This window comes from Roseovarius pelagicus (assembly GCF_025639885.1).
GTDB classification, from domain to species: Bacteria; Pseudomonadota; Alphaproteobacteria; order Rhodobacterales; family Rhodobacteraceae; genus Roseovarius; species Roseovarius pelagicus.
In genome coordinates, this window is the sequence record NZ_CP106738.1 from 862,361 (window position 1) to 977,703 (window position 115,343).

103 protein-coding genes, 3 tRNA genes and 2 pseudogenes (2 of these 108 running past the window's edge) are annotated in these 115,343 nt (G+C 59.7%); 52 read left to right on the top strand and 56 right to left on the bottom strand.

Annotated features, from left to right (window positions below):
- Window positions 1–598: the 3' portion of a hypothetical protein gene (locus N7U68_RS05225; protein ID WP_263048465.1), read on the top strand. 53 nt of this gene lie to the left of the window's left edge; the window shows 598 of its 651 coding nt (coding positions 54–651); its start codon lies beyond the left edge, outside the window; the stop codon is at window positions 596–598.
- 15 nt (window positions 599–613) lie between these two features.
- On the opposite strand, the gene N7U68_RS05230 is transcribed toward N7U68_RS05225, so the two are convergent.
- Window positions 614–2,905 carry a glycosyl hydrolase family 28-related protein gene (locus N7U68_RS05230; protein ID WP_263048466.1) on the bottom strand — a complete coding sequence of 764 codons (2,292 nt, stop codon included), beginning with the start codon at window positions 2,903–2,905 and terminating at the stop codon, window positions 614–616.
- A 171-nt stretch (window positions 2,906–3,076) separates the two neighbouring features.
- Window positions 3,077–3,484, bottom strand: coding sequence for a DUF4864 domain-containing protein (locus tag N7U68_RS05235; RefSeq protein WP_263048467.1), 408 nt, complete (start codon window positions 3,482–3,484; stop codon window positions 3,077–3,079).
- Between the two features lie 131 nt (window positions 3,485–3,615).
- On the opposite strand from N7U68_RS05235, the gene N7U68_RS05240 reads away from it, so the two are divergent.
- Window positions 3,616–4,059, top strand: a complete 444-nt coding sequence (locus tag N7U68_RS05240) for a DMT family transporter (protein WP_165191825.1) — start codon at window positions 3,616–3,618, stop codon at window positions 4,057–4,059.
- Here the strand turns inward: N7U68_RS05240 and N7U68_RS05245 are convergent.
- The 10 genes and pseudogenes from N7U68_RS05245 to proS all read right to left on the bottom strand — a co-directional run bounded on the left by N7U68_RS05245 (window position 4,056) and on the right by proS (window position 32,617).
- Window positions 4,056–5,039 (bottom strand): Ldh family oxidoreductase, encoded by a 984-nt coding sequence (locus tag N7U68_RS05245; RefSeq protein ID WP_263048468.1) that lies wholly within the window; start codon window positions 5,037–5,039, stop codon window positions 4,056–4,058. The genes N7U68_RS05240 and N7U68_RS05245 overlap by 4 nt on opposite strands.
- 66 nt (window positions 5,040–5,105) lie before the next feature.
- Window positions 5,106–5,792 (bottom strand): ABC transporter ATP-binding protein, encoded by a 687-nt coding sequence (locus N7U68_RS05250; RefSeq protein ID WP_165191823.1) that lies wholly within the window; start codon window positions 5,790–5,792, stop codon window positions 5,106–5,108.
- Window positions 5,785–7,074, bottom strand: coding sequence for a lipoprotein-releasing ABC transporter permease subunit (locus N7U68_RS05255; RefSeq protein WP_263048469.1), 1,290 nt, complete (start codon window positions 7,072–7,074; stop codon window positions 5,785–5,787). The genes N7U68_RS05250 and N7U68_RS05255 overlap by 8 nt, the downstream gene beginning before the upstream one ends.
- A gap of 54 nt (window positions 7,075–7,128) precedes the next feature.
- Entirely contained in the window at window positions 7,129–7,629 is a 501-nt protein-coding gene (locus N7U68_RS05260) for a DUF2937 family protein (RefSeq protein ID WP_165191821.1), read from the bottom strand.
- Window positions 7,630–7,938: 309 nt separating this feature from the next.
- Window positions 7,939–24,795 (bottom strand): beta strand repeat-containing protein, encoded by a 16,857-nt coding sequence (locus N7U68_RS05265; RefSeq protein WP_263048470.1) that lies wholly within the window; start codon window positions 24,793–24,795, stop codon window positions 7,939–7,941.
- Window positions 24,779–27,916, bottom strand: coding sequence for a leukotoxin LktA family filamentous adhesin (locus tag N7U68_RS05270; protein ID WP_263048471.1), 3,138 nt, complete (start codon window positions 27,914–27,916; stop codon window positions 24,779–24,781). The genes N7U68_RS05265 and N7U68_RS05270 overlap by 17 nt, the downstream gene beginning before the upstream one ends.
- Window positions 27,917–27,974: 58 nt before the next feature.
- Entirely contained in the window at window positions 27,975–28,589 is a 615-nt protein-coding gene (locus tag N7U68_RS05275) for an invasion associated locus B family protein (protein ID WP_263048472.1), read from the bottom strand.
- Window positions 28,590–28,655: 66 nt separating this feature from the next.
- Window positions 28,656–30,224 (bottom strand): ShlB/FhaC/HecB family hemolysin secretion/activation protein, encoded by a 1,569-nt coding sequence (locus N7U68_RS05280; protein ID WP_263048473.1) that lies wholly within the window; start codon window positions 30,222–30,224, stop codon window positions 28,656–28,658.
- Complete coding sequence (locus tag N7U68_RS05285; protein WP_308446168.1) at window positions 30,221–30,742, bottom strand: invasion associated locus B family protein; 522 nt, start codon at window positions 30,740–30,742, stop codon at window positions 30,221–30,223. The genes N7U68_RS05280 and N7U68_RS05285 overlap by 4 nt, the downstream gene beginning before the upstream one ends.
- A gap of 525 nt (window positions 30,743–31,267) precedes the next feature.
- A pseudogene (gene proS, locus N7U68_RS05290) lies at window positions 31,268–32,617 on the bottom strand (proline--tRNA ligase).
- A 197-nt stretch (window positions 32,618–32,814) separates the two neighbouring features.
- On the opposite strand from proS, the gene N7U68_RS05295 reads away from it, so the two are divergent.
- The 4 genes from N7U68_RS05295 to N7U68_RS05310 are packed head-to-tail and all read left to right on the top strand — an operon-like array spanning window position 32,815 to window position 38,388.
- Complete coding sequence (locus tag N7U68_RS05295; RefSeq protein WP_263048475.1) at window positions 32,815–33,873, top strand: AI-2E family transporter; 1,059 nt, start codon at window positions 32,815–32,817, stop codon at window positions 33,871–33,873.
- Window positions 33,873–34,547, top strand: coding sequence for a P-loop NTPase family protein (locus N7U68_RS05300; RefSeq protein ID WP_165197519.1), 675 nt, complete (start codon window positions 33,873–33,875; stop codon window positions 34,545–34,547). Before N7U68_RS05295 ends, N7U68_RS05300 begins: the two co-directional genes overlap by 1 nt.
- A 49-nt stretch (window positions 34,548–34,596) precedes the next feature.
- Window positions 34,597–36,771, top strand: coding sequence for an RNA degradosome polyphosphate kinase (locus N7U68_RS05305; protein ID WP_263048476.1), 2,175 nt, complete (start codon window positions 34,597–34,599; stop codon window positions 36,769–36,771).
- Between the two features lie 54 nt (window positions 36,772–36,825).
- Window positions 36,826–38,388 carry a Ppx/GppA family phosphatase gene (locus N7U68_RS05310; protein WP_165197515.1) on the top strand — a complete coding sequence of 521 codons (1,563 nt, stop codon included), beginning with the start codon at window positions 36,826–36,828 and terminating at the stop codon, window positions 38,386–38,388.
- Here N7U68_RS05310 and N7U68_RS05315 read toward each other — a convergent pair.
- The 6 genes from N7U68_RS05315 to N7U68_RS05340 all read right to left on the bottom strand — a co-directional run bounded on the left by N7U68_RS05315 (window position 38,385) and on the right by N7U68_RS05340 (window position 42,218).
- Window positions 38,385–38,750 (bottom strand): hypothetical protein, encoded by a 366-nt coding sequence (locus N7U68_RS05315; RefSeq protein ID WP_165197513.1) that lies wholly within the window; start codon window positions 38,748–38,750, stop codon window positions 38,385–38,387. The two genes, N7U68_RS05310 and N7U68_RS05315, sit on opposite strands and share 4 nt — an antisense overlap.
- 31 nt (window positions 38,751–38,781) lie before the next feature.
- Window positions 38,782–39,819, bottom strand: a complete 1,038-nt coding sequence (locus tag N7U68_RS05320; protein ID WP_263048477.1) for an endonuclease/exonuclease/phosphatase family protein — start codon at window positions 39,817–39,819, stop codon at window positions 38,782–38,784.
- Window positions 39,816–40,499 carry a molecular chaperone DjiA gene (locus N7U68_RS05325; RefSeq protein ID WP_263048478.1) on the bottom strand — a complete coding sequence of 228 codons (684 nt, stop codon included), beginning with the start codon at window positions 40,497–40,499 and terminating at the stop codon, window positions 39,816–39,818. The genes N7U68_RS05320 and N7U68_RS05325 overlap by 4 nt, the downstream gene beginning before the upstream one ends.
- 10 nt (window positions 40,500–40,509) lie before the next feature.
- Window positions 40,510–41,031: a GNAT family N-acetyltransferase gene (locus N7U68_RS05330; protein ID WP_263048479.1), complete on the bottom strand. Its 522-nt coding sequence runs from the start codon at window positions 41,029–41,031 to the stop codon at window positions 40,510–40,512.
- Window positions 41,028–41,639, bottom strand: coding sequence for a VOC family protein (locus tag N7U68_RS05335; RefSeq protein WP_263048480.1), 612 nt, complete (start codon window positions 41,637–41,639; stop codon window positions 41,028–41,030). Before N7U68_RS05335 ends, N7U68_RS05330 begins: the two co-directional genes overlap by 4 nt.
- Before the next feature lie 72 nt (window positions 41,640–41,711).
- The gene (locus N7U68_RS05340) at window positions 41,712–42,218 is read right to left on the bottom strand and encodes an MAPEG family protein (protein ID WP_263048481.1); all 507 of its coding nucleotides are present in this window, start codon (window positions 42,216–42,218) and stop codon (window positions 41,712–41,714) included.
- Between the two features lie 131 nt (window positions 42,219–42,349).
- Between N7U68_RS05340 and N7U68_RS05345 the strand changes: the two genes are divergently transcribed.
- Window positions 42,350–42,426: transfer RNA gene (locus N7U68_RS05345), tRNA-Met, on the top strand.
- Window positions 42,427–42,560: 134 nt separating this feature from the next.
- On the opposite strand, the gene scpA is transcribed toward N7U68_RS05345, so the two are convergent.
- The gene (gene scpA, locus N7U68_RS05350; protein WP_263048482.1) at window positions 42,561–44,690 is read right to left on the bottom strand and encodes a methylmalonyl-CoA mutase; all 2,130 of its coding nucleotides are present in this window, start codon (window positions 44,688–44,690) and stop codon (window positions 42,561–42,563) included.
- Window positions 44,662–45,600, bottom strand: a complete 939-nt coding sequence (locus N7U68_RS05355) for a hypothetical protein (RefSeq protein ID WP_263048483.1) — start codon at window positions 45,598–45,600, stop codon at window positions 44,662–44,664. The genes scpA and N7U68_RS05355 overlap by 29 nt, the downstream gene beginning before the upstream one ends.
- A 178-nt stretch (window positions 45,601–45,778) precedes the next feature.
- On the opposite strand from N7U68_RS05355, the gene N7U68_RS05360 reads away from it, so the two are divergent.
- The gene (locus N7U68_RS05360) at window positions 45,779–46,225 is read left to right on the top strand and encodes a DUF4174 domain-containing protein (RefSeq protein ID WP_165197500.1); all 447 of its coding nucleotides are present in this window, start codon (window positions 45,779–45,781) and stop codon (window positions 46,223–46,225) included.
- A 91-nt stretch (window positions 46,226–46,316) separates the two neighbouring features.
- Here the strand turns inward: N7U68_RS05360 and N7U68_RS05365 are convergent, their stop codons facing one another.
- From N7U68_RS05365 to N7U68_RS05400, 8 genes are all read right to left on the bottom strand, one after another.
- Window positions 46,317–48,317 carry an acetyl-CoA carboxylase biotin carboxylase subunit gene (locus N7U68_RS05365; RefSeq protein WP_263048484.1) on the bottom strand — a complete coding sequence of 667 codons (2,001 nt, stop codon included), beginning with the start codon at window positions 48,315–48,317 and terminating at the stop codon, window positions 46,317–46,319.
- Window positions 48,318–48,446: 129 nt separating this feature from the next.
- The gene (locus tag N7U68_RS05370; RefSeq protein WP_165197496.1) at window positions 48,447–48,656 is read right to left on the bottom strand and encodes a hypothetical protein; all 210 of its coding nucleotides are present in this window, start codon (window positions 48,654–48,656) and stop codon (window positions 48,447–48,449) included.
- 424 nt (window positions 48,657–49,080) lie between these two features.
- Window positions 49,081–49,437 carry a hypothetical protein gene (locus N7U68_RS05375; RefSeq protein WP_165197495.1) on the bottom strand — a complete coding sequence of 119 codons (357 nt, stop codon included), beginning with the start codon at window positions 49,435–49,437 and terminating at the stop codon, window positions 49,081–49,083.
- A gap of 90 nt (window positions 49,438–49,527) precedes the next feature.
- The gene (locus N7U68_RS05380; protein WP_165197494.1) at window positions 49,528–49,677 is read right to left on the bottom strand and encodes a hypothetical protein; all 150 of its coding nucleotides are present in this window, start codon (window positions 49,675–49,677) and stop codon (window positions 49,528–49,530) included.
- A 214-nt stretch (window positions 49,678–49,891) separates the two neighbouring features.
- Complete coding sequence (locus tag N7U68_RS05385; protein WP_241188147.1) at window positions 49,892–50,263, bottom strand: DUF6497 family protein; 372 nt, start codon at window positions 50,261–50,263, stop codon at window positions 49,892–49,894.
- 14 nt (window positions 50,264–50,277) lie between these two features.
- Window positions 50,278–50,613: a hypothetical protein gene (locus tag N7U68_RS05390; RefSeq protein ID WP_165197492.1), complete on the bottom strand. Its 336-nt coding sequence runs from the start codon at window positions 50,611–50,613 to the stop codon at window positions 50,278–50,280.
- Complete coding sequence (locus N7U68_RS05395; RefSeq protein ID WP_263048485.1) at window positions 50,610–51,434, bottom strand: cupin domain-containing protein; 825 nt, start codon at window positions 51,432–51,434, stop codon at window positions 50,610–50,612. The genes N7U68_RS05390 and N7U68_RS05395 overlap by 4 nt, the downstream gene beginning before the upstream one ends.
- 11 nt (window positions 51,435–51,445) lie before the next feature.
- Window positions 51,446–52,978 (bottom strand): acyl-CoA carboxylase subunit beta, encoded by a 1,533-nt coding sequence (locus N7U68_RS05400; RefSeq protein ID WP_263048486.1) that lies wholly within the window; start codon window positions 52,976–52,978, stop codon window positions 51,446–51,448.
- Window positions 52,979–53,146: 168 nt separating this feature from the next.
- On the opposite strand from N7U68_RS05400, the gene N7U68_RS05405 reads away from it, so the two are divergent.
- The 3 genes from N7U68_RS05405 to N7U68_RS05415 all read left to right on the top strand — a co-directional run bounded on the left by N7U68_RS05405 (window position 53,147) and on the right by N7U68_RS05415 (window position 56,728).
- Entirely contained in the window at window positions 53,147–54,364 is a 1,218-nt protein-coding gene (locus tag N7U68_RS05405; protein WP_263048487.1) for a multidrug effflux MFS transporter, read from the top strand.
- Between the two features lie 136 nt (window positions 54,365–54,500).
- Window positions 54,501–55,898, top strand: a complete 1,398-nt coding sequence (locus N7U68_RS05410; protein ID WP_165197487.1) for a helix-turn-helix domain-containing protein — start codon at window positions 54,501–54,503, stop codon at window positions 55,896–55,898.
- 5 nt (window positions 55,899–55,903) lie between these two features.
- Window positions 55,904–56,728, top strand: a complete 825-nt coding sequence (locus N7U68_RS05415) for an alpha/beta hydrolase (protein WP_263048488.1) — start codon at window positions 55,904–55,906, stop codon at window positions 56,726–56,728.
- Here the strand turns inward: N7U68_RS05415 and N7U68_RS05420 are convergent.
- From N7U68_RS05420 to betI, 3 genes are all read right to left on the bottom strand, one after another.
- The gene (locus N7U68_RS05420) at window positions 56,707–56,946 is read right to left on the bottom strand and encodes an HP1242/YdcH family protein (protein ID WP_263048489.1); all 240 of its coding nucleotides are present in this window, start codon (window positions 56,944–56,946) and stop codon (window positions 56,707–56,709) included. The two genes, N7U68_RS05415 and N7U68_RS05420, sit on opposite strands and share 22 nt — an antisense overlap.
- Before the next feature lie 132 nt (window positions 56,947–57,078).
- Window positions 57,079–58,587 (bottom strand): choline-sulfatase, encoded by a 1,509-nt coding sequence (betC, locus tag N7U68_RS05425; RefSeq protein ID WP_263048490.1) that lies wholly within the window; start codon window positions 58,585–58,587, stop codon window positions 57,079–57,081.
- Window positions 58,584–59,156 (bottom strand): choline-binding transcriptional repressor BetI, encoded by a 573-nt coding sequence (gene betI / locus N7U68_RS05430; RefSeq protein ID WP_263049113.1) that lies wholly within the window; start codon window positions 59,154–59,156, stop codon window positions 58,584–58,586. Before betI ends, betC begins: the two co-directional genes overlap by 4 nt.
- 321 nt (window positions 59,157–59,477) lie before the next feature.
- On the opposite strand from betI, the gene N7U68_RS05435 reads away from it, so the two are divergent.
- The gene (locus N7U68_RS05435) at window positions 59,478–61,031 is read left to right on the top strand and encodes an ABC transporter substrate-binding protein (protein ID WP_165197479.1); all 1,554 of its coding nucleotides are present in this window, start codon (window positions 59,478–59,480) and stop codon (window positions 61,029–61,031) included.
- Between the two features lie 79 nt (window positions 61,032–61,110).
- Here N7U68_RS05435 and N7U68_RS05440 read toward each other — a convergent pair whose 3' ends face one another.
- Entirely contained in the window at window positions 61,111–62,016 is a 906-nt protein-coding gene (locus N7U68_RS05440) for a DMT family transporter (RefSeq protein ID WP_241188146.1), read from the bottom strand.
- 91 nt (window positions 62,017–62,107) lie between these two features.
- Window positions 62,108–62,733, bottom strand: a pseudogene (locus N7U68_RS05445) (pirin family protein).
- Between the two features lie 145 nt (window positions 62,734–62,878).
- Here N7U68_RS05445 and N7U68_RS05450 point away from each other — a divergent pair.
- From N7U68_RS05450 to N7U68_RS05480, 7 genes are all read left to right on the top strand, one after another.
- On the top strand, window positions 62,879–64,024 hold the full coding sequence (locus N7U68_RS05450; protein WP_373322958.1) for an alpha-hydroxy acid oxidase: 1,146 nt from the start codon (window positions 62,879–62,881) through the stop codon (window positions 64,022–64,024).
- Between the two features lie 176 nt (window positions 64,025–64,200).
- Complete coding sequence (locus tag N7U68_RS05455; RefSeq protein WP_263048492.1) at window positions 64,201–67,641, top strand: pyruvate carboxylase; 3,441 nt, start codon at window positions 64,201–64,203, stop codon at window positions 67,639–67,641.
- Window positions 67,642–67,663: 22 nt separating this feature from the next.
- A complete protein-coding gene (locus N7U68_RS05460; protein ID WP_263048493.1) occupies window positions 67,664–68,464 on the top strand; it encodes a phosphodiesterase in 801 nt (266 codons plus the stop codon).
- 181 nt (window positions 68,465–68,645) lie between these two features.
- A tRNA-Gly gene (locus N7U68_RS05465) sits at window positions 68,646–68,720 on the top strand.
- A gap of 117 nt (window positions 68,721–68,837) precedes the next feature.
- Complete coding sequence (locus N7U68_RS05470; RefSeq protein WP_263048494.1) at window positions 68,838–69,026, top strand: PLDc N-terminal domain-containing protein; 189 nt, start codon at window positions 68,838–68,840, stop codon at window positions 69,024–69,026.
- Between the two features lie 19 nt (window positions 69,027–69,045).
- A complete protein-coding gene (locus N7U68_RS05475) occupies window positions 69,046–70,104 on the top strand; it encodes a YihY/virulence factor BrkB family protein (protein ID WP_263048495.1) in 1,059 nt (352 codons plus the stop codon).
- 407 nt (window positions 70,105–70,511) lie between these two features.
- On the top strand, window positions 70,512–72,080 hold the full coding sequence (locus N7U68_RS05480) for a phospholipase D family protein (protein WP_263048496.1): 1,569 nt from the start codon (window positions 70,512–70,514) through the stop codon (window positions 72,078–72,080).
- A 29-nt stretch (window positions 72,081–72,109) separates the two neighbouring features.
- Here N7U68_RS05480 and N7U68_RS05485 read toward each other — a convergent pair whose 3' ends face one another.
- Complete coding sequence (locus N7U68_RS05485; protein ID WP_263048497.1) at window positions 72,110–73,174, bottom strand: AI-2E family transporter; 1,065 nt, start codon at window positions 73,172–73,174, stop codon at window positions 72,110–72,112.
- 72 nt (window positions 73,175–73,246) lie between these two features.
- Window positions 73,247–73,978, bottom strand: coding sequence for a Crp/Fnr family transcriptional regulator (locus N7U68_RS05490; protein ID WP_165197463.1), 732 nt, complete (start codon window positions 73,976–73,978; stop codon window positions 73,247–73,249).
- Window positions 73,979–74,062: 84 nt separating this feature from the next.
- Here N7U68_RS05490 and N7U68_RS05495 point away from each other — a divergent pair, with 84 nt between their 5' ends.
- On the top strand, window positions 74,063–74,482 hold the full coding sequence (locus tag N7U68_RS05495; RefSeq protein ID WP_263048498.1) for a hypothetical protein: 420 nt from the start codon (window positions 74,063–74,065) through the stop codon (window positions 74,480–74,482).
- Window positions 74,483–74,498: 16 nt separating this feature from the next.
- On the opposite strand, the gene N7U68_RS05500 is transcribed toward N7U68_RS05495, so the two are convergent.
- Complete coding sequence (locus tag N7U68_RS05500; protein ID WP_165197459.1) at window positions 74,499–74,861, bottom strand: phage holin family protein; 363 nt, start codon at window positions 74,859–74,861, stop codon at window positions 74,499–74,501.
- A gap of 3 nt (window positions 74,862–74,864) precedes the next feature.
- Window positions 74,865–75,194, bottom strand: coding sequence for an ElaB/YgaM/YqjD family protein (locus tag N7U68_RS05505; protein WP_165197457.1), 330 nt, complete (start codon window positions 75,192–75,194; stop codon window positions 74,865–74,867).
- A gap of 193 nt (window positions 75,195–75,387) precedes the next feature.
- Here N7U68_RS05505 and N7U68_RS05510 point away from each other — a divergent pair, with 193 nt between their 5' ends.
- Entirely contained in the window at window positions 75,388–75,549 is a 162-nt protein-coding gene (locus N7U68_RS05510) for a DUF1328 domain-containing protein (RefSeq protein WP_165197455.1), read from the top strand.
- Between the two features lie 82 nt (window positions 75,550–75,631).
- Here N7U68_RS05510 and N7U68_RS05515 read toward each other — a convergent pair whose 3' ends face one another.
- Window positions 75,632–76,456 (bottom strand): response regulator, encoded by an 825-nt coding sequence (locus tag N7U68_RS05515; protein ID WP_165197453.1) that lies wholly within the window; start codon window positions 76,454–76,456, stop codon window positions 75,632–75,634.
- 129 nt (window positions 76,457–76,585) lie between these two features.
- On the opposite strand from N7U68_RS05515, the gene N7U68_RS05520 reads away from it, so the two are divergent.
- From N7U68_RS05520 to N7U68_RS05550, 7 genes are all read left to right on the top strand, one after another.
- A complete protein-coding gene (locus N7U68_RS05520; protein WP_165197451.1) occupies window positions 76,586–76,753 on the top strand; it encodes a NepR family anti-sigma factor in 168 nt (55 codons plus the stop codon).
- A gap of 8 nt (window positions 76,754–76,761) precedes the next feature.
- Window positions 76,762–77,304, top strand: a complete 543-nt coding sequence (locus N7U68_RS05525) for an RNA polymerase sigma factor (RefSeq protein WP_165198072.1) — start codon at window positions 76,762–76,764, stop codon at window positions 77,302–77,304.
- Window positions 77,301–79,046: a sensor histidine kinase gene (locus N7U68_RS05530; protein ID WP_263048499.1), complete on the top strand. Its 1,746-nt coding sequence runs from the start codon at window positions 77,301–77,303 to the stop codon at window positions 79,044–79,046. The genes N7U68_RS05525 and N7U68_RS05530 overlap by 4 nt, the downstream gene beginning before the upstream one ends.
- A gap of 82 nt (window positions 79,047–79,128) precedes the next feature.
- The gene (locus tag N7U68_RS05535; protein WP_165197447.1) at window positions 79,129–79,269 is read left to right on the top strand and encodes an entericidin A/B family lipoprotein; all 141 of its coding nucleotides are present in this window, start codon (window positions 79,129–79,131) and stop codon (window positions 79,267–79,269) included.
- A 97-nt stretch (window positions 79,270–79,366) separates the two neighbouring features.
- Window positions 79,367–79,954: an imidazoleglycerol-phosphate dehydratase HisB gene (gene hisB / locus N7U68_RS05540; RefSeq protein WP_263048500.1), complete on the top strand. Its 588-nt coding sequence runs from the start codon at window positions 79,367–79,369 to the stop codon at window positions 79,952–79,954.
- 5 nt (window positions 79,955–79,959) lie between these two features.
- On the top strand, window positions 79,960–80,598 hold the full coding sequence (hisH, locus tag N7U68_RS05545; protein ID WP_263048501.1) for an imidazole glycerol phosphate synthase subunit HisH: 639 nt from the start codon (window positions 79,960–79,962) through the stop codon (window positions 80,596–80,598).
- A 2-nt stretch (window positions 80,599–80,600) separates the two neighbouring features.
- Entirely contained in the window at window positions 80,601–81,533 is a 933-nt protein-coding gene (locus N7U68_RS05550) for a glutaminase (RefSeq protein WP_206295715.1), read from the top strand.
- A gap of 37 nt (window positions 81,534–81,570) precedes the next feature.
- On the opposite strand, the gene N7U68_RS05555 is transcribed toward N7U68_RS05550, so the two are convergent.
- Window positions 81,571–81,963, bottom strand: a complete 393-nt coding sequence (locus tag N7U68_RS05555; protein ID WP_263048502.1) for a DUF2147 domain-containing protein — start codon at window positions 81,961–81,963, stop codon at window positions 81,571–81,573.
- 165 nt (window positions 81,964–82,128) lie between these two features.
- On the bottom strand, window positions 82,129–82,518 hold the full coding sequence (locus N7U68_RS05560; RefSeq protein ID WP_165197439.1) for a DUF2147 domain-containing protein: 390 nt from the start codon (window positions 82,516–82,518) through the stop codon (window positions 82,129–82,131).
- 136 nt (window positions 82,519–82,654) lie between these two features.
- Between N7U68_RS05560 and hisA the strand changes: the two genes are divergently transcribed.
- Entirely contained in the window at window positions 82,655–83,377 is a 723-nt protein-coding gene (gene hisA, locus N7U68_RS05565; protein ID WP_263048503.1) for a 1-(5-phosphoribosyl)-5-[(5-phosphoribosylamino)methylideneamino]imidazole-4-carboxamide isomerase, read from the top strand.
- On the top strand, window positions 83,377–83,841 hold the full coding sequence (locus N7U68_RS05570; RefSeq protein ID WP_263048504.1) for a DUF2867 domain-containing protein: 465 nt from the start codon (window positions 83,377–83,379) through the stop codon (window positions 83,839–83,841). The genes hisA and N7U68_RS05570 overlap by 1 nt, the downstream gene beginning before the upstream one ends.
- 30 nt (window positions 83,842–83,871) lie before the next feature.
- Here the strand turns inward: N7U68_RS05570 and N7U68_RS05575 are convergent, their stop codons facing one another.
- A complete protein-coding gene (locus tag N7U68_RS05575) occupies window positions 83,872–84,327 on the bottom strand; it encodes a DUF302 domain-containing protein (RefSeq protein WP_373322961.1) in 456 nt (151 codons plus the stop codon).
- Window positions 84,328–84,421: 94 nt separating this feature from the next.
- On the opposite strand from N7U68_RS05575, the gene hisF reads away from it, so the two are divergent.
- Genes hisF through N7U68_RS05590 form a run of 3 tightly spaced genes read left to right on the top strand, consistent with a single transcriptional unit; the run spans window position 84,422 to window position 85,800 of the window.
- Window positions 84,422–85,186: an imidazole glycerol phosphate synthase subunit HisF gene (hisF, locus tag N7U68_RS05580; protein WP_263048505.1), complete on the top strand. Its 765-nt coding sequence runs from the start codon at window positions 84,422–84,424 to the stop codon at window positions 85,184–85,186.
- Window positions 85,183–85,497 (top strand): phosphoribosyl-ATP diphosphatase, encoded by a 315-nt coding sequence (locus tag N7U68_RS05585; RefSeq protein ID WP_263048506.1) that lies wholly within the window; start codon window positions 85,183–85,185, stop codon window positions 85,495–85,497. The genes hisF and N7U68_RS05585 overlap by 4 nt, the downstream gene beginning before the upstream one ends.
- Window positions 85,498–85,800, top strand: coding sequence for a Dabb family protein (locus N7U68_RS05590; RefSeq protein ID WP_165197427.1), 303 nt, complete (start codon window positions 85,498–85,500; stop codon window positions 85,798–85,800).
- Between the two features lie 6 nt (window positions 85,801–85,806).
- Here the strand turns inward: N7U68_RS05590 and N7U68_RS05595 are convergent, their stop codons facing one another.
- From N7U68_RS05595 to N7U68_RS05605, 3 genes are all read right to left on the bottom strand, one after another.
- Window positions 85,807–87,294 carry an inorganic phosphate transporter gene (locus tag N7U68_RS05595; RefSeq protein WP_263048507.1) on the bottom strand — a complete coding sequence of 496 codons (1,488 nt, stop codon included), beginning with the start codon at window positions 87,292–87,294 and terminating at the stop codon, window positions 85,807–85,809.
- 80 nt (window positions 87,295–87,374) lie between these two features.
- Entirely contained in the window at window positions 87,375–87,836 is a 462-nt protein-coding gene (locus N7U68_RS05600; RefSeq protein WP_263048508.1) for an NUDIX hydrolase, read from the bottom strand.
- A 102-nt stretch (window positions 87,837–87,938) separates the two neighbouring features.
- Entirely contained in the window at window positions 87,939–88,412 is a 474-nt protein-coding gene (locus N7U68_RS05605) for a CoA-binding protein (RefSeq protein WP_263048509.1), read from the bottom strand.
- Between the two features lie 114 nt (window positions 88,413–88,526).
- On the opposite strand from N7U68_RS05605, the gene N7U68_RS05610 reads away from it, so the two are divergent.
- Window positions 88,527–88,967: a YqfO family protein gene (locus N7U68_RS05610; protein WP_263048510.1), complete on the top strand. Its 441-nt coding sequence runs from the start codon at window positions 88,527–88,529 to the stop codon at window positions 88,965–88,967.
- A 226-nt stretch (window positions 88,968–89,193) separates the two neighbouring features.
- On the opposite strand, the gene N7U68_RS05615 is transcribed toward N7U68_RS05610, so the two are convergent.
- Together N7U68_RS05615 and rlmB are read right to left on the bottom strand one after the other, a co-directional pair.
- The gene (locus N7U68_RS05615) at window positions 89,194–89,523 is read right to left on the bottom strand and encodes a hypothetical protein (protein ID WP_263048511.1); all 330 of its coding nucleotides are present in this window, start codon (window positions 89,521–89,523) and stop codon (window positions 89,194–89,196) included.
- Between the two features lie 27 nt (window positions 89,524–89,550).
- Window positions 89,551–90,330, bottom strand: coding sequence for a 23S rRNA (guanosine(2251)-2'-O)-methyltransferase RlmB (rlmB, locus tag N7U68_RS05620; protein ID WP_263048512.1), 780 nt, complete (start codon window positions 90,328–90,330; stop codon window positions 89,551–89,553).
- A gap of 131 nt (window positions 90,331–90,461) precedes the next feature.
- Here rlmB and N7U68_RS05625 point away from each other — a divergent pair.
- The 3 genes from N7U68_RS05625 (at window position 90,462) to N7U68_RS05630 (ending at window position 92,292) form a co-directional block, all read left to right on the top strand.
- Window positions 90,462–90,545 (top strand) — tRNA-Tyr (locus N7U68_RS05625).
- 182 nt (window positions 90,546–90,727) lie between these two features.
- Window positions 90,728–91,150 (top strand): DUF3604 domain-containing protein, encoded by a 423-nt coding sequence (locus tag N7U68_RS21040; protein ID WP_373322962.1) that lies wholly within the window; start codon window positions 90,728–90,730, stop codon window positions 91,148–91,150.
- 179 nt (window positions 91,151–91,329) lie between these two features.
- Complete coding sequence (locus N7U68_RS05630; protein WP_263048513.1) at window positions 91,330–92,292, top strand: winged helix-turn-helix transcriptional regulator; 963 nt, start codon at window positions 91,330–91,332, stop codon at window positions 92,290–92,292.
- Window positions 92,293–92,295: 3 nt separating this feature from the next.
- On the opposite strand, the gene N7U68_RS05635 is transcribed toward N7U68_RS05630, so the two are convergent.
- The 4 genes from N7U68_RS05635 to N7U68_RS05650 are packed head-to-tail and all read right to left on the bottom strand — an operon-like array spanning window position 92,296 to window position 95,634.
- Window positions 92,296–93,276, bottom strand: coding sequence for a branched-chain amino acid ABC transporter permease (locus tag N7U68_RS05635; protein WP_263048514.1), 981 nt, complete (start codon window positions 93,274–93,276; stop codon window positions 92,296–92,298).
- Window positions 93,277–94,164, bottom strand: coding sequence for a branched-chain amino acid ABC transporter permease (locus N7U68_RS05640; RefSeq protein ID WP_263048515.1), 888 nt, complete (start codon window positions 94,162–94,164; stop codon window positions 93,277–93,279). It abuts the gene before it with no gap.
- A gap of 14 nt (window positions 94,165–94,178) precedes the next feature.
- Window positions 94,179–94,883: an ABC transporter ATP-binding protein gene (locus N7U68_RS05645; RefSeq protein ID WP_263048516.1), complete on the bottom strand. Its 705-nt coding sequence runs from the start codon at window positions 94,881–94,883 to the stop codon at window positions 94,179–94,181.
- On the bottom strand, window positions 94,876–95,634 hold the full coding sequence (locus N7U68_RS05650; protein ID WP_263048517.1) for an ABC transporter ATP-binding protein: 759 nt from the start codon (window positions 95,632–95,634) through the stop codon (window positions 94,876–94,878). Before N7U68_RS05650 ends, N7U68_RS05645 begins: the two co-directional genes overlap by 8 nt.
- 293 nt (window positions 95,635–95,927) lie before the next feature.
- Between N7U68_RS05650 and N7U68_RS05655 the strand changes: the two genes are divergently transcribed.
- The 13 genes from N7U68_RS05655 to N7U68_RS05715 all read left to right on the top strand — a co-directional run bounded on the left by N7U68_RS05655 (window position 95,928) and on the right by N7U68_RS05715 (window position 107,987).
- A complete protein-coding gene (locus tag N7U68_RS05655; protein ID WP_263048518.1) occupies window positions 95,928–97,145 on the top strand; it encodes an ABC transporter substrate-binding protein in 1,218 nt (405 codons plus the stop codon).
- Between the two features lie 52 nt (window positions 97,146–97,197).
- Complete coding sequence (locus N7U68_RS05660) at window positions 97,198–97,671, top strand: SRPBCC family protein (RefSeq protein ID WP_165197409.1); 474 nt, start codon at window positions 97,198–97,200, stop codon at window positions 97,669–97,671.
- Window positions 97,668–98,435, top strand: coding sequence for an enoyl-CoA hydratase/isomerase family protein (locus N7U68_RS05665; RefSeq protein ID WP_165197408.1), 768 nt, complete (start codon window positions 97,668–97,670; stop codon window positions 98,433–98,435). The genes N7U68_RS05660 and N7U68_RS05665 overlap by 4 nt, the downstream gene beginning before the upstream one ends.
- A gap of 1 nt (window position 98,436) precedes the next feature.
- On the top strand, window positions 98,437–99,297 hold the full coding sequence (locus N7U68_RS05670; RefSeq protein ID WP_263048519.1) for an FAD binding domain-containing protein: 861 nt from the start codon (window positions 98,437–98,439) through the stop codon (window positions 99,295–99,297).
- Window positions 99,294–99,770: a (2Fe-2S)-binding protein gene (locus tag N7U68_RS05675; protein ID WP_165197405.1), complete on the top strand. Its 477-nt coding sequence runs from the start codon at window positions 99,294–99,296 to the stop codon at window positions 99,768–99,770. Before N7U68_RS05670 ends, N7U68_RS05675 begins: the two co-directional genes overlap by 4 nt.
- Entirely contained in the window at window positions 99,767–100,528 is a 762-nt protein-coding gene (locus N7U68_RS05680; protein WP_263048520.1) for an N-acyl homoserine lactonase family protein, read from the top strand. Before N7U68_RS05675 ends, N7U68_RS05680 begins: the two co-directional genes overlap by 4 nt.
- On the top strand, window positions 100,521–102,905 hold the full coding sequence (locus N7U68_RS05685; protein ID WP_263048521.1) for a xanthine dehydrogenase family protein molybdopterin-binding subunit: 2,385 nt from the start codon (window positions 100,521–100,523) through the stop codon (window positions 102,903–102,905). The genes N7U68_RS05680 and N7U68_RS05685 overlap by 8 nt, the downstream gene beginning before the upstream one ends.
- Before the next feature lie 4 nt (window positions 102,906–102,909).
- Entirely contained in the window at window positions 102,910–103,665 is a 756-nt protein-coding gene (locus N7U68_RS05690) for an SDR family NAD(P)-dependent oxidoreductase (RefSeq protein WP_263048522.1), read from the top strand.
- A 27-nt stretch (window positions 103,666–103,692) separates the two neighbouring features.
- Entirely contained in the window at window positions 103,693–105,237 is a 1,545-nt protein-coding gene (locus tag N7U68_RS05695; protein ID WP_263048523.1) for a class I adenylate-forming enzyme family protein, read from the top strand.
- Window positions 105,238–105,244: 7 nt separating this feature from the next.
- Complete coding sequence (locus N7U68_RS05700; RefSeq protein WP_263048524.1) at window positions 105,245–106,405, top strand: iron-containing alcohol dehydrogenase; 1,161 nt, start codon at window positions 105,245–105,247, stop codon at window positions 106,403–106,405.
- Entirely contained in the window at window positions 106,405–106,836 is a 432-nt protein-coding gene (locus N7U68_RS05705) for an acyl-CoA thioesterase (RefSeq protein ID WP_263048525.1), read from the top strand. The genes N7U68_RS05700 and N7U68_RS05705 overlap by 1 nt, the downstream gene beginning before the upstream one ends.
- A gap of 247 nt (window positions 106,837–107,083) precedes the next feature.
- Window positions 107,084–107,428, top strand: a complete 345-nt coding sequence (locus tag N7U68_RS05710; protein WP_165197391.1) for a DMT family transporter — start codon at window positions 107,084–107,086, stop codon at window positions 107,426–107,428.
- Window position 107,429: 1 nt separating this feature from the next.
- Entirely contained in the window at window positions 107,430–107,987 is a 558-nt protein-coding gene (locus tag N7U68_RS05715; protein WP_263048526.1) for a TetR/AcrR family transcriptional regulator, read from the top strand.
- A 31-nt stretch (window positions 107,988–108,018) separates the two neighbouring features.
- Here the strand turns inward: N7U68_RS05715 and N7U68_RS05720 are convergent, their stop codons facing one another.
- The 6 genes from N7U68_RS05720 to N7U68_RS05745 all read right to left on the bottom strand — a co-directional run bounded on the left by N7U68_RS05720 (window position 108,019) and on the right by N7U68_RS05745 (window position 113,110).
- Entirely contained in the window at window positions 108,019–108,915 is an 897-nt protein-coding gene (locus N7U68_RS05720; RefSeq protein WP_263048527.1) for an HAD-IIA family hydrolase, read from the bottom strand.
- 27 nt (window positions 108,916–108,942) lie between these two features.
- Window positions 108,943–109,758 carry a phosphonate ABC transporter, permease protein PhnE gene (gene phnE, locus N7U68_RS05725; protein ID WP_263048528.1) on the bottom strand — a complete coding sequence of 272 codons (816 nt, stop codon included), beginning with the start codon at window positions 109,756–109,758 and terminating at the stop codon, window positions 108,943–108,945.
- Window positions 109,758–110,570, bottom strand: a complete 813-nt coding sequence (phnE, locus tag N7U68_RS05730) for a phosphonate ABC transporter, permease protein PhnE (protein WP_165197383.1) — start codon at window positions 110,568–110,570, stop codon at window positions 109,758–109,760. The genes phnE (N7U68_RS05725) and phnE (N7U68_RS05730) overlap by 1 nt, the downstream gene beginning before the upstream one ends.
- A complete protein-coding gene (gene phnC / locus N7U68_RS05735; protein WP_263048529.1) occupies window positions 110,567–111,367 on the bottom strand; it encodes a phosphonate ABC transporter ATP-binding protein in 801 nt (266 codons plus the stop codon). The genes phnE (N7U68_RS05730) and phnC overlap by 4 nt, the downstream gene beginning before the upstream one ends.
- Before the next feature lie 80 nt (window positions 111,368–111,447).
- Entirely contained in the window at window positions 111,448–112,416 is a 969-nt protein-coding gene (gene phnD / locus N7U68_RS05740; RefSeq protein WP_373322993.1) for a phosphate/phosphite/phosphonate ABC transporter substrate-binding protein, read from the bottom strand.
- A gap of 226 nt (window positions 112,417–112,642) precedes the next feature.
- A complete protein-coding gene (locus tag N7U68_RS05745; RefSeq protein WP_263048531.1) occupies window positions 112,643–113,110 on the bottom strand; it encodes a hypothetical protein in 468 nt (155 codons plus the stop codon).
- Window positions 113,111–113,227: 117 nt separating this feature from the next.
- Between N7U68_RS05745 and N7U68_RS05750 the strand changes: the two genes are divergently transcribed.
- On the top strand, window positions 113,228–114,232 hold the full coding sequence (locus N7U68_RS05750; protein ID WP_165197375.1) for a GT-B fold glycosyltransferase domain-containing protein: 1,005 nt from the start codon (window positions 113,228–113,230) through the stop codon (window positions 114,230–114,232).
- A 130-nt stretch (window positions 114,233–114,362) separates the two neighbouring features.
- On the top strand, window positions 114,363–115,343 hold the 5' portion of the coding sequence (locus N7U68_RS05755) for an O-acetylhomoserine aminocarboxypropyltransferase/cysteine synthase family protein (protein WP_263048532.1). The gene runs 297 nt beyond the window's last position; the window shows 981 of its 1,278 coding nt (coding positions 1–981); its start codon is at window positions 114,363–114,365; its stop codon lies off the right edge, out of view.

Consider the following 115,343-nt stretch of genomic DNA (forward strand, 5'->3'; position numbering starts at 1 on the left):
ACCGTGGTTGCGCGACACCGGCGCTGGCTATCTGTCCTATGCCCTGACGCTGGAGGATGTCGCAAGCACCGGTGCAGCAGACGGATATGGGTCTGTTTATGCTGAATATGGTGTGCGCCCCAAGCTGACCCTTGGGCTGGATATAGGGTCGGATGAGCAGGGTGCGTACAAGACGTTTGCCTTTGCAATCTTGCCGCTGGCACGCCAATCGAGGCGCACCAAGATCACCGGCGAGATCGGCCTCGGGACCATCGACGGTACTGCGGTTGCACGTCCCGGCATTGCCGTCGGGCGCAGCTTCGAATTTTTGGATCGGTTTGGCTGGGTGTCGATCGAGACGCGCGCTGAAATCGGCGTCGATCAGGGTGACATCGGCATCAGCACTGACCTGACGCTGGGCTACAACCCCGGACCGCGCAGCAAATGGATGGTACAGTTACAACAAGGCGGGCCGATGGCGGACCCCGACTATCTGCGCATCGTGCCGTCAGTCGTGATCGAAACAAAGCCCGGCCGCCACTATGAGTTTGGCGTGGCGGCCGGGATCAAGAATACAGCTACATTCGGTGTGAAACTGGGAGTCTGGCAGAATTTCTAGACGCCCTGTCCGGCCCTAAAGGGGGTCGTCGATCCGCACCCGCATCGTGACCGTCCCGCGCACCGGCGTGCCGAACCGCAGCCGAATCTGATCGCTGTCCGGCCCCTGTTTGGCCTGATAATAGGGCGCTGCATGCACGGTATCGCCCGCCCCGTTCAGCAATGGACCAGCGGGAATGACCGATTCAACCGTTTGCGCGAATGCGCCAAAAGGCAGCCGGTTCGCCAGATCAATCGTCCAGCTGGACGCGACGGTGGATTGATCGAACTCCAGCATCATCGGGCTGAGGACAGGGTGATAGATGTTGCCGAACGTATTGTCCTGAAACGAAATGTTCTTGACCCGGTTGTAATCAAGATCGGCAAAGCTGGTATCGACGGAATCAACCCGGTCAATCGGGTCATCAATGATGCGGAACGAATTGCCGGTAACATTCATCCCATTCAGAAAATGCCCCGCGCCATGGGGTTTGACCACCAAAAACGTGAACCATGGGGCGACGTTGCCCGCCAGAAACACGTTGCCAGTGATGTTCAGCGCGCTGAACGAAAACTCGCTGGAATACGCCGGCGCGCTGTCATGTTCGTTCGACCATTCGATAAAGCAGTTGTCGACGTAATTGGCGTCGACCGTCGTGCGGCAATTGGTGCGCGTCAACACCAGCCCGGCCGAACGCGTGCCGTCGTTCGATTCGTCTCCCTGAAACCAGTGGTTGCCTGAAACGATGTTGCTGGAGCCGGCCAGAATGGCGAAATGCCGAAACCGCGTCACGCGGTTGTCGCGCAGCTTAACGTCGTTCGCGTTGGCATTCAGGGCGATGGATGTCCGGTTCGCCACCAGTTCGGCATCCTCATCCGACAGGAACTGACAGCGATCCACGATCATGCCCTGATCGCCCTTGAACAGGCTGGAAATGCCGCGATCGCGGGGACGGGTAAAATAGCAGTCGCGAAACTGAAAACTGGTTGCGGTTTGCGGCAGCATCACGCAGCTGCATTTCCCGGCAGCCTGAAACTCGATATTCACCAGCGACAGCTTGCTCAATTTCTCGAAACCGCTGAAGTCGAGCATGTATTTGAAACGGCGAAAGGTGAAAACCTGCGTGCCCGCCGCGTCATAGAGCTGTTGGCTCAGCGTGATTTCCTGCGCCGCGAGATTGACGCCCGCAACATAGACTTCGCGCCCGACGCCGTTGCCTTCGACCACTGCGCCAAGTGGGATATTCGCAATGTTGCTGACCCCTGTCAGACGCAGGCTGTTGCTGGTCGAATAGGTGGCCTGCGAGGTGACCGCCTCGGTGTTCCACGCGGCGTTGTCCTCGGCATAGAACTGGCCGTTCTTGATGATGCGCCTTTGCGAATAAACCACCTTGTCCGGGATGGCTGCCTGCATGTCAATCGGCCCGCTCAGCGAGATGATCCGCCCTTTCATGTCCAAAGACTCGTGCCCGGTGTTGTTGAGCAACGCCTGAAATGCCTTGCGAAAGGCCAGCTCTTCGTCACCAAAAGCGTCGATATAGGCCGGCAGGTTGTAGTTATCAGTCAGCGACAGAACATGCTGGGTCGCCATCGTCACTGTGCCCTCGAACCGCACAGTGGATTGAAACGTGACACTGTTGCCCAGATGGAATGTGCCCTCGGGCACCAGCACCTGACGACCGCCCGCCGCCGCATCGGCGGCCTCGAACGCGGCCCAATCATCGGTCACGCCGTCACCCACGGCACCATAATCGCGGACATCGACCCAATCCATCAATTCGCGGTGAAAGGCAGATGTGATATCCTCGATCACGATATCATCAATCCGCACGATCCCGCCATTTGCGCCGGTCAGATCCAGCCCGAAATGGCCATAGGCCGGGCCTGCTCCCCAGACCATATCGACGCCACCGCGGTTGCCTGTGCCGACAATGGCGCTGAGCTCGACCACCTCACCGTAGTTCTCCAGCGTCGCGGCGGGGCCAACCTCTGCCAGTCCGCCAACATGATTGCCATTGGAGGCCGCAGCCCAGCCCGCAATCCGCACAGTGGGCAGGTTGCCCGCGATCGCCTTGATCCGGGCGGTGATTTTCAGATAGCAGCCGGGCAGCAGCGGGGTTTCGCCCATATAGCGCAGCTTTTGGACGGAACTGGTCTTTTGCAGCTCCATCGCGCCGCCAAAATCCTGATCGGCAGCGATGATCGCGGCATTCACTGCACCATCATACGTGTCTGATCCGGGTGTTCCGTTGCCACTGGACCAGACATCCAGCCCGTCCTCAAATGCCGGGGGCATAAAGACGATGCCATCGGTAACTGCCTTGTTCATGTCGTTCCCTTTCCGCATCCGGGTCGCTGTCCGGCCTGTGCTGGGCGGAACGGAAGCCGGACATCACGAGTTTCGCCAGCCGGGGCGCGCCCGGATGGTTCAGGGAAGTATCGACAAGGGGTTAATCAGCGCTGGAGAGACCGTACGGTGCCCTGCTTCAGACGCGTATGCTCAGACCGTTCCTGCCACAGGCGGGCGTAACTGCACACCATTGATTTTCCAGCCCATTTCATCCTTGATCATCTCATATTCGAGGATATGTATGCGCCCCTCTTGGTCGCGGATCATCACGTCCTGCCAAAGCGCCCCGGCGCGGCTCTGCAACCCGAGAAAGCGTATATCGGCGGGCCGCCAGACCATCGGATAGCCACCGCGAACCATGGCACCAAAATTTTCCGCCGAGCCGAACATGCCTTGGATCATCGGGCTGGCATGGGCAAAGGCCGCGTCAAAATCATCGGCCTGAAAGGCTGTGATCTGGTTCGTGATCACTTCCTTGATCGGGGCCTCTTGTGCCTTGGACATCAGAGCGAACGTGCAAAACACCATTGTCACGGCAGTCAGAATGAAATGCTTCATGGTGGACCTCCTGTGACCAAAGGTAATGCCTATGCGTCACAGGTCAAACATGATGGCCATGCAATGGCATCTGGCGCGCGGGCACCGGCCATGCCAGTTTACCCGAAATGCGCAATTGCGGAGCACGGTCTATGTCCCAAACATCCCTATATGCCCTCACGATGCTGGTCGCAGGCATCGGCGTACCGGTCCTCGCGGCGCTTAACGCCGCGCTTGGCGTCAGGCTGGCCTCGCCTGCGGCAGCCGCCGCTATCCTGTTTTCCGTGGCCCTGCTGGCCACGCTTGTGACACTGACGATCACCGGGCCGCGTGCCGTCCTGGGCGCATGGGTCGCGCCAAAACACCTGTTTCTTGCGGGCCTGCTGGTGGCGTTCTACGTGCTGTCCATCACCTATGTCGCGCCGAAATTCGGCATCGGCAACGCAGTTTTCCTCGTCCTGTTGGGGCAGTTGATCAGCGCGGCGGCGATCGACCATTTCGGCCTTTTTGGTGCGCAGGTGTCACCGCTGTCGATCACTCGTGCCTGCGGCATCGGTATCATGGCCGCAGGGGTCTTTGTCACGCAGCAGGCCTAGGCTTTGCCTGCCAGCGTCTGCAACTCTGCCCAAGCGGCCTCTTCCAGCTCTACTTCGGTCGCAGACGTTTTACCTTGGCCCGGCATCCGTGCACCGGGGTCCTGCGCGATACCGTCCGACACCCGTCCCAACCGGTCCGCAAAAGCACCCGACAGGCCCGGATCAATCAACGTATAGAACTGGCCCAGATCATGCGGCGGCCCGTCGGTGGCCTTGAGTGGCGGCACGTCCATCGCGTTGCGCGATCCTGTCATGCCTGCTGCCAGCAGCTCTGCCATCAGGCCAAGGCCCCAGCCCTTGTAGCCACCCATGCTGACCAGCGACCCCTTGATGGCTGCATCCGGGTCGGTGGTCGGCTGCCCGTCAGCATCGACGGCCCAGCCTTCGGGGATCGTTTCACCAGCAGCCTTGGCCATCGTAATCTTGCCCAGAGCCACAGTGGTGGTGGACTGGTCGAACTGCATCGCGACACCGCCCTGCCCGTCCGGCACTGCAAAGGCGATGGGATTGGTGCCGATCACCCGATGTCTGCCACCCGGTGGCGCTACGATGGGCGTCGCGTTGGTCGCCCCGAACCCGATGAATCCTGCTCGCGCGATCTGGTCCGTGAAATAGCCCAGCGACGTACAGGTATGCGAATGGCAGATCGCCAGACTGGCGATTCCGTTCTCACGCGCGGCACTGATCGCCTCGGGCAGGCCACGTTCGAACGCGGGTTGGGCGAATCCCAGCCGTGCATCGACATAGACCGTGCCGGGCCGCGGGCGCGTGACAACAGGTGCCGCATTGCCGCTGACCCGACCGCTCTGCAACTGGCGACAATAGCTGTCGAGGTAATACAGCCCGCAGATCTTGTTGCCCACCGCCTCGGATGCGGCCGTGGCACGCGCAACCGACGCGGCGATCCATTCGTCAGCGCCGTGGCGCATCAGCGCCGCCTTGCAGAGGGTTTCGATCTGATCGACTGAGATAGTGGGCATGACACCTCCTGAGACTAATGCCTGCGCAGTCTGCGCGCGCACGCGACGCCGGTCAACGTGCCGAATTCAGGTCGATGCCGTCACCAGCCCAGCCTCCAGCCGAACGATCCGGTCCATGCGCGCTGCCAGATCAAGGTTGTGGGTCGCGATAAGTGCCGCCAACCCCGTCCCGCGCACCAGATCTGTCAACGTGCGAAACACTTGGTCAGAGGTTTCGGGATCAAGATTGCCTGTCGGTTCATCCGCCAGCAGCAGTCGCGGCGCGTTGGCCAGCGCACGACAGAACGCAACGCGCTGTTGTTCGCCACCCGACATCGCCGAAGGCCGGTGATCGGCGCGTGCTGCAATCCCGACCTGATCCAGCAACTCGTGCGCGCGCGCCTCGGCGTCGCGGCGCGATGTGCCCGCTGCCAGTTGAGGCAGCACGATGTTCTCCAACGCGGTGAATTCCGGTAGCAGGTGATGGAATTGATAGACAAACCCTACATCACGCCGCCGCGCGATGGTGCGCCGCCGATCCCCGAGACCGGCCATCGCCACGCCGCCGATCTCGACCTCGCCCGCATCAGGCGTGTCGAGCAGGCCCGCGATATGCAGCAAGGTCGATTTACCCGCCCCCGAGGGCGCGACCAGCGCCACGATCTCTCCGGGTGCCAATGTCAGTTCGGCCCCCTTGAGCACCGCAACTTCACTTTGCAGACCTTTGTTATAGACCTTTTCCAAGCCACTCAGGCGCAGCACAGCTTCACTCATAGCGCAACGCCTCTACCGGGTTCATCCGCGCCGCGCGCCGCGCCGGAAAAATGGTGACGATAAACGACAGGCCCAGCGACAATGCCACGGCAGAGATCACATCCGTCAGCTCCAGCTTGGCTGGCAAATGATAGATACCCCGGATGGATGGGTCCCATACCTGCCCACCCATCAGATAATTCACCATGCTGAAAATCGGGTCGATATAGATCGCAAAGAGACAGCCCAGAATTACCCCGAACACGGTGCCGATGATCCCGGTGAACGCGCCACAGATGAAAAAGACGCGCAAAACCGATCCTTCGGTCAGACCCATGGTGCGCAGAATACCGATGTCGCGGCCCTTGTTCTTGACCAGCATGATCAGCCCGCTGGTGATGTTCATCGCCGCGATCAGCACGAGGATCGACAGGATGATGAACATGACGTTATCCTCGACCTCTAGCGCGCGCAGGAACCCACCGCTGGCGTCCTGCCACGTCCAGATCAGCGAGCGGTCGCCCGCCGCGCGGATCAGGTCCAGCCCCATATTGCCGACGGTCTCCGGGCGCTCCACCATGACTTCCAACTCGTCCGCCTGCCCCTCGCGGTTGAAAAACGACTGCGCTTCGGCAAAGGGCATGTAGATGCGCACGCGGTCAATGTCATAGCGCCCGGCGGTAAAGATATAGACCACATCATAGGCGTTCACCCTTGGGCTGGTGCCAAACGCCGTCTTGACCCCTCCGGGCGAGATAATCTTGATCCGGTCGCCGACGCTGACACCCAGTTCACGCGCCACTCCTGAACCGATCGCCAACCCTTCGCCAAATCGATCGATGTCACCTTGCCCGGTTTCGGGGTTGGCGATGCGCGGGATGGTTTTGAGGTTTTCCAGCGTGATGCCGAATATCTGCACACCGGCGTTGCGGTCGCGGGCATTGGCCATGACCTGCGCCTTGACCAGCGGGGCCACGCGCGTAACGCCGGGCACCGCACGCACCCGTTCGGCCATCGCATCGTAATCCTCCAGCATCCGGTCGACACGCCCGGTCACGGCATCGACCTCACCTGCGTTATAGATCGTCACATGAGCGTTCGAGCCCAGAATCGTATCCACAAACTCGGCGCGAAAACCAGAACGCACGGCGAGCGTCGCGATCAGCGCAAACACTGCCAGCGTGATCCCGATCAGCGATATCCACGTCATCACGCTCACGCCGCCCTCGGCGCGTTTGGCGCGCAAATAGCGCCACGCGATCATCCATTCAAATGGGGCGAAAGGGGCTGGAGAGCCTGCCAACTGCGATACCTCGATATTATTTTGCGCGCAGAGTGCGCCGGGGCTGCACAGACGTCAAGCGCGCACGCCCCTGCGCCCGAACAGCATTTTCAGCAGACCGAAAAGCCCAGTCAGCAAGCCCAGCCCACCGAAAAACCCCAAACCTGCAAAAACGGCCCCCTCGAAGGTCAGCGGCAACGCCGGCTTGAAATCCGACCATGCCGCCGTTGCGATTTCCGCGTCGGTCAGGCTGCCTGCGTTGTAGGCGCGGGTGAATGGTCCGGCCTCGCGCAGCGCGATCAGGTCCGCGCTGAGACGGTTGTAGCGCGCCAGCGTCTCGCCCATAGTCTGCGCCCGCGCAGCGCCCATCTGCCCACCTTGTTGCAGGTCGGCGAGCGCCTCATCGCGAGTGAAGCCTTGTTCGGTTGCGTCAGTGTCAAATTCAGCGACAAAGCGGCTTAGCTCATCCACCGCACCGGCCAGACGCTGGGTATACTGCTGCGAATATTCGGGGAACTGCGACAGACCCGCCGCACCCGCCAGCCCACCTGCGAATGTCACCGCCCTGAGAAACATCACCCCTCACCCGCTATCGTTGCACTGGCTACCACGAAGAACTTTCCCTCATCATTCAATGGATACTGGCTCATACAATGGTCCGAATTCGCCGAACAGATTCAGGCGCAGTATAAGCGAACCTTTGCCCGGGCTGATAGGTTGGAAACGTGTTCCGCAGCGTGATGCCGAATCTGAAAGAGGCGGTTATCGCGGAATATCGCTATTCCTTGGCCTTTCCGCCAATTCAAAGCTCAGCGACATTGGCGCCATAAAAGCCATGTAAGGCGCACACTACCATGTTGCTATCATCTGGTCTGTGCGGTGCCGTCACCCTGGCGCGCCGTTAGCCTGCGGCACTCCAGAGCTTGCCATGATCAACGGCAACCGCACGATACGATCGCCGCGCGGGCCACGTATCGTAACCGACCGCAATGTCAGCACCTTGCCTACCGTGCCCTCGACTTCATCCTCGACCACAAAATTATGTGCGACAATGGTCTCATCCGCCTGCAACACCACAAGTGCCTCCACAATCTCTGCAACTGTGCGTCCGGCGGTCAAGGATTGCGTCACGTCATTCAACACCGTGAGGTTTCGGGTGACGAGGTTACGACCATTGGTGACTTCGAAATCGACAGCACTCATGTCTTGGGTAACAACCTGAACAGTGTCCTTATCGCTGTTTGCAGTGAACACCCGTTGGGCCAACAAACTGAAATCACGCTGGATGAAACGTGTATCGCCGCCAATGCGGGTATCCGTGACAACCAGACGCGATGCGCCTGTCCGCAGTTCGGTAACGCCTGCAGCGGTCCCGACGCGCACACCATCCAGTCGCAGGGTTCCGTCCCAGTTATTGCCGAAACCACTTGTGTCACTGGCCGCCAGCGACAGCGGATCGCCCAACAGCACATCCGGCCCCGCACCGATAACGGTCAAAGCGGCGCTATCGGTGAACTTGCCCCCCGGCGCGGTCAGCCCGACCGTCAAGCCATCGGCTGGCGTCGCATCCGACAGCTTGGCCATCACATTGCGGCCAACCATGTTGACCTTATCGGATGCCGTCGCGATACCGACAGAGAGCCGGTTTTCGGTTACCAGATCCAGCATCGTCGGCGATTTGGCCAGCACGGTACGATAGAAATCGGGCCGGACAAGCCCCAGACCCACAGCATCCTCGATCTGAACAGATGCCCGGCCAACGCGATTCACCGTCAGGTTACGCCCGGACGTAACCGAGACCGCTTTACCGCTGCCGATCAGGCCGACGGTCAGATCCTCCGGCGCAAAGAGCGTCACGCCCAGATTGTCAGAGATCACTGACGCGATGGTCAGGCTCCCTGTCGCCTCGCGCACAGCGATCCGGTCCCTGGCAAACATGCGAACCACCGCACCATCGCGTGTCTCAAGCGTCATATCGGTGAACAGGTCCTGATCAATCGATCCACCAAAGCCGTATATGCCGACATCGTCCGCTTCGACGACGCCAGACTTGGCATGCACGCCGCCGCCTGCTGCCAGAATCAGCTTCTTGCCATCTGCGGCCTTGGCGAATTCAAAGTCGAGCGACCCGCCGGCGAAGATTTCCAACATGCCGGTCTCCGCGATGCCGCGCGCCAAATCCAGCGAGTTGAGGTTGTTCAGATGCAAATCACCCCGAGCCTGTACGATGTCGAGCCGTCTGAGCCGGGTCTCGAACCCCAGCGGGCCGGTTACGGTGCTGCGTCCAAGGCGAATACGCGCATCAGATCCCCGTGCATCGCCAATAAACCGCGCGCCTATGACCCCGGGCGCAAGGAACAGGTCACCAGCGACATCCACGTCGATGGAACGGCGCTCCGACGCATTGCCGGTTACGATCCCCACAGTGAGATCGGTGCCGACCTTCAATGTAGCAGCGCCCGCCATGGCAGTGATCGGTGTCGTGTTACTGCGCATCACCAACGCGCGTTGGGTTTCAACCGAAATATCACCCGTCTGGGAAACCACCCCGGCATCGAGTGTGAGGCTGGCCACGTCGATGTTGACGGACTGCCCCTCGCCCCGGACGCCACGGTCTCCGATCGTCAGGTCAGTGCCACGTCCTATCAGCTCTATCCGACCTGTTCCCGCAGTAAGTGCCGCATCAAGCCGCGCGGTTTTGGCCCCCGCGAATGACAGGCGCAGGTCGCCCGCAGTCGTGATTGCACGAACTGGCCCGCCATTGACTGTAACAAGCTTGTCACGACCGATGCCATTGGCGGCAGTGAGGCGGATCTCCGCGCCCGACACTTGCCCCGCCAGCAATGTGCCATCCTCTATGTCGAGCGCAACGTTACCTCCCGCCGCGACATTGCCGAACCGCACATCTCCACCCGTCAGAGCCACGTTGATGTTCTGCGCCGCCGCCATTTCAACTGTCGCAGTTGTGGGCACCTCCATCCGCAGCGCACCACCAGCACCATCCGAAATTGCCCCGTTCTGCGCGACGAGTGTCACTGTGCGGCCAACCGTAAAACCACCCTGACCGGTAATGGAGCGCGTTGCCGTCAACGTTAGAACCTGATCTTTGCCCGCAGTGACTCGCTCGCTCAGGATCAGATCGCGCGCAGCCGTGACATCAATGCCGCCCAGCCCGCTTTCGAGAACGCCCAGCCGCAGATCACCCACTGTATTGCGCAGACTCATGTCACCCGCGCTGCGCGCCGTGACAATCGTGCTGTCATCTGCGGCGAAGCGGAATGCGCCCCCTGCGGCGCCACCGATCGCGCCCTCGCGCGATTGCAGCTCAATACGCGCGCCGCCCAATTGCGTCTCATCTGTCGAGAACAGGTCGTTCGTCGCGACCAGTCTTGTGGTTCCGGTGGGTATCGGTGTGATTTCGCCCACCCGCAGGACACCCGCGCCGCTTACAGTGACGTTTCCGGTGCCGGACGACGCCTTTGTAATGCTCAGATCAGTCACCGCATTCACTGTGACATCAGAGCGCGCGCTGCTGATCGACAGGCGCGCAAGATCAACGTCAATTGCCCCTTCAACCGTGCCGACAGACACCACGGCGCCGCCATTCTGGGCAATCAACCGTGTCGGTCGACCTGCTATGGCGCGACGCAACGTGCCACCCGCGATCAGAGTCATCGCCGCATCATCATTGGCCGCGCTGGTCACGGTACCCAGTATCAGGTCGCTGCCTGCGTCAAAGCGCAATGTGCCAAAACCGCCATCGACCCGCGCATTCGGATCGCTAACGTCGATGTTATTCTGGCTCAACAATACAATGCTGCCGGTAGCGGTCTGCACCGTGCCGTCAATTTCGACGGATGCCGCAGTCAGTGTTACATCACCGCCAATGGATTTCACCGCCCCACCAGAGGCGACCCTTAGCAGGCCACCCGGCTGGCGCAATGCGATGTTGCCGTCTCGGCCCGCCTCGACCTGCGTCAGCACGACAACAGGCGTGGCTGCAAACTCCACATTAATATCACCTGCAAAGCTGCCCGCACTGAACGATCCGGTCTTAACCGCAAGCGGGCCAGTCAGCCCCTGAATATCGCCGAAAGCAGAAAGCGCGATGTCCGCCCCTGAGATGTTCGCCGCGCGCAGGTCACCAGCGCCTGCAATCAGTTGCACGCGACCCTTGGCAACCACGCCACGCAGCAGGAAATCGGCGCCCAGCTGTGCGACATGAATATCGGTCTCGGCAGACAGTGAAATCGCACCATCAGAAACGCGGAACCGACCGGTCAGACCATCGACACCGCCGATACTGCCCTTGGTGGTAGTCATCTTGAGCAATGTCGCGGTGATCGTCGTGTCGCCTTCTGCGATAGCATCAGCGGTGAGGTCGATGCGCCCACCCGTTTGCAATGTACCGAGGCGCAGAATGCCATCAACACCGATGGTGACGTCGCCTGTCGCGCTCATCCCGACCAAATCTAGATTGCCGGTATTCTGAACGTTCAGGTTCTTGTTGGTAATCGCAACGTCCAGCGCGCTGATTTGGGTTTGTAGAACGTCGCCCGGTATGTCGGTCGCCCGCAACCGGGTCACGGCTGCTGCCTGCGTGGTCACCAGCATTGGCCCTTCCAGTCCGGGCACACCTGTCAGCGTCTTGGCCACAGTCACGCCCAGCCCGCTACCCGCAGAAACCCGACCCAACGTGGCATTGCCACCGATCATAAGATCGACTCTGCCGTTGACCGACTGAACGCCAAAGGTGTTTTCAGAGAAGCTGAAATCCCCGCCGGTCGTCAGCTTCAGGTCGCCGCCAATCGTGGTAAGCGCCCCGCCGCGTGCGAGAAGAACCGGCGTATTGCCAGCAGTCAGCGTCAGACCATGATCGCCACCGGTGCGGATATCACCCAGCCCGATTGCCGGAGCTGAGAAACTGCTGTTCAAGGCCAGATTTATCGCCCCGCCAAAGCTGCGCGCCGTGATGAGATCTGTTTCGAGCGGAACCGGTGCCACGGTGCCGATGCCCCCCGGCGCGACCAGCGTCACTTCGGGTGCGCGGATGGAACCTGCCCCCAGTATGCGACCACTTGGCATGAAAATATCAACCGGTTGCGCCGAGGTGATCCGCCCGATGGCCAGATCGCCCGGCAGCGTGATCCGCGTCACCAGCCCCTCGCCCGCCGTTTGTGTCAACGACGAAATAGTGAGGTTGTCCGCCTCGGAAATGGACAGGCTGGTCGGTGCGTCTGCCGATCCGGTCGACGTGTAGCTGAACCCTGTCAGCGCAGTCGACAGCGGGCCAAATGCGCCGCCGACATCGCCACCTGTCGTCAGTTTCAGCGTGCCGCCCTGAACGTCTGGACCACCCAAACGCGTGCCCGTCAGGCCATCTGCCGCGACCACCGTAAGAGTGGATTGTGTGCCGAAATCGATCACACCAGTGCGTGCGCCATCCTCTACGACGCGGATTGCACCGGCCGAAACGATCCGACCGCCGCCACCTAGCGACGTGGCCAGAAGCGTCAGATCATCTTTGGTTTCGGCAAATGCATCTTGGCCCGTGGCCAATACGACACGCGCATCTCCGGGCAGTTCGAACCGGATCGGTGCATCACTTGCGCCGATGTTACGCGCAGTGAGGCTCAGCGTGCCACTGCCGATGATCCGCGGCGCACCGGTGGGCCGGGCATCGGTCAAATTTTCGAGAACGGTCAGGCGAATATCACCGCCAGAGAATACTGACGCCACCGGCAGATCACCTTCGGGTGCCGCGACAAAGATACCAGCACCCGCGCGGGCATCAAAGCTGCCGCCATCCGTGATCTCGACCTCGACCGAGGTGGTGACGGTCCCGATAGACCCATCGCGCCCGGCCTCCAGCACCACTTGTGCACCCGCGACGGCCACATTAAAGATACTGTCCGTCTGCGTCAGGTTGCCTTCGGCTTTGATCAGGGTCAGCCCCGAGGATGCGGCAGCGGCGATTTGCAATGGCGTCCGCGCGCCGAGCAACATGTTCTGCCCACCAGCAAGAGCGACAACACTCCCCACAGGCACATCCCCATCGAACGCCGTTGACGCCAGATTCAGGTCATCGCGGCGTGCGACAAAGGTATTCCCCTGATCAAAGAATATATCACCAACTTCGGCGGCCCCCAGCGCAGCGAGGTCGGCAGTGGACAACGCGTCGTCATCCGCCCCCAGAATGCGCAATGGTGCCAAGCCAGTGCCGATATCCTTAGTGGCAAAGAGGACGATATCGCCGGCAGCACGGATATTTGGGTCTTCATCACGGATCTGGGTCGCGGCACTGCGGCGTACCAATCCGGCATCGACGAAACGCTCTAGCTCGTTTTGCGTCCACGTCGCATCAGCCAGAACCTCGGCGCGCAGCACCTCTGGAATCCGAGCCTGAAAATTGGGATCGAAATCCGTCTGTGCGTCCCATTCCGCCCGCAATGTTGCAAGCTGCGCATCGAACGCCTCAAGCGTAGACGCGTCCCCTGCATTTGCTTGCAGTCTCTGGCGCACGGCCGCGCTGTCCGCGTCCAGCGAGGCTGTGTCAGTCGGCTTGCCCGCCTTGCGTGCACGCCAGAAGGCGACGTAGCGCGCCTGTTCGGCCGCTTGCAGCCCATCAATCTGGCGCGCGACACGCGCCGCCGCACTATCCGTGCCCTCGATCAAAGCCAGATCACCAGCCCACAGGTCAATCAATTCGCCTTGTGTCCGCAGGTCCTCGCGTTCGATCGGATTGGCATCCAGAATGGAGCCATCACTCACGGTAAGCTGTATGTTGCCTGTTCGCGACTGAACATCACGCAGGTTCAGATCACCTTGACGCGCCGTCAACGCAATATCGCCCTCGGCGGTCGCCGTGATTGCGCCGCCGGTGTTCACTACTGTGAGCCTTGTGACACCATTCGTCCCGCCAATGCGCCCGCCACCAGCAGCGAGGAAAATGTCACCGCCAATAATGACGTTTGCATCGTCCTTTTCGCCGAGAATGGAGCCCGCGGCAGTGAGTTCCAGCAGCGAGCCATCGCCTGTGTCCGAATCTAACGACACAGCACTTTCGAGCAGCATATCGCCTGCAATTTCGTGAATTTTGACAACATCCCGACCGAACACGCTCAAGGTTCCATCCGGCACCAGATTGGTTCTCAGGGCATTGTTGGATGCACCCAGAACGGTGCCGCGGCCGGCCCCAATCACCAATTCCTTGGCGACAATCGTCACCTTGTCATTTAGCGCGCTCAGACTGCCGAGATCGGATACGAGCAATGTGCGTCCGGTGCTATTGCGCACCAGATCGCTCAGCAGAAGATCGCCCTGCAGGTCGATATCCACGTCGCCCCGATCCAGCCCACGGAACAGAATGTCTATGGGCAAATCGGCCTTCAGGACGTGCCGGGTGAAAATTTCGTCGCCGATGATCTTTCCCGGAAAACCGTTAACGCCGGGCTGGGTCAAATCCAACAAGGCAAAGTTGCTGGTCAGAACCCCATAATCGCTCTCTGTCGTAAAGATCGGCTCTGAAATAAAGCTGGAATTCTCCGGTGCGCTTAGCTTGGCGTTGGCGATATTTTCGCCGAATTTCACTTCGCGCAGTTGGTTAAAGAAGAACGCCTGCTTGATCGGGGTATACGTCGCTTTTCGCGCCCCATCCGCGGTGATCTGCTGCACCAATCGCGACGGTTGCGCCAGCGAGTTGCCACTGGCATCCGTCACAACGGTCGTTTGTTCATTGTCAAAGACGCGCAAGACTTGGCTGCCGTCTGCATCTACACCTCGACGGTATTCCGTCGTCAGGAAGGCGCCCTTGGAGTTAGTCCGGTTCAGGTCAGTGATACGCACCAGACCTTCGACACCCTGCCCCGGTTCAGTCGAACCGCCCGTATCAACGCGGCCAAACATGACCGGAGTGCGAACATTGGAATCCACAGTGACCGCCCCGAAACCATCGAATGCTTCGATAGACCCGAACCCGGTCGACGCGATCTTGCCCACAATGGTGACCTGACCACCGCGTGTGATCATGTCATCGATTTCGATCCGGTCCTTGTCCAGGTTGTAGAAGACCGGCACGGTCGCCTGAATGAACGGACTGTTATCGGCAACCACGTCGCCCGGCAGCACCGGCGTAAAGAGCAGCTTGCGCCCGGTCGCACCAGAGGCTTCGAGCGCGGCAATGTCGGCGTCCAGACCCTCGGCGATGCGCGCAGCATGACCAACGACCCCGGCCTCGATTGCGCCGGCGATGTTGATCACATCAGCGGTGATAAAGACATTCGCCCCTTGAATACGTGCGCCCGGATCGACGGCATTCGCGGATGTCACCCGGTCGAACGCCCCCGCATCGTAGGCACGCGAGAAGGTAAAGTCATCATTATCATGGCTATCGAACGTCAGGCGTGATTCCCCGCCGATGATATTGAACCCGTTTTCATCGATGGCGATTTCCGCCGACTGCAGGGCAACCGAATTGAAGAAATCGCGATAGCGCGCCACCGGGTCCGGCCCGATATGTGCCAGCGTTTCCGTCGCGGTCAATGTAAAGTCACCGTTCGGTGCGGCCAGAATTGGGGTCAATGCCGAGACGCTGCCACGTATGTCGATATCCGACTGGTTTGATACCACCCGCGCTACACCACGCAGGTTCGAAATCTCGCCCTCGACGGTGACGAAACCAACGCTGTTCGTCGTCGACACATTGATGACCGGCGGATCAGTGTCGGTGGCACTTTCAACCTCATAGTTCGCAGGCAAAAGTGTGATCGGAATGTTGAACGGATTTGTCGCGCGCGCTTGGGCGACAATGTCCGCCGCACTTTCCACTCTCACGTCGTTGAATGTGATGATCCCGCCGTCCAAACCGGAAATGGTCAAATCCTTGACCACCAAGAATGATGCCTGAGCCGTGCGGATATCAATCAGCGCATCACCCGGTGCCACCAGCTTGCCGCCGGTGCTGCCCGACACCATATCAGCGCGCAGATCGATATTGCCTTCGCGGGCGGTCACATCCTCGACGGTGATCAGCGCGCCGCGCACGTTCTGCGCGCGTGCCTTGCGCTCAAGCAGGTTGGTCAATTCGGCTTTTTGCCGTGTCTCGATCCGGTTCAGCGAAGCGCCCGGAATACCAGCGATACGGGCTTCTGCAGCGCTCACGAGCGGGCGCAGTTCGTCGATACGCGTATCCAGACGGAACTTCAGAGATGTCTGCGCGCCAATTTCAAAATTGATACCGTCGGCCAGTTCGTCAGAATAACCGAACGATGCATTGTCCAACTTTCCGTTTTCATCGAGGATCAACGCCCGTTGATTTCGGTTACCCGCCCGGACAAGACCGTTGAGTTCAATCAGGTTCGTCGAAACGTCATTGCTGTCGTCGATCTCGACGTCGAGGCTGACGGGATCGCCTCCACCAATCGTGGAATTGAAGAATGTGCCAACCTCCGCGGCCGCTTCGCGGTAGAAATCCTTGCCCAAAGCGTAGCCACGTACTGTCCGGTCGCCAGCAACCGCAAAGATGTCCACATCACCCGCTGCCCGCAGGGATGAGTCCTCACCGATCACAACATCCGATCTTGTGTTCGCGGTGGCCGTTGCCGTCGGGTCCGTGCTGAACGGTACTGCCGTCCGGTTGAACGCGCGTCCCTCAGCGACAACGTTGATGATCTGTTCGCGCTCTCCAACAAACCCTGCGAGAAGGCTCAGGTTGCCTTCGGTCAGAATCTCTGCTTCGGGATCAATCAGGATCCCGTGGTTGATTTCATACTCAGCCAATGCAGTCGCGCTCGCCGCGCCCGCCAAACCATAGGTGTTCGAGAAGACTTCGGATCGAATATCCGCATCGCCGCCTGTTCTCAGCACCAGATCGCTAAGTGCTGTCAGCTTTGCCTTGCCAAGCTTGATATCCGCATCAGTAGACGTGACTTTGATCGACGAATTTCCGAATGGCAGCACGATGGCGCCACCGGAATCCAGCGACTGGCGGTCAATCAAGGTGATATCGCTCAAAGCCTCGATGACAAAGGTATCGTCAACCGTTGCCGTATCTATCTGCCTCAAAGCCGCGTTGTCACCAATATCCACCAGCGTGTCGATTGTCAGTGCCACGTCAGAATCCATCGCCGCAACATCAAGGGCGCCACCAGATCCTGAAACGACGTTAAAGCCATCTTCGGGACGTGCGATCTTGTTGATTGCGCCGATTTGCAGGCTGTTTGCGAAAAGCCCGGCGTTCGCGGCAATCTTTGTGTCGACCCGGCTGGTCACATCGGTGTCCATATTGGCACCCGACGCCCCCACAAGGCTGGCGTTGACACTATCGACCGTGCTGCCCAGTCCGATGTCACTTTCGCTCTGAATGCGCAGGCTGTCGGCAAAGTATGTACCCTTACCGATTGAAAGCAGAGTTTTGGACTTCACATCCAATGTTCCGCCGGCACCCGCCCCAGAGACCAGTCCGCCCGATCCCGATGTTGCCAATAGATCGAACATCGGCTGGTTCGTTGCCGTCAGGGCCATCTCGTCGGCAGCGACGAACAGTGCCCCATCGTTGGTATTGACAGTGACGTTGGCACGAGGGGCCGTGAGCTTGGTCAAAACCACCCCGATGGCGGCCAGCCCACCCTGTTTGCCTGTCGCATCGGCCACGGCCGTTGCGCCTGCCTCACCCGTGGCCACAATGGACTCGCCAACGAGCGTGCCGCCAACAGTCGTGGAAACATCGTAGTCCAGCACCGTCGCGGCATCCGCACCATTTCCGGCCAGCAGACCGCCGGCAGAAGACACGGCAAAGGCAGCTGCGTTCTCGACCAGCGTATTGGCACTCTCGCCTTCCGGCACTGCATCGGGTTGGAATTTCTTGACCTCGCTGGGCAGGAAGCGGCTTGTGATCTCGATATCACCCTGCGCGCTCGCGCCTGAACCGATGGTCGTGGCCAAATCTACCTTGGTCGTACTGCGCGCCACCGAAGCACCAACAGTCGCCAAACCACCGCTAATCCCCTTGGCCTTGGCATAGCTGCTCGCACGGCTTTGGTTGCGGACAGTCAGATCGTCAGCAACGATAGTGACCTTATCCAGAGCAATCGTACCGTTACCGGTATTGCTTGCCCGCACATCAACGCCGTTACCATTGAGGATACCGCCAGAACTGGATACCGCCTGCGCATCTGCGCGCGTGTCATCACTGGCCGCAAGGCTCACGTTGCCCTTGGTAAATATGACGGACGCGCTGCTATTGTTGAATTCGATCGCCGAGGTCCCGGCGATATCGGCGTGCGATACCGCTGTTCCGACAGTTAGTCCCGCACTCAGCGACAAATTGAACACATAAGCCCGCACCGCCCCGGACCGCGCAGCATCCAGATTGATACTTGGATTGGAGGCCGAAAGCGTATTATCAATAAGCGTGCGGTCGCCCATCAACACGCCTTGACCCAGCATTACCTTCGCATCACCGGTCATCCCCGCCACGACGACACCAGCACTCGCGGCAGCGATGCCAGCCGCGCCGCCTGTGTAGGCTTCCGCGTCGATGATTGCCTTGCCTTCTCCGACCGCTTTTTGTTTTTCATCAGGCTCGATCAGCCCGCCAATGGTCGCGCTCAGGCTGACTTGGTCCGCGCCCACCAGCGCCGTGTTGTCGCCAACTGTGATCAGTGCATCGGTTCCGACCGTTGCCTTCACCGTCCCCGTCGACGCTCCGGCCCCAAGCGACAGGCTACCAGCGCCGCCAATCTGAGACAGACCGGTATTCGCCAAGGCAAACACGGACAAGGACAGTCCGGAATTCAAAACGGCATCATCACCGATTTTGATTCTCGCGCCACTGATGTCGCCGGTGGTGCCCAGCGCAACTTTTTGCTGCGTGGCATTGGATTTTGCGCGGGTATCTGCACCGCCGCCCATCGCTGCGATATTCGCGGCGGAGTTCTGTTTTTCCTCGTCGGTCGCAGCGACCGGGTTGCCGTCCTCATCAGCCTCTTTCACGGTTTCGGACTGGTCTGCCTTTGCAGCATCCACGGCGGCTGTCGTCAGCTTTGCGGTATCGTCGTCAGATTCTGTTCTGCCACCAATATCGGCGATCGCCAATGCGCCAGCGAGGCTGAAACCGCCCGCTGCGACAGAAGCAGCATGGGCCGTAATCATGTCCGTGCTTGTCGCGTTCAATTGGACATTGCCCCCGGCGATCACCTGCGCGTCGTCAGCGATTTCAATCTTGGCCGCTTGGGCAAGCGCGATGTAATCAAGCGCACCGCCTGCCGCCGCGCCACCAATACCGCCCGCGCCGGAAATACTGTTCAGCGTCATCGCAACCGTAGCGAACAACCGAGCATCACCATTGACGTCCAGTTTGCTTCCCTCGCCGATGCGCAGTTCGACCTGCGTTTCACCCTTGGTCACGTTCGCAGACAGCGCCAGCCCGGCTTGTGCGCCCGCCGCGGCACCGATCGCCGTGGTCGTCAGTGTGTTGGCGGCGTCCGCAACAATCACAAGGTCGCTCTTGGACGTGATGCCGCTCGCGCGTGTGCCGGATTTGTCCAGCGTCACTTCGGTCTTACCACCTAGCGTCGTGACCACCACGACCCCCGCCCCGGCAAGGCTCCCGGCAGCGGCCCCGGTACCACCGACGCTCTTGAATACATTCGTACTGGTCGCATCAAGCCCAACGAAACCAGAGGTCCCCTTGGTTTCCAGTGTGCTCCCTTTGAGCGCGATAATGGCGTTCGAGGTCACTTCGGTCACGCCCACAGCCCCGGCAAGCGCGGCACCACCACCAGCAACACCGACAGCAGTCAAATCAATCTTGTTATCGACATCTGCCGCCAAGGTAATGCTGCCCGCGCCGGATTTCACATCCGTGCGACCCAGATTAACCAGCGCATCCGTCGCGATAAAGGTCGACGCCACAGTCAGCCCGCCTCCGACAGCACCGAGGCCGACACCGTAAGCTTGGTTATTGATTGTCGTGTTGGTGTAGGACGCGATGCGCGCAGACGCCGTTTTCGCGTTTTCATTCACCATAATGAAACTACGCGCACGCGCATCCGGCGCGGCCCCGATCTTGACCTCATCCGACGCCGTATCCGATCCAAGGTTGACCGACGCCTTATCCGCGACAGAGGTATAGACGTAATTGGCCCCGATGCCCGCCAGCAAGGCCGCGCCACCCGTCACGGTGATCATGTCGATATTGCTGAGGATATCCGCCTCGATCAACACGCCGTCATGGCGTGTCCCGTCGCCGCCGAATACACTGCCGGTATCCGCCCCCAATCCGAGCGCCGTGATATTAGACCCTTTGATCGTCACATCGACGGTACTGGCCGTATCATTCACCGTGACAGATGCGCCGATGCCCACCTTGCCACCAACGGCAAAGCTGCCATTGACCGCCCTGCCGTCACCTGCACCGCCATTGGCGTTAATCCGGCTAGAGGCGGCAGCCCCCAACCGTGCAATGTTGCCAGCGATGATCGTGCTGTCGCTGACATTGGAAAGCGTCTTTGCACTCAGCTTATTGGTTGCGGCAGAACCGGTAATTGCAACCTTGCCGCCGATGGCACCGGCAATGGCAACCGCGCCAAAACCGCTGCTGCGCAACAACAGCGTATCATAAGCACCGCGCGTGACGATCCGCGACCCGGTCACGTCCGATTGCAGGGTGTGGGTGTTCTTGTTCACCGCAATCCCAACACCGATCCCGGCCTTACCTGCCAGTGCCACGCCGCCTGCATCTACATCCTGTCGGGTAAACTCGAATCCGTTGACTCCGAAACCTTCCACTTCGGCGTCGACATTGTTCACCACAATGTTCGATTTACCACTCAGGATATTGATCCCGAAACTGCCCGCCAGGCCGATCTTCGCCGCGCCACCCAGAGACAGCGCCAGCGCATCCTGATTGACACCATGCTCCGCCGCAAGCGACACGAACGTAGCACCCGAAGGTGATACAGGCAGCAAATCGCCTGCAGCGTCCCGCTCGCGACCGTCGATCTTGAGATCGCGCAGCGTGGTCGTCATCCGGTCGCCGTTCCGGTTGACGGCAATCGCGGCGCCGCCACCGTTTTCGCCACCTGCACCGATCACGCCTGCGGTCGCATCCTGCGTGCGCATGCCGAAATAGCCAATGTTGGCGTCCCGGGTTGCCAGTTGCACCGCCGCGCGCTGGCCAAGAACAGCGGACCCGACGGTTACATCGGTCACTCGCTTGATGTCATTAAAGACAAGGCCGCCCGCCCCGCCATTATCGCCACCTAATGCACCGGCAATGGCTGTGCCGTTGATCGTGTCGAACTCATCGGCGCGCACCAGCATCTTGCGAACAAGATGCGTGTCCGTCCCCGTTGTGACCGGCAACAACAGCTCTGACGTGGTCGTGCCGTAGATAAAGTTCAGCCCAAGCCCAAGTCCGGCGCTGTTTTCACCGGTCAGCGACACGACACCCGCCACGGAATCTATGGTGGAAGAGCGGTTCGCGCGCACGCTGAAGCCCTGATTGTCGATTTCCCCGTTTGTCACTTTGACACGTGCGCGCAGGGTGTCATTGCGTGGTGTTGTCGGCTCGATCTGCACGGTTTTGGCCTCGGCCACACTGCTTTGCGCGATGACATTCAACGCCGCTGCAATAGCATCATTCTGCGCCTTGTCACCTGCCGCCCCTCCGGCTGCGATGGGTTTCGCGTCCCCTGGCTGTTCGCCCTCCAGTTCGGGCTGGGCATCAGCGTCGTCGGGTTTGGTGCCGATCTTGGCAACCACAATCGACGCGGCACCGCCATCATCCAGTGCTGCCGCTCCGCCAAGCGCCTTGGCTTCAATCGATCCGTCGTCACTTGCGAATACAGTGATTTCGCCCTTGTCGGTCAGCCGTCCCGCCTCCAGATCGGCAGTGACCGTGTTGTTGATGATCGCGGCCGTGACAGCCGCCCCCACAGCATTATCGCCGCCGATGGCCAGTGCGCCGGTTAACAGATCCAGATCGCTGGTCTGCTTGGCCCGCACTGTCACAATACCGGACACACCCAGTTCGCTCGGTTTCAGATCGACTTTGGTCGTGGCGCTGCTGTGGCCTACGACGATTGATCCGGCAAGGCTGTTTTCTCTCGCAAAGCCCAGACCCACGGCAAGCGCCTTGATCGTTGCGGTATTGTCGGCGGCAAAGGTCGCGGTACCGTCGGCAAAGAACCGACCGCCATTCGCCTCGATACTGGTGGTGTTACCAATGACGTTGACCGACAGCGCAGCCCCCGCGCCATCGGCGCTGAGGCTAAGCGCAGCGCCACCCGAAAACGCCTTGATGGTCGAGGTGTCGGTTGCCATCAGGGACAATGTGCCGGGCGCACCTTCGGCGTTGAGGATCGCGCCGGTGGCGTCAATGCCAGTCGTGCCTGTCGTCACGTTGGCCGCAGCAGAGATGCCGATCGCCGAGTCATCAGCCAGCGCGATGCCCGCCGCAAGCGATTGTATTTCGCCGGTAGCCGACGCGTTGATGGTAATCGGACCACGGCCCTGCAACAGGGCGTCTGTCAGGGTGATCTTGGCGTCGTTGCCCAACATCAGGTTCAGCGCCAGTGCAGCCCCGCCCGCGCCATTACCGGAGATGCCGACGCCACCGGACAGGCTCTGGATAAAGCGGTTATTGGTGGCGGACAGCGTGATCACACCGCCGCTAAAGAACGTGGCCCCCGCAAGCGACAGATTGATAGTGCTGTCGATAACGTTCGACGACGCGCCGAGCGCACCGGCGTATTTTTTCGTACTTCCCGCAGCAGCAACCGAGTAAGCGCGGATTTCAGTGTCTGCCGTCGCAGTGGCAGTCAGCGGAACAGCCGCGCCGGGACCAGCGGTTCTGGCGGAAATAGTCGTATCTTCCAGCTTCGCGTGGCTTGCGTTCTTGACGGTGTTGATAACGACCGCACCGCCCAACGCGTTGCCGCCGCTCCTAGCCACGGAGAGTGCACCACCAGCCGCAAGGATGCTCGTGCTTTCCTTAGCTGTGACATTAACGCTGTCCGTGGTGATCCGCATATTAGAGACACCGACGCCACGTTTGCCGATTTCGGTCTGCGCGCCACCGATCACTGTGTTGACAGTAATAGAGCCGGAGAATGCTGTTTTGCCCAGCCCGGCCGAGATGGCAAAGGCGTAGATACTGTCATCCGTCAGCGAATTGGCGACAAAGCTGCCCGCCGTCACCCTACTGGACGGATCGAGAATGACCTTGGCAGGTCGCATAACCGTGTTAACCGCGATGCCGATCCCCACACCACTGGCCGAAGATGCGTTCTTGGAAAAATTCAGGCCAGCCGCCCCCGCGATGGAGACTGTCAAAGAAGTGTCCGTCGCCTCAAACTTGGCCTCGCCGCCAATGGTCAGATCGGCATCTTCGATGAGCGCATTCGTCTCACCATCCAATGTGGCCACCGCGACAGAACCCGCGACAGCCTTGGAACCCCGCTTGTTCCCCGCACCACCTATCGCGATGTTGACAACAGTAGCATCATCCGTCGCCTTGATGGCCAGCACTCCAGCGTCGATGTCGGCCTTGGCGATGCGCGCCGTGACGTTACGGTCATCGACGAGGATCGAGAACGCCCCGGCAAGCGCGTTGACGTCCTGGCGGTTGCTCAGGCCCACGGCAACGGCACCGGTGGCCGCTGCCACGGTACTGGTATTGCGCGCGTTAATGATGACGCCGCCAATTGCCTCAACGGTTGCGGGCGTGTTGATCTCTGCCCGGACCTTGTTACCCAGCGCCAGATTTATCGCAGCCGCTCCCGCCACGGCCCAACCGGTCCGCGGCTTGCCGCTACCCGCGTCGGCTTGGGGGTCGCCCTCGCCGGGTGCTTCATTGTCGTCCTGGCTCAGTAGTTTGGCGAACTCATCATCGCTGAGCAGGAAATCGGCCAGCGCCGCGTCCTGATCATCCGATGCTGTGGTTTTCGCGCCGGCAACAGCAATGGCAATGTCCGCGGAGTTGTTGGTTGCGTTGATGTTCAGGGTTCTGGCGGACACCGCCGTGTTACCCGATGTGCCCGTCACTGGGGCACCTTCTTTTGCCCCCGGACCAACGCCTGCGTAAATATCGCGATCGGTAAAGTTGATCACGCCGGTCGCACCAACAGAAAGGTTTTCAGAAGCCGACAGTGCGCCACCAATGTTGAGCAGCATGGAATCGTCTACCGCATTCAGAGTGATCAGGCTGCCGGTCAAATCGGCCGCGCCGCCGACGCGCGCAGTCGTCGTCCCTTGTGATATCCCCAACGCAAGCGATCCGTTGATCGAACGGTTGTTGCCGCCACCGCCCGCATAAGTGAATAGGGATTGATTGACATTTGCCTGCGACGAAATGGTGACGACCCCATCGGCAGCGACCTTTGCGTCGTCCTCGATGATTGCATTGGTGGTCGCGGCCGCCCGGCTGAACGACACCGCCCCGCCGATCGCATCACTCACCGGATCTTCGGTTCCGGGAACCTCGGAGGGCAAGTTCACCAGATGAATAAAGTCACCAGAGATCTTTGCCAGTATGTTGGTCAACGACCCTGACGTGACATCGGCGCCAAAACGAATGATCGCGTCAACCTTGTCATCGGTATTGAAGGCATTCATCGACAGAGCCAGAGCAAAACCCTGCTCTTCGTCGTCTTCTTCGTCTTTGGTACCGGGCGTCGCCGCAATAGCGCGGCTCTGGGTATAGCTGGTGGCAAAGCTGCGTGGATCAACTGCGTCGATCACCTCGAACAACGAGATCCGCAGCCGGTTTATCCTGCCCAAACTGATCCGGCACGAACACGTTACCCGCACTGGCCAGAATATTGAGCACACCGCTCTTCACTTGATCAACCGAAGAGAAGAGCGGGTAGGTATTCTCGGCAACGACATTGAGAGTTGCGGATTGGGTGATCGCATTCGAGCCGATTTCGGCCAGCGTTTCGCCATGCATCAGCCCCACGGAGGCCGCAACCATCCCCACCTTGTCAAAGTCGCTGGCCAGCTTCTCTTCTTCCACGCCCGCGAATTTGGCTATATTCTTACGGATCAGGGTAAGCTTGGGTGCCTGCGCTGTTGTGCGCCGTGTTATGCCCTTACCACCCTCCGCGGCCGCGACAAATTTCTTGCCTGCTTTCACCGACAACGCTCCGGCAAGGGTCGTAGCCGTCACGGTACTCAGCTGGGTCAAAATAGTGTCGCGTTCTTCGCCCGGCGATCCGAGCTCATGGTAGGTGCCGCCCAATGTCGCGCGGTTCGTCACATCATCGATCTGCACATCAAAGGCGAGGCCGACGCCCGCATTTGGTTTCGGCTCTTCCTCGGGGCCGAACTTTGGTTTGATCAACTTGTCCTTGAAGGCCAGAGCCTGCGCTTTGAGCTCTTCCGTTTTGTTTCTGAACAGGATCGACGGCGTCTCAACATTCACAAGGCCCAGTCGCGCCTCTGTCACGCTGCGCTTCTGAAAATACTGGGTCGTGGCGTCCAACGTGATGTCGCCCGTGGCACCCAGAGAACCGCCATCGCCCACTGCCACTTCGGTCAGGGCATTTGAGACGCCCACATTTATCGCCAGCGCGAAGGTACCGGTTTCCTTGGCATCGGCAAAAATTTCCTGCGTGTGGTTCACGCCTGAAAGAGCCTCGATCAGCAGATCACCACTCTGCGCATTGGCAACGGTATCGGTGATCAGCGTCTGATTGGTAAGGTTGCGCACGGCAACGATGAATCCCAAGGCCACGTCTGCCAGACCGATGGGCTTGATTTTGATCGAATGATCCTCAAACGCCGTACTATGGATACTGATGTCAGTGCCCGAAATGAGCCCGCTCTCGTCTATGTTGACGCGGGAATCGGCGGTGGAATTCGCAACAGCGACGCCAAGCACGACACCAATGCCGCCCATGTTATAGCGGCTGGTCGCGTGCGACTGAATGTACAACCCGTCTGCCGATCCGTCAGTGCCGGCAAATTCCGTTGGAATATCCACGATTTTGCGCAGCGGGTTTCCCGCCGCAAAGAGCCAGCTATCGCGATTCTGTCCATTGTCGGAGAATTGGCCAGACTGGCGGTCCTCCGGCTTGGTCAGTGGCTTTGCCTGCCATTCACCAGTGGCCGTAAGTGATGAGCCAGAGATTTCAACCAGCGACGTTGCCTCGGAACCATTGAATTCAAAAATACCTTGCAAGGCGGTTAGCTGGCTCTCGATTTCGTCGGTGCCGCGGTCGTGCAGACGTCCGATCCGTTCCCCGAGGCTGGTCAGGTCTTTCAACAATTCCGATGTCGTGTTGTTCGCGCCGCCAACTGTCACGAGATCAGCAATTGCTGCCTCATCGTCATAGTTACCGCCAACCTGCCGCGACGTTTCGGCAAGGGAATTCACGACAATGGCACCGCCATTCAGCGTCGAATCCGTGATCTTGACGCTGGCCGTCACCGCGTCCGTCTCGACAAAGATTGCCGCGACCTCGTCAAAGTTGCTCGCCAAGAGCGCGATCAACCCATCTTTGTCTGTTCCCGCTGTTGCCGTGGCCGATAGATTGCTGCCGCTCTTGACCGACACGTTCTGGCCTTGCGCGATAAGATCACCGGCGCTCGTCTGAGCCGCGTTACTGGTCGTGATCTGACCGTCGATTGTCAGCGAACCGGGCATCAGACCGTCACGCGCGGCGGCAGCTTCGCTCGCCGTCGTAGGATCTGCCAACAGCATCATGTCACCGCCGTCGGTCACTGTGGTGCCCGAGACGGTGATCTGGGGTGCGCGAAGAACACTCGACCCGCGCTTGTCACGTGATGCGCCACCCGTGGCAAAACGCCCCTGCATGGTGATTGCGTCCTGCGCCGCGATCGACACCAGCCCACCATCGCCCCCTGTCGATGTCGCCTCTATCTTTAGCGCGGTCTCCAGCACCGCCGTCTTGCGGGTAAAGAGGATAACAGACCCGCTGTCGTTATCGGCACCGGGCGCTGCGGTGACATCGATGGTGCCCCCCGCGATCAGGGCACCTTCGGACCGGGCCGCCACGACACCACCGGTCGTTTTACGTTTGGCGGCGATACGGCCCTGCAATTTCATTTCGCCCTGAGACAGCAAGCGGACGACACCCCCCTGCACACTGATGCCCGCCGCCTCGGCGTAGCCATCCTTGTTCAACGCGGGTACAAGCCGTCCCTCTGCGTCAATAGAACTGTCCTCGACGGATATGGTGCCATCGACCAGCATTCGCGCACCAGCCCGAAGGTCCAGCCGCCGTGCATTGATTGTCCCGAAAATTTCGATATTCGCGCTGGAATTCAGCGGCTCAGTGCCCGCAAACAATCTGGCCGTGACGGACGTGCCGCCATTGGCCTGATCCGTCAGCTGCGACTGGTAGTCAGCCGTCGGGGTGCTCATCGTCAGCGCGCCGGCGTTGATCACCCCACTCGCCCCAACAACGAACCCGTCACGGTTCACGTAGTAATGATTGCCGCCGACCGTTACGCCGCCCGCCCCTGTGTCGATCTGGGCGTTCAGCGTGCCATCGATCCTCGACAGACCACCATCAATGATGTTGATCAGTTGTTGTGTTCCATCCGGCTGAACAACGTTCGCAGTCTGGCCTGTGCCGATGTTGAAATTGTCGAATTGATTGAACGCCGTCGCGCCCTGGATATTTGTCGTCGTAACCGTTGCCGTGCCGCCACCTTGGGTGATCGACGTCCCCGTACCCGCCCCTGTGGTGATATCAACGGCGGCCGATGTCGCGGCGGCCGGTGCGACCTGCCCCACCATCAGCGCGACACTCGCGACCCATGCCGTTGCCTCGCTCGCAATGCTTTTTAGCGTGCGGCGATGCCGGATTATCCGTGTCGTGCGGATCGGTTTCATGGCGTCATATCCCCTAGGATTTCCCCCGGCGCCTAAGATCAGGCACCGGGGGTCTTGGTCATTCGGTCGTCGTCTCCGCCGGTTCGGCTGTAGCGGCGCGTAGTGCAGTCAGAGCTTCGGCAAACCGCGAGATGTCCACGCTCAGAATGAGCGGATCAGCCTCGGCGGACATACGAAAGCCGAACAGCAGCGCGTCACGTTCCGCGAAAAGCGCCAGTTCGTCCTCGTCAAGCGGTGCGGCAGCCTCGCAGATATCGCCGAGGCAGCGTTGCCATATCATCTCTCGTTGCTCGGTGTCGTCATCCCCGGCAAACCTGTAAACGGCACCGCCGGGCAGATATGTCCCCATCGGCGTTTGCGCCAGCAGGATAGCACCATCTGAAACCGGCACCGCGACGAAGCGCGCGACCAGCTGGCCGTTTTCACGCAGCGATTGCTCTTGTACCAGACGACAGACTGTCCGGCGCACCGTCGCGGCCTCGCAGGCCACAATCCAGTCCCCGAACGATGCGTTATTGGCGAGGTCAACCGGTGCGGCATCTGTCGCCGCTGTGCTATCTTCTACCGCGGGCGCATCGTCACTCTGTGCAATAGCCTGCGCCACGCCTAGTCCAAACGTCATTGCGCCGACGAGCAACACAGACTGCAATTGGGTTGTCAGTTCTTTCATCATTCTATTGGGTCTTTCCTGATCGAAGTCGTCAAATTTCATGGTCGGTTGGTCGTCTGTGTCAGTGTCTCAAAACGAATAATCGAGTCCGACATAGATCGTCGGGTCCCCCTTATCCTTGTAGTTCGTAGTATTCGAAAGCGGCACACCAAAGAGCGCCACGCCTGACACGGCGGGGCCGTATTGAACCCGCAAACCTGCCCCGGCCGACGCTAGCGTTTCGTCGCGCGGAACATTGGCCCCTGCCGCGCGGAAGGGCACGATGTAGGCCGCATCAAAGAAGGCGAATGGAGTCACGCGCAGTTTGCGCCCGGCCGGTTGCCAAGCCTCTAATCCCGCCAGTTGCAACCGAACTGACACACCACTATCACCCGACTGCACATTCGTAGGATAGCCGCGAACCGTATCAACCCCACCCGCAGAAAAGAGGCGCGCAACCGGAATCGCGTCAGTCAACGCAACTTGCGCACGACCCAGCACATCAAACAACAGGCTATCCGAGAGCGCCTTGGCAAAACTGAAATTTGCATTGAGGATCGTATACCCGCCTTCGGTCGGGGTGTTGCCCAACGCACTGGCATCACCGACGCGCAGCCCAACATTAAGCGAGAATGTTCGGCCCGTTTCCTGAAGCAGATAGGACAGATTGCCATAAATCTCGTTGAGTGAAACATCCGAGAACTGCACACCTGCTACACGTGATTTAGATCTCTCCGACCCCACTCCGACCTCAAAAAACCAAGCGGTGCTGGCGGTGACCGCGATTGGATGACGGTATGCCAGAACGCCCGACAGCGTATCTGACAGGATCGTCACACCATTGACGGGGCTGGTGGTGACAGACGCATCTGAATAGCTCAGCGATCCGACAACGCGGCCGCCGTTTGTTCCCACGGGTCGCGAGTAGCCCAATACGAATGACTTGGATTTCTCCGCCGCCTGAATTCTGAACGATAGGGTATCGCGCACACCAGTGACGCTGGCCCACCGGGCAAACAGAGTTGCCCGCGCGCGGCCCGTCTCCCTTTGCCCGAAATTGTCCAACGATCCGGTAAAGGTAAATGGCTTGGGCTCTTCGCCGGAAATGATTGCAGTGGTGGTTCCGGGCGTTTCACCTGGTCTGAACGCGATCTTTGGGCTGATGTCATGCGACAATTGATAAATGCGCAGGTCGCGCTCAATCTGCTCAAAATCCGGTCGTTGACCGGGGACCAACGTGATGGTCCGTCGCAAGAAATCCGGATTTGTCCGGTCCAGCCCGTCGATCTCGACCTGATCAATCCGCGCCTCTACGAGCGATATCCGCAAAATGCCGTCATCCAGAGTTTGAGGCGGCAAAATAACTTGTGCAGTAATGATCCCCGCTGCTGAATACAGGCCCTGAATTGCCGCCACCATCTGCGTCAAATCCTCGAACCCGATCGGCCTGCCGATGTAGGGTGCCGCAGCGTCCTGTAGCGCCGCATCCTCCAGATACGCGCTGTCGTCAAAGGATACGCCTCTAAGCGTAAATGTCTGCGCGTGTGCCGGGGTCGTCAGCACCGCAGCGAATATCAACGAAAGGCAAGTAATCAGCGTAGTCGCAAAGAAACGAAACCGGTGTTGAAGCTGTTGGCAGGACCGGTTTGGAAACATCATTGGGCACTGCTTTCTGCATAGCGAAACGCGGCTGTCACACCCATGAGAGAAACATCAAAAACAATCGGGGCGGACACCGCACTGGGGCGATACCGCACTTCGGCACGTCGTCCGCGCTTCCATTTGGTCAGCTCATCTGAGTCCAGAATTCCTGCCGCCACGCACACAGTAGGGCTGCACCGTTGATAGGCCAGTTCCTTGTATGGGGGGGTGACGCCCACGAACAAGCCACTGCCCAAGTGCACTCCGGATGGTACAATCACCTGTACCTGCGCACCGCCCTTTACAGTCTGTCGTAACCGCAGGGTAGCCAACCAGAACCGATCATCCTTGGACGAGGCCGTCTGTGCCAATGTGCAGCGTGCGGACAACTCTTCGCATTCGACCGCCCAGGACTGGAATGTTTTCGTTCTGATTTCAGCAGGGGCCGGAGTTGCGCTGAAAATCGACAGCATAAGAAGGGCAGCAGTAAGAATACTGGTGAAACGTAGAAGACCAGCCGTGTCAGAACTACACATCCGCACCCAAGAACTTTCTAAAGTACTCAATCGAAATCAAAGAACGGGCGAAATGTCGCCCGCATCCATGGTAGAACGGTACTTTCTACATTCCTCTACGTCAATTTATTAAGGTTATCAGAAATAAGGGCTTAGGTGCGCTTTCAGCTATCTGGCCCCGCTGCAACGCCGCAAGATCACACGCGATCAGGGTAAACCTACATTTTATAGGTACTTTTCACGCCTGATCACTCGGGCACGACGGGCATACCTAGCACGGGCCTCGGACGTCGCCTCGCCTCGGAGTGCCCGCAAGTTTCCACTTATGCACAAGAAGCGGGCACTTAGGCGGTAGCCAACCACCCGAATCGTATGCGTTTTTTGCAGAGAACATGCGCAGCTATAGCCCCCTGAACACCCTACCGTGCCGTGGCCCGCGCCAGACAGACGCCAGACAGCACACGCGCGACCTCACCATGACGCTTCTTGCTTCTATCGCGGGCCAGTGTGAACGATGTTCAAATCAGAGGACAATAACGGCGCGCTTCACACGCCACCATTAGCCGTAAGGTAAATCGACGCCAGCTTCTGCACGGCCTGTTCGGGCGGCAGCTCTTCGCTGATCCCGGTGCGGCGGCTGGTCAGCTCGACCACGCCGTTTTTCAGACCACGCGGCCCGACGGTAATGCGCCACGGCAATCCGATCAGGTCCATGGTGGCGAACTTCCCCCCGCCCGTTCGTTACGATCATCATAAAGGGGGTCCAGTCCCAGCGCAGTCACAGATTGATAGATCGCGTCACACGCGGCGTCGGCTTCGGTGTCGCCCTGCTTGAGGTTGACGATACCGACGTGGAAGGGCGTGACCCCCTCGGGCCAGATGATGCCGTTATCGTCGTGGCTGGCCTCGATGATCGCGCCGACCAGACGGCTGACACCGATGCCGTGGCTGCCCATGTGAACCGGCGTCGCTTTGCCGTCGGGCGTCTGTACCGTGGCACCCAACGCGTCCGAATACTTGGTCCCAAAATAGAAAATCTGGCCCACTTCGATCCCGCGCGCCACGCGACGACGTTCTTCGGGGACCTGATTAAAGAGGGCTTCGTCGTGGGTTTCGTCCGTGCGCGCATAACGGCTGGTAAACTCGTCCAGCACGGCCTGACATTCCTCAACCGAGATCGAAATCGACCTTGCGATCGCCGAATTTCAGATCGGTGATCTCGCTGTCATAGAACACCTCTGACTCGCCTGTATCCGCCAGCACGAGGAATTCATGGGTATCATCACCGCCAATCGGGCCACTATCCGCGCGCATCGGGATCGCCTGCAATCCCATTCGTTCGTAGGTGCGCAGATACGTCACAAGGTGGCGATTATAGGCATGTAGGGCCGCTTCCTTGGACACGTCAAAGTTATAACCGTCCTTCATCAGAAACTCGCGGCCGCGCATCACGCCGAACCGCGGGCGGATCTCGTCGCGGAATTTCCACTGGATATGATACAGCGTCAGCGGCAGGTCCTTGTAGCTGCCGACATGGGCGCGGAAAATATCCGTAATCAGTTCTTCGTTGGTCGGACCATAGAGCATATCGCGCCCCTGCCGGTCCTTGATCCGCAGCATCTCCTCGCCATAGTCGTCAAAGCGTCCGCTCTCGCGCCAGAGGTCCGCCGATTGCAGCGTCGGCATCAGCATCGGGATGTGACCGGCGCGCATCTGCTCTTCATGCACGATGTTTTCCAGCTTGCGCAGCACCTTGAAACCCAGCGGCAACCACGAATAAATCCCGGCACTGGCCTGCTTGATCATGCCTGCGCGCAACATCAGCCGGTGGCTGACGATCTGCGCCTCCGACGGGGTCTCTTTGAGGACAGGCAGGAAGTAACGGGAGAGACGCATGGGATTACCTCGGGGGCATGTGTTGGACTGAGCCCCCGTTTATGGGTTTGCGCGGGTCCAGACAAGCCATCTCGACCGTGTTCGATCCCGCCGCGTCCATCGCTGTCGACGAATAGGGCATGTCTACTTTTGCTGCGGCGGGCCTTGAAAGGGCGCGCTGCATGGGCGATGTGTAGGATTACTCAGCCGGAGCGCGCATGGCCCTGACCGTCAAGACACAGATAAAATCCTGGGGAATCGCTGCGGCGGTGTTCCTGCTTGTGATGTGGATTCTGGGCAATGTGATCCTGCCGTTCGTTCTGGGCGGCGCGATTGCATACTTCCTCGATCCGGTCGCTGACCGGTTAGAACGCATGGGCCTGTCGCGTGCCTTGTCGGTTGTCGTGATTACGCTGGTTGCGCTGTTGCTCTTTATCATCATGGCGCTGCTTGTGGTGCCCACGCTGGTTTCGCAGACCACCGCGCTGATCGAGACGGCCCCACAGCTATTTGCTGATTTGCAAAGCTTCCTCACCAAGAGATTCCCCGAGCTTGTCGATACCGAATCGACCTTGCGTCAGTCGCTGACCGCAGTGGGCGAGACGATTCAGGAACGTGGCGGACAGCTGCTGGAAGCCGTGCTTGGGTCGGTGTCATCGCTGATCAGCGTGATCGTTCTCTTTGTGATCGTGCCGGTCGTCGCCTTTTACCTGCTCTATGACTGGGATCGCATGATCGCGCAGATTGATGACATGCTACCGCGCGAGCACGCACCGACCATCCGCCGTCTGGCCCGCGACATCGACAAAACTTTGGCCAGCTTCATTCGCGGGATGGGCACGGTCAGCCTGATTCTGGGCACATATTATGCGCTGGCGCTGATGCTGGTGGGGCTGCAATTCGGCCTCGTCGTGGGGGCGATTGCGGGGTTGATCACGTTCATCCCGTATGTCGGCGCGCTGGTTGGTGGGGCTCTGGCCATTGGTCTCGCGCTGTTTCAGTTCTGGGGCGACTGGGTGTCGATTGGTCTGGTCGCCGGTATTTTCGTGATTGGTCAGATCGTAGAAGGCAATATACTGACGCCCAAATTGGTCGGCAGCTCCGTCGGCCTGCACCCTGTCTGGCTGATCTTCGCACTCTCGGTTTTCGGCGCACTGTTCGGATTCGTCGGCATGCTGGTGGCAGTCCCCGTCGCGGCGGCCATCGGCGTCTTGGCGCGCTTTGCCATCAGTCAGTACAAGAACAGTTCGCTTTACCGTGGACCGGGCGACGTCTGATGCCCCAACAGCTAAGCTTTGATCTGCCTGCAATTGCAGCGCGGGGGCGTGATGATTTCTTTGTCTCGACCGCCAATGCCGTTGCTGTCGCGCTGATCGAAGGCTGGCGCGACTGGCCGGCCCGCAAGCTGGTCCTCTGCGGCCCCGAGGGTGCGGGCAAGACCCATCTTGCCCATGTCTGGGCCGATCTCAGCGCGGCGCGGATTCTATCCGCCGACGCACTGGCCACAGCCGACATCGCACAGCTGGCAACCGGCAATGTCGTGATCGAAGATGCGGACTGCATCGCGGGACAGGATGCCGCCGAAACGGCATTCTTTCACCTGCATAACCTAACACTGGCCGAGGGCCACAGCCTGCTCATCACCGCACGCGCAGCGCCCAGCGCATGGGCACTGGCATTGCCGGATCTCGCCAGCCGGATGCAGGGCACCCCTACCTGCGTGATGGAAGAGCCGGACGATGCGCTGCTCGCCGCCGTGATGATGAAACAGTTTTCGGATCGCCAGATCATGCCGTCAGCGGGTACGATTCCCTATCTGTCCAAACGCATTTCCCGCACCTTCCGGGCTGCGCGCCAGACAGTCGAGGCGCTGGATGCAGCGTCATTATCGACGGGCAGACCGGTCAACCGCGCACTGGCCGCGCAACTGCTGGACAAATCACAGGCGTGACGCCACACTTTGTCACCTCAGCGTTACATCACAGGTCCATACCGCAGCCATGACTCAAGCTGATTTTCTGAAATCCCCCTTCCCCGAAGCGACAGATTTGCCTGATCTGGACACGACCGGACCCGGACGATTCTATAATCGCGAACTGAGCTGGCTGGGCTTCAACTGGCGCGTGCTCGAAGAGGCGCAGAACAGCCGCGTGCCATTGTTGGAACGTCTGCGGTTCCTGTCGATCTCGGCCACCAATCTGGATGAATTCTATAACGTTCGGGTCGCGGGCCTGCGTGAATTGGCGCGCGCCGGCAACACAACGCCCGCCGCTGATGGCCTGTCCCCCGCCGAACAGCTGGTGCTGATCAACGACGACGCGCGCAAGCTGCTGGCATCGCAACAGGAAACATTCCAGTCCCTGCGCGGCGAGTTGGAAGCCGAAAATATCGTCATTCTCGACCGTGCCAGCCTGACCGACGATGATCGAAGCTATCTGTCAGATGTGTTTCTGAACAAGGTGTTCCCGGTACTGTCGCCGCTGGCCATCGACCCGGCGCATCCGTTCCCCTTTATTCCCAACCTTGGCTATTCTCTGGCGCTACAATTGGAACGGGCACAGGACAAACGTCCATTGCGTGCGCTGCTGCCCATTCCCCAGCAAATCGACCGTTTCGTAGCCCTGCCCAGTGAGGATGGCACCTATCGGTTTCTGCCGCTGGAAGAATTGCTGCTGCTGCACCTTCCCAGCCTCTTTCCCGGTTACAAATATAAGGCGCATTGCGCCTTTCGCGTGCTGCGCGACAGCGATCTGGAGGTCGAAGAAGAAGCCGAGGATCTGGTGCGCGAATTCGAGGTGGCACTCAAACGTCGCCGTCGTGGCGAAGTCGTGCGGATGAAAATCTCGACCGATGCCCCTGCCGCTCTGCGCGAGTTGGTCATGGACGAGTTGCACGTCATCCCCGAAGAAGTGGTCGAAGTCGAGGGAATGCTCGGCCTTGCCGATCTCAAGGAACTGGTGCTGGATGCTCGCCCTGACCTTCTGTGGCCCATTTTCACCCCCCGCGTGCCCGAACGCGTGCAGGATCACGATGGCGATATGTTCGCCGCGATCCGGCAAAAGGACATGCTGTTGCATCACCCCTATGAGACGTTCGATATGGTCATCCGCTTTCTCGCGCAGGCCGCGCGCGACCCGGATGTGGTGGCGATCAAGCAGACACTTTACCGGACGTCCAACCGCTCGCCGATTGTCGAGGCCCTGTGCGAGGCTGCCGAAAACGGTAAATCCGTCACCGCACTGGTCGAACTGAAGGCGCGGTTTGACGAGGCCGCGAACATTCGCCAGTCGCGCCGACTGGAGCGCGCCGGCGCGCATGTGGTCTATGGATTTCTAGACCTCAAGACACATGCCAAGATCAGCACCGTGGTGCGCCGCGAAGGCGACAATCTGGTGACCTACACCCATTACGGGACAGGCAACTATCACCCGATCACGGCTCGCATCTATACCGATCTGTCATTCTTTACCTGTGACACGACGCTGGGCCGTGATGCGACCAAGGTATTCAATTATCTGTCGGGCTACGCGCAGCCGGATCAGCTGGAAAATCTCGCGATTTCACCGATCACGCTAAAGCCCCGGCTGCTGTCGATGATTGCTGCCGAAATCGATCACGCCAAGGCCGGAAAACCGGCCGAAATCTGGGCCAAGATGAATTCGCTGATCGACCCGGACATTATTGACGCGCTCTATGCCGCCAGTCAGGCAGGGGTCAAAATCAGCCTCGTCGTGCGCGGCATCTGCGGATTGCGTCCCGGCATCAGGGGGCTGAGCGAGAACATCCGCGTGAAATCTATCGTTGGACGGTTTCTGGAACACAGCCGCATCGTGTGTTTTGGCAATGGTCACGGCCTGCCGCACAAGAAGGCGCGGGTCTACATTTCTTCTGCCGACTGGATGGGGCGGAACCTGAACCGTCGTGTTGAAACGCTGGTCGAGATCGAAAACCCGACCGTCAAGGCGCAGATCACCAGTCAGGTTTTGGCAGCAAACATGGCCGACGTTGCCCAAAGCTGGGTTATGGCACCAGATGGCTCATTCACCCGTACGTCCATGCCCGAGGGTGAATTTGCGTTCAATTGTCACAGGTTCTTCATGGAAAACCCTTCGTTGTCGGGGCGCGGTTCTGCCGGGGCGTCGGACGTGCCGAAACTGACCCACACCGAAGATTGACCCACCTAGCACCTTGGACCATAACGAGGCGCAAGACCAAGACCGGAGATCCCGATGGACGCGAGCACTGATCCGGGCGAGCCAGATAGCGGTCCCTTTGGCCGGGCGCTATTCGACAAGCCCTCGGCACGGGCATTACGTCGTGTTGGCGTGGTGGATGTTGGATCGAACTCTGTCCGACTGGTGGTGTTTGATGGCGCGGCACGCAGCCCCGCCTATTTCTACAACGAAAAGATCATGTGCGGCCTTGGCGCCGGCATGTCAGAGAGCGGGCGCCTTAACCCCGAAGGCCGGGTGCGTGCGCTGAACGCGATGAAGCGGTTTCAAAGACTGTCGGTCGGGTTGGAAACCGGGCCGTTGACCTGTGTTGCGACCGCTGCCGTTCGCGAGGCCGAAGACGGCCCGGAGTTCTGCCGCGAAGTCGAGGCCGCTACCGGCCTGAAGCTCTGGGTCGTCGATGGCCGGGAAGAGGCGCGTCTGTCTGCGCAGGGTGTGCTGCTGGGGTGGCCCGGCTCCTATGGGTTGGTCTGCGACATCGGTGGATCGTCGATGGAACTGGCAGAGATCAACGGCGGCCATGTCGGGCGGCGCGTCACATCCCCCCTCGGCCCGCTCAAACTGCGCGATCTGAAGGGCGGCAAAAAGGCACGCCGCAAATACATTCAATCCGTCCTAGGCGAGATGGCCGATCAATTGGGCGAACAGAAGAACCGGCTCTTTCTGGTGGGTGGTTCGTGGCGTGCGATCGCCAAGATCGACATGGAACGGCGCGGCTATCCGCTGCATGTGCTGCACGAGTACCGGATGAAGGCCAAGGAACTGCGCAAGACGTTTCAGTATATCGCGGGCGAGGACGCCGAGGCGCTGCGCAATCGCGCAGGTGTCTCATCGGCACGGATGGCGCTGGTGCCACAAGCAACCGAAGTGCTGAACGAAGTGCTGCACACGTTCAAGCCGCACGATATTGCAGTTTCCAGCTACGGTATCCGCGAGGGGATGCTCTATGAGCAGATGCCACAGCCGCTACGCGATCGCGACCCGTTGATCGAGGCGTGTCGGTTCATGGAATCCAAGGATGCCCGCCTGCCCGGCTTTGGCAAGACGCTCTATCAGTTCATCCAGCCGCTCTATAAGTCCGCACAGCCTGAACGCAGACGTATCATCAAGGCAGCCTGCCTGCTGCACGATGTCAGTTGGCGCGCGCATCCTGACTATCGCGCCGAAGTCTGTTTTGACAACGCCACACGCGCCAATCTGGGCGGATTGCGACATTCCGAACGGGTCTTTTTGGGGCTCGCTCTGTTGCACCGTTATTCCAACAACCGTGCTGGCACGCGGTTCGAGGAACTGGGCGCACTGGTGGACGACAAGACACAGCACGAGGCCGAAATTCTCGGCAAGGCGATGCGCTTTGGTGCGATGCTGTGGTTGAAAAAAGATGCCAATCTGGGCGAAATTCGCTGGTTTCCAAAGAAACGATTGCTGGAATTACGTCTAACCGAAGACTCGGCCGGTCTGTTTGGCGAAGTGGCCGAAGCACGCTTTATGTCGCTGGCCAGCTCGCTCGGGGCAGAGACGAAAATCGGGCGGTTGCGGTCGTCCGATGCACAGTCCTAAATCTCGATTTCCTCGCCCTCTTTCGGCACATCGAGCATCTCTTGCGGGGTTTTCTTGCGGATGATGATATCGCCATTGGGTAGCATCTCTGGCGCGTGATAGCTGCTCAGATCGTCGATCTTACCCATGATATCAGCCAGCGCAGGCCCCATCTTCATCGCGAACTCGCGCAGTTTCGGCTCCATCTCTTCGGTCAGCCCCATCAGATCGCGCAGGGCTGGCTCCATCTCGCGGCTCAACCCTTCAAAGAGCAGGCGCGCGCCTTCTTCCATCAGGGAAAACCCGTCATCCTCAGTTTCCTGCGCCTGAGTGGGTCCAACCGCCAGCATCGCAACGGTGGCAATGGTAACAAACTGTCTCATTCCCCCAATATAGGTCACTTCAATCACGATTTTAAGACGCCAGATCAATATCCAGCGTCACCGGGAAATGATCCGATGCGGTCAGCAGCGCCTCGCGCAAGTCCGCATTGCCCCAACACTTCGGGTCGTCGAACGGATGCCAGATGCGCCAGACCGGGTGCCGCGCGCGCAGATCGGGCGATACCATGATGTAGTCAAGCAGCGCCTGCATATAGCGCTTGCGGTGCGCTAGGTAAAACCGCGCCGACGTATGGGCGACGCCGATCTTTTGCTCCAGCGCACCGCGCGCATGCGGATCATAGAGCCGCAAGTTGCGCGCCTCGCCATCCCCGAGGATTATCTCGACAGACGACCGGCCAAAGAGGTTTTCATACTCGTCCAGCCCCGGCCCGTCGTTCATATCCCCCATCACGATCAGCGCCTCGCCCGCCTCCAGATGTCCCCGGATACGTTCGCGCAGCCAGACGGCCTGCGCCAACTGCTTGCGCCGGTTGGCAATCGCCATGCGCATCACTTCGGCCTCGTCCACCGCGCCATGCGGGGCCTTGGATTTCAGATGCACCCCGATCAGCCGCACTGCCACCCCATCATGCGTGCGCAGTGCGACCTCCAGCGGCGGCTTGGAAAACCGCACCAGATCTTCGGTCGCGTCAATATCCAGATCAATCCGAAACACCCCGTCAAATCGTGGCGCATCATGCGTGCCACGCTTGCCGGTTTCCGCGCCGATCGGATCATGCACCGCGCTCAGGACATCCGGATCATAGAGCAGCGCAATTTCCTGCTGTGTATCGTTGGCGAATCCCACCAGCGCCCGGCGCGCGCGTAGCTGCATTACCTCTGCAAATGTTTCTAACGCGCGCACCGTTGCGCGTGATCCGCTGTGATCCGGCGCCTCGATGATCATCACCGCATCCGCATCCAGCGCGGTCATAACGATACCGATCGCAGTGATCTGCTGGGCGCGCGTCACATTGTAGCGCGCCGACCAGCCATCATCCTCCAGCAATTGACCATCATCATCAAACAGCGCGTTGAACCATTCAATGTTGTAGCTTGCCAGCCTCACAGGGTCTGTGTCCGGCTGATCTCTTCCCACGCGCGGTTGATATCGACCATACGCTTCTCAGCCAGCTTGATCGCCTCTTCGGGGACGCCGCGCGCGATCATCTGGTCGGGATGGTTCTCTCGGACCATGCGGCGATACTGCGCGCGAATATCGTCAATCGGATCGTCGGGGTGAACGTCCAGAACGGTGTAGGGGTCAGGCATCGCATCCGGCACGAACCGGCTGCGCATCACCTGAAAATCCCGAGGGGCAACACCGAAAATCTCGGCCACGCGTTCCAGAAACTGGTCTTCGTTGGGGTGATAGGTGCCGTCGGCCATCGCGATATGAAACAACCCCTCCATCAGATCATCCAGCATGTCACTGCCGCTGCCAAACATGCGGCTGATGCGGGTGGCATATTCCTCGAATCCTGCCACATCGGTCCGCGCCAGGTTAAACACGCGAGCCGCACCCGCCTCATCGCCCTGCGCGATCTGGAACACTTCGCGAAAGGCTGTCACCTCGTCGCGCGTCACCAGTCCATCAGCCTTGGCCATCTTGGCGCTGAGGGCGATCACGGCGATGGTAAACGCGACGCTGCGCTCTGGCGGTGTGCGCAGCTTGTCAAAAACCGTGCTTAACCCTTCGCCACTGGCGAGGGACGAGAGTGCTTCGGAGATGCGTACCCAGATCGACATGGTTCTTAATCTACCCAGTTTCGTGCGGATTGTCAGGCAGGTCCACTAGGGTTTTCTGCAACAGGATCAGGTCCATCCAGCGGCCGAACTTGTAGCCCACGCCGGGCAAAACACCGACCTGTCGAAATCCGATGGCCTTGTGAAATTCCACAGCGCCAAGGTTCTCACCACTCACCCCCGCGATCAGGTGCCGTGCCCCCGCCCCGAGCGCTGCGTCCTGCAACGCGAACACAAGCGCGCGGCCGCATCCCTGCCCGCGCGCCTGCGGCGCTAGGATCACCGAATGCTCTAACGTACGCACATACCCCGGACCGCCACGAAACGGGAAACATGTGGCGAAGCCCAGAACCTGCGCTGCGTCGGTGGCGACCAGAAACGCATGCCCCGCCGTTTCCCGGTCTGCCATCGTAGTAGCCAGACCTGCGGGCGTCTTTTCCTCGGTGGTAAAGGTGGCCGCAGTGTCGCGGATGACCGGGTTCCAGATATCGATGATCTGCGCGATATCCCGCGCCTCCGCCGGACGGATGATCATGTCAGCACGCGCAGGCCGTTGGGCGTCTCAAATTCGGCGCGCAATGCGGCAGGGCCGGTATCAAACACCACGCAAGGATCGCGCAAATCGGGACGCAGCCGGGCGGCCAGCGCTTCAGCGTCCGGATGGCTGACCACCAACCGCTTCAGACGGCAACCTGACGGGCTGAGTAACCCGCTGGGGTGGCTCACGCCTGCCCCCCATTCGATCAAGGCCGGAAACATGGCGTCATAGGGCAACGCGCCGTCGCCGGGCACTGCCATCTGCCAGCGCAACGCACCGCGGGTCAGTGCTACGGGTTTCCCGGCCTCTGGCAGTGCTGACAGGGCTTCTGTCATGCTCTCCACCTGACATATCCAATTGGTCAGTCTCGGGGCACCTTCGAACCGGTCCAGATCGAACCAGCGCGGATAGGGCAGCGGTGCTGCCTCCGGGTCAATCGCGATCACTTCCAGATAGAGCCCGTTCGCCAGTCCCAGCAGCAGGTTATGCGTACCAAAATGATCATGTTGCCCGCCGGGCTGTAGCGTGACACTCAGTGCCTCCTCGACCACAGCGCGGCCTTCCTCCAGCGTCTTGCAGGCAATCGCTATGTGATCCAGCTTCATCGTGGCCTCTCAGGTTCATGTTTCGACAGATGCTCTTTGAAACAAATCACCCTCGGGATCAATCCTAGGGGCTCAGCCCCCGCCGAACGCCAGCCGTGCCAGCGCCCAGAGTGCCACCAGAATCGTCGGATAAAACGTCGCCGCAAAACCAAAGGCGCGCAGCGGAGGCGACACATGGTAGCCAACCCAGAACAGCAACCGCGCAATGACGAATCCAATGCCCAAGGTCGCTATAACGCCCGGCCCCTGCCCTGCCAGCAGGACCGCCGCAGCGGGCCAGATCGCGAGCGCCAGCACCAATTGTTCGGTGGTGTTCGTCAGAACCCGCTGATCAATCGCGGCCCCGGATGCGGGCGCAAATGGCTGCCCGTCGATGATGGTGTCGTCAAAATAGCGCCGCTGCGCCAACCGACCGATCACCAATAACATGAACAGTCCGGGCAAGAGAAACGCGGTCATGATCGTGGGCATCAACGCGAAAACCGGCAACGTGACGTATTGTCCCGCCACCCACAGCAACGCCAGCCCCCATAACATCCCGGCGGCCATTCCGACCATGATCTCTGCACGCTTGTTCATCTTGATCCTTCACCGTTCGCGGAACCCTGATGGGTAAAACTCTCGTTTGCAATCAATGATCGCCCTGATGTGCGCCTTTGGGCATTTCCGCCTTGACGCCGCTGCGGGACTGTCATACCTCACCCGCCGATGGCGCGGTAGCTCAGTTGGTTAGAGCGAACGACTCATAATCGTTAGGTCGGGAGTTCGAGTCTCCCCCACGCCACCAAAATCATTTGCGCAACAAATGACGCAATACGTCCCACAGACACGCACAATCAACGGCAGATGCTTCGCATCGGGCGAGATGCCGAGCGCGGATTACGCTCTTCTCGGCGCCTCTCCAACAGTCTCCCCGACGCCCTAGCTGCGCGCCTCGCGGATCAGCCGCAGAATATCCTGTGCCGCCTCTGGAATGTTCGTGCCCGGCCCGAATATTGCCTTGACGCCAGCGTTCTTCAGGAACTCGTAATCCTGTTGCGGAATGACCCCGCCACAGATCACCAGAATATCCCCCGCGTCCTGCGCCTTCAGCGCCGCGACCAGCTTGGGCGCCAGTGTTTTGTGTCCTGCCGCCTGACTGCTGATCCCGATCACATGCACATCATTGTCCACGGCATCCTGTGCGGCCTCTTCTGGCGTCTGGAAAAGCGGCCCCACATCCACGTCGAACCCGATATCGGCAAAGGCTGTGGCAATCACCTTGGCGCCCCGGTCATGGCCGTCCTGCCCCATCTTGACCACCAGCATGCGCGGGCGGCGGCCCTCGGCTTCGGCGAAATCCTCGACCGATTTCTGGATCGCGGCGAACCCTTCGTCGCCCTCGTAGGCGGCGCCATAGACACCGGCCAGCGTCTTTACCTCGGCGCGGTGACGTCCGAATACTTTTTCCATACTCATGCTGATCTCTCCTACGGTGGCCCGTGCGCGCGCCGCCTCGACTGCGGCCTCTAACAAGTTGCCGCCTTCTTTGGCGCGGCGCGACAGTTCGTCCAGCGCGGCAGTGCAGGCCGATTCGTCGCGTGACGCGCGGATTTTTTCCAGTCTGGCGACTTGGCTGTCGCGCACAGCCGAATTGTCGATATCCAGCAGATCAATCGGATCTTCGCTTTCGCGGCGGTATTTGTTTACGCCGACGATCACCTCGGTGCCCCGGTCGATCATCGCCTGCCGGGTGGCAGCCGATTCCTCGATCCGCAGCTTGGGCATGCCGCTGGCCACGGCCTTGGTCATGCCGCCCATTTCCTCGACTTCCTCGATCAACGCCCACGCTTTTTCGACCAACTCGGCGGTCAGGCTCTCGACATAGTAGCTGCCCGCCAGCGGATCGACGACGTTGGTGACGCCGGTTTCCTCTTGCAGAATGAGCTGCGTGTTGCGGGCAATCCGCGCGCTGAAATCGGTGGGCAGCGCCATCGCCTCATCCAGCGCGTTGGTGTGCAGCGACTGGGTGCCGCCCAGCGCGGCACTCATCGCCTCATATGCGGTGCGGATGACGTTGTTATAAGGGTCTTGCTCTTGCAGACTGACGCCGCTGGTCTGGCAATGGGTCCGCAACATCTTGGACCGGTCATTCTGTGCGCCAAACTCGGTCATAATCTTATGCCATAGCAGTCGCGCCGCGCGCAGTTTGGCCGCTTCCATGAAAAAATTCATGCCAATTGCAAAGAAGAACGACAGCCGCCCTGCAAATTTATCGACATCCATCCCCGCCTCGATCGCGGCGCGCACATATTCACGCCCGTCGGCCAGCGTATAGGCCAGTTCCTGAACCAGATTGGCACCAGCTTCTTGCATATGGTAGCCCGAGATCGAGATCGAATTGAACTTTGGCATCTCGTCAGAAGTGTATTCGATGATATCCGACACGATCCGCATCGAGGGTTCCGGGGGATAAATATAGGTGTTGCGCACCATGAATTCCTTGAGAATGTCATTCTGGATGGTGCCGGACAGAACGCTGCGCGCATGTCCCTGTTCCTCGCCCGCGACGATAAAACTGGCCAAAACCGGGATTACGGCACCATTCATCGTCATGCTGACACTGACGGTATCCAGCGGAATACCATCAAAGAGGATTTTCATATCCTCGACAGAATCGATGGCCACGCCGGCCTTGCCCACGTCACCGTCGACGCGCGGGTGGTCGCTGTCATATCCGCGGTGGGTGGCCAGATCGAACGCGACGCTCACACCCTGCTGACCGGCGGCCAGATTACGACGGTAAAAGGCATTCGATTCCTCTGCCGTGGAAAATCCGGCATATTGGCGGATCGTCCAGGGACGCCCGGCATACATCGTGGCCTTGACGCCTCTGGTAAAGGGCGCCGCCCCCGGAATGCCGCCCATGTGGTCCAGTCCGGCAGTGTCCTCTTCGGTATAGAGCGGCTTGACGTCGATCCCTTCCAGCGTGTGCCAGATCAGATCTTCGGGCGCACGCCCGCGTAGTTCCTTGGCGGCCAGATCATGCCAGTCGTCTTTGTTCGATGTCATCGGTTTGTCCTCTTCTGCTGCCAGCGGCGGCCGGTGTTTTCACCGTGTCGGCCCCGGCGGGGTTCTCTGTCAGTTGCGCCAGACCATCCGCCCCGGCGCGCAGCCAGTCGAGATCGTCGGAATAGCGATGTCGCAGCGTCCTACGCTGCTCTTTGGTAAAGGGATGCCAGCCACCGTCCCCGGCGTGCCGCAATTGATCGGGATCCTGCCCACGCTCGGCCAGATGCCCGCGCAGAGTGTCCAGGTCCGGCGACCGGTTCAGCCACTCGCGCGCATGGCATTGCGGGGGTTTTGCAAGACCACACATGATTGTCAGCTTGCGCTCAGGTACACTTGCAAAGGATTCGTGTAACAGCACGGTAATTTGAGCGTCGGGCAGTGCGCAGGCCAGATCCGTGATGACCCCCTTCCAGCTACGCGGGCTGTTGGCCATGTGATCCAATGCGACGGCGCCCGGAATGGCACCGTGACGGGGGATCGAAAAGGCCAGCGCCGATGCCCAATACGCATCCTGCGCCCGGATACTGAACACGACCCTGTCAATGCGCCCTCCCAGCGCATTACGGTATCGTGCCATCCGTTCGCCAATTGCAGGGTAGAGCCGCATATCGCGAATGTTGCGTAATGGAGAGCCGATGAGGTTCTCATCGCTGATGATCAGGCGTTCAGCCCCGGCATCACGCAGCTTTGCCATTTGTAGGGCGACCCGCCCACGGGCACGCCTCAGCTGCTCTGAGGCAGGCACCAGACCGGGGCGCGGGACAACACCAGTCAGCAGGCCGGCACGCATTTCCGCAGGCCCCCAAAAGGCTGTTCCGCGCGCGCGCAGCGGGGCTGCATTCTGGCGCATATAGTATTGAAAGCTGGTCGAGGCCGTGCGATGCGCACCGGGATGCAGGATGATGTCCATGTCAGATCGCGCCTTTCGCAAGGACGCCGCACCGTGCGGTCGCCGGGGGGAAAACTCCCGCCTTTTTTGCGCCGCCAATCCTTGGGATGCGATTAACATTGATTTTTCCGCTCCACTGCCGATGCTTGGGATCGTAATCAGCGGGTCAGGCCCTATATCTAGCCTGACAGGAGAGATGATGAAACAGTTGCTGGCCCTTGTTATTGCTTGCATTATCGCAGCGCCTCTGGCGGCCGAAGAGGTTGCCGTGGTGCCTGAGCAGAGTATTTTCGTCGATGGTACAGACGTCGATTTGAATGAATTTTTATGGAAAAATCGCCCGCTTGTGATCTTTGCCGATAGTGAATTCGACCAGCGTTTTGTTCGGCAGATGGAATTACTGAACGCACGGCTGGACGAACTGGCAGAGCGTGATGTCGTCATTCTGACCGACACCGACCCATCAGCGCAAAGCCCCCTGCGCGAGCGGTTGCGCCCGCGTGGTTTCATGTTGGCGCTGATCGTTAAGGACGGCACGATATACCTGCGCAAGCCGTTTCCATGGGACGTGCGCGAAATCACCCGCACCATCGACAAACTGCCGATGCGCCAGCAGGAAATCCGCGAACGCCGCGAGGCAGGCTGAGCTAGGCATTCCGGCGCACAATGCTGCATGCCCTGCGAATGGCCTTGCCTGTCTCGGCTCGAATGCTCTGCGGCGTTCCCAAGCATAACAATTATTCGAATTCCATGATCACATCGTCCACCGCCAGACTGTCGCCTGCACCGGCGTTGATCTTACTGACGACCGCCTTCCGCTCGGCGCGCAGGATGTTCTCCATTTTCATCGCCTCAATCGTGCAGAGCGCCTGCCCTTCCTGCACCTCATCGCCGACGGCCACATTGACCTTGACGATCAGACCCGGCATCGGACACAGCAGCATCCGCGACGTGTCAGGTGCCTCTTTCTCGGGCATCAGCTGGGCCAGGTCGGCCTGACGCGGCGTGCGCACGTGCACTTTCATATCCGCGCCGCGGCTGCGGATGCGGAACCCGCCCGACACTTTGCCGACCTTCAGCACCAGTGGCGTCCCGTCCACATCAAGCGTCGCCAACTGGTCGCCCGGCGTCCAGTCGCTGCGTACCTTGACCTCGCTGCCACCCTCGAAACGCACAGTCGCGCCGCCCTTGTAGGCGTTGATCGAAACCGCGTGGCGTTGCCCTTGCAGCGTCACGACCCAATCCTCGCCAACATGGCGCTCGTGGTTGTCCATCCGGCCCGACACGCGGGTGCGCCGAATTTCGGCAACCCGGTGCATCGCAGCACAAGAGGCCGCAATACGGCGCAGCGCGTCATCGTCCAGATCAACACCATTGAACCCATCGGGATATTCTTCTTCGATGAAGGCCGTGGTGATGTTGCCCGAGATAAACTTGGGATGATCCATCACTGCGCTGAGGAACGGCAGGTTATGGCCGATGCCTTCGACTTCGAACGCATCAAGCGCGTTGCGCATCCCTTCAATGGCCGCCGCGCGGTCTGGCCCCCAAGTGCAGAGTTTGGCGATCATGGGGTCATAATACATGCTGATTTCGCCGCCCTCGTACACACCGGTATCGTTGCGCACGATGGCCCCTTCGACGTTCAGGGATTCCGGCGGACGATAGCGCGTCAGCCGCCCGATAGAAGGCAGGAACCCGCGATAGGGATCCTCGGCATAAAGACGGCTCTCCATTGCCCAGCCGTTCAGCTTCACATCGTCCTGCGTGATGCTCAGCGCCTCGCCATTGGCGACGCGGATCATCTGTTCGACCAGATCGACCCCGGTGATCAGTTCGGTCACAGGATGCTCCACCTGCAAACGGGTGTTCATCTCAAGAAAGTAAAAATTCCGGTCCCCATCCACGATGAATTCGACCGTGCCCGCGCTGGTGTAATCCACCGCCTGCGCCAATGCGACGGCCTGCTCGCCCATCGCCTTGCGGGTCTCGGCGTCCAAAAACGGGCTGGGTGCCTCTTCGATGACCTTCTGGTTACGGCGTTGAATGCTGCATTCGCGCTCGCCCAGATAGATGCCATTGCCATGCGCGTCGCACAGCACCTGAATCTCGATGTGGCGCGGCTGGGTGACAAACTTCTCGATGAAAATCCGATCATCGCCAAAGCTGTTGGCCGCTTCGTTCTTGGAACTCTGGAAACCCTCGCGTGCCTCGTCGTCATTCCACGCGATGCGCATCCCCTTGCCGCCACCGCCGGCGCTGGCCTTGATCATCACCGGGTAGCCGACCTGGTTCGAGATTTTGACAGCCTCATCGGCGTCCTCGATCAACCCCATGTAACCCGGGACAGTGCTAACCTCGGCCTCCTGCGCGATCTTCTTGCTGGTGATCTTGTCGCCCATTGCCTCGATCGCCCCTTTAGGCGGCCCGATAAAGGCAACACCTGCGGCCTCAAGCGCCTCGGCAAATTTGCTGTTTTCCGACAGAAACCCATAGCCGGGATGCACGGCCTCGGCGCCGGTCTGGCGGATCGCGTCCATCACCTTGTCGATAACGATATAGCTCTCGTTTGCGGGGGGCGGGCCGATATGCACCGCTTCGTCCGCCATGCGGACATGCAGGGCGTTGCGATCAGCGTCCGAGTAGATGGCAACCGTCGCGATGCCCATTTCGCGCGCGGTTTTGATAACCCGGCAGGCGATTTCGCCACGGTTGGCAATCAGGATTTTCTTGAACATTGCACGTCCCCTTGATGGTCTTGGCGGGCCGTTCCCGGCCCGCGTCTGGCATAAAAAAGACCACCGGCGGAAACTCCGCCGATGGTCTCGCAAAAATCAGGTACGCACCGCAGGGATGCGTCAGTCAGGTCAGCTACATTTACCCGGATTGGTCTGACAGAAAATGGTGTTACCTGCCGCGCCGACCGCTGCACCGGTAAGGATGTTGGTATTGAGCACTGCCGCCGTACCAGCGCCAGCCGCGCCACCGATGATGGCTTGCTCACCGGCCGTGTCGCCGCAGGCCACAAGGCCGAGCAATGCCAAAGCCGCGCCTGAGATTTTGAGATACTGTCGCATGATGAACCACCTTTCAACTGAAAGCGGGCAACGTCGCCCGTCTTGGTTACATCAACGCGGGACGGGCCGAATAGTTCCCTGCGCCGGGTGCCGCCAACGGCATTGGCACCATACCGCCGCCGACGCTGCGATGGGCTGCTCGGGGCATGAAAAAAGGGCGGCTTGCGCAACAATGCGCAGAGCCGCCCATCAGGGGAAGGGTAACGGTTCAGACGAAATGTCTCGGGCCCTTGGGGAAGACCCGCCACTACAATATCAACGCTGCCCGCAAAACGCCCACACGCCAAGCGTACGGCATTACGGCGGCAGGGATCGGCCAAACTCCGCGTAAAATTACACGTCATGCGCGAATTCGTGCCACCGCGGCGCAAGCGCGCGACATTGCGCCCCTCATTTCGGGCGGTGAAATGAACACTGCCCGGCATCACTTGCCCTCTGGTCCGAATGCATCGGGAAAAGATCGGCGCGCAGCCGCCTCGTCGAGAACCAGCAGCGCCTCGTAGCTTTCCGGGTCAAACGGGTCTTCAGCCGGCAGCACTTCGCGCCCGAAGAGCCAGCTCAGCCGCCCGGCATCCAGATTGCCACGTTCAAACGGTTCGTTCCCGAAACACGCCCAAAGTGCGGCGACAAAGCCGGTATCGGCGCGCCGGTCCGGCGGGCGCCGGTCGCGATACCGCTCGCGCGCAACCAATGGCGTGGCACCCTTGGGATTGGCACGGCGAATTGTGAATTGGAAATCAGAACTGGGCAAACGCCCGGGAAACCCGCGATGCTTGATCATGATGCGCCCCCATTTCGGGCCAGCACATCACGCGGGAGAATCGGGACAGGCCAAGAGGCCTGTCCCGGTCGTGCTACGCGTCGTCGCGTATTAGTACTTGCCGCCGTACTTGCCGGTCGACACTGGCTCAACCGTGATTGGCTCGGGTTCAACCACGACATACTCTTCTTCTTGCTGTGCACATGCGCTTGTAACGGCAACCAGTGCGACCGCGAAAAGGCCCTTAATAACGTTCGACATATTTTACTCCTGTCACTTCCTAGGTGTGATGTAAGGGCAGAGCCCACCCCATGCCCTCGACTCGAGGTTTGGATTGCTTGGGTGCATCCGGAGGTGAAGATAGAACAATTCATCGGCAATTGATACGAAAACGGACGATTGCAGGGGGGCTGTGGCTGCAAAGCCTCACAAACCCGCCAAACTGAACTTTGTCCCGCAAGATATTGTGCCATAGTCAAAACATCTCCCAGATGCAGGTATTGTTCTCGATCGCAAAGGCCTCAAAGACCTGCCGTGCGGTCGGGTCGGCAACGCCGAATTCTGTTTCCTTGTCCGCCAGCGAAATAACGATCTGGCGTGGGTGCGGTCCGATGTCCGACACCCGAGCCAACGCATATTCACGGCACAAATAGGTCAGATCGTCCAATACGACCTCGACCTGATCGGCGCGCGGGTCAAATCCGTCGGCCACGAACCGAAACCGATAGACCAATCCGCCGCCGGGGCGATCGGTCAGAACTTCGTGCAACCGCGCGTTCAGGCCCGATGGCAGCACAAGCGCCGTTTCCGCCGCCTCTGCCGTGGCTGCCACGGCCGTTGTTGCCAATGCCCCTGCCCCTCTCATGTCGCGCACCGAACCCAGCGGGCGCGATTGGCTGCATCTTCCAGCACCGCGCGCAACCGCGACTCGGCCTCGGCTTGCGGGAACCGCCCGGACACCTCGCCGCCTGCTGCGATTGTCAGACCATCCTGCGTGTCTGTCACCTGCACGGCGGGGGCAAATCCGCGCAGACCACGCAGCGCCCGCCACAAGTCCTGTCTGATCTGATGTGCGATGCGGTCCTTGCGCGCTGCGGGCAGTTTCGTACGAACCACCAGATCGAACCGTACAGGAACGCGCCGCGCCAGCGTCACACTGTCGTCGTCGCGCAGCATATGCCAGCGGTTACGGCTCATTCCGGGGCGTCCTCGGGGACAGTGGAAAATTCTGCCGGGCTGATGATCTCGATCAGCTCCATATCGTCCGAATGCCGCACCTCGCGGTGGCGGATGCCCGGTGGTTGCAGCACGCAGGATCCGGCGCGCAGGGTATGCTCGCCCTCGCCCTCATACTCGAACACCACCCAGCCTTGGGTGACGTAAACCATTTGAAATTCAAGATCATGGCTATGCCACGCGCCGGGGCTTTCCTCGCCGGGAACCGCGCGGATCACATGCGCGCCGAATTTGCCCTTGGTCGCCGCGTTGATCCCCAGATCGCGATACTCGAAGAAGGCACGCAGACCTTGACCCACGAACTTGCCATCATCGGCGTGAGCGATGGTGAAGGCCTGGTTTTGATAGCGTGGATGTTGTGGAGATGACCGCCAGTGCTCCCGAACGAATACGGATTTGTCGTCCTCCATTTCACCGATCAGTTGCTCAATCTTAGTCCGATCCTCGCCAGATTCCTCTAGCTCACCAAGGACTTGGCTAGAGTCAATTTTGCCTAAGGCGAATTTTACAAAAGGGTTGCGATAATCTCTGATTTCCCATTTTGCGGGCCCGACTTTCGCAAAAACGTCTCGCGCATTTCCGTTTGCTGCGCCTTTCCGCTCTCCACTTGAATGATCTGAACAGTAGTCATGGATAGAACCGCGAATGCTTGCCTGTAAGTCTTTCTGTTCATTTTGCTCATTGAACACAAAACGATTTTGCGCCAACTGACTGACATGAGCAGCTCCACCCAAGTCGTCGAGCGCACGTATTAGCGTATATACCCAATTTGCATTTGCCATTATAAATTACATCACAGCGGAATATTATCGTGCTTCTTCCACGGCATCTGCGCCTTCTTGTTGCGCAGGGACGCAAAGGCGCGGCTGACGCGCATGCGCGTGGAATGCGGCATGATCACCTCGTCGATAAATCCCCGCTCTGCGGCGACAAAGGGATTGGCGAACCGGTCCTCATAGTCCTTGGCATGTGCCGCGATCTTGTCCGGGTCGGCGGCATCGGCGCGGTGAATGATCTCGGCGGCGCCCTTGGCCCCCATCACCGCGATCTCGGCGGTGGGCCACGCATAGTTGAAATCCGCGCGCAGATGCTTGGACGCCATCACGTCGTAGGCCCCGCCATAGGCTTTGCGGGTGATCACCGTGACCATCGGTACTGTCGCCTCGCCATAGGCAAAGAGCAGCTTGGCCCCGTGCTTGATCACGCCGCCATATTCTTGGCCCGTGCCGGGCAGGAAGCCGGGCACATCCACCAGCGTCAGCAGCGGGATCTCGAAACAATCGCAGAACCGGACAAAGCGCGCGGCCTTGCGCGAGCTGTCAATATCCAGACAGCCGGCCAGCACCATCGGCTGATTGGCCACGACACCGACGGTCTGCCCCTCCAGCCGGATGAACCCGGTGATGATGTTCTTGGCGAAATCTTCCTGTATCTCGTAAAAGTCGCCCTCATCCGCCAGCTTGGTGATCAGTTCCTTCATGTCGTAGGGCGTGTTCGGATTGTCCGGCACCAGCGTATCGAGAGAGGGCTCGATCCGACCCGGCTCGTCAAAGAACGGGCGCACGGGCGGCTTTTCGCGGTTGGATGCGGGCAGCAGATCGACCAGACGGCGCACCTCTGCCAGCGCCTCTACGTCATTCTCGAACGCGCCGTCGGCGACAGATGATTTGCGGGTATGGGTCGAGGCACCACCCAGCTCTTCGGCCGTGACCTGTTCGTTGGTCACGGTCTTGACCACGTCGGGACCAGTGACGAACATATAAGAGCTGTCTTTGACCATAAAGATGAAATCGGTCATCGCAGGCGAATAGACCGCCCCGCCCGCACAAGGCCCCATAATCACGCTGATCTGCGGGATCACGCCCGAGGCCATGATGTTGCGCTGGAAAATCTCGGCGTAGCCCGCGAGGCTGTCGACGCCTTCCTGAATGCGCGCGCCGCCGGAATCGTTCAGACCAATGACAGGCGCGCCGTTTTCCAGCGCCATATCCATGATCTTGCAGATCTTCTTGGCGTGGGTTTCCGAAACCGACCCGCCCAGAACGGTAAAATCCTGACTATAGACATAGACCATGCGACCATTGATCGTTCCCCAACCGGTCACGACCCCGTCGCCATATGGGCGGCTGTCTTCCATGCCGAAATCGGTACAGCGGTGGGCCACAAACATATCGAACTCTTCAAAGCTGCCATCGTCCAGCAACAGCTCCAGCCTTTCGCGCGCAGTCAGCTTGCCCTTGGCGTGCTGCGCCTCGATGCGGCGTGCGCCGCCACCCAGACGCGCGGCGTCGCGGCGGTCTTCGAGTGTTTGCAAAATATCTTTCATGGTGATCCCCCTCGCGTTTGACGCAAGGTACACTGGGAATCGCCTCCACCGAAAGCAGATTTCGGCAAATTTGCAAATTTCTGGAAATATCATTTGGCTAATATGCAAAATTGCATAGACGGCCATAGACACATGGACTCTTGTCAATCACAGGAATAGCCAAATCAAATGCCCTCTGCCGTTAAACCCCGGTTTCTAGACAGAAACACGCCGCCACATATCGTGACGCTGATCCTCATGGCGGGACTTGCGGCGCTTGCAATGAACATCTTCTTGCCCAGTCTGCCCGGCATGACCGAGTACTTCGGCACCGATTACAGGCTGATGCAATTGTCAGTCGCCCTCTATCTGGGGGTGAACGCTGTCCTGCAGATCATGATCGGGCCAATTTCCGACAAGATGGGGCGCCGTCCCGTGATCCTTGGCGGGTTGGCTGTGTTCCTTGTGGCGACCGTCGGCTGCGCGTTGGCCACCAATGTGACCATGTTCCTGTTTTTCCGAATGATGCAGGCCACAATCGTGGCCGCGATGGTCCTCAGCCGCGCAATTGTACGGGACATGGTGCCGCAGAACGAGGCCGCCAGCATGATCGGGTATGTCACGATGGGCATGGCCGTCGTGCCGATGATTGGGCCAGCTATAGGCGGCGTTCTGGATCAGCAATTCGGCTGGCAGGCCAATTTCTGGTTACTGCTGGTTCTGGGTATTGCCGTATTCTGGATGTCGTGGGCTGATCTGGGGGAGACCGCCCAGCGCAGCGGATTCACCCTGTCCCAGCAGTTTCGCGAATATCCGGTGCTGTTCCGTTCGCCACGCTTCTGGGGGTATGCAATGGCTGCGGCGCTCTCATCGGGTGCTTTTTTTGCCTATCTGGGCGGTGCCCCGTATGTGGGCGATCAGGTGTTCGGGATGACCCCTGCCAAAGTTGGCCTATATTTTGGGGCACCTGCGGTTGGGTATTTCCTTGGGAATTTCATATCCGGGCGGTTTTCGGTGCGGATCGGCGTTGATCGGATGGTGTATTGGGGGACGCTGATCAATGCGGTCGGTATCGCACTGAACCTTGGGCTTTTTTATGCCGGGATGGGCACGGCCAACAGTTTCTTTGGCCTGATGACGCTGATGGGGTTGGGCAACGGCATGACCATCCCGAATGCCACGGCTGGCGCTCTATCTGTGCGTCCACATCTGGCAGGTACTGCCAGCGGGTTGGCGGGGGCGTTGATGATTGGTGGGGGAGCGGCACTGTCGGCGCTGGCGGGATGGTTGCTGACACCAGATAGCGGGGCGACGCCGCTGCTGTGGCTGATGCTGATCAGCGCATTTCTGGCGATCGTCGCGATCCTTGTTGTCATAGTTCGCACGCGACAGGTCATCGCGCGCTAGGCTGCTGCCGGGCTGAAGCCCGGCCTACGCATGGCGCGCAGAGGCGGGATTGCAAATCATCGGCGCACCACTTGCCAACTGCACTATGCAAACCTACCCTGCACCCGGAGCAAAGTTGCAAACCATCGGGGCAGCCATGGCCACCAAGAAGCTATATGCTGGCGCCAAGTTGCGCGAAACACGCCAGCGCCTGTCGCTGACGCAAAAGGATTTTGCTGCACGGTTGGGCGTGTCGCTGCCCTATCTCAACCAGATGGAGAACAATAACCGCCCCGTCAGCACCACGGTCGTGCTGGCGCTGGCGCAGGAGTTCGGCTTTGACGTGACCGAACTCAGCACCGGTGACGCCGAACGCATGGTCAGCGACATGCGCGAGGCACTGGCCGATCCGGTCTTTAGCGATCCGCCGCCTCTGGCCGATCTGCGCCTGACTGCGGCCAACGCCCCGGCACTGGCGCGCGCATTTCTGGAACTGCATAGCGCCTATCGGCAAACCCACGAACGACTGGCATCGCTGGATGAGGCACTGGGACGCGACGATGCCCAGACCCAGCAAAGCCCATGGAACGAGGTGCGCGATTTCTTTCACTACTGTGATAACTACATTGACGCCGTGGACCGCGCTGCGGAACGGTTCGGCACCAGTGGCGCGCCCCGGATAAGCGCGCAGGACCGCGTTATGACCCGGCTCGGAGAGATCGGCATATCCGTCATCAACGTGGATAGTGACAAGCTGCGCCACCTTGATCGTGGCAATGGCGTTTTATACCTGTCGTCGCGCGCAGCCCCCGAGACCCGCACGTTTCAGATGCTGCTGCAACTGGCGCTGCTGACGCAGGACCAACTGTTTGAGGCCACGCTCGATTTTGCCCGGTTTCAGTCGGAAGAGGCCCGCGCCATCGCCAAGATCGGGCTCGCCAATTACTACGCCGGTGCCACGATGATGCCGTATGCGCCCTTTCTTGCCGCGGCACAGGAATGTCGGCACGATCTGGAGTTGCTCGGCAACCGCTTCGGCGCGTCGATCGAGCAGGTCGCGCATCGCCTCTCGACCCTACAGCGCCCCGGATCAAAGGGCATCCCGTTCTTCTTTGTACGGGTCGATCAGGCTGGCACGATCACCAAACGACATTCGGCCACGTTGATGCAGTTCGCACGCTACGGCGGGGCCTGCCCCTTGTGGAACGTTCATCGCGCGTTCGAAACGCCGGGTCGTTTCCTGCGCCAGTTAGCAGAAACCCCGGATGGGGTGCGCTATATCAGCCTTGCGCGGGATGTCTCGAAACCAGGTGGCAGTTTTGGGGCACCGGTGCGGCGCTTTGCCATCGCGCTGGGATGCGAGGTAAAACACGCCGAAGCGCTGGTTTACGCCGACAATCTGGACCTCAGCAACCCGGCAGCATTCGAGCCAATCGGCATCTCCTGTCGCATCTGCGAGCGCACCAATTGCCATCAGCGGTCGATCCCCCCGTTAGAGCGGCGGTTGCAGGTGCGCCCGGACGAACGCGGATTGCTGCCCTATGATGTTGGATGAGGGTGATGGTTAAACTGGCGCTTTTCTTTGTGATCCTGACCACCGGCGGCTGGCTCAGCCTGCCCGCGCTGGAGGCGCAGGCGGTTTATCCCTTCGACAGCGCGCGCGTGTCGCCGCAGGCGGCCGGGGCACACCGGGTCCGAGAGGTCGTGCAGACCCGTGACGGCGAGAGCACCATCATCTGGGTCGCCGCGCCGGAACCGGGCAAGCCTGTCATCCTTTACTTTCATGGCAATGCCGGAAATCTGGCGCTACGCGCGGGACGGTTCAACCATTTCACCACACGCGGTTATGGGCTGATCGCACCGGCCTATCGTGGCTCATCGGGTAGCACTGGCACCCCGTCCGAGGTCACCATCACTGCCGACATGCAGCAATTATACGCCAATCTCGGCGCACTCATCCCCGGACTGACACCTTCCCGTGTCATCGTTTACGGCGAAAGCCTTGGGACTGGCGTCGCGTTGAAGCTGACCGCCGCCGTGCCTCGCAGCCAGCCCGCTGGCGTGGTGCTGGAGGCGCCTTTCTCCTCGCTTCCCGATGTCGTCCGCGCCAGCATGCCACGGCTGACGCCGCTGATCCCGCAGATGACCAATATCTGGGACAGCGCCACCCATGCAAAAAAACTGCGCGCGCCGCTATTGGTGCTGCACGGCAAGAATGATCCGCTGATCCCCATCGCCCAGGGTCGCGCAGTATTCGATGCGGCGGGATCGCGGCAAAAGTGGTTTGTCACCGTGCGCGGTGCGGGCCATCACAATGTCTGGCGCAGCACCGTGATGCCGCGCCTGTGGTCGTTTATCGACGATCAGTCTGCCAACATGCGATAAATCTCGTCCTTGAGCGCACTGCGCTTCTTGCGCATCTCGCCTTCGGCCAGATTGCCCATCGGTTCCACATTGGTTTCGGCCCGATGCACGGCACGGTTGACCGCATGATATTCTTCCGCCAATCGCGCGAAATGGGCATCCGATTGCTTTAGTTCCGTGATCTTCCCGGCTTTGTCGGGGAATTCTTCGTGCAACTCGTGAGGGGTATGCGATGACATCGTCGGTTCCTTCCATGTCTGTTTAACGAACACCCTAGAACCACCATGCAAGAGCGGCTTTGACCGGGATCAAATCCGCGGGGCATTCCCGGCCTCATTCAAGGTCGGTTCAGCCCCCAGACCTCCGCACCGCTATTCCCCACGCGGAAACCTCTGATTTTCCTCGACCACGTTCAGATCCATATGGTTGCGCATGTAACGTTCCGATGCCTTTTGCAGAGGTTGGTAGTCCCACGGATAATACCCGCCCTTGCGCAGCGCCTCGTACACGACCCAGCGGCGTGCCTGACTTTCGCGCACTGCCGCATCGAACGCGGCCAGATCCCAACGCGCCTCGGCCTTGGCCTGCAATTGTGCCAGCGTACCCGCGTGGGCCGGATCGTCGGCCAGATTGGTCAATTCATGCGGATCCGCGTCCAGATCAAACAGTTGATCAGGATCCAGCGCGCACCGGTTGAACTTCCATCGGCCATAGCGCAGCGACACCATCGGCGCATAGGATGCCTCAGCCGCGTATTCCATCGCCACCGGCGCATCACGCACCGCCCCCTTCCCCATGGGAACCAGCGTCTCGCCAGTGGTCCACGGTGCGATTTCCTCCATGTCGGCACCGGCCAGATCGCACAGCGTCGGGCAAACATCGATGGTGCTGACCGGCGTTGTCACCAATCCCGGTGCCATGTCCGGCGCCGCGATCATCAAAGGCACCCGCGCAGAGCCGTCGTAAAAGCTCATCTTGAACCATAGTCCACGCTCGCCCAGCATATCACCGTGATCAGACACAAAGAGGATCGTGGCCTCCTGCCGTGTTGCCTCCAGCGCCTCCATCACTTCGCCGATCTTGTCGTCCAGATATGAGATGTTCGCGAAATAGGCCCGGCGTGACGTGCGAATGTCGTCTTCGGTGATGTCAAAGCTGCGCCAGTCATTGGCGTCGAATATACGTTTCGAGTGCGGATCGTGATGATCGTATTGCATGGCAGGCACTGTCGGCAGCAGGTGTTCGCAATCCTCGTAGAGATCCCAGTACTTGCGCCGTGCCACATAAGGGTCATGTGGGTGGGTAAAGCTGACCGTCAGGCACCACGGCCGCGCATCATGTCCGCGCGCCAGGTCATAGACTTTGCGCGTGGCGTTGTAGGCAACCTCGTCGTCGTATTCCATCTGGTTGCTGATTTCCGCCACCCCCGCGCCGGTCACAGACCCGAGGTTGTGATACCACCATTCGATCCGCTCGCCCGGTTTGCGATAATCCGGCGTCCAGCCAAAATCGGCTGGATAGATGTCGGTGGTCAGGCGTTCCTCGAAACCGTGCATCTGATCAGGCCCGACAAAATGCATCTTGCCGCTGAGGCAGGTTTGATAGCCTGCCCGCCGCAGATGGTGCGCATAGGTCGGAATATCTGCGGCAAACTCAGCGGCGTTGTCATAGACCCGGCTGCGCGACGGCAGCAGCCCGGACATGAAACTGGCCCGCCCCGGCGCGCAGAGCGGGCTGGCGGTGTAGGCATTGGCGGATCGGGTGGAGCGTGCCGCCAGTTTCCTGAGGTTGGGGGTATGCAGCCACTCCGCCGGGCCGTCGGGAAAGAGCGTACCGTTGAGTTGATCCACCATGAATATCAGGATGTTCGGCTGGGTCATTCTTGTGTGGCCTCGTTCAATGCAAGGGAGATGTAGTGCAGCAGCGTATTAACGGCGTCCTCGGATACCTGCGGGCCAGTCCGCAACACCTGACGACAATAGAGCCCATCAATCATTGCCGCGACACCTTGTGTCAGCACCATGGCCCGATCAGGCGCAATCCGGCGAAACCCATGATAGAGGTTCGAATGCAGTCGGCGCTGGTAGATCGCCAACAAGCGGGCAGTTCCGGGTGTTTTTTGCGCCTGAACATAAAAGTTCATCCATGCCGCGATGATTTCGGGGCGCTGACTCATCGAGGAGAAACTGGCGCGTACGATCGCCTCGACCCGCTGGCGCGGGGTGCGTGCCATGACCAGTGCGCCGCGCACCTGCGCGCCGTATAATTGCAGGATATGCCGCATCGTGGCCGAAAAAATCTGCTCTTTGGAGCCGAAATAGTGGTGTGCCAACGCGCTTGATACGCCTGCCCGCCGCGCGATCTGGCTGACCGTGACATCCAGCGACCCACGCGCACCAATCTCATAAATCGTGGCATCGACCAATGCAGAACGTCGCAAAGGTTCCATTCCAAGCTTGGGCAATTTGCCATCCCCACAGTATCACCGAGTGGCAGATAACTTTTTATTGACTCGCCAGTCAATAAAAATCATGTTCTCGAAAGTCCGGTCTGATTTGATCGAAACTGCACTATGGCATTGCACTTGGGCATAGCGTCATAATAACGTCGCTCTGTGCAATCCATACCTACGGTTGGCGAGGCCCAGTTTATTTGAACGACACGATGCTGCCAGTTCTAGCCTGCCAAGGGACAAAACCAAAAGTGGCCCAGCACCCGTACGGGGTGACAGGGCCAGTTGCATGAATGACAACAAACAGGGAGATACCTCATGTCTATTATTAACGGCGGACGGCTAGACCGACGCGGCTTTCTCAAGACAACGGCGGCGGGCGCAATCGCCGCCACACTGCCCATGGGCGGCGCGTTCGCGGCACCCAAGCGTGGCGGACACCTGCGCGTCGGCAAGGCCCACGGCCAGACAACCGACACGCTGAACCCCGGCACATGGGAAAACGGCTTTACCATCGGTATGGCAATGGCCATCCACGGCCGCCTGACCGAAGTGAAAGCAGACGGCACATTGGCACCCGAAGTCGCCGAAAGCTGGGAAGCAACGCCGGATGCGAAAGTCTGGACCTTCAAAGTGCGTGAAGGCATGACTTTCCACTCGGGCAAATCCGTCACCGCCGAAGATGTGGCCGCCTCGATCAACTTCCACCGTGGCGAAGATTCGACATCAGCGGCCGGTCCTCTGGTTGCGCCGGTCGAAAATATCCGCGTCGACGGCCAGAACGTCGTGTTTGAACTCTCGGGCGGCAATGCCGACTTCCCGTTCATCCTGAGCGATTATCACCTGACCATCCACCCCGCCAAAGATGACAGCATCGACTGGAAATCTGCGGATGGCTGCGGCAGCTATACGCTGAAGTCGCACAATTTCGGCGTCTCATGCACGATGGAGCGCAACCCGAACCACTGGCGCGACGATGTTGCCTTTTTTGACAGCATTGAAATGCTGGCACTGGTCGACCAGAACGCGCGCACCACGGCACTCGTATCCGGGGACGTGGATGTGGTTGACCGGATCGACCTCAAGACTGTCGGCCTGCTGGCACGTAACAAGTCAATCAACATCAATTCGGTTGCAGGCACGCAGCACTTTACCTTTGCGATGTCAGCCAATCAGGCACCGTTTGATGACAACAACGTGCGTATGGCCCTGAAATACGCGATCAACCGTGAAGAGCTGGTCGAGAAGATCCTCTTTGGCTACGGCTCGGTCGGTAACGATGTTCCGATTGGTCAGAACCAAGCGTTCTACAACACCGAACTGGAACAAAAGACATACGACCCGGACAAGGCAAAATGGCACCTCAAAGAGGCTGGCATGGACAGCCTGTCGGTCAGCCTCTCGGCTGCTGATGCCGCGTTTACCGGTGCAGTCGACGCGGGCGTTCTCTATCAGAACTCGGCCAAGGCCGCTGGAATTGATCTGAAAGTCGTGCGCGAACCCAACGACGGCTACTGGTCGGACGTGTGGATGAAGAAACCATTCTCGGCTGTCTACTGGTCGGGACGCCCTGTGCAGGATCAGATGTTCGCGACTGCCTATTCCTGTGGTGCTTCGTGGAACGATGGTTTCTGGTGCAACGAGAAATTCGACAACATCATGGTCGAAGCCCGCGCCGAACTGGATCCGGCCAAGCGCAAGGACATGTATTGGGAAATGCAAGAGATCGTATCGAACCAAGGTGCGATCATCATCCCGATGTTTGCCAACTACGTGTTCGCGACCTCTGAAAAGGTCAAGACGTCCGACGCCCTCGCGTCGAACTGGGACATGGATGGCGAACGCTGGGCAGAACGCTGGTCCTTCGCATAAGCCAGAACTGTCAGGTTCTTACCAAGATTGGGAAACCCCGGTGCATCGCACCGGGGTTTTTCACATTCACCAGCCGGGATCAGCTCTTGGTCTGGTGAAACACCGGGGTCACGGCCTTGCGCTTCAGCATCGCCTCGCGCCACGAGATAAAGCTGACAGCGCCCACGATCACCAGCCCCCCCAGAATAACAAAGGGATCGACACCTTCGCCAAAGAACACCGCGCCCAGCAGCACCGCCCAGACGAGTTGCAAGAACGTCACCGGCTGCGTCACGGATAGCGGGGCCGCGCGAAACGCCAGCGTCATGGTGTAATGTCCAGCAGTCGCGAGACAGGCCACCCCCGACAGGATCACCAACTCGGACAAGGTCGGCGTCACCCAGACCGGGATTGCCAGCGGCGCCAGCCCGATTGTCACGGTAATCGACAGCATACCGACCACAATGCTCGGAGGCATGTCATCACTGGCCAACTTGGCCAGCAGGTAGGACGCTCCGAAAAAGACGGCGGTGAACAGCATCGCCAAATGCCCCGGTCCGACCTCACGAAATCCGGGGCGCAGGATGATCAGCGCGCCCACCAGCGCCGCGACGACCGCCAGAACACGCCGCAGCGCCAGTGTTTCCCCTAGAAACAGTGCCGCCCCAAGCGTGACATAGATCGGGGACAGATAGTTCATCGCTGTCACATCGGCGAGCGGAATGCGCGCCATGGCAAAGAACCACAGCACTACGCCCAGCGTATGCGCCATGCCCCGCGCGACAAAGACACCCGTCATCCGCCGCGTCATCCGCAGTCGCAGCAATGACCGGGCCATCGGGATGAGAAACACCAGCCCCAGCAGATAACGCAGGAATGCGGCTTCCGCGGCCGGGATGCGCGGACCCAGAACCTTGACCAATGCTGTCACGCCGACAAAGAGTGTCCCGGTGACGATCATCCAGAAAATGCCCCAGCCGGGACGAGAGGGTGCGCGGGTATGCATAGGTGCACAAAAGGTCATTGACACAGCAATGTCGAGCCTGAACCGCCTATGCCTTTCATCTTTCTACAAATACCTGCCCTGCTCCTGCGTCTCAGGGCAGTGATATGAACACCTGATCATCGTCCGGCGGCAGCCGAAAGCGACCACTTTCCCATCCCCCTGCCGCCCACGCCTGTTTGGCGGCCTCTATCCGTTCCTGACTGGAGGCGGCGAAATTCCACCAGATGTAGCGCGGCCCGTTCATAGTCTCCCCCCCAGAACCATCACCCGGCCGCCCTCGGGACCGGTAGTCAATGTGATTGCGTCGCCGGGACGAAACACCATCATGCGCCCGGCCTTGAACCTTTCACCCGCGATCTCGACGGCACCGTGAGTAATGTATGCGCTGCGATCATCCAACTCACAGCGCCAGTGTGGATCATCTGGTTCGTGCCCAGCGAATCGCGGTGCTGAAACTCACCTTCATAGAGATATGTGACCGTACCCAGCCCGATATGCGGATGCGGGCGCACGTCGATCCCCTGCCCGGTCAGAAACTTCGCCGGGCCCATCTGGTCAAAGAAAATGAAGGGGCCGACCATATGCCGGTTGGGCGCGGGCAAGGCGCGCCGCACTTCGAAGCCTCCCAGATCGCCGGCGCGGTACGATCAACGTCTCGATATCGTCAACGCCACATGCGGTGGGGTTTTGTGGCTCCAACATCGGATTCCAGCGCATCTGATATTCTTTTCGCATATCTCGCGGGCGCGACGCGATCGTCCTTCTCTACTCATAGAGCCAGCACTCCCGCCGCACTCGCCAACCAACAGTCCCGCACAGCGCATGTGCAGGGCCGCTGGACAAAGTTGTGGACCGAGGGCAAATGTTGCTCATGATCTTACATGCAAAATACCCAGCCATAAGCGACCTCAAGGTCCGCGCACGCCAGCGCCTTCCACGATTTGTGTGGGAATACCTAGACAGTGGCACCGGTACGGAATGGACCAGTGCCGAAAACGGGCGTGCGCTCTCTCGCGTGACCCTTATGCCGTCCATCCTGCATGGTGAATTCGCGCCCGACCTCGGGGTTAATCTGCTGGGTCAGTCGCTCCCCCTTCCTTTCGGGATCGGGCCGGTGGGCATGTCCGGCCTGATCTGGCCCGACGCCGAGGGGCATCTGGCGCGCGCGGCAGCAGAGGCGGACATCCCCTACACCCTCTCCACCGTGGCCAGCCAAACACCCGAGGATGTGGGCCCACAGGCGGGTGACCATGCATGGTTCCAGATGTATCCGCCCCGTGACCCCGACATTCGCACCGACATGCTGAACCGAGCGCGCGCAGCGGGTTTTGGCACATTGGTGCTGACGGTCGATGTGCCCGTCGCATCGCGTCGCGAACGACAGGGGCGTTCCGGGTTGACGCAACCGCCGCGCTTGACGCCCCGCCTGATGGCGCAGGTGGCGATGCGTCCGGCATGGGCTGCTGGCATGGCGAAACGCGGCATGCCCCGGATGAAGATGATCGACAGCTATGCAGGCCAGACCAGCGGCCTGCCATCCAACCAGCACGCCGGTTATCTGCTGCGGACCTCACCCGACTGGGATTACCTGCATTGGTTGCGTGACGCGTGGGATGGACCATTCGTGGTCAAGGGTGTGCTCGACCCCGAAACCGTGCCTCGGCTGGAGGCGGCCGGCGTCGATGCGATCTGGACCAGCAACCATGGTGGCCGACAGTTCGATGCCGCGCCCGCCACCATCGACGCGCTGCCACATCTGCGCGCGCAAACCGACCTGCCGATCATCTTTGACGGCGGCGTGACCGGAGGACTCGATATTCTGCGCGCGCTAGCACTTGGTGCTGATTTCGTGATGATGGCGCGGCCTTGGCACTATGCGCTGGCCGCCCTTGGCCCGGTGGGGCTGACCCATTTGGTTGACATGCTGCGCCTTGATCTGATTGCGAACATGGGACAATTGGGCACCCGGACACTAAAGGAAGTCACCACACGCCGCATGCACGGGTAATGCCCCCTACCCGTCCGGGCAAGAAATTGGCCCCGACGGGCAAAGCAGCCCGGCCCGGCATTGCGAAAACCTTTCACAAATCCTACAAACCTTCAGAAATCGCGCTGCACTGCGGCAATATTCGGCTACACAGTGATCCAAAGCGCCAAGAATCGGCTAAGGGGGGACATAGGCCAGTGACTGATTTTCAGAAGATCCTGATTGCCAACCGTGGCGAAATCGCCATTCGCATCATGCGCGCCGCCAATGAACTGGGCAAACGGACCGTCGCTGTCTTTGCCGAAGAGGACAAGCTGGGCCTGCACCGCTTCAAGGCGGATGAAGCATACAGGATCGGCGAAGGTCTGGGGCCCGTCGCCGCCTATCTGTCGATTGATGAAATCATCCGCGTCGCGCGCGAATGTGGCGCGGACGCGATCCACCCCGGTTACGGCCTGCTCAGCGAGAACCCCGATTTCGTCGACGCCTGCGCCGCCAACGGCATCACTTTTATCGGCCCACAAGCCGATACCATGCGCGCATTGGGCGACAAGGCCAGCGCGCGGCGCGTCGCCATTGAAGCGGGCGTGCCCGTGATCCCGGCAACCGAAGTGCTGGGCGATGATATGGATGCCATCCGCGCCGAAGCGGCGAAAGTCGGCTACCCCCTGATGCTCAAGGCCAGCTGGGGCGGCGGCGGACGCGGCATGCGCCCGATCCAGTCGGAAAAAGAGCTGGAAGAAAAGGTGCTGGAGGGTCGCCGCGAGGCCGAAGCCGCGTTCGGAAATGGCGAGGGCTATCTAGAAAAGATGATCCTGCGCGCACGCCATGTCGAGGTGCAGATCCTCGGTGATAAGCACGGCGATATGTACCACCTCTACGAGCGGGATTGTTCAGTCCAGCGGCGTAACCAAAAGGTGGTCGAACGCGCGCCCGCCCCCTACCTCTCTGATGCGCAGCGCGAGGAAATCTGCAAGCTTGGCTACAAAATCTGCAAGCACGTTAATTACGAGTGTGCGGGTACCGTCGAATTCCTGATGGATATGGACACTGAGCAGTTCTACTTCATCGAAGTAAACCCGCGCGTCCAAGTCGAGCACACAGTGACAGAAGAAGTCACCGGCATCGACATCGTGCAGGCCCAGATCAAGATCGCCGAAGGCCAGACTATCGCCGAGGCCACCGGCAAGCCGTCACAGGCGGATGTGCGCCTGAACGGCCACGCCTTGCAGACACGTATCACGACCGAAGACCCGCAAAACAACTTTATCCCTGACTATGGACGCATCACCGCGTTCCGCGAGGCGACGGGTATGGGCATCCGCCTTGATGGCGGCACCGCCTATTCGGGCGGCGTGATCACGCGGTTCTACGACAGCCTGCTGGTCAAGGTGACGGCACATGCGCAGACCCCCGAAGCGGCGATTGCCCGGATGGACCGTGCGCTGCGCGAATTCCGTATTCGTGGCGTCAGCACCAACATCGCCTTTGTCGAGAACCTGCTGAAACACCCCACGTTCCTTGACAATACCTATCACACGAAATTCATCGACGAGACGCCTGCGCTGTTTCAGTTCAACCGTCGGCGTGACCGCGGCACCAAGGTTCTGACCTACATCGCTGACATCACGGTGAACGGCCATCCAGAAACCAAGGACCGCCCGCGCCCTCGTGCGGATTTGCGCGATGCCCGCCCGCCCGCGCTGCGCGCCAAACCACAGATGGGCACCCGCAACCTGCTGGAACAAGAAGGCCCGCAGGCGGTCGCCGACTGGATGAAAAAGCAAAAGCGTCTGCTGATCACGGACACCACCATGCGCGACGGGCACCAGTCATTGTTGGCCACGCGGATGCGCAGCCATGACATGATCAAGGTGGCCCCGGCCTATGCCGCCAATCTGGGTGGGTTGTTCTCGATGGAATGCTGGGGCGGTGCCACCTTTGACGTGGCTTATCGGTTCTTGCAGGAATGTCCGTGGCAGCGCCTGCGCGACCTGCGCGCGGCTATGCCAAACCTGATGACCCAGATGCTGCTGCGCGCCTCCAATGGTGTCGGCTACACAAACTATCCCGACAACGTGGTGCAGGAATTCGTGCGCGTCGCCGCCAATACCGGCATCGATGTGTTCCGCGTGTTCGACAGCCTCAACTGGGTGGAAAACATGCGCGTGGCGATGGACGCGGTGATCGAGGCGGAAAAGGTCTGTGAAGGCACGATCTGCTACACTGGCGACATCCTGAACCCGGACCGGGCCAAGTATGATCTGAAGTACTATGTCGGCATGGCCAAGGAAATGGAAGCTGCGGGCGCGCATGTGTTGGGGCTCAAGGATATGGCTGGCCTACTGAAACCTGCCTCTGCCCGCGTCCTGATACGTGCGCTCAAACAGGAAACCGGGCTGCCGATCCACTTTCACACCCACGACACGGCCGGCATCGCGTGTGCCACCATCCTTGCTGCCGCCGATGCGGGCGTCGATGCGGTGGATTGTGCGATGGACGCACTCAGCGGCAACACCAGTCAGGCCACACTCGGCAGCATCGTCGAGGCGCTGGCGCATACTGACCGCGATACCGGACTGGACATCGGTGCCGTGCGCGAAATCTCCGATTACTGGGACGCCGTGCGCGCGCATTATGCCGCATTCGAGAGTGGCATGCAGGCGCCCTCCTCCGAGGTCTATCTGCACGAGATGCCCGGCGGGCAGTTCACCAACCTCAAGGCACAAGCCCGTTCACTGGGGCTGGAAGATCGCTGGCCCGAAGTGGCCCAGACCTATGCCGATGTGAACCAGATGTTCGGCGATATCGTCAAGGTCACGCCCAGTTCCAAAGTCGTGGGCGACATGGCCCTGATGATGGTCAGTCAGGGCCTCAGCCGTTCTGAGGTCGAAGATCCCGCGCGCGATTTGTCATTCCCTGACAGCGTCGTGGACATGATGCGCGGCAACCTTGGCCAGCCTCCCGGCGGCTTTCCCGAAGCGATGCTGAAAAAAGTGCTGAAGGATGAGGTCCCCAACACCGAACGCCCCGGCAAACACCTGCCACCCGTCGATCTGGACCAGACCCGCACCGATCTGATCGCCGAGATGGAGGGCAAGTCCGTCGATGACGAGGATCTCAGCGGGTACCTGATGTATCCCAAGGTTTTCCTCGACTACATGGGCCGTCACCGCCTCTATGGCCCGGTGCGCAGCCTGCCGACGCATACGTTCTTTTACGGGATGCAGCCGGGCGAAGAGATCACTGCGGAGATCGACCCCGGCAAGACCCTCGAGATTCGCTTGCAAGCGGTCGGAGAGACCGGAGAAGATGGTGAGGTCAAAGTCTTCTTCGAGCTGAACGGCCAGCCGCGCGTGATTCGTGTGCCCAACCGACTGGTCAAGGCGACGACTGCCGCACGACCCAAAGCCGAGCCGGGCAACCCGAACCATGTCGGCGCCCCGATGCCCGGCGTGGTGGCCAGCGTTTCAGCCAGCGTCGGTGCCGAAGTCAAGGAAGGCGACCTGCTGCTGACCATTGAGGCGATGAAGATGGAGACCGGCCTGCATGCTGAACGTGATGCCATCGTAAAGGCCGTCCATATCCATCCGGGTGGCCAGATTGACGCCAAGGACTTGCTGGTGGAATTCGAGTAAACCATCACGACGGAGAAACCCAATGCGTAAAATCCTAGTGTTCACCGACATACATTTCGTCGAGCATGGCCAGCGCATTGGCCATCTCGATCCCGAAGAACGTTTGTTAGCGGGGCTGCGCCACGCACTCGGCGAAGTGCCGGATGCCGAACGGATCGTAATCTGCGGCGACCTGGCCCATCACGGGCGAGCCGCGCAATACGAACGCCTGCGTGCCGCACTGGCGGATTGCCCGCTGCCCGTGCATCTGATGATTGGCAACCACGACCGCCGCGCGGCCTTCTGCGCGGCATTCCCGGACGCACCGGTAACATCGACAGGCCATGTACAACAAGTTATCGACACTGGTGATTTTCGCCTGATCCTGCTTGATACGCTCGATGAGCAGGCTGAGGTCGAACATAGCGGTCGACTATGTGCAGACCGCTTATCGTGGTTGCGCGCCGCGTTGGACAGCTCCGGGGATCGCCGGGTCATCGTCTTTACCCATCATCCGCCAATGGATGTGGGTTTTGACGCGATGGACCGGATAGGCCTGACCAACAAGACCGAGTTGCTGGCGTTGCTGGGCGCGTATCCGAATGTCTGTCAGATCATCAGCGGCCACGTGCACCGCACAATCTCGGGCGGCGCGGGGGGCATCCCCACGGCTCTGTTCAAAAGCAGCTGCCACCAATCACCAATCATGCGCCCTGAGATGGATGAACATACTTCGATCGACGAACCGGGGGCCTTTGGCCTGCTCTATCTGATGGATACGGGCGTGGTCGTTCATTCCGAGGATTTCGACATTCCCGGACGTCGGGTGCTATTTTACGATTGATCCAACGGCGCGCCTGCGGCGCAGACCCATAGTCAGCATTCAGGCCATGCAGGCACTGGGGGTTACCCCTAAACCCCAATATGTTTACCGCAAGCAGATACGTAGCAAAAAATTGCCGCCGTGACGCGATTTGCTCTTGCCACCGCCGCGCGGAGTTTATATCTCCGCCCTACCCAAGGACGCGGGTGTAGCTCAGGGGTAGAGCGTTACCTTGCCAAGGTAAATGTCGTGAGTTCGAATCTCATCACCCGCTCCAAAAATTCAACAGATAATCTAGTATAATTGGCCTTCGGGCCCACGGGGCACCGTTGCGGAACCTCTGTGCTTTGTATGCGTTGACTGAACGACGCATACAAAGCACAGGAGACACGCTATGCTGGAAATCACTGGCCTAGGCGGCCTCGTCCTTTTGATCCTTGACTTGTGGGCCATTGTTTCGGTGGTCGGATCTTCTGTCAGCACTGGGCGCAAGGTATTGTGGATCCTGCTAATATTGCTTTTACCATTGCTGGGATTCATCATCTGGCTAATCGCCGGACCGCGTGGTGTGCGCGGCGTATGAGCCGTGCTAGACTGTCACCATGAGTAACGCCCCCGTTCAAAACGCAATCCTATCAGATGCCAATGCGGAACGTCCGTCAGAATTTGGCTGGAGAGTTTGGTGGCGTGTGGTGCGGCGCGTCTTCGCGCAAGCCGACGAACGCAATCTAGGTCTGATTTCGGCAGGTGTCGCATTCTACGCCCTGCTGTCAATTTTCCCCGCTCTCGCCGCGATCATCGCACTTTGGGGGTACGTGGCCGACCCGGTGATGATCGGAGAGCAGATGGATATTGCGCGACAGTTGTTGCCCGAGGACGCCTTTGCCATCTTGAACGATCAGGTCAGCGCACTTGTCACTGCCAACAACTCTACCCTGCAACTGACCAGCCTTCTGTCGCTGGTGCTGGCAGTCTGGACCGCGCGCAACGGGATCGCCGCGCTGATCCGGGGACTGAATTCGATCTACCGTGCACGACATCGCAGCAATCCGTTGCGCCGGTATGTGGTGGCGATTTTGCTGACGGTGCTGCTGATACTAGTCGCGGTGTTTGCTTTTGCCAGCGTCGTTATCCTGCCTGCCCTGCTCGGTTTTCTGGCGGTGCCTGCCCTGACAGAGGCCGTGATTTCGCTCCTGAAATGGGCAGTTGTGCTGCTGGTGGTGTTCTTTGGCATCTGCCTGCTCTATCGGTATGGTCCCAACCGGCGCGGTGCGCGGGTGCCATGGCTGACATCAGGGGCATTTTTGGCCTTGTTCCTATGGGCGGCAGGATCGGCAGCCTTCTCTGTCTATTTGCGCAATTTCGGCAGCTTTAACGAAGTCTACGGCTCGCTCGGGGCTGTGGTGGCCCTGCTGTTCTGGCTCTATCTCAGCGCCTATGTGGTGCTGCTGGGCGCGCAGATGAACGCCGAGCTGGAGTTGTCGACAACGCGCGATTCGACCATTGGCGACCCCGCTCCTGCCGGGCAGCGGCAGGCTTGGGTCGCAGATCATGTACTGGATGAAGATGGTAACCCCCATCTGGCCAGCACGGCACATTCCGCCGACGCTGGTCCTACAGAGGATCCGCCGATCGAGCCTGATAAAAAACTCCGGCTTTGACGGGAACCATTTCCTGCACTGCTGGTTACATTAGCAGACCGGCTTTCTGTCCCGCCGCGTCTCGCCCGGGTGTTTCCCCAAATAGCCCGGGTTCTCGTCCCAGCGTAGCTGATTGTCCCTCGGACTGCGCGTCGGCCCCTGCCATAACCTTGGCAGGGGCTTTTTCATGTGCCTCATCATTTTGAGGACCCCCGGGGTGGAACCGACAACAATTAGATGCGTTGTTGATCCGGGATATTTGCCTGCTATTCGTCCATCCTATTCGCGCATCGTGACCGCTTCAGATAATGTGGGATCAAGAAACTGTTTTATATACCGACCTGCTTCGCGCATATCCTGTTCGCCCTCCCGAAGCTGTTATTCGGCATGAGCACCCGCGATCATCCGACGTATTTCTGGAGACGCCTGTGAAACCTCAAACTGAACAGCAAGAAGACAAGAGCGAGGTTGGCGCACCCGTCACGTCGCTTAAAATCATGCTGACCGCGCAAGAGGCCTATCCGGTGCTCGAACGTGCCTTTCTCAATGCGCGTACTGAAATCAATGCCGGGTTCCGGGTCTTTGATCCGGGCACCCCGCTCTATTCAGATGAAGCGCGCGAGATCGGCTGTGACTGGTTCGATCTGCTCGTTCACACGCTGCGCAGGGGCGTATCGATCCGCTTCGTCATCTCTGACTTCGACCCGATAGGTGCACCACATCTGCATCGGCTCAGCAGTCGCACGCGCCGGCAGATGATTGCGGCACAGGAACTGGCCGGTGCGGGAACCTTGGAAACAGTCATGGACATGCACGCCGCGCGTGTCGGCCTGCTGCCAAGGCTGCTGTTTTATCCAATCGCACGCAAGCGTCTGGGCGATCTGGTTCGCTGGATCAACGGCCTGTCGCTGGCCCCTCGCCGTCGCTTCATGCAAGACGCTACACGCCTGCGCGGCCTGACCAAATTCGACGGTCAGGAAGTCCGCTGCGCACCCGGATTGCCGAACCTGTATCCTGCATCGCATCATCAGAAACTGGCGGTGTTCGATCGCGAAACCCTGTATATCGGCGGGCTGGACCTGAACGAGCGGCGGTATGATACGCTTCAGCACGCCCGCAGCGCCGAGGACACGTGGTATGATCTTCAGGTTCTCGCTTGTGGTCCGGTCGTTGCTGCGGCGAATGCCCATCTGAATAACTTTATCGATGTCATCAGCGGCGCAAAGCCCCCTTCCCCAGCCGTACCAGGGTTTTTGCGCACGCTCTCTTCCGGGCGTGTCGGCAGTATAATTTACATGTCCCCCCGAACGCGCGTTCGCGAAATCGAGGATGCACATCTGCGCCATATTTCCAAGGCGGAGAACCTTATCTACCTAGAAACGCAATTTTTTCGGCAGGTAAAGCTTGCCCGCGCCTTGGCCAAACGGGCCAAGGCCTGCCCCAACTTGCGATTGATCCTGATATTGCCAGCCGCACCGCAGGGTGCTGCCTTTTCCGGGCATATGGGCAGCGATGTGAAGTTTGGTGAATATCTGCAAACCCGCTGCCTGCGGATCCTCCGACGGGCTTTTGGGGCAGATCGGTTGATCGTCGCGTCGCCAGTACAACAACGCGCGGATGACAGTGACGGGCGTGATACATTGGCCGGCTCGCCGTTGATCTATGTTCATGCCAAGCTATCCATCTTCGACGATCATGCGGCTATAGTGTCGTCTGCCAATCTGAACGGACGCAGTATGAGGTGGGATACTGAAGCAGGGTTAGAGTTGACGAACCCGGCACATGTTGGCGCGCTAACCAACCGTGCCATGCGCCATTGGGTGCCCGACACTGGCGACGGAAACCATGCTGCCCGGTTTGAACATTGGGCAACAGTGGTGGCCGCCAACGCCAAGGCGGCACCGGAGGATCGCAACGGATTTCTCGTGCCCTATGATACAGCCCCCGCGCGTGATGCGGCCATGGCTGTGCCGGGCATGCCAGATGAACTCGTCTGAAATGTTTCGCTTGGGATCTGGCGTTGCTCTTAGCCGGTCGCTTGGTCCGGCGCGTCGTCATCCGTGTCGAAAATGTCCAGCATCGCCATTGTGATCACCAGCACTGGAATTGCAATAATGCCGCCAATCGGCCCCCACAACCATAGCCAGACGACGAGCGAGACAAACACCAACAATGGGTTTACGGACATATGCCGACCCACCAGCGCGGGCGTCAGAAACTGTCCCTCAGTGAGGTTAAGACACAAAAAGATGAGCGGAGGCACCACAGCCATCAGACCGTCAAACGCCACGATCCCTGCCAGCAACAGGCCAGCAGTAACGACCATCGGCCCGAGATAGAGTAGATAATTCAGGCCGGCGGCGGCGATCCCCCAGACAAGCGGCGCGGGCAAGCCGACAATCATCAAAGCACCCGCCAGTGCCGACCCGAGCACGATATTGATCACCGTCACTGTCAGGAAATAACGCGAAACAAGCGATTCGGCCGTTCCGAACCGTTGGCGCACGCGGCCAGCATCCGCAGGGCTACTGGTCACTCTGTCAGAAACCCAGTCATATATTCCCCGTCGAGTCAGCAGGAAGAAAAACAACGTGCCAAGAAACACCAATGCCTGCGCCACGATCACCGGCGCAAAAAACAGTGCGTCGGTCAATTTCGGCATGCCTTCGGCCACGTCATCGCCCTTCTCCGCAACGGTGCCGGCACTGGTGCCCAATGCTTCTTCGACTTCTTGGTTCATTTCTGAAAGCCCGCGGATGAGATCGCGAAACTGATCAACAAAATCGCGTAACTCCCAGCGAATTTTTGGCATCGCTTCGACCAGCCGCCAAATCAACGGCTCGATCAGAAACGCAATGGTGCCCACCAAAATCACACACAGCAACACGACACTCGACGCAACAAGCCCCTTCGGCATTCCCAACCGTTCAAAGATGCGGCTCAGCGGCGACAGGATCACCCCCGTCACAATTGCCAGAACCATCGGAGCAAGGATGTCTTCGGCCAGCTTCAATGCAACAAAAACGGCGATCAACGCCACAACGACCAGAGCAGTGCGTTGCGCCGCGTCGCGGTCAGATCGAATGGACATAATGGACACCTTTCAACGGCTGCCGCAGTAGTAGTTAGGATGGACAGCCTACGCTTGTCACGATCAGGCCGTTCAGATCAGAGGCCGCTGCATCGGCTCGCGGCTCTCGCTTAGTTCTGCCAACGAGCAGAGCTTGGGATAGGATAGAATCTTCAGTCGACTATTGCGCCAAGTTGCCACGCCTTGCTCGCGCAATTTCTTTAGCGTTTTGTTGGTGTGAACCAGCGACAAACCCAAAGCATCGGCAAGATCTTGCTGCTTATACGGCAGATGCATCTCACCATTTGTCAAAAGACCCAACGCATCCGCCCGGTCATGCAGCCTCACAAAGGCGCGTGCCACCCGCCCCATACCGTTCATGTGGCCGACAATCGCCAAACTTTCACCCAAGAGATGTTCCTCTACCGCAGCAAGCCAGGTCAGATCAAACGCGCGTTCCGGTTGATCGCGAAACAATGCCCAGACCGCTTTGCGATCGAAAACGCATAATGTCATTGGCGTCGTCGCTTCGACAGAGTGCTGCATTTCGCGCATCACGCCAGCCTGCAAGCCTATGAAATCACCCGGTAAAACGAAGTTTATAACCTGTCGCTCACCGTTTTCGAACGTCTTGTAGCGCAGGCCCATGCCTTGCAACACGGTAAAGAGCTGCGGGCTATTGGATCCCTCCATCATAAGTGTCGTTCCCGCCTCGACCTCCAGTTCGCCAGACTTGAACCGCTGCATGAAGTCCACTTCTTGATCCGACATATCCACGAACAAAGAAAGTTTTCTCAGCGGGCAGTTCTGGCATTCCGTCGGCATAATCACGCTCCTGTGCATACGTCATAGTTTAATGCGCGACGGGCAGATTTGTTCCATCATTGAGCAACATTCTGGGGATGAGAGATGTCCGATATCATGTGCCAAGAGGTCCCTAGCGAGACTCTGGATCAGATCGTGCGAGTCTATGTCGTGCTGGAATCCAATCCGATAATCGCCGCGGACCTGATCGGAACCCTTGAGACCACGTTTGCGTGCCGGGTGATCCATGCCAAGTCGCTATTGCAGTTGTCAGAAGAGCTGTCGGATACAGACTGCATCGACGCTGCTTTCCTTGAGTTAGGCGAAGAAGAGCTGATTCAGAGCGGGCTAGACCGATTTCTGCGGTCGCGCGGCGCGGGTCTGATCCTGACCCGCGGCGAACAACCTTCTGATGGTACTCAGCCTGTCGGTGCAACGATCCTCGTCCGCCCCTTCACAGAAGCCATGATTCTCGACGCGTTAAAGACCGCGCGCAAATCAGCTGGGGCGTCGCCGCCCCACTGAAGCAGACGGATGGACGTCAATCGCGACGTGACCGGGCCGCGCGACCGGCCTGCATCCCCATTGCAAACCCTTCGGCCATCTGCACGAACGGGGCTGCCGGTGGGGGTGGCGGCGGTGCGGCAGCAGGCGCAGGATCAGTCGTGACCCGCGACCGCCGAGAAGAAGCGATCGCCAGCAGGATCAGCGCGACGCCACTATAGAGCGCACCGATCACCGTGGCTGCGGTCAGCGGGGTTGAGACGATGACAATGAACATCCACAGGGCGACGGTGAGAAACCCTAGCCCCACGATCCCTAACAACACCCCGGCGGATGCCAGCGCAGCAGTTCGGGCCGCAGCGCGGGCATCTTGTCGCAATGAGTCAACGATTCCAAACATCCCTTATTTCCGCGATGTGACAAGGCCGATCAAAAACCCGACGCCGACGGCAATGCCGATGGCAGCCGCAGGTTGTTGACGAACTGCATCTGCCGCCTGCGCGCCCACATCCTCGGCCCGTGCTTGCGCATCCCGTAGATGCCGTTCTCCTTGCGCTCTGACCTCAGAGGCTGTCTCGCGCAGCTTGGCCGTGGCCTGATCGCGTTTTTCAACACCGATCTCTCCCAGTATCTCAGTGATTTTGGCGATGTCGCCTTTCAGCGTTTGGATCTGATCCGTCAGATCAGCAACGCTGGTGTCACCGGAACTACTGGTCGTTTTGGACTGTGCCATTTGGTATTCTCCATCTTCAGTAAAACATTGCGATTGTGCTGGTTCGGTAACGCAGACCCGCTGCAATAGTTCCCTTGAATATGCTCACCAATCATTCTGCCGCGGCTTTGCTTGCCGGGACCAACGTTCTTTGGAACTTCATGCCGACGACAGGGGTTGCAGACTCAACAGGACATGATGAAAGGAGCGCAAAATGCTGTACTGGGCCGTGATCTGTTTCCTGATCGCGATCCTTGCGGGTGCGTTCGGATTCTTGGGCGTCGCGTCAGCCTCTGCCGGGGTGGCGCAGTTGCTGTTCTATGTCTTTCTGGGGTTTTTCTTGGTGGCCTACGTCGTGCATCTCTTGGAGAGGTAAGGCATCCGTCCGTGACCATCGGAATCAACAAAAGGCCCCCAATTACGACAAGGAGGCCTTTTTAATGTGGTCTTCAACCCTATCAGGTGGTGATAGAGGCACTGCTGGCAAAGAACATCGCCTGACTTACTGCCGAATGAACCTGCTCTTCAGAGTATGGCTTGGTAATCAGAAACGCGGGTTCCGGACGTTCGCCCGTCAACAGTCGCTCGGGGAAAGCGGTGATGAACACGACCGGCACGTCGCCCTGCTCTTTCAGGATATGCGCCACCGCGTCGATGCCGGAAGATTTGTCCGCCAGTTGAATATCGGCCAGTATCATATCAGGAGGGTCTTTGCGCGCCATTTCGATCGCAGCATCCCGCGTACGCGCATTGCCGGTGACATGGTGGCCCATCTGCTCGACGATGGCCATTATATCCATCGCAATGATCGCCTCGTCCTCGATCACCAGAATGCGCCCCGTCACGGTTTTGGCCATTTCGCTACGTGCAATTCGCAGCAGTTCGACGGCTTCGTCTTCCTCGACGCCGATGACCTCACCAATCTGGTTTGTGGTTAACCCCTCGATGGCATGCAGTAGCAGAACCTCGCGGCTGTGTTTGGTCAATCCGGCCATGCGCCATTGCGCCCGCGCCTCGGGTGATCCGTCGCCCTCGCCGTCCGCCTGATCGACCGGTGCCCCGGAGGACACCCAGATCTGGTTGAACGCCTTGAACAACGCAACCTTGGCGGAATGACCAGCGTCGAACAGACTCCGGTCCTCCAGAATGGCCTCTAGCGTGGCCGCGGCATAGGTGTCTCCGGTTTTTTGATTGCCGGTTAGTGCGCGCGCATAGCGGCGAAGGTAAGGTAGCTCTTGTCCGATCAAGTCCGCTATGTTTGCGTGTCCCATCGTTTGCGTCATGTCGTCCTCAATTATTTTCTATGTTATCGGGAACCGAACGCCGATCAACGTGTTAGGTTCCCATCGGTAAGCGAAAAAACCGTTCGTGCAGCGCGGATCTAATGAAACGAACAGAAGAAGTTCGAAAATATGCCAAAAAAAAGCAGAGTAAAACGTTTGGAAGATGACATAGATAACAACCTTCGCCGGGTATACAGCGAAGCGGTACAAGAGCAGGTCCCCGACCGATTTACCAAACTGTTGGAGCAATTGCGTCAACAGGAAAGTGAAGATCGAGAGGATGGGCATCAGGTGTGACCGAATATATGGACCCCAAGGACGAGCTGGTGACACATCTGCCCGCAATGCGGGCCTTCGCCATGAGCCTGACGCGCAACGCAGCGACCGCTGACGATCTGGTACAAGACGCAGTCGTTAAGGCGTGGAGCAATTTTGACAAGTTCCAGCCCGGCACTAATCTGCGCGCGTGGCTGTTTACCATCTTGCGCAATACTTTCTACTCGTTGCACCGCAAGCGCCGCCGCGAAGTCGAGGATCCTGATGGGGTGATGGCGGATCAACTGTCAGAAAAGCCCGAACATGACGGGCGTTTGGCCATGAACGACTTCCGTACCGCGTTCGCCCAGCTTAATGACGAACAACGCGAGGCGCTGGTATTGGTCGGGGCAGAAGGATTCTCCTATGAGGAGGCCGCCGAAATGTGCGGCTGCGCTGTCGGCACAATCAAAAGCCGCACCAACCGCGCCCGCAAGAGGCTGGCAGAGTTGATGAATGTTGATGACGAGGACGAGTTGGAAATGACCGACGCTGCAACAATAGCCGTCATAACGGCCAAGCCAGCAGCATGAACCGTCTGCCTCGCGCAGACGGAACGCGGACGCAGATGCGGCTGGTCGTACAGTTGATTGCGATCCTCAGCATCGCGATACTGCCGCTGGGTTTGATTTCGGTCTATCAGACCTCTAACGTGCTGCGCGAAACGCGGTCGCTGTCGGCGACCGCGTTGTTGCAGAAAACCCAGTCAATCACGGCAGCAGAGCGCGAGCTGATTCAGTCTGCAATCGGTGCAGCCAAGGCAATATCCTCGGCCGCATCTGTACTGGGTTCCAGTACGGACACATGCGACGAGGTGTTCGCCCAACTCGTCCAGCAAGAAGCGCGCTATGTGTTTGCCGGATACGTCACCGAGGCAGGAGAACTGCGGTGCTCTTCTTCCGGTGAACACCAGCAGCTGTCAGAAGATGACGTTTTCGCCGACCATCAGGCCAATCTTGAACCGCGGGTCGAGACCCGCTCCAGCGCGGTTCTGAGTGGTCGGATCGTACTCAGTGTCAGCGTGCCGGTAATTGACAATGGCGCATTCCTTGGCGCGGTCTGGATCGCGATTCCCTACACGGTCGCAAACCAGCTGCTGACAGGTGACGATCAGGCTGTCGATCTCTTGATTTTCGATTCCAGAGGAGAGGTTCTGGCAACCGAAACTTTTGACGATGATCGGCGCATGTCCCAGCCCGCCGATATGAGATTGATCGACCTCGTACCGGGGCAGGCCCGCACATTTCAGCATCAAAATCGCGCCGGGGTAGAGCGCGACTTTGCCGTGGTCCCGATTGTCGAAGGTATCGTTTATGGTCTGGGCAGTTGGGAACCGCAACGCAGCGGCGCGTTGTTTGGGGCCACCTCGGCCATTGCGCTATATTTTCCACTGTTGATGTGGGCAGCGGCCATGATCGTGGCCTATTTCGGCATCAATCGGTTGGTGGTGCGGCACATCCGCCGGCTGCGCAACTGGATGCGCATGTATGCAGCAGGGCGTATTGATTTCAGCGAGGCCAAGCTCGACAGCGCCCCTGAAGAGCTGGAAGTCGTCGCCGAAGCATTTCGCAAAATGGCCCGCAAGCTGAGTGACCACGAACGCCGCCGCGAAGAGGATCTGGCGGAAAAAACTATTCTGCTCAAGGAAGTCCACCACCGGGTCAAGAACAACCTGCAACTAATTTCCAGCATCATGAACATGCAAATCCGCAAGTCATCCAGCCCGGAGGCACGCACGCTCTTGCGCCGGGTTCAGGATCGGGTGATGGCTCTGGCTGCAATTCACCGCACATTATACACCGCGCGCACCCTATCGGTGGTACCCGCCGATAATCTGCTAAAGACGATTGTCGGCGAGTTGGTCAAAGTTGGCGGGACCGAGGATGGCGACCGTCACATTTCGGTCTCGACCTATATTTGCCCGGCAGAGATCACCCCGGATCAGGCTGTGCCACTGTGCCTCTTGGCGACAGAGGCTGCCATGAACGCTGTCAAATACGCGGGGCCCAGCCATGGAAAACCCGCATGGATGCAAGTAATCCTGCATGATGAAGGCGACAACATCTATTGCCTCAGCGTTGTAAACTCCCGCGATGAAACGGCAAAACCTATTGATGATGGCACACCGTCGGGCCTCGGCTCGCAACTGATCGAATCCTTTGTGATGCAGCTCGACGGAGAACTTAAGGTGACCGACCTGCCCCACCGCTACGAAGTGCATGTCACTTTCAAGGCACAAGAGGCCGACCTTAGTTCAGAGCATGTCGATTACTGATCCCGACGCCCGTAGCGCCGGAACCATTGCCGGTGCAGCGCGTTCTGTCTGTAGAACGAGCCATAAACCAATGGAGCATCCAATGACTTCGACGCTACGCTGTATGATCGCCGCCATGACTCTGTTTGGCCTCGCCGCCTGCGAAACCGTACAAGGTGCCGGCAAGGACATCCAATCGGCTGGCAAGGCGATCACCGACACAGCCGAGGACGCGGAAAGCTGACCATTGGCAAATGGTGCAATCCGCATGTTGCTCGCCCTTGGCGTGACAGGGGCTTGTCCCTATAAGGGCGGCACATTCCCTTGGACAAGAGATCACCATGCGCCGTGCCACAGTGACCCGCAAGACAAACGAGACTGATATTACTGTCGAAATCGCCCTCGATGGTTCTGGTATGTATGACAATGAAACCGGTGTCGGTTTCTTCGATCACATGCTGGATCAACTCGCACGCCATTCGCTGATCGACATGACCGTGCGTTGCGCGGGGGATCTGCATATCGACGACCATCACACTGTCGAAGACGTCGGCATCGCGCTGGGTCAGGCCTTGAACGAAGCACTGGGCGACAAACGCGGCATCCACCGTTATGGCAGTTGCCTGCTGCCGATGGATGATGCGTTGGTGCGCGCCGCACTGGACTTGAGCGGACGCCCCTATCTGGTCTGGAACGTTGACCTTCCCACCGCCAAAATCGGCTCGTTCGACACCGAACTGGTGCGCGAATTCTTTCAGGCGCTTACCACTCATTCCGGTATGACACTGCATGTGGATGCCCTGCACGGGATCAACAGCCACCACATCGCCGAAGCAGCGTTCAAGGCAGTTGCCCGTGCGCTGCGGTCGGCGATTGAGACGGATCCACGCAAATCGGACGCGATCCCGTCCACCAAGGGGGCGCTGTAGGCCACATGAGCACCGTCATCGTCGATTACGAGAGCGGCAACCTGCATTCCGCCGAGAAAGCGTTTCAGCGCATGGCACGCGAAGGCGACGCTGGCGATGTTGTCGTAACCTCGGACCCCGAGGTGATACTGGCAGCCGATCGCATCGTGCTGCCCGGCGACGGTGCCTTTCCGGCCTGCCGTGCGGCGCTGTTCGATCATCGTGGTGTCTATGAGGCGATCCACGAGGTTGTAATCACGCACGGCCGTCCGTTTCTGGGCATCTGCATCGGAATGCAGATGCTGGCCACACGTGGGCTGGAATACGCTGAGACGCCCGGTTTCGACTGGATCGGCGGTACCGTCGCGCCGATCATCCCCAGCGATAGTATGCTGAAGGTACCGCATATGGGGTGGAACGATCTGGTCGTGGACCAGAGCCATCCGGTCCTGGCAGGAGTTGAGACCGGGCAGCACGCCTATTTCGTACATTCGTATCAGTTTCAGGTGGCCGACCCTGCGCATCTGCTGGCGCATGTGGACTACGCGGGTCCCGTAACCGCCATCGTCGGGCGCGACAATATCATCGGCACGCAGTTTCACCCTGAAAAGAGCCAGCATACCGGGCTGTCTCTGATCGCCAACTTTCTACGCTGGCAGCCCTGACGGTGGAGGAGGATAAGCTTCAGCGTATTCTCGATCAGGTCGCTGACGCGGCCTTTGCTACTGCGGACAAGGGACGCGTCGCCGACTACATCCCCGAACTGGCTGCCGTTGATCCTGACCAATTCGCCATCGCTGTTGCCCGTCCCGGCCACCCGACGCTGACCGCTGGTCGGGCGCAAAAAGCCTTTTCCATTCAATCGGTTTCCAAGGTCTTCACCCTCGCCGTAGCCTTGGGGAAACTCGGTGATCGGCTCTGGAACCGTGTCGGGCGCGAACCCTCGGGGCAGGCCTTTGACAGTGTGATCTTGCTGGAGCAGGAAAAGGGACGCCCGCGTAATCCGTTTATCAACGCCGGTGCCATCGTAACCACCGACGCCGTTCTTGAAGGCTCCGAACCCAAGGAAGCATTGGCCGCCATCCTGAGATTTGTGCGTGAGGCGGCAGGCGACGATGCCATCCATATCAACGACAGCGTGGCACAATCAGAGATCGCTACCGGGCACCGCAACTTTGCGTTGGCCCATTACCTGCTGTCGCATGGCAATCTGCAACACCCGCCGGAATTGACGCTGGGCACGTATTTTCACCAATGCGCCATTGAGATGAACTGCGCACAGCTGGCCGATGCAGGGTTGTTCCTGACCGCCTGCGACGGCGCGCCACGCATGGTATCACCCAGCCGAATCCGCCGGATCAACGCGCTGATGATGACCTGCGGACATTACGATGGTTCGGGCGATTATGCCTACCGCGTCGGCCTGCCCGGCAAGAGCGGCGTCGGCGGCGGTATCCTGACCATCGCACCCGGCATCGCCTCCATCGCCGTCTGGGCGCCGGGGTTGAACCGCTATGGCAATTCCAAGCTGGGAACAGAAGCGATGCAGCGCCTGACGGATCTCACCGGATGGTCAGTATTCGGCGCGGCTGCGGGCTAGGGTCTGCACCCCTGCGCCCGCAACGGTCGCGGCGTCCTTACTTCACCCGCTTCCAGATCTGCCCCTGACACACTGGGCCAACACAGCCTTTCACTTTCAGGTTGTTGCCGCTCAGCTTCATCTTGGCATCATATTCCTTGCGGTGCGCGGGCACGTAGACCCGGCCATCGCCATAGTTTCCGCCGCCCTGCACCGACATGTCCCAGAACAGACGCTTGCCGACGTTGGGTGTTACGACCTCTTGGCCGTTCGGTGCGTAGGCTTTGATGATTGTGCCGCACATCATGGCGCCGCAGGGTTTGATCTCGATATGGCCAATCTGGCCCTTGGCGTCGGGCGGTGCTTGCCAGACACCCTCGACAGGGTCTTTGGCGAATGCAGGGGCTGCAAGCACAACAACGGCGATCAGTGAGAAAAGAGTTGTTTTCACCGGCGTATCCTCCACCAGCGAACCCTCGGCCGGAGGGCGCGTGTCCCGACTCTGTTGCCGGAACACGCGAGGATTTAGGGCCATGCGCCCCACCCGTCCACAAGAATCATACGGGTACGGGCACAGGGGCAATTTTTCCCGCCCGACTGTGGCGCAGCTGCCAGATTACTTGACCTTCTGCCAGGTTCCGCCATCACGGCAGATACCCAAGACGCAGCCGCTGACTTTCAAGGTGGCCCCATTGAGTTGCAGCTTGGATTTGTAGGTCTTGCCACGGTCCGGCGAATAGACCTTGCCGGTATATGCGCCGCCACCTTTGTTCACAGTCTCGGAGATGATCTTGCGTCCGATATTGTCGGATTTGATCTCTTTACCATCCGGACCGTACGATTTGACTAGCGTACCGCACAGTTTGGCACCGCATTGATCAACTTTGATCAACCCCGAATTACCGTTGTCATCCGCAGCCGTACGCCATGTGCCCAGCAGCGGTTCGGCTGTCGCCATGCCCGCGCCCATCAAGACCGCGACGGCGGCCAATGCAAATTTGTTCATTTGGTTTCCTCCTCGTTTGTGGGTCGGACCTTGCGGGCAACCACCCCTGCGGATCAACAATGACGTTGGGTCGCGTTGCATTCCCGGCGAGCTCATGCCTAGAAGCAGGGTAACAAACACGATTCAGGACAGACCCATGATCCTATACCCCGCTATTGACCTCAAAGACGGTGCAGCCGTGCGCCTGCTGCGCGGAGACATGGCACAGGCCACCGTGTTCAACGACGATCCGGCGGCGCAAGCATTACAATTTGTCGAGGCCGGTTGCGAATGGCTACATCTGGTGGACCTCAACGGCGCATTCGCAGGTACACCGGTGAATGCCGCGCCAGTCGAGGCGATTTTGCAACGCTGCAAGGTGCCCGCACAGTTGGGTGGCGGTATTCGCGACATGGCCACGATCGAGATGTGGCTGTCCAAGGGGCTGGCCCGCGTGATCCTTGGCACGGTCGCGGTAGAGAACCCCGATCTGGTGCGCGAGGCCGCCCGCGCGTTTCCCGGTCAGGTCGCCGTGGGCATCGACGCTCGTGGTGGACGCGTCGCAACCAAGGGCTGGGCAGAGGAAACGGATGTGGACGTGACCGACCTCGCCCGCAGTTTCGAGGATGTTGGCGTAGCCGCGATCATCTACACCGACATTAACCGCGACGGCGCGATGCAGGGGCCGAACATCGACGCCACGGCGGCACTGGCCCGCGCGGTCAGCATCCCGGTGATCGCTTCGGGCGGCGTCAGTTCGTTGCAAGACCTGATCGCGCTGCGCGATTGCGGAGCGCCACTTAACGGCGCGATCTCGGGCCGGGCGCTATATGATGGCGCGTTAGATTTGCGCGAGGCGCTGACGACACTGGCAAGCTGATGTTCTACCCCGACGTAAAAACTGTCCCGCTGCCCGCGAAGTGCCGCCTGTGGTCATTCCACGACGACGGTGACTTCATTGACGGCTACCGCGTCGCGGCCCCGTTCACACCACGCGAAGCGGCTGAAATCGCAATGAAGTTCCCGGCATGGGTTTACGCCCTGATGGGGCTGCGGCAGATCGTGATGTGGCCCTTTGGGCTCAAAGGGCGCGCGGCTGGCAGCGATACCATTTCAATCTTTCCGGTGACCGAAGAGTCGGACAGCGAGATGATCCTTGGGTTCAACGACAAACATCTCGATTTCCGTATCGCCATCTTCTCGACCGGCAGCCATGTGCATTGCGGCACATGGGTGCGGCGCAATAACTGGCTGGGCCGCGCCTATCTCTTTGTCATCATGCCGCTTCACGTCTTTATCACCCGGCAGATGTTGGCGCGTGTCGCGCGGGCCGCTCGGACCTGATCCAACACCAGCCTGCCGCGACACGCGACGTCACATGCCTGACGCCTTGCCCGTCAGCTTGCCCAATGCGCCGGTCATCTTGGCGATATACTCCGCATCGGGTGTGATCCCACCCAGACCGGACAGCATCGCCTGCGGATCCGCATAGGCCAGCCAGACTTGCCCGGCGCCGTCGCGATAGACCAGCACCCGCAACGGCAGGTAAAGTCCGGCCAGCGGATCGTCCTGCATCGCCGGTGTGCCCAGCTTGGGATTGCCAAAGATCAACAGTTGCGCCGGGTCCAGCGCCATATCCACCGACGCCGCACCGCCAGCGTGATCCACGCGGGCAAAGACCGTGGCCCCTGCCCCGGTTACTGCCGCCTCCAATGCGTCCATCGTGGCCGTCACGTCCTGCGCCGATTTCACCTTTACGATATCATCCGACATAGCCAGTGCCGGACCTGTCACCCACAACAACACCAGTGCCGCAATAATCCGTTTCATCGCCAATCCCTCCATCTGATTTCTCCTCTATCCTCTGGCATCCTCCGGCGATTGCCCATAAACGATTGCGTGACATGCAAAGGGCGGCAAAACCATGCTCAAAACCCGTATCATCCCCTGCCTCGACGTGGCCGATGGCCGTGTGGTCAAGGGCGTGAACTTTGTCGGTTTGCGCGACGCCGGCGATCCGGTCGATGCCGCGCGCGCCTATGACGCTGCTGGGGCCGACGAGCTGTGCTTTCTCGATATTCACGCCACACACGAAAATCGCGGCACCATGTTCGACGTGGTCAGTCGCACCGCAGAGCAATGCTATATCCCTCTGACTGTGGGCGGTGGGGTCCGCACGCCCGCTGATGTACGCGCGCTGCTGCTGGCTGGTGCGGACAAGGTCAGCTTCAACTCGGCGGCCGTCGCTGACCCCAACGTGGTGCGCGCCGCCGCCGATCAGTTCGGCAGCCAGTGTATTGTCGTTGCGATCGACGCCAAGACCGTGTCGCCGGGAAAGTGGGAGATTTTCACCCATGGCGGGCGCAAACCCACAGGTATCGATGCGGTCGAATTCGCCCGGCTGGCCGCAACCAATGGCGCCGGCGAAATCCTACTGACCTCGATGGATCGTGATGGCACACGCGCGGGTTTCAATCTGCCGCTCACCCGCGCGATCAGTGACGCCGTGGATATCCCGGTGATCGCCTCGGGCGGTGTCGGCTCGCTCGATCACCTTGTTGCAGGTGTGCTTGAGGGCGGGGCCAGCGCAGTGTTGGCGGCGTCGATCTTCCACTTCGGCGAATTCACCATTCAAGAGGCTAAGGACCATATGGCTGCCGCCGGTATCCCGATGAGGTTGGCCGCATGACCCTGAACGATCTCGCCACGATCATCGCCGCCCGCGCGGACGCCGATCCCGATAGCAGCTGGACCGCCAAGCTATTGGCCAAAGGCCCCGAAAAATGTGCCGAAAAGTTCGGTGAAGAAGCGGTTGAGGCCATCATCGAAGCGGTAAAGGGCGACCGCGCCGCGCTGACCTCTGAGGCCGCTGATGTGCTGTTTCATCTGCTGGTGATGCTGCAATCCCGCAACATAGCCCTTTCAGACGTCATGGCTGAACTGGAACGCCGTCAGGCCCAGTCCGGGCTGGCCGAAAAGGCAGCTCGCGGGACCAGCTGAATGATACGCCACATCGTCTTTTTCAGCGCCACTGACACGTCGCGCATCGAAGAGGTTCGCGAAGGACTGATGATGCTCTCAAAAATCCCGCATGCGCTGCGGTTCGAGGTGGGTCGAAATCTGCAAACTGACCCCATAGCCGGGCCGGTTCCCGATTTGGTGGTCTATGCGGAATTCGCCGACGAGTCCGCGCTCGCGGCGTTCAAGGCGCATCCAACCTATGCGGCCTGCACCGCCCATGTGCGCCCCATGCGCGAAATGCGCATTGCTGCGGATTTCACATCTGATCTGCCGCTGACATAGTCTGCCCTAGCCCAGAACCAGCGTGATCCCCCAGAAAATTGCCCCCGACAGCATGGCGGCGGCGGGCACGGTTACGATCCACGCCGCGATAATGGTCATAAAATGCGAGCGCCGCACCAACTTGCGCCGCCGTCTTTCTTCCTTGGAATACACCGCACGGTCCGGCATTGCTGCGCGCGCCTTCCTCAGCCGTCGTTCTGCGTCCCACTCGCGAAAGAACCCGACGCCGAACACACCGCCCACTGCGATGTGGGTCGAACTGACCGGCAGACCCAGCCAACTGGCCACAATCACCGTGATCGCGGCTGACAACGCCACGCAATAGGCGCGCATTGGGTTCAGCTTGGTAATCTGACCACCGACCATGCGGATCAGTTTCGGGCCGAATAGGAACAACCCGAAGGAGATGCCCATCGCACCGATGATCATCACCCAAACCGGAATACTGACATCCCCCATGAAGTCACCCGAGGCCGACGCCTGCACAATCGCCGCCAGTGGTCCCACCGCGTTGGCCACATCATTTGCCCCATGCGCAAAGCTGAGCAACGCCGCCGAGATTACCAGCGGAATGGCAAAGAGCGTCTTGAGCGATTTGTTGCGGTTCTCCAGCCCCCGAGACTGGCGGGCAATCAGCGGGATCATGACGATCCATGTAACCAGTCCGATACCCAGCCCCACCAGCAGCGACGTCCCCAAGTCAATCGAATGCACCCGCTTCAATCCCTTGAGTACCAGATAACTGGCAAAGGCCCCCGCCATGATTCCGATCAGTATAGGAACCCAGCGCCGCGCCGCCGCGATCTTGTCATCACGGTAGATGATCCGCGACTTGATCAGCCACAAGAAAGCTGCCGCGATAATCCCCCCTAACACGGGCGAAATAACCCAGCTGGCGGCGATCGCACTCATCGTGGACCAGTTGACCGCAGCGAACCCAGCCGCAGCAATGCCTGCGCCCATCACGCCACCAACGACACTATGCGTGGTCGAAACCGGTGCCCCGATCCAAGTCGCCAGATTGACCCATAATGCCGCCGCCAACAGCGCCGCCATCATCGCCCAGATGAACACCGAGGCCGTCGCCATGCTTTCAGGTGCGATGATGCCCTTGGCAATGGTCGAGACGACATCGCCCCCGGCGATCAAAGCGCCGGCACTCTCGAAAATGACAGCAATCGCAATGGCGCCGCCCATTGTTAACGCATTCGCACCAACCGCGGGGCCCATGTTGTTGGCGACATCATTTGCCCCGATATTCAGGGCCATATAGGCCCCGAGGCACGCAGCGATAACCACGATCAGCGTGTTATTGGCTTGTCCCAGAAACAGGGCTGCCGCCAGACCCGCCAAGATAACGAAAACCAGCGCCAGCCCCGGCCCCACAATCGGCCGCGACACATAGCTGGTCGCAAGCTCAAGATTGGAGTATCGCTCCAGATCGCGATCGAGCGTTTCCAGATGGCGAGGGTCATTATCATTGGCAGCGCGCATATCGTTGCTTCCCAAGGTCCAAGTGCGTAGGCAAATGCCCGTGTCGATAATGGGTTAACCGCCGACACGCACAGAATGTTTCAGGTCATATCGCGCAAGATAGATTTCAATTCCGGCTCGTTCACCAATTCCGCCGCGACACGCGGCTTCATCCATTGGCGGCGGCGTTCATGCGCTTCGGGAAACCGTGTCTCGATCTCGTCCACCGAGACGGAATAAACCAATGTCTCTACTGGGACGGCCAGTCCAGCCGGCATGATCTTATCATAACTGTAGCTGCCAATCGGGCCGTCATTTGCGGCAATACCCCGCACGCCCGCTTCTTCCCATGCCTCCTGCAAGGCCGCTTCTGGCGAGTTAAGCCCCCGGATTGGCCAGCCCTTGGGAATGATCCAGCGACCGGTGCCCCGGCTCGTCACCAGCAGCACTTCAGCGTTGTCACCGACACCGCGGTGACACAGCGCTGCAACCTGCAGGCGCTTGGGACGCTGGAACATAGGGCGCACGTAGTCACCCCACGCCGCCGAAAGAAATCTGATCATGCTGATAGTGCTCAATTATTCTGCTCGCCTGAGCACAGAGATAGCGTCTAAAGCCGCAAATTGCAAATTTGGACAAAGAACGCGCTACCATCGCGCCCAGCATCACAATTTCGAAGAGATCACGCCGGTATTGAAACCGCCCATGCGCAACTCGCCAAAGAGCCGCTGATATTCGATCTTGGGACATCGGTTCATCACCACGTCAACGCCACGCGCGCGCGCCACCTCTGCCGCTTCGGCATGCACCACCCCGATCTGCATCCAGATCGTCCGCAGATCAGGGAACTGAGACAGCGCCTCGTCCACGATGGGCGGTACGTGTTCTGACCGGCGAAAAATATCGACCATATCCACGTCGCCCTCAATCTCGTGCAACGCGCCCACGACAGTTTTACCAAACAGCGACTTGCCAACATGACCGGGGTTGACCGGAATTACGTCAAACCCCTTAAGCGTCAGATAACGCGCAACATAATAGCTGGGACGCACCTCATTCATCGACACGCCCACCACAGCGATGCGCCGGGTACGGGTCAGAATATCCTTCAGGAATGCGTCGCTATCGGTCTCTTCCATACTCGGCACCCTAATCGCTTCCACGACATGCGCAAGTATCCGCGATCTCCTGCCAGATTGCTGTCAGCAGACCTGGATTAAAAGGCTCGCGATATCCCAGATAGGAGAGAGACCATGACAATTCTGCAAACCGGGTTTGAAACCGCACCAATCAGTATGTTGCCGATGTGGCAAGTTGCATTTCAGGCCCCGGTCGAGGACGTGGATCGTATTTTCGATGCTATCGTCGCCGTATACCCCCTGCCTCAGGGCAAAACCGACCGCAACGGATACCGTGCGCCCAGCGGGCAGGAATACTATCGCCCGCGCGCGGGAACACCCACAGGCGCCGAGGAGGAAACGCGCCACCGTCCCGGCGTCGACGAGATGCGGTTTTTCCTGCCCCGCGACGAAGCCACGCTGCGTCAGGTAATCGAGGCAATCTATGCCGTACACAGCTACTACGAGCCAGTCATCACCGTGACCGAAGTTCTACGCAGCCTGTGCAAAGGTCTGGATGATCAGCACAACCCGCATCGCTGGTGGAACAAGAGCGGCGACTGGAAAACAGACTGACCGGCGATGCTACAGGCATATCTCCAGAAAAAAGCGCCCAAGGGGGACCTTGGGCGCCAGTCGCGGAACGAGGGACAGTGAAGTGAAGCAGCGCAGTTCCAACTCGCCGCCTCTGGGATGTATTTAGGTACCCTGAGCAACTTAAAAAGACATTGTAATAGAGGTGTGAACATCGCGCCGGAAATTGAAACATTTCCGGCCTGAAACGCGTCATATGACATCAATTTCAGTCAAATACATCCTCTAGCGTGTCCCACACCTCCTCGATCGCCTCTCGGATGAAGTGCATGCCCGAATTTCTGCGCTTGGAACCGCGCCCATGCTTGTCCGCATGATGTACAGAATCACGCTTGGCCTTATCCCGCTTGTGTCGCCGGGCCTCGAACGCGGGATAAATGGTACGCAGATCGCGTGTCGCGCCACCGCCGACAGGCATTGCCTTCATTTCCCGCAAGGGCGCACCACATGCCGCACAGGACAGCTCATGGCGCCCCTCCGAACGGATCACGAGCGCGGCGCGGGTCCCACAGTAACAACAGGTCGCGATTTTCGGCATGTTTCCCCGGCTTGTCGCGCCCGGATCCTACCGGGCCTGTGAAGCATATAGGGCCACCGCCGCCGCGTTCGAGACATTGAGTGAACCAAAACCGCCGGAAAAGTCGATCCTTACCAATCTGTCGCAGGTTTCGCGGGTTTTCTGGCGCAGGCCCGGCCCTTCGGCCCCCAGCACCAGCGCCACGGGCCGGTCACGCAAGCCTTCCAGCGCCGTCTCGATCGTTGCCTCAGCCTCGCCATCCAGTCCCAGCACCAGATATCCCATCGCTTGCAATTGCACGATGGCATCACTGAGGTTGCGCACCTGCACATAGGGTTGGCGCTCCAACGCGCCGCTGGCGGTTTTGGCCAATGCGCCAGTTTCGGGTGCGGAATGGTGGCGCGGGGCTATGACCGCACAGGCACCGAACACCTCGGCAGAGCGCAATATCGCGCCGACGTTATGCGGATCAGTCACCCGGTCCAGCAAAACCACACGCGGCGGGCGCTGCCCATCGCCCAAACACAACGTGGCCAGATCCCCCCAATCCAATGGCTTGACCTCCAGCGCAGCCCCCTGATGCACCGACTGCGGATCAATCGGCGCAGTGAACTTGCGCGCGTCAGCAACCTCTGGCGTCATCCCCGAAGCGACGATGGCCTCATCCAGCTTGGTCTGGGCGTTCAACGTCACGATAAGTCGCAGTTTTTCACGCGCGGGATTGACCAGCGCGTCACGTACGGCATGCAGCCCGAACAGCCACACGGTCTCTGCCGCCGCTGCCTTTTTGGCCTGCTCCTTGTCGATGACCCACCGGGGTTTTTTCATTGCGCGCCTCGTTCCCTACCGTTAACGCCGCTTAATGCGCGCAGGTCACCGTGCGTGCAAGGCATTTTCCGGTTGACGGGTCCGATGCCCGCTCGTAATAACCGCCCACGTCCGGGGCACGCTCCGGCAGTGGGCGACAGGCCGCAAGGTGTGGCAGGGGACTGTAACTCCCTCGCGGAGACGCACGCCTGGTTCGATTCCAGGGTCGCCCACCACTCAATCCTCCTTACACCACTGCATCCACGCGGATTCTGATCTGTGTTTGTTTTTCCGTGAGCCGTGGGGTGAGATAACGACGGGGATCTCCAGAATCGCCTGGCGCAGCCTCCAAAAATCACCCGACAATTTCTTTAAAATAGCGGAGACGGGTTGGGTCGCAGGTCAGCCCGGATGAGGCGTGCCTCTTGCCAAGGGCAATGAAATCACGGACTCCAGCGGCCAACAGGTCAGACTGTCGCGTGCACAGGATTTTCTGGCCGTTACGGACCACCCCGGCAACGTGGTTTTCTCCCGAAACTGCTCGCGGACGCGCCACCGATGCTTGCCAATCCTAGAGCAAAGCGCCGAAGCATTGATCAAGAGCCTTCCAGCCGTCAACGTCATAGAGCCAGAAGTGCTATCCGAAACTACACTCCCTGAGCGCAGGGGGCACCCAACCACAGCTAATGCCATTCAACCGATCACGGAAAACGTCAACCGCAGGCCGCCAGCAGCAAGAGAGAGTTTGGCTCATCTGGTTGCTCTTTTATGCGGCTCGCTGTCTGTGATCCAAACGGCACGTTTCGAGGCCCTCTCGTTTAACAGGCCCTCGTTATCGTGAAATGGCTTCGCCTCATCCGAAGTAGACGTCACTGGCGGGTGTACCGTTGTTCAGCCTTCCGCGACGCGACAACGCGCTTTGCATACGGTGCGCAGGGGTCGTAAGATGGCTCTTCAAATTTACGGATCGTCAGGCAGTCGAAAACCGGCGCCGGGTCATTTCTGGAATACCATGATCAAATGAATGCGCCGACCAAGAAACCACGCCAAGCGACGCTGGAGCGAAACTGTTCGGTGCGCAGCACCGTCGAGATTGTTCTCGACAGCTGGTCGTTCCTGATCATTCGCGAGGCATTTTTCGGTGTCCGGCGTTTCAGCGGATTCCAAGAGCGTTTGGGCATCCCGCGCCAGACACTGACGACGCGCTTAATGGCCCTTGTCGAAAACGATATTTTCGTGCTCGGACGCAAAGAAGGAGAACCAGGGAGGCAGTATTTCTTTACGGAGCGTGGCAAGGATCTGTTTCAGAGCATGTTGTCGCTGATGGAATTTGGCGATAACTGGCTGCGTGGCAATGATGAACCGCCACTTCAGATGATCCACACCCTCTGCGGCCAGCACGTGCATCCGATCACGGTCTGTTCAGAGTGTTTGGAGCCGGTCGAGACCCATGACGTTCATTTTCGCGATGGACCGGGCGCGGGGTATTCCGTCGCCACGTCCCGACAGGCCACGCGGCGCAGTGCGGATCCCAATGTTCTGCAACGCGTGCGCCCGTGTTCCGTCGCACGATCCTTGGCGATCATCGGCGACAGATGGAGCTTTCTTGTCCTGCGAGAAGCATATTTTGGCGTCCGCCGCTATGATGAGATGCGCGAGAAACTGGCAATCGCATCTAATGTTCTGGCGGACCGATTGGCACGACTGGTAGAGGCTGGCGTATTTGAAAAGGTGCCGTATGGTCCCGGTGCCGGTCGATCAGAATATCGGTTCACGCAAAAGGGTCGCGCACTCTATAAGCCGATGATCGTGATGATGGCCTGGGGGGACCGCTGGCTGAATCCCGGTGCAGCGCCGTTACGGCTACGGCACCGGGCATGCGGTCAGGACTTCACGCCATTGGTGGTGTGCAGCGGTTGCAAACAGCCCCTGAACGCGCATGAGACAGAGTATGAATTGCGTTACGATCTCACTGTACTCTGAGGCTCAGCTCTGACGATCCCGATCCAGCAAGGCGATGATTCTCGCCCGCGTTTCGCCCCATAATCCGCGCCGAAACAACATCACGCACAGCATAAAGATAACGCCTATCACCAGAGAAACAGGAAGCCCGCTGGTGGTCAGGAAATGCTCCAGCGCCACCACGAATGCTGACCCGATGATCGGCCCAGAGAATGTGCCCAAACCGCCGATCAAGGTCATCAGAACCACCTCGCCCGACAGGTGCCAAGAGACATTGTTGAGTGCGGCCAGTTGGAATGACAGCACCTTCAATGATCCGGCCAGACCAGACAGCCCCGCCGACAACACCAAAGCGATCAGCTTGTAGCGCGCCACATCAAGACCGAGCGACACCGCGCGTGGCTCGTTTTCGCGAATCGCAGCCAGCACATGCCCGAACGGCGAATGCACGAAGCGCCAGATCGCCATAAGGCCGAGAACCACAAGCACAAGCACGACATAGTACATCGTGCGAATTTCGCTGAGATCAATCAAACCAAACAGCATCCCGCGCGGTACGGACTGGATGCCGTCTTCACCGTTGGTAAAGGGCATCTGGACTGCTAGGAAGTAAATCATTTGCGCCAGAGCCAGCGTGATCATGGCGAAATATATGCCATAACGCCGAATTCCGATCAGCCCAAAGATCAGCCCCAGCAACGCGGCAAACCCCACGCCCAGCAGCACCGCCAACTCGAACGGCAGCCCCCATGCCTTGGCCGCATGGGCGGTGACATAGGCCGCGCCGCCGAAAAACGCCGCATGCCCCAGCGACAACAAGCCTGCGTAGCCCAGCACCAGATTCAGAGCCGATGCAAACAGCGCCAGACAGAATACGTTCATCAGAAACAGCGGATAAACTGCAAATGGCGCCGCCAGTAGCCCGATGGCCAGCCCGGCCAACGCGCCCCATTTCAGCCACGGCCGGTTCAGTGTGATGAGTGTCGATGTTAAAAGAGTGGTCATTTACGCCTCCCGTCCGAACAAGCCCGCGGGACGGACAATCAATACCAGAACCATCACGACAAAGATCACGATGGTCGAAGCCGAGGGATAAAACGTCTTGGTCAACCCCTCGATCACCCCCAGCCCCAGCCCGGTCAGGATTGACCCGCCGATAGAGCCCAGACCGCCAATGACGACCACAGCAAAGACGACGATGATCAGGTTCGCCCCCATGCCCGGGCCAACCTGATAGATTGGCGCGGCCAGAACTCCGGCGAATCCCGCCAGCCCGACACAAAACCCATAGGTCAGCGTCAGCAGCAGCGGCACGTTGATTCCGAATGCGGTCACCAGCGACGGGTTTTCGGTCGCCGCGCGCAGCCAAGCGCCCAACCGCGTTTTTTCAATGACCAGCCAGACCAGCAGACACACAGTGACAGAGGCGAGGATGACCCACGCGCGATAGACCGGCAGGATCATGAATCCCAGCTTGAATATCCCGGTCAGCGCCTCTGGCACAGGGTACGGTTTACCAGCGGAACCATAGATGTAGCGAAACAGCCCCTCCATCGCCAACGCCAGCCCAAAGGTGAAGAGCAGCGAATATAGGTGGTCCACCCGATAGAGATGTCGCAACGCCAAACGCTCGACCGCCACCCCCACGGCACCCACCACGATCGGCACGATAATGAGTGCGGCCCAGTAATTCAGCCCCAGTTGCGACAGGCACAGCCATGTCACGAATGCGCCAAGCATGTAAAAGGCACCATGGGCAAAGTTGATGACGTTCAGCATCCCGAAAATAACGGCCAGCCCGAGGCTGAGAACCGCATAGAATGACCCGTTGATAAGCCCCAACATGATCTGTCCTAACAGGACCACCACGGGCACGCCAAAAATGTCAGGCATGTATTTCCTCCCAGTCAGACGCCGAGATAGGCGTCGATGCGCGACATATCTGCCATGAGCGCGTCATTGGTAAATTCATCCACGATGCGACCCTGCTCCATTACGTAATGGCGGTCGGCATTCGCGGTGGCGAAGCGGATATTCTGTTCAACCAGAATGATCGTGAGGCCCATCGACTTGAGCGTGCCCAGCGCGCGGGAGATGTCATCGACAATCACCGGCGCCAGCCCTTCGGTCGGCTCGTCCAGCAGGATGAAATCCGCGCCCGTGCGCAGGATGCGGGCAATCGCCAGCATCTGTTGCTCGCCGCCCGACAGGCGTGTGCCGATGGTCCGATCGCGCCCCTTGAGATTGGGAAACAGATCGTGAATATCGGCGATGCTCATCCCGCCAGGGCGGGTGATGGGCGGCAGCAGCAGGTTTTCCGCCACACTCAGCGACGAGAATATGCCGCGCTCCTCGGGCACGTACCCCAATCCCAGACCGGCCACACGATGCGGCGGCGTTGCCAGCAGATCATGTCCATCCAGCTTGGCGGTCCCCTTGCGCTGACGCGCCACGCCCATCAGGGCGCGCATGGTGGTCGTCTTGCCGGCACCGTTTCTGCCCAGCAGCGTGACGACCTCACCCCGGTTTACATGAAAATCGGCACCGTGCAGGATATGGCTCTCGCCGTACCAGCTGTGCAGGTCCTCTACGCTCAGACGACGCTCAGTCATGGCTGCCCCCGATATAGGCTTGGCGGACTTCAGGATCAGCCGAGACGGTATCATAGTCCCCTTCGGCAATGATCTCGCCGCGCCGCAGGACGGTTATTCGGTCCGAAATATCAGCAACCACCGACAAATTATGCTCGACCATGACCACGGTGCGCCCCTTGGCGACCCGCTGAATCAACTGGGCTGTTCGCTGGATATCCTCCTGCCCCATACCAGCCATGGGCTCATCCAGCAGGATCACCCGCGGTTCCATTGCCAGCGTCGTCGCCAGTTCCAGTGCGCGCTTGCGTCCGTAGGGCAATTCAACCGCGATCCGCTGCGCGTAGGGCTCCAGCCCGACATCCGCCAAAAGAGAATCCACAGCGTCATCATACTTGCTCAGCCCGCCGTCGGACTTCCAGAAACCAAAGGTTTCCGCGTGCTTCGATTGCAAGGCCACGCGAACATTCTCATGCACGCTGAGATGTGGGAAAACCGATGAAATCTGAAACGACCGCACCAGCCCTCGACGCGCCAATGACGCTGGACGCGCTTTGGTAATATCTTGGCCGTCATAAAAAATCTGCCCCGCGCTGGGGGCCAGAAACCGTGTCAGCAGGTTGAACAAGGTGCTCTTGCCCGCCCCATTAGGCCCGATGAGGGCGTGAAGCATGCCGGAGCGAACTGTGAAATTCACGTCGCTCACGGCCACGAAACCGCTGAATTCCCGCGTCAGACCGCGCGTCTCCAATATTGCCGGATGGCTATCCATTGCCCCCCCTTGTCTCCTGCGGGACCGCCAAGTTTGCGCGGGCCGCAGATATTTTTCTAACGTTTGCCTTGACGAACCTACCCGCAGTAAGTCTAATAGTGCAAGTTAAATATTAAAACTAACGATGAACGATAATCACTGGGAGGCGCCTACCGCAACTCTATATCTCTATAATATAGAATCTAATCGCTCATATGTACGCACGAGAAGCCTAAAGTATTTCAAGTACCTCCGGCTATAAGTTCATTAGAGCAATTCACTAAACGCCGATCTTCGGCATCAGGGAGGACGACATGAAGAAACGAATCACAACACAGATACTGGGTGGAGCTATCGCAGCCACGCTGGCGGCAGCGCCGGGCTTTGCCGCAGACGGTCAAGTGAAGATCGGGGTGCTGACCGACATGAGCGGACAGTTCAGCCACGAATCCGGACAAGGCGCCGTCACCGCCATCGAAATGGCTGTCGAGGATTTTGGTGGCTCCGTGCTCGGCAAGCCAATCGAAGTGCTTGTCGGTGACCACCAGAACAAGCCCGAAATCGCGGCAGCCACTGCACAAGAGTGGTATGAGGGAGAGGGCGTCACACTGATCGGGAACCTCATCAACTCGGGCATTGCGCTGTCCGTCGCGCAGATCGCAGCCGACAAGAAGGGCATCGCCATCGTCACCGGTTCAGGGTCTTCTCGGATCTCTGGCGCAGGCTGCACCCCCAATTCAATCCACTACGCCTATGATACTTTTGCACTCGCCAACGGCACTGCGAACGAGTTGGTCTCGCAAGGCAAAAAAAGCTGGTTCTTCTTGACTGCCGACTATGCGTTCGGTCACGCGCTCGAGGGTGACGCCTCGGCCATCGTCGGCAAGGCAGGCGGAGAGGTCGTGGGCAACGTACTCTACCCGATCGAAACCTCGGACCATTCAGCCTTTATGCTTCAGGCTCAGGCGTCACCGGCTGACGTGGTTGCGATCGCCGGTTCCGGCACGACCTTTATCAACGCGGTGAAATCCGCGCGTGAATTCGGTCTGGCCGACACCGGCAAACTGACCGCCGGCTTGCTGGTCTGGCTGACCGACGTCAAAGCGCTGGGGCTGGATGCGGCGCAGGGCATGATCCTGACGAACGCATTCTATTGGGATCAGGACGACGAAAGCCGTGCCTTTGCCGAACGCTTCAAAGAGCGGATGGATGTGATGCCGCACATGGGGGATGCGGGCGATTATTCCTCGACACTGCATTATCTCAAGGCAGTCGAGGCCGCAGGCACCACCGAAGCGCAGGCCGTCATGGCCAAGATGCGTGAAATGCCGATCGACGACTTCTTTGCGAAAGGCGGACACATCCGCGAGGACGGTCGGATGGTGCATGACATGTATGTTTATCAGGTCAAGACACCCGAAGAATCGACCGGCGACTGGGATGTTTACAAACTGGTCCAGACGATCCCCGGCGATCAGGCCTTCCGCCCCCTCTCCGAAAGCGAGTGCCCGCTGGTGAAGACCGCGGACTAAAACCACTACGCCGGGGCAATCGCGCCCCGGCGTTCATCGAACGGATAATACCATGAAACTGCAAGACAGCGTCACACTCCCCTGCGACCGGGCGACCGCCTGGGCCGCGCTAAATGATCCTGATGTACTGCGCCGGTGCATTCCGGGCTGCGAAGTGCTGGAGCAGGACGCCCCCGACCATCTGCGCGCCAAGGTCGTGCTGAAGGTCGGACCGATAAAGGCGCGCTTTGCCGGCGACGTCACCTTGACTGACATCACCCCCCCCCAAAGCTATGTGCTGACCGGTGAAGGCAAAGGCGGCGTGGCCGGGTTTGCCAAGGGATCGGCCCGTGTGTGGCTGGACGAGGTGGCACCGCAGGAAACTGTTCTGAATTATGATGCGTCTGCGGATGTGGGCGGCAAGCTGGCGCAACTGGGGTCACGACTGCTGGATTCCACCGCACAAAAGCTGGTGCGACAGTTTTTCGACAGTTTCCGCGCGTGTGTCTCGCAAACCGACGCGGATGCTGTGGCGGCGAAACCATGAGCGATATCGAAATCAGCCGCGAGGACGACATCGCCGTGGTGACGATTAACCGCCCTGCCCTGCGCAATTCCGTGACCTACAGGATGTGGCGTGACTTTGGCGATGTGTTCGCCACATTATCCGCCGATCGTGATGTGCGTGCGATCCTGCTGACAGGTGCAGGCAGTGATTTTTCCGCCGGGGCCGATATTGCCGAGTTCGCCACCGTGCGCGACGATCCGGACAAGGCCAAGGACTACGAGGTTGCTGTCGATTATGGCTGCGCGGGCATCACCCATGCGGCCAAACCTGTCATCGCGGTGAACTGCGGCTACACTTTGGGCGGCGGCGCGCATCTGGCAATGTCCGCAGATTTTCGGTTTGTCCACACAGACGCCCAATTCGGCATTCCGGCGGCGCGGCTCTCTATCGTCTATGGCGTTCAGGCAACGCGCAAACTGTTGTCTCTGGTCGGGCTGACCAATGCCAAGCGCATCCTGTATTCGGGCGAACGCTTTGATGCACGCGCGGCGCTGGACATGGGCTTTGCCGATCGTGTCTGCGATGACCCGATGGCCCAGGCGATGGCGTATGCCCGGTCGCTGACTGACGTTGCCCCCCTTTCGCAGGGCGGCGCAAAATACATCCTGAACGGCGCGGCGCTCGGCACATTTGACGCGGGACATGCAGACGCGCTCATCGACGCTGCCGCCGCCAGCCACGATTACGGCGAGGGCCGCGCCGCGTTTGCTGAAAAACGCGCACCTCGTTTCAAGGGATGCTGAGATGAAACCGGCCCCCTTTGAATATCTCCGCCCCGCCACGCTGAACGACGCGATTGCGGCACTGGACCATGACGACGCCAAGATCATCGCGGGCGGGCAGAGCCTTGTTCCAATGATGAATTTCCGGCTGGTCACACCGGAACGGCTGGTGGACATCAACGACATATCTGAACTCGCTGACATCACCATGTCCGGGAAAACGCTACAGATCGGCGCGCTGGTCCGCCATGTTCAGGCCGCGCGCGACCCGGATTTGGCCCGGCATCTGCCCGTGGTGGCCGAAGCGATGGCGCATGTCGCCCACATGGCCATCCGCAATCGCGGCACCATCGGCGGCTCACTGGTCCATGCCGATCCGTCCGCGGAATGGCCTCTGCTTGTGCGTCTGCTGGATGGCACACTGGAGATACTCGGCCCCGATGGGATGCGCAGCGCCGCACCCAGAGATTTTTTTATCGCGCCACTCGTCACCGATCTGACCGAAGATGAAGTGCTAACCGGTGTGACTCTGCCGATACCCGAGGCTGGAACCGGCATGGCCTTTGACGAGGTTGCTTTGCGTGCGGGGGATTTTGCCGTGGTTTCGTGCGGCGCAACTCTGACACTGAAAGCTGGCCGCATCACCAGTGCCCGTCTGGCCTTTGGCGGCCTCGGCGATACGCCGCTGCGACTGCCCGAGATTGAGGCAGCACTGATCGGTCAAGCCCCCGATGACATTGCCGGGATCGTCGCGAATTGCGCCGACTCGTTGGAGCCGAACGAGGACATGCATGCCTCTGTGGCGTACCGCAAACGGCTGGCACCGGTACTGGCGCGCCGGGTGCTGGAACGCGCCGCAGACCGCGCAGGAGGAACGACATGATAAACATCACACTCACCGTCAATGGCATGAAAGTGACCGAACAGGCCGAGCCCCGCATGCTGGCCAGCGATTTCCTACGCGATGTGCTGGGGCTAACCGGCACGCATGTCGGGTGCGAGCATGGCGTTTGCGGGGCCTGTACGATCCGGCTGAATGGCACCACCGCCAGATCCTGCCTGTTGTTCGCAGCACAGCTCGAAGGAGCCGACATTATGACAGTCGAGGGGCTGGGATCACCTCGCAAAATGCACCGCATCCAAGAGGCGTTCCGCAAACATCATGCGTTGCAATGCGGATTTTGCACCCCCGGCTTTCTGATGACGGTGGCCGAGATACTGGAAACCGAAACATTGGCGAGCGACGCTGATATTCGCGAGGCGTTGTCGGGCAATCTATGTCGCTGCACGGGGTATGAGCACATCATCCGCGCCGTGCGCGATCTGGTGAATGAAAGAGATGGGATAGCGGCATGAAAATGCATGTACTGGATGGTGGACGGTTGCGGATGCGGCGGCGCATCTACGTCCCTGACGCCGACAAGACCGAGATGATCGAACTGCCCGTCATGGCGATCCTGTTTCGCCACCCGGATGGCAATGTGCTGTTTGACACCGGTTGTCATCCTTCCGTGTCAGAGGATGCCGAGGCGCGCTGGGGCAAACTGGCCAATGTGATGACGCCGATCGGGGATCATTCCGCCAATGTCATTGACAGCCTTGCAGCGCAGGGTCTGTCGCCCGACGATATCGACGTGGTCGTGAATTCGCATTTCCATCCCGATCATTGCGGATGCAACGAATTCTTTACCGGCGCACGTTTTATCGTCCACGAGGCAGAGCTTGACGCCGCCCGTGCCGACGATGCTGCCGCGCAGGGCTACATGCCGCAGGAATGGGATCATCCCATGCCGATGGATACCGTCGCCGAAGGCCACGACGTCATGGGCGATGGGCGACTGATTTGCATACATCTTCCGGGCCATACACCGGGGCTGATGGGGCTGATGGCGGTGCTGGAACAGACCGGGCGCGTGCTCTGCGTCTCTGATGCCGTCAGTCTGCGCCGCAACCTAGATCACGACGAGGTGCCCAAGAACGCAGGCGATCCGGCGGCGCTGTTGGCATCCTACGCCCGCATCCGTGCGTTCGAGGCTGAGGGCGCGATGGTGATCTGCGGCCATGACGACGCCCAATGGCAGAGCCTGCGCAAAGGGAGCGACGGGTATGAATGAGCCCACCCGCAGCGTCCCGGCAGAAATCACCCGCCCGAAATACATCGGCGAAAAGGTCAAGCGCCTAGAGGATCCGCGTCTCTTGACCGGCGCGGGACGCTATGTTGCCGATATCCGTATGAACCGGATGGTGCATCTGGCCTTTGTTCGATCCGATCAGGCCCATGCCCGCATCCTGAGCGTCGATGCCGACGACGCACGCGCCATGCCCGGTGTGATCGCTGTCTTCACCGCAGAGGATTTCGCCTATATTCCCGACCTCTCCGCGCCATCGCGGATGAAAGATTACCACGCCACCCATTGCCCGGTTCTGGCCCGTGATGTCGTACGCTATGTGGGGGAACCGGTGGTCGTGGTCGTGGCGCGCGACAGATACGTGGCCGAAGACGCCGCAATGCAGGTCACGGTCGATTACGATACGATCGACGCGACCTCGGATCCTGTCGAGGCGATAAAGCCCGGCGCGGTCGCGCTGCATGACACTGTCCCCGGCAATCTGGTTCTGGAACGGACGTTCGCCACCGGCGACGCGCCCGCCGACATCGCCGCCGCTCCGCATGTGGTCGAGGGTCGGTTTCGTCTGCGCCGCAAATCACCGCTGGCCATCGAAAACCGCGCCTATGTCGCGGATTACGACCGCGGTCGGGACGCGATAACGCTGTACGGCTCGACCCAGGTCCCCGGTGTCGTCCGCGATGAACTGGCGCGGCTGCTGGATCTGCCCGGCAACCGGCTTCGCGTCGTCGCACCCGATGTGGGCGGCGGTTTCGGCGGCAAAGGATCGGTCTATCCCGAAGAGGTCATCGTGACCGCCCTCGCCCGGCAACTCGAACGCCCGGTCAAGTATGTCTCGGACCGGTTGGAGGATCTGACATCCACCAGTCAGGGCTTTGATGAGATCGTCGAGGCGCGGCTGGGCTTTGACACCGAGGGGCGGTTTCTGGCGTTGGATGCTGAAATCATCGGTGACATCGGGGCCTACTCGATCACCCCTTGGACTGCCGCGCTGGAGCCGGTCCAAGTGGCCAGCTTCTTGCCCGGCCCCTATCGCACCCCCGCCTATCGCGGGCGGGTCCGGGGCGTATGCACACCAAAACCGCCAACCGGCCCATATCGCGGTGTCGGACGTCCGATGGCAGTGTTCGCGCTGGAACGGCTGGTGGACATGGCCGCAGCAAAGCTGGGGATGGACCCGGCAGAAATCCGGCGGCGCAATCTGGTACGACCTCAGGATTTCCCCTTCCGCATCGGGTCCGGTATCCGCTGGGATCACTCCGGTTTTGCCGAATGTCTGGAAAAGGCAGTCGAGGTCGCCGATATCACCGGTTTTCGCGCCCGTCAGGCCAAGGCGCGCACCGAGGGGCGCTGGCTCGGTCTGGGCATCGGTACCTATGCAGAACTGACCGGGATCGGATCGCGTATCGCCGTGGCCCCCGGCATGCCGATCAATACCGGAGCCGAGACAGCGTCGGTTCGTATCGACGCGACAGGAAGCGTGACGGCCGTATTTGCCACGGCCTCGCATGGGCAGAGTCTCGAAACCACGCTGGCGCAGATCGTGGCCGAAGAGTTGGGCGTGCGCCCCGCCGATGTCACGGTTGTGCAGGGCGATACCGGCACCACGGCGCATGGCACTGGCACCTATGCCAGCCGTTCGGCTGTGATTGGCGGCGGCGCGGCCATCGTCACGACGCGCACACTGCTGAAAAAGGTCAAGCGGGTGGCGGCCCGATTGTTCGATGTGACCCCCGAAGAGGTTGAGACCGGGAATGGCGAAATTTACGTCCCCGAAACCAACCACCGCATCGGCTTTGGTGATCTGGCGCGCGCGGTCTATTCCGACATGACCACCCTGCCGATGGAGGCGCGCGAGGTGCTGGAGGCGCAAGGGAATTACGATCCCTTCCTAGGCACCACCACCGCGGCCACCCACATCGCCGAGGTCGAGATTGATGCCGAAACGCTGGCAATCCGACTGACCCGGTTCCTCGTCGCCGAGGATTGCGGGCGGATGATCAACCCAATGGTCGTGGACGGACAGGTGCATGGTGGCGTTGTGCAGGGCATTGGCGTGGCGCTGCTGGAAGAGCTGCATTTCGATGAGGCAGGACAATTGTTGTCGGCCAGCCTCGCCGACTACCTCGTGCCGACCTCGGCAGAGGTGCCCAAGTTGGAAGTGCACCACCTTGAAACCGAACTGCCTGACAACCCCGGCGGGTTCCGCGGCATGGGCGAAGGCGGCACCATCGGTGCCCCTGCTGCCATAGCCAACGCCGTTGCCGACGCTGTGGCACATCTGGGACTGGGCATAAACGAACTTCCGATCACACCGAGCAAACTGAACCGGTTGATCGCAGATAATCAAAAAACGGAGTAACAACATGAATTTCGGACTGACCGGCCGCGTGGCCCTTGTAACGGGTGGCGGGCGCGACACCGGCGGAGACATCGCCCGCTCTTTGGCGGCAGAGGGTGCCATCGTCGCGGTAAACTATCGCAGCTCGGCGGACGAAGCGGCCGCCGTCGTGACGGATATCGAGGCGGCTGGCGGAACCGCCAAGGCCTATCAGGCCGACATCTCCGACTATGATCAGGTCAAGACGATGGTCGCGGCCATCGTTGCAGACCACGGCAAGGTCGATATTCTGATCAATAACGCGGGTTATGTGAAATACGGTAGATTTGTCGACTCGACCCCCGAAGACTGGAAGGCACAGATGGATGTCTGCCTCTATGGCGCGATCCATTGTTGCCATGCTGTCGCGCCGCACATGATCGATAACAACTGGGGGCGCATCATCAGCCTGATCGGTGACAGTTCTCGCATCGGCGAGGCAAACCTGTCGATGGCCGCTGCAACCCGTGCAGGAACCGTGGCGCTCGGAAAATCGCTGGCGCGCGAGATGGGACGCAACAATGTCTGCGTCAATGCCGTCTCGCTGGGGCTGGTCCAAACGGCGCATTCGGATGCCGAGTTTCTGGAAAAGAATATGGAAAAGATCGTGCGCGCCTATCCGCTGCGCCGTATCGGTACACCAGATGACATCGCGCCCCTTGTGACGTTTCTCGCCTCTGATCAAGCATCATGGATCACCGGGCAGGTCATCAGCGCCAATGGCGGTTTCAGCATGGTCTGATTGCAGACCAATTAGGGAGGAAACAACATGATCCGCACTGACCTGATCGCCCCGCTGGCCGAGCTTTTGCCCCGACAGGCGGCGGCCTATCCAGACAAGGTGGCGTTCGATGACCGGCATCGCGCCATCACCTATGCCGCCCTCGCAGCAGAGGTCGCGGCGCTGGCCAGCCAGTATCGCGCGATGGGGCTGGAGCCGGGCGGCGCGGTTGGCGTCTGGCTGCCCAATTCCGTCGATTGGATCGTCTCGGTTCTGGCCGCGATCCGCGCGGGCGGCATCGCGGTGCCGATCGCCTATGATGCCCGGCAGGATGAAATGGCTTACCGCGTCGCAGATGCGGGTGTGGGCATTTTCATCACGCGCAGCGAAAAAGCGGGCGCGCTGGCCGATCTGGGTGGCGCAGTGCCCGATGTCACAATTCTGGCTGACGACGACCCAAACGCAGAACGGCCCGATTTGCGGGCGCTGTGCGCCGAAGCCGCTGTGGGTATCACGCTACCACCCGACGATATCGACGCAACGTCGATGATCGTCTACACCTCTGGCACAACCGGCAAGCCCAAGGGTGTCATGCTGACGACGCGCTCGATGCTCTGGGTCAACGCGGCCTGTTGGGCATCCGTGGTCGGGCTGGGTCCTGACGACCGGGTGTTGTCACCACTGCCGCTGTTTCATTCCTACGCACTCAATTTTTCGGTTCTGTCGATCATCGCCACCGGTGCCAGCGAATACGTCATGGAACGGTTCTCGCCTCGCGAGGCGATGGACCTGCTGGAACAGGGCAACTTTACCATCATGCCGGGCGTTCCGACCATGTTTCATTACCTGATGCTGGCCGCAAAGGAGGAAGGCCGGAACCCCTTCCATTCGGTGCGCCGCTGCGTGTCTGCCGGCGCGATCATGCCCGCATCGCTGAACGACGCGTTCGAGGACAGCTTCGGCATCGAACTGCTCGATGGGTATGGCATCACGGAAACCTCCACCATGGTCACGATGAACTGGGCCAATGCGGCGCGCGTACCGGGCTCTTGCGGACTGCCTCTGCCGGGCCTTGCCGTGCGGTTGGTCGACAGCGACGACAACGACGTGCCGTTCGGGGATGAGGGCGAGCTGATCGTGCGCGGCCCCAACGTCATGCAAGGCTATTATGGCAAACCCGAGGCGACTGAAGCCGCATTAAAGGCAGGATGGTATCGTACCGGCGATCTCGCCCGGTCAGACGCATCGGGCTATCTGACCATCACCGGCCGGCTCAAGGAGCTGATCATCCGGGGCGGCCAAAACATCGCGCCCGCCGAAGTCGAGGATACAGTTCAGAAACTGGCCGGTGTGCGCGATTGCGCCGTCGTCGGCATCCCGCACGAAACATTGGGCGAAGTACCAGTCGCCTTTGTCGTACCGGAGGCCGAAATGCCCACCTTGCAAGCCGTCAAAGATTTTTGCGCGCGAACGCTGTCAAACTATAAACTGCCGCATGATGTCGTCGCAGTGTCCGAGATTCCCCGGACTGGCTCTGGCAAGATCATGCGCTTTCGTTTGCGTGACGGCTATACCCAACCCGAAAATGCCTGAGGACCTTATGCAACCATTCATATTCAACACCACGAAATCACTCGTTTTTCGCTCAGGTGCCTCGGCTGAACTGGCCGAAATCGCGGGGACGACGCTGGGGACGGACGTTCTGTTCATCACCGATCCAGGCCTGCGCAAACTGGGACTGTGCAATGGTGCTCTGGCGTCGCTTGAGGCGGCGGGTATCACCGTAACTGTGTTCGATCAGGTCGAGGCCGACCCCTCTCGTGCCACGCTCGAAGCGGCGACCGCCGCAGGAGGTGCGGCGCAGGTGACGGGCGTCATCGGTTTCGGCGGCGGATCGTCGCTGGACGTGGCCAAGGTTGCGGCGCTGCTGCTCGGATCAGGCGAGAATCTGGACGGCGCATGGGGCGTTGGACAAGCTCGCGGACCGCGCCTGCCACTTGTGCTGATCCCAACCACCGCCGGCACCGGCAGCGAGGTCACACCAGTGTCCATCATTACCGTCGGGGCCGAGGAAAAGCGCGGTGTTTCCACGCCTATCCTGCTGCCCGACATCGCCATTCTGGATTGCGACCTGACGCTGGGTCTGCCTGCCCCGATTACTGCCGCGACGGGTGTTGACGCGATGGTACACGCAATCGAGGCTTATGCCTCGACCAATGCCAATAACAATCCGCTCAGCAAAATGCTCGCCCGCGAAGCGTTGCGCCTCTTGGGGACCAATATAGAAACCGTCGTCGCGGAACCCGGCAATGCCGAGGCGCGTGGCGCGATGCTACTGGGGTCCATGCTGGCCGGTCAGGCCTTTGCCAACTCGCCGGTTGCTGCCGTGCATGCGCTGGCCTATCCAATCGGCGGCACGTTTCATGTCCCGCACGGGCTGTCAAACGCGCTGGTTTTGCCGCATGTGCTGCGGTTCAACGCGCCCGTCGCCTACGGCGCCTATGCCGAGATCGCCGCCGACGCCTTTCCCCATCTGGCAGAGATCGAAGGCAGGCAGGCGCGCTGCGCCGCCTTTATCGATGCACTGGCCGACCTGTCCCAACGGTTGGGCATGCAGACGCGCCTGCGCGAAGTCGGCATCCCCGAAACCGCGCTGAACAAGATGGCCTCAGACGCGATGCTCCAGACCCGGTTACTGGTGAACAATCCGCGCGAAATGTCAGAGCAGGACGCACTGGCAGTCTATCGGGCGGCGTGGTGATGGCAGACCCCCGCGCGACCCGCGCCGACTATCGCGTCTTTCGCCAGATCACGACGCGCTGGATGGACAATGACGTTTATGGCCACATGAACAACGTGGTGCATTATTCGCTGTTCGATACTGCGGTGAATGGCTGGCTGATCGAAGGAGGACTGCTTGATCCGAAAACCAGCGACAGCTTTGGCCTCGTCGTGGAAACCGGCTGTAAATATTTCGCTGAGATGGGCTTTCCGGACACGGTTCATGCAGGTCTGAGGATCGGGCATCTCGGGTCCACGTCGGTTCGGTTTGAAATCGGCCTGTTCCGCAATCACGAACCAGCGGCCTCGGCCGAAGGGTTCTTTGTCCATGTCTATGTCGACCGGACCACGCGCCGCCCAAGTGCGATCAGCGGTCGCCGCCGCAGTGCTTTTGACGCGCTTATGACCTGACCGGGACTGCGCACCGCGCGGACTGCCCCCCTTCTCCAACAGCAGCGTTCGGAATGGTCGCGACGGCGCAGATACGCCACGCTGCTCCGCCCTTTTCCGGCTTGCGACGTTCTCTTCTGGTGCCGTGATCCGACACGCATAATCACCTGAAAACAAAATCATGCGCGAGGCTCCGTGTGTTTCATCCCTTCCAAAGAAACCAAACGTTCGGTATCTAACGGGCATCACAGGATCAAGAGGCCGAATCATGAACCCGATCTTTACAGCTTACGCAGCACTCGCGACGGCCATCGTCTGCGAGGTGACCGGAACGTCGCTCCTTCAGCGATCAGAGCAATTCACGCGCGCGCTCCCCACCATCGGCATGATCGTATGCTTCGCCGCATCGTTGTTTTTTCTTTCGCTGGCACTCAGAGCCATCCCGCTTGGTGTTGCATACGCGATTTGGGGCGGCCTCGGGATCATTCTGACAAGCATCATCAGCGTAGTCGTTTTTCGTTTCACGCTGGATGTCTGGGCAATCGTGGGTATCGGCTTGATCGTTTCCGGCGTACTTGTAATGAACCTGCTGTCCAACAGCGCAACACACTGACATGAAAAACCTCTACCATCGCAAAAAACAGCCCGAGACCGTGCGCCGCGCCCTGTTGGATCAGGCTGCTCGTCTCGCTGTCGAGCAAGGTATGGCAGCCGTCACAGTTCAGGCCGTCGCAGATGCCGCGGGCGTCACAAAGGGGGGGCTGACCCACCACTTCCCCAACAAACAAGCGTTGATCGAGGCCGTGTTTCAGGACTTGCTGAATGATCTGGAAAACAGCCTTCATACGCGCGCGCAGGCCGATCCGACGCCGCAGGGGTCATTTACCCGCGCTTACGTAATCGAAATCTTTGATATGGATCCCAATGAAAAAGGCGGGCTGTTGTCGGCTCTGTCGGTGTTATTGCTCGTTGATCCCAGGCTCCGTACGATGTGGGCAGAATGGTTCGACACATGGCTCGACAAAGGTCAGCACACCGATGGCAGCATGGATCTGGCGGTCGTCCGCTTGGCCGTTGACGGTGTCTGGCTTGCCGATCTGTGCGGGCTATCACTGCCTGATCGGGCGCAGTTGCGTGACAAGTTGATTCTTGCGACCTACCCCGAGACCTGAGCGCGATCCTGCCTGAACATGGCTCGCCGCATCAAATCCGGCCCAACTGCCAATCCGCATGAATGCCGGAACGTGCGCAGAACGCCGCGATATCGGCCCCTGCAAACAATCCGTCTTGCGTGACCAGCACCGATTGCCAGCCTGCCGCACGGGCGCCCAGAATATCGGTATGCAATGAATCGCCACACATCGCGATCCGCTCTGCTGTGACACCGTCCAGCGTTGCGCTGACCATGGCAAAGACGTCGCCGAAGGGTTTGCCATAGAAACTGACCACGGCCTGTGTCCGGTCTGCGATCAAATGGCCAAAATACCCCGGTTCCAGCGAAAACCCGTCATCGCGTGGCGCGACCAGATCGGCATTCGCAATCAGCACCGGTCTGGGGCGATGGATCAGCGCGGCTTCCAGCTTGGCCTGACGGGCCGGGTTCCAGTCCGCAGCCGACAGGAACAGAACGCCGTCGACGGCATCATAATCCGCCACTTCGTCGCCCAATCGGGTGACGGTGCCCGGCACATCGCCCAGTGCATCCCCTTTGGCTGCAATCACGCCCCAGTGGTGTGGTCCGGCGGCAGTCAAAGCGGCCTCGCGGCTGGTGATGATTTCATCATCGTGCAGCGTCATGCCCAGCCGTTTGAACTTGGCGATGGCCCCGGCACGGTCATAGCTGGCGGCATTGGTCAATACGCGGATCTGGCAGCCAGCGGCGCGCAAATGGTCCAGCCGTTCTGCTGCGCCCGGTATTGGGGTTTCACCGACATTCAGCACCCCGAACGCATCGAACACAAAGACATCCACGCGGTCTGTGATATCCATCAACGACCCGATGGCTTGATTGCGCCCACATCCCGACGCCACAGGCAATCGGTCACGGATCGCTTCGTATCGGTCAAAGACAGAGGATGTGTCCTGTAGCTCTGTGGTCATAGTCGGTCCTGTGCCTAAGGCATCGCGTCAGATGATCGCGCCGCGCACTTTGGCCGAAACCCATTCAGAGATCACAACAGCCATCAGGATCACCAACAGGATCAATGACACCTGTGGCCATGCCAGTACATTCAGTGATGCCGACAGTTGCAGCCCAATACCCCCGGCCCCGACCAAGCCCAACACCGTCGATTCGCGAATGTTGATGTCCCAGCGAAACACCGCAATCCCGGCAAATGCGGGCATGATCTGCGGCAATATCCCATATGCCATCACCTGCCAGCGCGATGCACCTGTGGCTGTGATCGCCTCCACTTGGGTCTGGTCGATCTCTTCGATCGCCTCATACAGCAGCTTGGCACAGAACCCGATCGAACGGATCGCGATCGCCACCACCCCGGCAAAGACACCCGGCCCGATGATCGCAATCAGCAGGAGCGCCCAGATCAACGAATTGATCGACCGGGTCGAGACGATAATCAAGAGCGCAATGGGGCGGATAAACACGCGCGATGGCGTAGTGTTGCGCGCCGCGAGGAACGCGACCGGCACCGCCAGCAGCAGCGCGATGATCGTGCCCAGCGTGGCGATGTTCAGCGTATCCCAGATCGGCTCGCCCAATTGGGTGATATATTCCCACTTCGGCGGGGTCGCCCGATCCCAGATATCGCCCGCAATGCGCGGCGCATCCCAGACGAAGAACCACGTCGTGGCCTCTGAAATCTGTTGCCAGCAATAGGCGAATATCGCGATCCCGATCAGCCATAGCACCCAGTGAAAGAGCGATTCACGCCCCGTCCGGCGCTGCCAGAGTTTCTGGCCCCCTGCTTCGCGCATCGGCATTACTGAACCCTCTCGCGGATGATCCCAGACAGGTATTCCAGCGCCATCACCACCCCGATGATGATCAGCAGGATCGCTGCTGCCGTATCATATTCATAGCGGTCGAATGCGGTGTTCAGCGTCGCCCCAATGCCCCCTGCCCCCACAAGGCCCAGAATGGCGCTTTCGCGGAAATTGATATCGATCCGGTACATTGACAGACCGATCAGACGCGGCATGACCTGCGGTTGCACCCCGTAGTTGATCCATTGGGACCATTTCGCGCCTGACGCCTTGATCGCCTCGGCCTGCACCCGGTCCATACTTTCGATGTCCTCAGCCAGCAATTTCGACAGGAACCCGATGGTGGCAAAGCTGAGGGTCAGGAAACCAGCCAGCGGGCCGAACCCAAAGATGGCGACCAGCAGGATCGCCACGATGATCTCTTGCAACGCGCGGCTGACCGCGATGATGGACCGGCAGATTAAATAGATCGGCAGCGGGGCGATGTTGCGCGCTGCGCCCAGCGCGATGGGGATCGAAATGGCGATCCCCACCACGGATGCCGCCACCGTCATAATGACGCTTTCCAGCATCCCGTCCCAGATATCACCTGATCGCGAGGTGAAATCGGGGCTGGTAAAGGCCAGCACGAATTGCTTGCCGCGCTCCAACCCCTCGTAAACGCGGCTCCAGTTGACGTCTATCGTCAGGAACGCCGCCACCAGATAGGCAGCAAACCCGATCATCAGCGCCCAGCGCAACCAAGGCCGCTGAACAAATGGTGGTTTTTTCCACGGTTTTCCGACAATCGCCGCCAATTCGGTGCTCATTCAGCAGCCTCCGGCGTATCGTCATCGTCTTCGTCGACCTTGTCGATCGTCGCCTCCCAGTCCTCAGCACCATAGATCGTGGTCAGGACATCAGGGGTCAGCGCATCAGGCGGGCCATCAAATTCGACCGCACCGGCGCGCAGGCCGATCACACGTTGCACGAACATCTGCGCCAGTGCCACATCGTGGATATTGATGATCGCCGCCAGTCCGCGCTCCTTGCACAACTCGCACACCAACCGCATGATCTGCCGCGATGTTTTGGGGTCCAGCGACGCGGTGGGCTCGTCCACCAACAGCAGCGCCGGGTCTTGGATCAACGCCCGGCAAATGCCCACGCGCTGCCGTTGTCCGCCCGACAGTTCATCGGCGCGCTTGTCCGCCATCGCCAGCAGCCCGACACGGTCCAGCAGGCGATACGCCTCGTCCACATCCGATTGCGGGTACTTCCGCAGGAAACTGCGCCAGAAACTGACATAGCCCAAACGCCCCGACAGGACGTTCTCCATCACTGACAGGCGTTCGACCAGTGCATATTCCTGAAAAATCATCCCCATGCGACGGCGTTCTTTGCGCAATCCACCAGAAGAAAGCCCGGTCAATTCGACATCGCCGAGATACACCTTGCCTGACGACGGCTCGACCAACCGGTTGATACAGCGGATCAGCGTGGATTTACCCGCACCCGATGGGCCGATGAGGGCCAGAACCTGCCCCTCGGGCACCTCCAGCTCGACCGCCTTCAGCGCCTGATCCCCGGTTTTGTATGTCTTGGTTAGCTTTTCAAGCCGCAGCATGCACGCCCTCCCGGCGCTGAATTCAACATAGCCAAGGGGCGGTCCTCTCGGGCCGCCCCTTGCCGTTACTCAGTTTGGTGTTATTCGCAAGCGTAGCTGACGTCGTTGGCCGAGTCGATCTTGCGGATCACATCCCAGTACGACTTGTAGTCGATCTCGATGAACTGGGCTTCGCCGTTCTTGCTGAATTCTTCTTCCAGGCTGGTGCCGGCCCAATCAAAGTCAAAGAATGCCGCGCGGATTTTGTCCTGCAACTCTGGTTTCAGATTGTAGACGACCCCGTAGCCCGTGGTCGGGAAGGTCTGCGATTTGTAGATCGACACCAGTTGATCCTCTGTCACCACATCCCGCTTCAGCATACGCGCCAAAACCGAGTTGGCTATGGACGCCGCCGGATAGTCCTTGTTGGCAACGCCAAGGATCGAGTTGTCGTGCTTGCCCGAATAGACCGGCTCAAAATCGCGATCTGGCAGCAGGTCGAAATCGCTTTTCAAAATCGCCGACGGTGCCTTGAAGCCCGAATTCGACGTGGGCGAGGTAAAGGCCAGCTGCTTGCCCTTGATATCCTCAACCTTTTCGATCCCTGAACCGGGGTAGGTCAGGATTTCCATCTCGTAGCCAAAGCTGCCGTCCTCTGACGCCATGATGGTGAACGGCGAGAAGCCCGCGCAGTTCACAGCCAGTGGATTCGATCCAGTGTTGAAACCCGCAATATGCAGCCGCCCCGAGCGCATCGCCTCGATCTGGGCTGCGTTGGACTGAACTGGGAAAAACACGACATCCTTGCCGGTCGCCTCTTCCAGATGGGTCAGAAAATCGGCCCATGCTTCTTTGTAGACCGCTGGATCCTCGACCGGGGTATAGGCAAAGATCAACGTGTCGGGGTCAAGCTGTTGCGCCTCATCCGTCGGTGTGTCCGCGATCAGGTCGCCGTCGGTGTCACAGAACCGTTTGTCCAGTGTACCATGCGGGCAATCTTGTGCGGCAGCCGCCCCGCCCAGCGTCATGCTGAACGCCAGCGCCACGCCCGACAAAAGTGTTGAAGTCATCTTCATATCGTCATTCTCCCATTTTTTGCACGAGGCTAGATGTGATCGGATGCTTTCTCAAAGGAAATTTTTGTGACATCCGCTCCAAAAGCAGATGATCGTTCCCCCGATCGCGCCTGAACAAGTGGAAACCATGGGCTTTTGACACCATCCCGGAACATTCGGTGACGCTTGGTCAACGCGCGGTGCAGCGGCGGTTCATGCGGCGGGCAATTGCCTATACAGCTCAGGGCATCAGCACGTCACTGCGTGAAAACTCCGCCGATTCTTCGCTCAGATCATCATATAGCAATTCCACCCGCACCGATCCGATACTGCCCAGAGGTTGCGCGATATAGGGCATGCCATCCTCGGTGCGGATTGCATTCGGCATCGACGTCCCGTCCAGACAGGGTGGCATCGGCCAGACCTGAACAGGTCCGCCATTCAGGCTATAACGGATCTGGTGCAGCCCGCAGCGCCAGCTCAGCAAATGCGTGAAATAGAGCAGATCCTGACCGTCATATTCACGCACCGCGACCCAGTTGCCCTTGGTCATGCCCAAAATCGGCTTCACTTCCGTGGCGGTGGTGAACTTACCCGAGGGCGTCTGTGGTTCGGCCAGAAAAACCGCATCTTGCGCCGGTGGCTCGCCCCCGCCAGCATCATCGCCCCCGAACGCGACAGCAATCGCGATAAAGACCCAATCAATCATCCTTCAATCTCCTTTTTGCCAAAATCCCGATTTTAACAAATTCCCCGCACCTGCCCCCTTCTGCCACGCCCGGATCGCTCCTATACTGCGCGTCAAAACAGGTGGGATAGGGCCAGTATGGTGGCGCAGGCGAACAAAAGACAGCCTTTCAACATCGTGATCGTCGGTCAGGGCGGACGATTGCAATATGAGGCTATCATATTTTGCGCCTCGCTGCGTGAAACGACGCCCGATTTTGACGGACGCCTGATCGTGGCAGAGCCGCAACCGGGCCCATTGTGGAAGGGGGATCCGCGTATCAACGGCGCAGAGACAGCCATTCTGCTCGAAGAGCTGGGCGCTGAAATCGTCCCGTTTGAAAGCCGCCATTTCGGTCAGGACTATCCGTACGGCAACAAGATCGAGGCATTGCGCATCCTGCCAGCGGGTGAGCCGTTCGTGTTCTTCGACACCGACACGCTTGTGACGGGCGACCTGATGAGCGTGCCGTTTGACTTTGACCGCCCCAGCGCATCGCTGCGACGCGAGGGAACATGGCCCAAACCGGACCTGTACGGCCCCGGCTACACCGACATCTGGAAATCGCTCTACGATCGCTTCGGGCTGGATTTCGACAGCTCACTCGATACCACCCAGCCCGATGAATTCTGGAAACGCTACCTCTATTTCAACGCCGGTTTCTTTTACTATCGCTGCCCAGCCGAATTCGGCGCACGGTTCGAGGAATACGCGCTGGCGATCCGCAATGATCCCCCGGCAGAGCTGATCTGCCAAGAGCTTGACCCGTGGCTGGATCAGGTCGCGCTACCCCTCGTCATCCACAGTCTGGGCGGTGGGCGTGACACGCTGCCCGGCGGATTGCTGGACGGCGACATTACCTGCCACTACCGCCTGTTGCCGCTGCTCTATGCGCGCGAGAGCGAGCATGTGGTCGAGGTTTTGCACGAGGTAACGACCCCCAACCGGATCAAGAAAGTGCTCAAGGAGTACGATCCGATCAAACGGATGGTCTATCAGGGACGCGGCTTCAAGGTGCGCGACCTCTTTGACCAGAACGACCTGCCCCGCAAGGAGCAGGCCATCCGTAACAAAATCAAACGCAATGGTTTCTGGATGCGCTAGATTGCCGTCGCACGCCCGGTTGTGCCGCCGGGCACGCCGTCCTGCGATGACCTATCCCCCATAGCCAGTTGTCGTTGCGTCAGCGATCCCTTACAGATTTGGGCAACGCATTTCTTCAGGAGGACCGACTATGGCCTACGGCTTTGACACATTGCAGATCCACGCGGGCGCACACCCCGATCCGGCAACCGGCGCGCGACAGGTGCCGATCTACCAGACCACCGCCTATGTGTTCCGCGACGCCGAACACGCCGCCGCGCTCTTTAACCTTCAGGAAGTCGGCTACATCTACTCGCGCCTGACCAACCCCACCGTTGCCGCCTTGCAGGAACGCGTCGCGACGCTTGAGGGCGGGGCGGGCGCTGTGTGCTGCTCTTCGGGGCATGCCGCGCAGATCATGGCGCTCTTTCCGCTGATGCAGCCGGGGTGCAACGTCGTGGTCTCGACCCGTCTATATGGTGGTTCGGTCACTCAATTCAGCCAGACGATGAAACGATTCGGCTGGGAGGCCCGTTTCGTCGATATCGACGACATGGCCGCCATTGACGCAGCCATCGACGACAACACGCGCGCCGTATTCTGCGAATCCATTGCCAACCCCGGCGGGCATATCGCCGATCTGCGCGCTATCGCTGATGTCGCGGACAAGGCAGGCATCCCCCTGATCGTCGATAACACCACGGCCTCGCCCTACCTCTGCCGCCCGATCGAGCATGGCGCGACGCTGGTGGTGCACTCTATGACAAAATACCTGACCGGCAACGGCACTGTCACCGGTGGCGTCGTGGTCGATAGCGGCACGTTCGACTGGTCCGCTTCGGATAAGTTCCCCTCGCTCAGCCAACCAGAACCGGCGTATCATGGCCTCAAGTTTCACGAGACTTTCGGCCCGCTCGCCTTTACCTTCCACGGTATCGCCATCGGTCTGCGCGACCTCGGCATGACGCTGAATCCACAGGCGGCGCATTACACACTGATGGGGATCGAGACATTGAGTCTGCGGATGGAACGGCATGTGGAAAACGCCACACGGATTGCGGAATGGCTGGAACAGCATGACCGTATCGCAGGCGTGACCTACGCGGGCCTCAAAAGTTCGCCGGTCTATGAC

Coding starts and splice junctions, on each gene's coding strand:
- N7U68_RS05415 (WP_263048488.1), top strand. CDS start 55,904: ATGGTTAAACTGGCGCTTTTCTTTGTGATCCTGACCACCGGCGGCTGG.
- N7U68_RS05630 (WP_263048513.1), top strand. CDS start 91,330: ATGAATGCGCCGACCAAGAAACCACGCCAAGCGACGCTGGAGCGAAAC.
- hisB (WP_263048500.1), top strand. CDS start 79,367: ATGCGCCGTGCCACAGTGACCCGCAAGACAAACGAGACTGATATTACT.
- N7U68_RS05650 (WP_263048517.1), bottom strand. CDS start 95,634: ATGGATAGCCATCCGGCAATATTGGAGACGCGCGGTCTGACGCGGGAA.
- hisF (WP_263048505.1), top strand. CDS start 84,422: ATGCTCAAAACCCGTATCATCCCCTGCCTCGACGTGGCCGATGGCCGT.
- N7U68_RS05245 (WP_263048468.1), bottom strand. CDS start 5,039: ATGCCCACTATCTCAGTCGATCAGATCGAAACCCTCTGCAAGGCGGCG.
- N7U68_RS05470 (WP_263048494.1), top strand. CDS start 68,838: ATGCTGGAAATCACTGGCCTAGGCGGCCTCGTCCTTTTGATCCTTGAC.
- hisH (WP_263048501.1), top strand. CDS start 79,960: ATGAGCACCGTCATCGTCGATTACGAGAGCGGCAACCTGCATTCCGCC.
- betI (WP_263049113.1), bottom strand. CDS start 59,156: ATGGAACCTTTGCGACGTTCTGCATTGGTCGATGCCACGATTTATGAG.
- N7U68_RS05695 (WP_263048523.1), top strand. CDS start 103,693: ATGATCCGCACTGACCTGATCGCCCCGCTGGCCGAGCTTTTGCCCCGA.
- N7U68_RS05305 (WP_263048476.1), top strand. CDS start 34,597: ATGACTCAAGCTGATTTTCTGAAATCCCCCTTCCCCGAAGCGACAGAT.
- N7U68_RS05635 (WP_263048514.1), bottom strand. CDS start 93,276: ATGACCACTCTTTTAACATCGACACTCATCACACTGAACCGGCCGTGG.
- N7U68_RS05460 (WP_263048493.1), top strand. CDS start 67,664: ATGCGTAAAATCCTAGTGTTCACCGACATACATTTCGTCGAGCATGGC.
- N7U68_RS05595 (WP_263048507.1), bottom strand. CDS start 87,294: ATGCGCGCTGCCAATGATAATGACCCTCGCCATCTGGAAACGCTCGAT.
- N7U68_RS05680 (WP_263048520.1), top strand. CDS start 99,767: ATGAAAATGCATGTACTGGATGGTGGACGGTTGCGGATGCGGCGGCGC.
- N7U68_RS05750 (WP_165197375.1), top strand. CDS start 113,228: ATGGTGGCGCAGGCGAACAAAAGACAGCCTTTCAACATCGTGATCGTC.
- N7U68_RS05325 (WP_263048478.1), bottom strand. CDS start 40,499: ATGTCGATCTGGGTACGCATCTCCGAAGCACTCTCGTCCCTCGCCAGT.
- N7U68_RS05495 (WP_263048498.1), top strand. CDS start 74,063: ATGTCCGATATCATGTGCCAAGAGGTCCCTAGCGAGACTCTGGATCAG.
- N7U68_RS05605 (WP_263048509.1), bottom strand. CDS start 88,412: ATGGAAGAGACCGATAGCGACGCATTCCTGAAGGATATTCTGACCCGT.
- N7U68_RS05370 (WP_165197496.1), bottom strand. CDS start 48,656: ATGCGACAGTATCTCAAAATCTCAGGCGCGGCTTTGGCATTGCTCGGC.
- N7U68_RS05655 (WP_263048518.1), top strand. CDS start 95,928: ATGAAGAAACGAATCACAACACAGATACTGGGTGGAGCTATCGCAGCC.
- rlmB (WP_263048512.1), bottom strand. CDS start 90,330: ATGAAAAAACCCCGGTGGGTCATCGACAAGGAGCAGGCCAAAAAGGCA.
- N7U68_RS05665 (WP_165197408.1), top strand. CDS start 97,668: ATGAGCGATATCGAAATCAGCCGCGAGGACGACATCGCCGTGGTGACG.
- N7U68_RS05250 (WP_165191823.1), bottom strand. CDS start 5,792: ATGAGTGAAGCTGTGCTGCGCCTGAGTGGCTTGGAAAAGGTCTATAAC.
- N7U68_RS05485 (WP_263048497.1), bottom strand. CDS start 73,174: ATGTCCATTCGATCTGACCGCGACGCGGCGCAACGCACTGCTCTGGTC.
- N7U68_RS05590 (WP_165197427.1), top strand. CDS start 85,498: ATGATACGCCACATCGTCTTTTTCAGCGCCACTGACACGTCGCGCATC.
- N7U68_RS05700 (WP_263048524.1), top strand. CDS start 105,245: ATGCAACCATTCATATTCAACACCACGAAATCACTCGTTTTTCGCTCA.
- N7U68_RS05640 (WP_263048515.1), bottom strand. CDS start 94,164: ATGCCTGACATTTTTGGCGTGCCCGTGGTGGTCCTGTTAGGACAGATC.
- N7U68_RS05285 (WP_308446168.1), bottom strand. CDS start 30,742: ATGTGTAGTTCTGACACGGCTGGTCTTCTACGTTTCACCAGTATTCTT.
- N7U68_RS05410 (WP_165197487.1), top strand. CDS start 54,501: ATGGCCACCAAGAAGCTATATGCTGGCGCCAAGTTGCGCGAAACACGC.
- N7U68_RS05610 (WP_263048510.1), top strand. CDS start 88,527: ATGACAATTCTGCAAACCGGGTTTGAAACCGCACCAATCAGTATGTTG.
- N7U68_RS05530 (WP_263048499.1), top strand. CDS start 77,301: ATGAACCGTCTGCCTCGCGCAGACGGAACGCGGACGCAGATGCGGCTG.
- N7U68_RS05315 (WP_165197513.1), bottom strand. CDS start 38,750: ATGAGACAGTTTGTTACCATTGCCACCGTTGCGATGCTGGCGGTTGGA.
- N7U68_RS05490 (WP_165197463.1), bottom strand. CDS start 73,978: ATGCCGACGGAATGCCAGAACTGCCCGCTGAGAAAACTTTCTTTGTTC.
- N7U68_RS05360 (WP_165197500.1), top strand. CDS start 45,779: ATGAAACAGTTGCTGGCCCTTGTTATTGCTTGCATTATCGCAGCGCCT.
- N7U68_RS05575 (WP_373322961.1), bottom strand. CDS start 84,327: ATGAAACGGATTATTGCGGCACTGGTGTTGTTGTGGGTGACAGGTCCG.
- N7U68_RS05390 (WP_165197492.1), bottom strand. CDS start 50,613: ATGAGCCGTAACCGCTGGCATATGCTGCGCGACGACGACAGTGTGACG.
- N7U68_RS05515 (WP_165197453.1), bottom strand. CDS start 76,456: ATGACGCAAACGATGGGACACGCAAACATAGCGGACTTGATCGGACAA.
- N7U68_RS05645 (WP_263048516.1), bottom strand. CDS start 94,883: ATGACTGAGCGTCGTCTGAGCGTAGAGGACCTGCACAGCTGGTACGGC.
- N7U68_RS05405 (WP_263048487.1), top strand. CDS start 53,147: ATGCCCTCTGCCGTTAAACCCCGGTTTCTAGACAGAAACACGCCGCCA.
- phnE (WP_263048528.1), bottom strand. CDS start 109,758: ATGCCGATGCGCGAAGCAGGGGGCCAGAAACTCTGGCAGCGCCGGACG.
- N7U68_RS05600 (WP_263048508.1), bottom strand. CDS start 87,836: ATGATCAGATTTCTTTCGGCGGCGTGGGGTGACTACGTGCGCCCTATG.
- N7U68_RS05240 (WP_165191825.1), top strand. CDS start 3,616: ATGTCCCAAACATCCCTATATGCCCTCACGATGCTGGTCGCAGGCATC.
- N7U68_RS05375 (WP_165197495.1), bottom strand. CDS start 49,437: ATGATCAAGCATCGCGGGTTTCCCGGGCGTTTGCCCAGTTCTGATTTC.
- phnE (WP_165197383.1), bottom strand. CDS start 110,570: ATGAGCACCGAATTGGCGGCGATTGTCGGAAAACCGTGGAAAAAACCA.
- N7U68_RS05395 (WP_263048485.1), bottom strand. CDS start 51,434: ATGGCAAATGCAAATTGGGTATATACGCTAATACGTGCGCTCGACGAC.
- N7U68_RS05615 (WP_263048511.1), bottom strand. CDS start 89,523: ATGCCGAAAATCGCGACCTGTTGTTACTGTGGGACCCGCGCCGCGCTC.
- N7U68_RS05670 (WP_263048519.1), top strand. CDS start 98,437: ATGAAACCGGCCCCCTTTGAATATCTCCGCCCCGCCACGCTGAACGAC.
- N7U68_RS05520 (WP_165197451.1), top strand. CDS start 76,586: ATGCCAAAAAAAAGCAGAGTAAAACGTTTGGAAGATGACATAGATAAC.
- N7U68_RS05355 (WP_263048483.1), bottom strand. CDS start 45,600: ATGGACATCATCCTGCATCCCGGTGCGCATCGCACGGCCTCGACCAGC.
- N7U68_RS05380 (WP_165197494.1), bottom strand. CDS start 49,677: ATGTCGAACGTTATTAAGGGCCTTTTCGCGGTCGCACTGGTTGCCGTT.
- N7U68_RS05705 (WP_263048525.1), top strand. CDS start 106,405: ATGGCAGACCCCCGCGCGACCCGCGCCGACTATCGCGTCTTTCGCCAG.
- N7U68_RS05585 (WP_263048506.1), top strand. CDS start 85,183: ATGACCCTGAACGATCTCGCCACGATCATCGCCGCCCGCGCGGACGCC.
- N7U68_RS05235 (WP_263048467.1), bottom strand. CDS start 3,484: ATGAAGCATTTCATTCTGACTGCCGTGACAATGGTGTTTTGCACGTTC.
- phnC (WP_263048529.1), bottom strand. CDS start 111,367: ATGCTGCGGCTTGAAAAGCTAACCAAGACATACAAAACCGGGGATCAG.
- N7U68_RS05295 (WP_263048475.1), top strand. CDS start 32,815: ATGGCCCTGACCGTCAAGACACAGATAAAATCCTGGGGAATCGCTGCG.
- N7U68_RS05475 (WP_263048495.1), top strand. CDS start 69,046: ATGAGTAACGCCCCCGTTCAAAACGCAATCCTATCAGATGCCAATGCG.
- hisA (WP_263048503.1), top strand. CDS start 82,655: ATGATCCTATACCCCGCTATTGACCTCAAAGACGGTGCAGCCGTGCGC.
- N7U68_RS05400 (WP_263048486.1), bottom strand. CDS start 52,978: ATGAAAGATATTTTGCAAACACTCGAAGACCGCCGCGACGCCGCGCGT.
- N7U68_RS05335 (WP_263048480.1), bottom strand. CDS start 41,639: ATGAAGCTGGATCACATAGCGATTGCCTGCAAGACGCTGGAGGAAGGC.
- N7U68_RS05720 (WP_263048527.1), bottom strand. CDS start 108,915: ATGACCACAGAGCTACAGGACACATCCTCTGTCTTTGACCGATACGAA.
- N7U68_RS05435 (WP_165197479.1), top strand. CDS start 59,478: ATGTCTATTATTAACGGCGGACGGCTAGACCGACGCGGCTTTCTCAAG.
- N7U68_RS05525 (WP_165198072.1), top strand. CDS start 76,762: ATGGACCCCAAGGACGAGCTGGTGACACATCTGCCCGCAATGCGGGCC.
- scpA (WP_263048482.1), bottom strand. CDS start 44,690: ATGACATCGAACAAAGACGACTGGCATGATCTGGCCGCCAAGGAACTA.
- N7U68_RS05420 (WP_263048489.1), bottom strand. CDS start 56,946: ATGTCATCGCATACCCCTCACGAGTTGCACGAAGAATTCCCCGACAAA.
- N7U68_RS05310 (WP_165197515.1), top strand. CDS start 36,826: ATGGACGCGAGCACTGATCCGGGCGAGCCAGATAGCGGTCCCTTTGGC.
- N7U68_RS05365 (WP_263048484.1), bottom strand. CDS start 48,317: ATGTTCAAGAAAATCCTGATTGCCAACCGTGGCGAAATCGCCTGCCGG.
- N7U68_RS05280 (WP_263048473.1), bottom strand. CDS start 30,224: ATGATGTTTCCAAACCGGTCCTGCCAACAGCTTCAACACCGGTTTCGT.
- N7U68_RS05510 (WP_165197455.1), top strand. CDS start 75,388: ATGCTGTACTGGGCCGTGATCTGTTTCCTGATCGCGATCCTTGCGGGT.
- N7U68_RS05230 (WP_263048466.1), bottom strand. CDS start 2,905: ATGAACAAGGCAGTTACCGATGGCATCGTCTTTATGCCCCCGGCATTT.
- N7U68_RS05450 (WP_373322958.1), top strand. CDS start 62,879: ATGTTGCTCATGATCTTACATGCAAAATACCCAGCCATAAGCGACCTC.
- N7U68_RS05685 (WP_263048521.1), top strand. CDS start 100,521: ATGAATGAGCCCACCCGCAGCGTCCCGGCAGAAATCACCCGCCCGAAA.
- N7U68_RS05275 (WP_263048472.1), bottom strand. CDS start 28,589: ATGATGAAAGAACTGACAACCCAATTGCAGTCTGTGTTGCTCGTCGGC.
- N7U68_RS05260 (WP_165191821.1), bottom strand. CDS start 7,629: ATGTTTCTCAGGGCGGTGACATTCGCAGGTGGGCTGGCGGGTGCGGCG.
- N7U68_RS05330 (WP_263048479.1), bottom strand. CDS start 41,031: ATGATCATCCGTCCGGCGGAGGCGCGGGATATCGCGCAGATCATCGAT.
- N7U68_RS05270 (WP_263048471.1), bottom strand. CDS start 27,916: ATGAAACCGATCCGCACGACACGGATAATCCGGCATCGCCGCACGCTA.
- N7U68_RS05300 (WP_165197519.1), top strand. CDS start 33,873: ATGCCCCAACAGCTAAGCTTTGATCTGCCTGCAATTGCAGCGCGGGGG.
- N7U68_RS05340 (WP_263048481.1), bottom strand. CDS start 42,218: ATGAACAAGCGTGCAGAGATCATGGTCGGAATGGCCGCCGGGATGTTA.
- N7U68_RS05660 (WP_165197409.1), top strand. CDS start 97,198: ATGAAACTGCAAGACAGCGTCACACTCCCCTGCGACCGGGCGACCGCC.
- N7U68_RS05690 (WP_263048522.1), top strand. CDS start 102,910: ATGAATTTCGGACTGACCGGCCGCGTGGCCCTTGTAACGGGTGGCGGG.
- N7U68_RS05500 (WP_165197459.1), bottom strand. CDS start 74,861: ATGTTTGGAATCGTTGACTCATTGCGACAAGATGCCCGCGCTGCGGCC.
- N7U68_RS05440 (WP_241188146.1), bottom strand. CDS start 62,016: ATGCATACCCGCGCACCCTCTCGTCCCGGCTGGGGCATTTTCTGGATG.
- N7U68_RS05710 (WP_165197391.1), top strand. CDS start 107,084: ATGAACCCGATCTTTACAGCTTACGCAGCACTCGCGACGGCCATCGTC.
- N7U68_RS05505 (WP_165197457.1), bottom strand. CDS start 75,194: ATGGCACAGTCCAAAACGACCAGTAGTTCCGGTGACACCAGCGTTGCT.
- N7U68_RS05675 (WP_165197405.1), top strand. CDS start 99,294: ATGATAAACATCACACTCACCGTCAATGGCATGAAAGTGACCGAACAG.
- N7U68_RS05535 (WP_165197447.1), top strand. CDS start 79,129: ATGACTTCGACGCTACGCTGTATGATCGCCGCCATGACTCTGTTTGGC.
- betC (WP_263048490.1), bottom strand. CDS start 58,587: ATGACCCAGCCGAACATCCTGATATTCATGGTGGATCAACTCAACGGT.
- N7U68_RS05715 (WP_263048526.1), top strand. CDS start 107,430: ATGAAAAACCTCTACCATCGCAAAAAACAGCCCGAGACCGTGCGCCGC.
- N7U68_RS05560 (WP_165197439.1), bottom strand. CDS start 82,518: ATGAACAAATTTGCATTGGCCGCCGTCGCGGTCTTGATGGGCGCGGGC.
- phnD (WP_373322993.1), bottom strand. CDS start 112,416: ATGACTTCAACACTTTTGTCGGGCGTGGCGCTGGCGTTCAGCATGACG.
- N7U68_RS05570 (WP_263048504.1), top strand. CDS start 83,377: ATGTTCTACCCCGACGTAAAAACTGTCCCGCTGCCCGCGAAGTGCCGC.
- N7U68_RS05745 (WP_263048531.1), bottom strand. CDS start 113,110: ATGATTGATTGGGTCTTTATCGCGATTGCTGTCGCGTTCGGGGGCGAT.